Origin of the sequence: Pseudomonas sp. F9001 (genome assembly GCF_013385435.1) — a bacterium.
Lineage (GTDB): Bacteria > Pseudomonadota > Gammaproteobacteria > Pseudomonadales > Pseudomonadaceae > Aquipseudomonas.
The window spans coordinates 1-104,944 of the sequence record NZ_JACAPX010000016.1 but is presented as its reverse complement, the minus strand read 5'-3'; the positions used below and the strand labels follow the sequence as shown (position 1 = coordinate 104,944).

The following is a 104,944-nucleotide window of genomic DNA, read 5'->3' as shown; positions in this document are numbered from 1 at the left end:
CGGAGTGAGGGAACGCCGAGCCGAAGCGAGGCGCCGACAGGCGGGGCAGAGCGTTTTGGTTACTTTTGCGCTTTTCAAAAGTGACCCGCTGTAAGAGCGGAACCATAAGCCGCCGTTACCTAAATAACGGATATGTACTCAACCCCAATCAAGAATAAGCCACCCGAGCAGCCCCAACCCCAAGCCCCTCCCGAAACGCCAAATAATGCTTCAACACCTGCACCGGCGCCTCAATCTGCGGGTAGTGCCCAATATTCGCCAGCAACACCGTATCCGCGTGCGGCACCAGCTCACGATAACGCTGAACCATATGCCCCCCGGAAATCGGATCAACCTCCCCATCGATCACCCGCAACGGCACCTCCCCCCGCTGCATAGCCGCCACCCATCGATCCCGCTGCCGCCGACGCTGAGGAATATACGCAATCAACTTGTGCAAAATCCGCGGCCCATCCTGGCTCTCGATCAAGCTCCAGAAATCATCCAGCGCACTCTCACTGGGCCGAGTCGCCGGCCCGAAAATCTGCCCAAAACTGTTAGCAAGGGCATTACGCCCAAACGCCCGCCCGATCATCCAACCCAATGGGCTCAGCAACAGCTTCTGCACCAACGCCGGACGATGCGTCTCCGGAAACAACCCACCGTTGAGAAACACACAACTGCCCATCCGAAACCGGCCTTCGTAATGCCGCGCCAACAACTCCTGCGCAACACTGTCACCGTAATCATGGGCCAGCACATGCACCGGCTGCTGCACCCAAAGATGCTCCAGCAACGCCTGTTGCAAGTCCGCCTGCTCCAGCAGGCAATAGGTGTGGTCCAGCGGCTTGGCCGAATCGCCAAACCCCAGCATGTCGCAGGCAATCACTTGATAGCGCTGGGCCAACGGCTGCCAGAGGTAATGCCAATCCCAACTGGCCGTGGGAAAACCATGGATCAGCAGCAACGGCTCGCCCTGCCCCGCCACCCAGTACCGAATGGTGCGGCCGCGAAACTCAAAGCTCTGGGCACGCTGGCGCCAGATGCGCAGCGGGATCTCGGCGAGTGGCATCAGCTTTTATACCCGGGGTCGAGTGCATCGAGTTTGCGCAGCAACGCCGGCCACGCCAGCGCGCCGCCCATGCCCTGAGCGCTTTTGGTGACCCCAGCGATCATCGCCCGGGCACCGGCCAATATCTGCGGCGCAATGCTGATCAGTTCAGCGCCACCGTTCTGCGCCATCACCTGGATATCGCAGGTGCGCTGGAAGATGAACATCATCAGGAACGTATCGGCGATGCTCCCACCACAAGTCAGCAAACCGTGGTTGTGCAGCATCAGGAAATTGTTTTCGCCAAGGTCGGCCTGCAAGCGGGCCTTTTCCTCGTGGTTCAGCGCGACACCTTCGTAGGCGTGATAGGCCAGGCTGGACAGCACGAACAACGATTGCTGGCTGATGGGCAGCACGCCCTGCTTCTGCGCGGAGACGGCAATGCCGGAAGCGGTGTGGGTGTGCAGCACGCAGACCACATCGTGCCGCACTTCGTGCACCGCACTGTGAATGGTGTACCCGGCAGGGTTGACCTCGTAGGGACTGTCCATCAGCTTGTTGCCGGCCTGATCGACCTTCACCAGGCTCGACGCGGTGATCTCGTGGAACATCAGCCCATAAGGGTTGATCAGGAAGTCTTCGGTGCCCGGCACCTTGGCCGAGATGTGGGTGAAAATCAGGTCGTCCCAACCATGCATCGCCACCAGGCGATAGCACGCGGCGAGGTCTACGCGGGCCTGCCATTCGGCCGCGCTGACCTGGTCTTTTACGCTGTGTGTCGATTGAACAGTGGCTAGGCTCACGGCAATGACCTCCTTGGCGCGCTTATTATTGTTTTTTTGAGTGAAGAGGCAGTCTAGTCAGACCTCGAGGCCGCCGTAGTTGCATTGGCAGCCAGCTTGATGACCGAACGGGTCAGTCCTGAGGATAGTTCGATTTTGTTCTGCGCGTGTCAGAGAAGAGACGCCAATAAAGGTGCGGCGAACAGGTTGAGCAAGCCGGTCAGCACCATTACCAGGCCCGCCACGGAGCCTTCCTCACCGCCCACCTCATGAGCCCGGCTGACACCCGCGCCATGAGCGCCCACGCCAAACAATGCGCCACGGGCCAATGGCGTGCGCAACGGCAACCACTTGAGCAGTACGCCGCCGAGCATGGCGCCAAACACCCCGGTGAACATCACGAACACCGCCGTCAGTTCCGGCACGCCGCCCAGGTCGGAAGACACCGGCATCGCGAACGGGGTGGTGATCGAACGGGGCACCAACGACATCGTCACCGAGCTGTCGAGAGCGAGGGCCTTGGCCAGGCCATACGAAGTGGCGATGGACGCCGCGCTGCCCGCGACCATCCCCAGCAATAACGCTGACCAGTGGCGCACCAGCAATTGGCGCTGTTGCCAGATCGGAATCGCGAACGCCACGGTCACCGGGCCCAGCACCAGCATCAGCCAGTGGGTGTCGGTGGCGTATTCGGCATAGGCGGTTTTCATCGGCACGGCCACCGCCAGCAGCAGCGCCGGCACCAGGATCAGCGGCGACAGTAGGTAGCGCCCGGTGCGCCGGTAGATCCACCGGCTGAAGCCGTAGGCACCGAGGGTCAGCGCCAGCCAGAACATCGGCATCAGCTCAAGCTTCATGGCGCAGCTTCCAGCGGCAGACGAATTCCACGGTAAACGCAGTCACCAGCATCACCGACAAGGTGCTGAAGCCGATCACCAACATGATCCGCCAGCCGTCGTGCTTTACCAGGCCACCGTAGTCCAAAAGGCTCATCAAGGCAGGAATAAAGAACAGCAGCATCTCGGCCATCAGTACACCGGCGCCCAGTTGCAGAGCCGCCGGTTTTACCAGGCCGGTGGCGAAGGTCAGCAACAACAGGCCCAGGCCGACCACACCACCGGGAATAGGCCAGCTCAGCCAGGCGGCCAATTGGCAGCCCAGAAAATATATGGCCAGCAGCACAATCAGTTCAGTCAACAACCGACCGACGACTTTGAAGGTGAAACGTTTCATGAGCTTTGGGTCCTCGCAGGACTCCCATTTTAAAGAGGCCCCTGGCATCCCCACAGCGAATTGTTAGACTGCAAGCTATTCCAAACTGGAATCATGTCGATGGAATTTAAACAACTGCGCAGTTTTGTCGAAGTGATACACCGCGGCGGCTTTACCCAGGCCGGCAAAACCCTGCACATCAGCCAATCCGCCGTCAGCAAGCAGGTGGCACAACTGGAGCAAAGCCTGGGCACGCCGCTGCTGGATCGCCTGGGTTCGCAGATTCGCCTGACGGCTGCCGGACAAGTGGTGCTGCAGCGGGCGGAGGCCATGCTGCGCCAGCAAACCGAATTGCTCAGTGAGCTGGATGACTTGAATCAGTTGACCCGTGGCGAGTTGCGCATGGGCCTGCCGCAGTTGGGCGGCGACACGTTGTTCGCCGGGCTGTTTGCCGAATACCGCCGGCGTTATCCGAACGTCACCATCCAGTTGCTGGAAGGCGGCAGCCGCAATATCGAGCAGGCGATCTTGAGCGGAGAGCTGGAAGTGGGCGGCAGCCTGATGCCCAGCGACCCGGCATTCGCCTGGCAGGCATTCTGCGATGAACCGCTGGATGCCCTGCTGCCGATGGACCATCCATTGGCCGATAACGCGCAGATCCGCCTGGAGGAGTTGGCTGACACGCCGTTCCTGATGTATCAGCGCAGTTTTGTGTTGAACGACCGCCTGCTACAGGCCTGTCAGCAATTGGGCTTCACCCCGAAGGAAAGCGGGCGCAGTGGCCAGGCGGATTTTCTCGCCGCATTGGTGGCCGCCGGCCAAGGCGTGGTGCTGCTGCCCAGCGTAGTAGCCCGGGGCCTGATAAGGCCCGGCGTGGTGCGCCTGACGCTCAAGGCGCCGGACTACCTGCGCTGGGACATTGCCTTTATCTGGCGTGAGGGTGCCTACCTGTCGAAAGCCGCCCAGGCCTGGCTGGCGTTATTGCGCGAGTTCCCGGTCAACCGCGCAGTGCAGTGACCAACTCGGCCAGCCACGGCTCGGCGTCGGCTTCCGGGGTCACGCTTTCGCTGGCGTCCAGGCGCAGCATCGGCAGCACTTCGTGCACGCCCAACTCGGCAAACAGCTCGCGCATTTGCTCGCCGCCACCGCAGAACGTGTCGCCATAGCTGGCGTCGCCCAGGCCGATCACCGCGCCGGGCAAGCCTCGCCAGGCGGCCGGCAGTTGGTCGCGAATGGTCGAGTAAAGCGGCTGCAGGTTGTCGGGCAGTTCGCCCATGCCAGTGGTGGACGTCACGGCCAGGAAGGCTTCCGGAGCAAAGCCCTGTACGTCGGCGAGGGTTGCCCGCGGGTTGTGCCAGGCGTCGAAGCCGGCAGCGTTGAGGATGCTTGCAGCATGACGGGCGACTTCTTCAGCCGTGCCGTACACCGAGCCGGAAAGGATGGCGACTTTCATCAATCTGATCCTGTAGCTGACTAAAAGCCTGGGATATTAACAGCTGGGGCCCATGGACAGGCTGCCGGCATGTCTTAAACTGCAAACTCCAACTACAAGCCATGGACCGCTCAATGATTAACGCCAAGCTGATGCAACTGGTGATCAACGCTTCCAACGACGGCATCGTTATCGCCGAGCGCGAAGGCAAGGACAAGCCACTGATTTATGTGAACCCGGCCTTCGAGCGCATGACTGGCTACACCCTCGACGAAATCCTCTATCAGGACTGCCGCTTCCTGCAATCGGGCGATCGTGACCAGCCGGGGCTGATGGCGATTCGCGAAGCCCTGGAGAGTGGCGGCGCCTGCCGGGAAATCCTGCGCAATTACCGCAAGGACGGCACGCATTTCTGGAACGAGCTGTCGTTATCGACGGTTTACAACCCGGCCGACAAGCAGACCTACTTTGTCGGTGTGCAGAAGGATGTGACCGTTCAGGTCAAGGCCCAGCAGCGTGTCGCGCAACTGGAAGCCCAGTTGGCTGACCTCAAGGCGGAGCTTGCGGCACTCAAGGCGACGAGCGGATCTAACAAAAACTAGAAAACGCGGTCTTTAAAGAGATAATGGCGTTTTAATACCTTTTTCTTGAGCAAGATCAATGCAACGCGACGCGCTTTTGACGCAGGACGAGCTGGATTTTATTCAGACCATGCACCATAACCCGCAACTCAATGTGCGGGACGCGTCGTCGAGCCTGACGGTCAATGGCGGTGCGCAGATTCGTGATCTGCTCACCCGCCTGGCCGCCCATGACCATGTCACCCTCCAGGCCCAATTCGACAACCAGCAAATGACGTTTCCGCTGCAATTGGTGGAAGACGAGTTTCATGCCGTGCATCTGCGGCTGGGTGTACCGAGTATTTTCGAAGACGGGCCGATGATCCGCCCGTGGCGCCTGGCGCTCGAAGAGCCGGTACCCCTGGAAAACATCAAGGGCCAGCCCGGTGCGCTGTGGGTGCATGAGGTGTCATTCAAGGGATTGCTGGTGGAAATTCGCGGGCGGATCAAGGCGCCAAGAACCTTTTCGCTGTGGTTCAGTCCGTCCGGGTACGAGCGCATTTCGGTGCGGGGCACGCTGGAACGGGAAACTGCCCGAGGATTGTTCGCCTACCGCCTGAGCCAGAACGATGTGGATGAGACCGAGCGCCTGCGCCAGTTTATCCTGCAGCAACATCGCCTGTTTCACCCCGAAGTCCACGCCTGACGTCAGGTATCCAGGTTACCGCGCAGAAACTGCTGCAAGCGGCGCTGCATCAATCGCCCTTCGTTACCCAGGCAGCCGACGGATGAACCCGCCAGTTGTTCCTGCGCCAACTCCGCCGCATCGCCGGCCAGCAACAGCGGGCAATCCAGGGTCAGGGCCAGCCGTTCAAGGCGCCGAGGCAAGCCATTGGCCGGCGAGTGATTGGAGAACACCACAAGGGCTTGTGGCCTGGTTTTTTCACAGACAAGGGTCAATTCATCCATCGGCTGGCCCACAGCCAGAACCTTGACCGCCAACTCGTCACCGCTCATCAACAGGCCTGCGACCAACAACTCCAGCTCTCGGCACTCCCCCGCAATGGCCGCCAGCAATACCCGTGGCGCCGCTGAGGCACAGCCTATCTGCAGGCGTTTCCAGGTTCGGCTGCGCAGAAATCCGTCAAAAAACAGCCATTCACTGGTTTGTCCAAACAACCCCTGATGTCGCAACAGTTGCTGCCAGAGGGGCATCAGGATGTCCTGGAACACCACCGCGACCGGGTAGGCAGCGAAAATCTGGCCATACAACCGGTCCAGTTGCCGGTCGTCGAAGGCACCGACGGCCGTTCGCAACTGCGCCTGCCATTGGGCCCATTCATGCTCTGCACCTGCCGGCGAAGCAGCCGCCGCTTCGACTTGATGATCGTCGCGCGCGAGGATCTTGCCGACCTTGCTCACGGCCACGCCACGCTCGATCCAGTCAAGAATGCGATGAACGGTCTCGATATCGGTGCGCGAATACAGGCGGTGCCCACTTTCGGTGCGAACCGGGTGGATCAGCCCGTAACGCCGTTCCCACGCACGCAAGGTGACAGGGTTGATGCCTGTCAATCTCGCGACTTCGCGAATCGGAAACAGCTCATCGGAATCGGCAGGGTTGCCAAGGGCCATTTCGGGACGTGGAGCAGTCATTACAGACATCAGGGCATCAATATACTGTCAGGAACTTGGATCCCATTTAACGCCCATACAGCTGTCCGATTCAAGGTCTTCGACAAGCCGACCAATGTCGCTGGTGTATTTCTGCAAAACAGGAATAATCCTTGCCTGTTTTTTCAACGTGGCTGCTTACCCCGCAGCTTCGTTCGTGCGCCGCCTACCCGGCCCAGTGCACCTGATCCTTATGGAGATACACAATGTCTACCTCCCCCGTCACCCTGATGGTTGCGCGCCGCGTGGCCAAGGGTCGCTATGAAGAGTTGATGGCCTGGCTGCGCGAAGGCGAGCAATTGGCCACGGACTTCCCCGGTTACCTGGGTTCAGGCGTGCTTGCACCGCCGCCCAACGATGACGAGTTCCAGATTATTTTCCGCTTCGCCGACGAAAAAACCCTGCATGCGTGGGAGTTTTCCGCCTCCCGTGGTGCATGGCTCGGGCGTGGCAGTGAGCTGTTTGCTGCGCCGTCGGAGCATCGCGTACGCGGTATCGACGGCTGGTTTGGCGCCGCCGCCGCACGTCCGCCGCGCTGGAAGCAGGCCGTGGCCATCTGGCTGGCATTTTTCCCGGTGTCGCTGCTGTTCAACTTCGGCCTTGAGCCGCTGCTCAGCGAGTTGGGGTTGTTGAGCCGTGTGCTGGTCAGCACCCTCGCGCTCACGCCATTGATGGTTTACTTCTTTATCCCGTTGTCGACCCACCTGCTGGCCGGCTGGCTGCATCCGGCGCCAGCCCGGGTAAAGGCCACCGAAGCCGCTGCTTGAGTACAAGGGAGGCCGCTCGCTGGTATAGTTTTAGCCTGCCAGCGATTCGAGCCTCCCATGTCTTCAACACCCGCCCCGATCCTGATCACCGGTGCCGGCCAGCGCGTCGGCCTGCATTGCGCCCAGCGCCTGCTGGACGAAGGGCAGCCAGTGATTTTCAGCTACCGCAGCGAACGTCCCGGCGTGCAAGCCTTGCGCGAACGCGGTGCGATCGGTGTGTTTGCCGACTTCTCCAATGAGACCGGTATTCTCGCCTTCATCGACGAACTGAAGACGCACACCCAAAGCCTGCGGGCGATCATTCATAATGCCTCGGCCTGGGAAGCGGAAGCGCCCGGCGACGAGAGCCGCGCCTTTACCGACATGTTCAGCGTGCACATGCTTGCGCCGTACCTGATCAACCTGCATTGTGCTTACCTGCTGCAACGCTCCACGCCTGCGGATATCGTGCACATCAGCGATGACGTGACCCGCAAGGGCAGCCGCCAGCACATTGCCTACTGCGCCACCAAGGCCGGGCTCGACAGCCTGACCTTGTCGTTTGCCGCGCAGCTTGCACCGGATATCAAGGTGAACGGCATTGCCCCGGCAATGGTGATGTTCAACGAGGGCGACGACGCGGCTTACCGCGCCAAGGTCCTGGCCAAGGCGGCACTGGGCATCGAGCCCGGCCCCGAGGTGATTTACCAGAGCGTGCGCTACCTGCTGGATAACCCGTATGTCACCGGTACCACCCTGACCGTCAACGGCGGGCGGCATATCAAGTAAGCCGTTTGCGAGGATGTTGTATGACTTTGTCCCTGCCCCACCACTACCGCGAGATCCTCAAGGGCCTGGGTGAAGACCCCGAGCGCGAGGGTTTGCTCGACACGCCAAAGCGTGCCGCCAAGGCCATGCAGTACCTGTGTCACGGCTACGAGCAGAACCTGGAAGAAATCGTCAACGGTGCGCTGTTTGCCTCCGACAACGACGAGATGGTGATCCTCAAGGACATCGAGCTGTATTCGCTGTGCGAGCATCACCTGCTGCCCTTTATCGGCAAGGCTCATGTGGCCTATATTCCGACCGGCAAGGTGCTCGGCCTGTCGAAGCTGGCGCGTATCGTCGACATGTTCGCCCGGCGCCTGCAGATCCAGGAAAACCTCACGCGGGAAATCGCCGACGCCATCCAGACGGTGACCCAGGCCGCCGGCGTGGCGGTGGTGATCGAAGCCAGGCACATGTGCATGATGATGCGCGGTGTCGAAAAACAGAATTCAACCATGAACACCTCGGTGATGCTCGGCGCCTTCCGCGAGTCGAACACCACGCGCATGGAGTTCCTGCAACTGATTGGACGGAGCAAGTAGCAATGCCACAACTTCAGCCAGGCATGGCGCGCATCCGGGTCAAGGACCTGTGCCTGCGCACGTTTATCGGGATCAACGAGGATGAAATCCTCAACAAGCAGGATGTGTTGATCAACCTGACCATCCTGTATGCCGCCCAGGAAGCCGTGCGCGACAACGACATCGACCACGCGCTGAACTACCGCACCATCACCAAGGCGATCATCGCCCATGTGGAAGGCAACCGCTTTGCCCTGCTGGAGCGCCTGACCCAGGAGATCCTCGACCTGGTGATGAGCAATACATCGGTGCTGTACGCCGAAGTCGAAGTCGACAAACCCCATGCGTTGCGTTTTGCCGAATCGGTGTCGATCACCCTGGCGGCCAGTCGCTAACCCTTACCTTTGCAGTGAGCATCATGAACGATCAACAACGCCTCGAACTCGAAGCCGCCGCCTTCCGCCGGCTGGTGGCCCACCTGGACAGCCGCAAGGATGTGCAGAACATCGACCTGATGAACCTCTCGGGCTTCTGCCGCAACTGCTTGTCCAAGTGGTACAAGGCCGAGGCCGACGAGCGCCAGATCGAGCTGAGCCTCGATGACGCCCGTGAAGTGGTGTACGGCATGCCGTACGCCGAGTGGAAAGCCCAATATCAGCAAGAAGCCAGTGCCGAACAGCAAGCGGCATTCGCCAAAGGAAAAACTCATGACTGACCTGAACACTCTGCGCGCCAGCCTCAACAGTGGCGAACATGTTTTTGCCGATACCCTGGCCTTTGTGGCTGCCGGTTACGACTACCAGCCACAAGCGTTCACCAATGGCAGCGTGGAAAACGCCGCCGGGCAGAACGAAGGTTCGTGCAAGACCCTGGGCCTGGCGCTGCTGGAAGGCTTGAGCGACCAGGAAGCGCTGTTGGCGTTTGGCGAGCATTACCGTTCGGTGCTGGCCACGCCTGAAGGCAGTGACCATGGCAACATTCGTGCGCTGATCGAGCATGGGTTGGCGGGTGTGAAGTTTGCCGCACAGCCACTGACCCGCAAATCCTGAGTCAGACATAGATCAAAATGTGGGAGCGGGCTTGCTCGCGAAAGCAGAGTGTCAGTCAATACATCGGGTGACTGACACACCGCTTTCGCGAGCAAGCCCGCTCCCACATTTGGACTGCGGTGATCATCAAATCCCGTGCATAAAAAAACCGGCCTCGCAGCCGGTTTTTTTGTTTCTACGGTTTAGAACGAAGCGTCCTTCAAACCGTCGAGGTAACGCTCGGCATCCAGGGCCGCCATGCAGCCGGCGCCGGCGGAGGTGATCGCCTGGCGGTACACGTGGTCGGCCACGTCACCGGCAGCGAAGATACCTTCGATATTGGTGGCTGTCGCATTGCCTTCACGGCCGCCCTGCACGATCAGGTAACCGTCTTTGGCATCCAGCACGCCTTCGAACAACGAGGTGTTCGGAGTGTGGCCGATGGCGATGAACACGCCGTCGACTTTCAGCTCGTCGAAGCTGCCGTCGTTGTTCTTCAGGCGAGCACCGGTCACGCCCATGTTGTCGCCCAGGACTTCATCCAGGGTGGCGTTGAGCTTGAGGATGATCTTGCCTTCGGCCACGCGGGCATGCAGCTTGTCGATCAGGATCTTCTCGGCGCGGAAGGTCTCGCGGCGGTGAACCAGGGTCACGGTGCTGGCGATGTTGGCCAGGTACAGCGCTTCTTCCACCGCGGTGTTGCCGCCACCGACCACAGCCACTGGCTTGTTGCGGTAGAAGAAACCGTCGCAGGTTGCGCAGGCGGAAACGCCCTTGCCCATGAACGCTTCTTCCGACGGCAGGCCCAGGTAACGAGCGCTGGCGCCGGTGGCGATGATCAGCGCGTCACAGGTGTACACGCCGCTGTCGCCGGTCAGGCTGTAAGGCTTCTTGGAGAAGTCGACCTTGTTGATGTGATCAAACACGATCTCGGTTTCGAAACGCTCCGCGTGCTCCTTCATGCGCTCCATCAGCACCGGGCCGGTCAGGCCGTGGACGTCGCCCGGCCAGTTGTCGACTTCAGTGGTGGTGGTCAACTGACCGCCCGCTTGCATGCCGGTGATCAGCAACGGCTTGAGGTTGGCCCGGGCAGCGTAGACGGCAGCGCTGTAACCGGCAGGGCCGGAACCGAGAATAATCACTCGCGAATGACGGGTATCAGACATGACTCACTCCTATCGACCGCCCGGACTACAGAACGGCTGGAATAAAAAGGACCGCGAAGCACTTGGGGAAGGCTTGAACTCGCAGATCCTGAAAATAATGGGTGCAGCGTATAGAGGGAGGCAAGATTAAGGAAATACGGATTAACAATCCAGCTCATAGGTGGTCTCTATCCCATGCCCTCTATTAATCGACACCTTTGTTACCGTTAATGTCGCGATGCGGGCCGTGCTTTCCCGGTACTCCCAAAGCCGGTAAGGTCGGCGCGTTCGCCCCCATTGCCCGGAGTCATCCATGCCCGCCCCCGTTCTTTCAGGCCCACAGTACCTGCGCGAAGGTCTCAAACTGGTACTCAGCCCCGGCCTGCGGCTGTTTGTGCTGCTGCCGCTGGCAATCAACCTGATCCTGTTCGTCGGATTGATCTACTTCGCCGGCCATCAGTTCAGCCTGTGGGTCGACACACTCATGCCGACCCTGCCGAGCTGGCTGAGCTTCCTCAATTACCTGTTGTGGCCTTTGTTCGTGGTGCTGGTGGTGCTGATGGTGTTTTTCACCTTCACCATGCTTGCCAACATCATTGCCGCGCCGTTCAACGGCTTTCTGTCGGAAAAGGTCGAAGTGGTGGTGCGCGGCACCGATGATTTCCCGGCGTTCAGCTGGGGCGAACTGGCGGCCATGGTCCCGCGCACCCTGGCCCGGGAAATGCGCAAACTGGGTTACTTCCTGCCCCGGGCCATCGGCCTGTTTATCCTGTCGTTCATCCCGGTGGTCAATCTGGTGGCAGCACCGCTGTGGCTGCTGTTTGGTGTGTGGATGATGGCGATCCAGTACATCGACTACCCGGCCGACAACCACAAGCTGGGCTGGAACGAAATGCTCGCTTGGCTGCGCCAGAAGCGCTGGCAGAGCATGAGTTTTGGCGGCATCGTCTACCTGGTGCTGCTGGTGCCAGTGGTCAACCTGCTGATGATGCCGGCGGCGGTGGCCGGGGCGACGTTGTTCTGGGTGCGTGAGCAGGGCGCCGAGGCCATGGCCATTAAAAAGGCCTGAGCCGTCACAAATCCATCATCCAAAAGACACAATGACGACATGGCCCACGCCGACACTGTGGGTCATGACGACAGCTTCGCTCCACATCACCCTGATCACCGAAACCTTCCCGCCAGAGATCAACGGGGTGGCCAATACCCTTGGCCGCCTGTGTGACGGTTTGCGCGCGCGCGGGCATCAAGTCGAACTGGTTCGCCCGCGCCAGGGCAGCGACCAGAGCCGGCCCAGCGACGACGGCCTGATGCTCTGTCGCGGCTGGCCGCTGCCGGGCTACCCGGGGCTGCAATGGGGCCAGTCGTCGATGCACAAGCTGTTGCGGCGCTGGACCCGCCAGCGCCCGGATGTGTTGTATATCGCCACGGAAGGGCCGCTGGGTTTGTCGGCGTTGCGGGCGGCGCGGCGCCTGGGGATCAGCGTGGTGAGTGGCTTCCACACCAACTTCCAGCAGTATTCCAACCAGTACGGCCTGGGCATGCTGAGCCGGGTGCTGACCCACTATCTGCGCTGGTTCCATAACCGCTCGACCCTGACCCTGGTGCCCAGCGCCAGCCAGCGGCTGGAGCTGGAGCGGCGCCATTTCGAGCGCCTGGGCATGCTCGCGCGCGGTGTCGACAGCCAGCTGTTTCACCCGGCCAAACGCGACAATGCGTTGCGTGAAAGTTGGGCACTGACCAGTGAGCAAACTGCCGTGCTGCATGTCGGCCGCCTGGCCCAGGAAAAAAACCTCGGGTTACTCAAGCGCTGTTTCGAGACGCTGCAGGACACGTATCCACTGCGCCAGATGAAACTGATCATCGTCGGCGATGGCCCGCAACGGGCGATGCTGGAAAAGGAACTGCCGGAGGCGATTTTCTGCGGCACCTTGCGCGGTGAAGAACTGGCCCGGCATTACGCGTCCGGGGATGTGTTCCTGTTTCCCAGCCTGACCGAAACCTTCGGCAACGTGGTGCTGGAGGCCATGGCTTCAGGGTTGGGCGTGGTGGCATACGACCAGGCGGCCGCAACCCAGCACATTCGCCATGGCTACAGCGGCGTGCTGGCGATGCCGGGGGATGAAGAAGCGTTTTGCGATGCGGCCAATTGGCTGCTGGAAGAGCGCGAGAGCTTGCGCCGGGTGCGGCTCAATGCCCGGCAACACGCCAGCCGTCAGGGTTGGCCGGCGATTATCGAGCAGTTCGAGCGCCAATTACGCGGGGTGTGCGAGGACGAGCAACCGGTGCCCGCCCTGTCGCCCCTTACACCAACGTCGTCAACGCCTCACGACTGAACGGCAGGATGTCGCCTTCACGGCCTTCGCGAACCTTCAGTGCCCAATCCGGATCCACCAGCAGCGCACGGCCCACAGCGACCAGGTCGAACTCGTCGTTGTTCAGGCGCTCCAGCAGTTTTTCCAGGCTGGCGGGTTGCGCCACTTTGTCGGTGTTGACCATGAACTGCAGGAACTCGCCGTCCAGGCCGACGCTGCCCACGGTGATGGTCGGCTTGCCGGTGAGCTTGCGGGTCCAGCCGGCCAGGTTCAGCTCGGAGCCTTCGAATTCCGGCTCCCAGAAACGGCGGGTGGAGCAGTGGAAAATATCCACGCCAGCGTCAGACAGCGGCTTGAGGAATTCACCCAAGGCTTCCGGGGTTTGCACCAGGCGCGCGGTGTAGTCCTGCTGCTTCCACTGGGAGAAACGCAGGATGATCGGGAAGTCCGGCCCAACGGCGGCGCGGACGGCCTGGATCAATTCGATGGCGAAACGCGAACGGTTGGCCAGGCTGCCGCCGTATTCGTCGGTGCGCTGGTTGGTGCCTTCCCAGAAGAACTGGTCCACCAGGTAGCCATGGGCGCCGTGGATTTCAACGCCGTCCATGCCGATGCTCTGGGCATCCTTGGCAGCCTGGGCGAACGCGGCGATCACGTCCTTGATGTCTTGCACGGTCATGCCGTGGACGACGACGTTGCCGTCCTTGAGTTTTTCGGTGGGGCCGTAAGCCGGGACGCTGGCATCCGGCTCGGTGCCGATGCGCCGAACGCTGCCCACATGCCACAGTTGCGGAACGATCTTGCCGCCTTCGGCATGTACCGCGTGGACTACTTTCTTCCAGCCGGCCAGGGCGGCTTCACCATAGAAATGCGGGACGTTCGGGTAGCCGTTGGAAGCCGGGTGGCCGACCACGGTGCCTTCGGTAATGATCAGGCCGACACCGGCGGCGGCGCGGCGGCGGTAGTACTCGATCACTTTGGAGTTGGGCACGCCACCCGGAGAAAAGGAACGGGTCATCGGCGCCATGACCACGCGGCTCGGCAGTTGCAGTGCACCGAGCTGGAACGGTTTGAACAAGGCTTGGACAGGCATGGGAGCACTCCATCGGAAAGGAATTTATGATGTGGATAATATGGAGTGTGCAGCGTGTTGGATAGCACTATTGATTGGGGTGATTAAGGGGTAAAAGCGGGAGGGCATGGGGCTGCTTCGCAGCCCAGCGGGAGCAAGCTCCCTCGCCACAGCAAGCTCCCTTGCCATAGGACACTCCCTGCCACAGGAAGCTCCCTTGCCACAGAAACTCACTCGATAATGCTGAAAGTATCAGCTCAATGCTTTTTCGATCGCCTGAATAATGGAGGGGTCATCCGGCGGTGTACGCGGCGAGAAACGCGCCAGCACCCGGCCGTCCTTGCCCAACAGGAACTTCTCGAAGTTCCAGGTGATGTCCCCGGGAAATTCGGCGCCCTCGCCCGCCAGCAATCGATACAGCTGGTGGCGATCGTGGCCATTCACCTCAAGCTTGCTGCCCAGGGGAAAGGTCACGCCGTAGTTGAGGCTGCAGAATTCCTGGATTTCTTCTTCAGTACCCGGTTCCTGCCCGGCAAATTGATTGCACGGCAGCCCTAGCACGGTGAAACCCTGGTCTTTGTATTGCTGATAGAGGTTTTCCAGCGCGGCGTACTGTGGGGTCAACCCACATTTGGAGGCGACGTTGACCACCAGCACGACTTGCCCCTTGAAGGGCGCCAGAGGCAGCTCCTGACCATCCAGGGCTTTGAGTTTAAGGTCGTGGAAAGCACTCATGACGAACTCCAGATATCCCATGTTCTTCGTAACGGCCATTCGAGATTACAGCCGCCAAGTCGGCAAGAATAGCCGCCAAATGAAAAAGGCGCCCGAAGGCGCCTTTTTCCAACTGACAGAGCGTCGCTCAGTCAATTAATGGTGGTGACCACCTTCGCCGTGCACGTGGCCGTGGGCCACTTCTTCCTGGGAAGCGTCACGGATAGCGACGATCTTCACCTGGAAGTTCAGGCGCTGGCCAGCCAGCGGGTGGTTGCCGTCGACGGTCACGTCGTCGCCGTCCAGGTCACGGATGGTGACGATTTGCATCTGGCCGTCCGGAGCGGAAGCGTGGAACTGCATGCCCACTTCCAGCTCGTCGACACCTTCGAACATGCTGCGGCTCAGGGTGCTGACCAGTTCGGCAGCGTATTCGCCGTAGGCATCTTCAGGTTCTACGGCAACGGTCAGTTCGTCACCGACCTCTTTGCCTTCCAGGGCCTTTTCCAGGCCCGGGATGATGTTACCTGCACCTTGCAGGTAGACCAGCGGCGCGCCGCCGGCAGAACTGTCGATGACCTCACCAGCGTCGTTGGTCAGGGTATAGTCAATGGAGACAGCCTTATTGGCGGCGATCGGCATGGGGCGAGACCTTTTGCAGAAGAATGAAGAACGGACAAGTCTAAACAAGGATTTGCCCGAAAGCGAACACAACCCGGACGGACGGGGTCGAACAACTGACCCGACGGTCGTCGGATTTCACCAGGACGAAGACCGGCACTGGGTCGTCGAGCTTTCCTGCGGCCACACCCAGCACCTGCGCCACCAGCCACCCTGGCAATCCCGGGCCTGGGTCACGGACCCGGCGCAACGCCTTGAAAAAATAGACAAGCCCTTTACGTGCGGCTGGTGTGCGCAAGGCTCAGATAAAGATAACCTTGGCACCTGATTCCCGGTAGGCAGCCAGCCATAGGCCGCCACCGAAGCCATGCACCTCCAGAGAATTCGCATGCAGACTTTTTTTATCGCGCCCACCGATTTTGGTGTGGGTCTGACCTCCATCAGCCTTGGGCTGGTGCGCACCCTTGAACGGGCCGGGCTGAAAGTCGGCTTCTTCAAACCGATTGCCCAGCCGCACCCCGGCGACACCGGCCCCGAGCGCTCCACCGAGCTGGTGGCCCGCACCCACGGCCTGAAACCGCCCCAGCCTCTGGGCCTGGCCCATGTCGAACGGATGCTCGGCGACGGCCAGCTCGACGAGCTGCTGGAAGAAATCATCACCCTTTACCAGCAAGCCGCCGTGGGCAAGGACGTGCTGATCGTCGAAGGCATGGTGCCGACCCGCAGTGCCAGCTATGCGGCCCGGGTCAACCTGCACCTGGCCAAGAGCCTGGACGCCGAGGTGATCCTGGTCTCGGCCCCGGAAAACGAAGTGCTGACCGAACTCTCCGGCCGCGTGGAATTGCAGGCCCAGCTGTTCGGCGGCCCGAAAGACCCAAAAGTGCTGGGTGTGATCCTCAACAAGGTGCGCACCGACGAAAGCATGGAAGCCTTCTCGGCGCGGCTCAAAGAGCATTCGCCTTTGTTGCGCAGCGGCGATTTCCGCCTGTTGGGCTGCATCCCCTACCAACCGGAACTCAACGCCCCGCGCACCCGCGACGTGGCCGACCTGATGGGCGCGCAGATCCTCAATGCCGGTGATTACGAAACCCGGCGCATGACCAAGATCATCATCTGCGCCCGTACCATGCGCAACACCGTGGAGCTGCTCAAGCCCGGCGTATTGGTGGTGACACCCGGCGACCGCGACGACATCATCCTCGCCGTCAGCCTGGCCGCCATCAACGGCGTGCCGTTGGCCGGCCTGTTGCTGACCAGCGACACCCTGCCCGACCCACGGATCATGGACCTGTGCCGTGGCGCGTTCCAGGCCGGGCTGCCGGTGTTGTCGGTGAGCACCGGCTCGTATGACACGGCCAACCAGCTCAACAGCCTGAACAAGGAAATCCCGATTGATGACCGCGAACGTGCGGAGATCATCACCGACTTCGTCGCCAGCCACCTCGACGCCCGCTGGCTGCACCAACGCTGCGGCACGCCGCGGGAGATGCGCCTGTCGCCGGCGGTGTTCCGTTATCAACTGATCCAGCGCGCCCAGGCGGCCAACAAGCGCATCGTGTTGCCCGAAGGCAGCGAGCCGCTGACCGTGCAGGCCGCCGCCATCTGCCAGGCACGCGGGATCGCCCGTTGCGTACTGTTGGCCAAGCCGGCCGACGTGGAAGCCGTAGCCCGCGCCCATGGCATCGAGCTGCCCGAAGGCCTGGAGATTCTCGACCCCGACCTGATTCGCCAGCGCTACGTGGAACCGATGGTGGCCCTGCGCAAAACCAAAAGCCTCAACGCGCCGATGGCCGAGCAGCAACTGGAAGACACCGTGGTGATAGCCACCATGATGCTCGCCCTGGATGAAGTGGACGGCCTGGTCTCCGGCGTCATCCACTCCACTGCCAATACCATTCGCCCGGCCTTGCAACTGATCAAGACCGCGCCGGGCTGCACCCTGGTCTCGTCGGTGTTTTTCATGCTGTTCCCCGAGCAAGTGCTGGTATACGGCGACTGCGTGATGAACCCGCACCCCAGCGCGGCGGAGCTGGCGGAAATCGCCCTGCAAAGCGCCGACTCGGCCGCCGCATTCGGCATCACGCCACGGGTGGCGATGATCAGTTACTCCAGCGGTGATTCGGCCACGGGCGAAGAAGTCGAGAAGGTCCGCGAAGCCACCCTGCTGGCCCACGAAGCCCAAAGCTCGCTGCTGATCGACGGCCCGTTGCAGTACGACGCCGCCGCCAATGAAAGCGTGGCCCGGCAACTGGCGCCCAACAGCCTGGTGGCGGGCAAGGCCACGGTGTTCGTGTTCCCGGATCTCAACACCGGCAATACCACCCACAAGGCGGTGCAGCGCAGCGCTGATTGCGTCAGCCTGGGCCCAATGCTGCAAGGCCTGCGCAAACCGGTGAACGACCTGCCCCGCGGGGCGCAGGTGGACGACATCGTGTACACGATCGCATTGACCGCGATTCAAGCCGCCAACCGACCTATGGATGTCTAAATGCTGGATTTTCTACCTGCCGCCGTGCGCGGGGTGATCGCCTCGCTGTTGCTGGCGTTGAATACGATTTTGCTGTGCTCGTTCCTGTTTATCGTGGCGCTGTTCAAGGCGCTGCCGTTTGCCAAACGCTTCAGTGAATGGCTGATGAACCAGACCCACGAGGCCTGGATCAGCAACAACAAGGCCTGGATGAACCTGGTGCGACGCACCCGCTGGCACCTGAAAGGCCTGGAAGGCCTGGACTATGAACACTCATATCTGGTGACCAGCAACCACCAGAGCTGGGTCGATATCATGGTGCTGCAATACGTGCTCAACCGGCGCATTCGCCCGCTGAAGTTCTTCCTCAAGCAAGAGTTGATCTGGGTCCCGGTGATTGGCTTGGCGTGGTGGACGCTGGGCTTCCCGTTCATGAAGCGCTACACCAAGGCGTACCTGGAAAAGCACCCGGAGAAGAAAGGCAAGGACCTGGAAACTACCCGCAAGACCTGCGCGAAGTTTCGCCACAACCCGGTGGGAATCTTCAACTTTGCCGAAGGCACGCGGTTTACCCCGGGCAAGCATGCACAGCAACAGTCACCGTTTCGCTACCTGCTCAAGCCCAAGGCCGGCGGCATTGCCTTTGTGCTGGATGCCATGGGTGAACAGCTGAAGTCGCTGGTGAACGTGACCATTCACTATCCTGGTGGGCGCCCCGGTTATTGGGATTTGCTGTGCGGGAATGTGAAGGACGTTGTCGTGCAGTTTGAAGAGGTGCAGATTCCGGCCGAGTTTATCGGCAAGAATTATGAGCAGGATGGGGAGTATCGGTTGGCGTTCCAGGGCTGGATCAACCGGTTGTGGGAAGAGAAGGATGTGTTGCTCGCCAAATTGCACACAGATTATCCCGCCAGTCACTGATCAAAATGTGGGAGCGGGCTTGCTCGCGAATGCGGTGTGCCAGCCTATACATGTGGCGGCTGACACTCTGCTTTCGCGAGCAAGCCCGCTCCCCCATTTGACCGAGTTGTTTCCAAGGCCCCATAAAAAAAGCCCACCAACATGGCGGGCTTTTTTGTGCACTTGAAGCTTAGATCGCGCCGCGCTGGCGCAGCAGGTCCAGCACTTGCTTGACGCTGTCTTCCAGCGACAACGCCTGGGTGTCGATCACCAGGTCCGCATTCAACGGTACGTCATACGGGAACGACTCACCCGGGATGTTATCGCCGCCCGCCGCGTACAAACCTTGCGGATCACGCTCGGCACACACCAGCGGCGAAGCCTGCACGTACACGGTCAGCAAACGATCACCGCCGATCAGCGCCTTGGCCTGTTCACGCCCTTCAGCATCCGGGGCAACAAACGCCGCCAACGTCAGCAAGCCGGCTTCGTTGAACTGACGCGCCACGTGCGCGGCACGACGCCAGTTCTCGGTACGCCCGGCACGGTCCTGCGGCAAGCCCTTGTTCAGGTCGTGGCGCAGGTTCTGGCCGTCCAGCACAAACACCGCACGGCCCATGTCGAACAGCTTGCGTTCAACCGCGTAGGCCAGGGTGCTTTTGCCGGCGCCCGACAAGCCGCTGAACAACACGGTCGCCGGTTGCTGGCCGAAGCGCTGGGCGCGCTCTTCGGTGGCCACGTGAGCCAGTTTGCCGTGCTGCGCCGCGCTGCCATGGGTCACCGGCGGCGCGATGATCATGCCCGCAGCCACGGTGCCGTTGGTCAAACGGTCGATGACGATGAACGAACCGGTGGTGCGGTTGCTCGCGTAACCGTCCAGGGCGATGACCGTGTCGAGGCTGACCTTGACCCGGCCAATCTCGTTCAACTGCAAGGCGCTCGCCGGGCCTTCTTCCAGGGTGTTCACATCCACGCGATGCACAATGCTGGTGATGGAACCCGGCACGTAGCTGGTGGCGCGCTTGATGTCGTATTTCTTGCCCGGCAGCATCGGTTCTTCAGCCATCCACACCAGCATGGCGTCGAAAGCGTCGGTCACTTGCGGCACGTTGTCGGCATGCACCAGCAGGTCGCCACGGGAGATGTCGATTTCGTCTTCCATGGTCAGGGTCACGGCCTGGCCGGGACCTGCGTTTTCCAGTTCACCTTCAAAGGTGACGATGGATTTGACGCGGCTGCTCTTGCCCGACGGCAGCACCACGACTTCGTCGCCCTTGTGCACGATGCCGCTGGCCAGGGTGCCGGCAAAACCACGGAAGTTCAGGTTCGGACGGTTGACGTACTGCACCGGGAAACGCAGGTCGGTGTAGTTGCGGTCATTGGCGATCTCGACGGTCTCGAGGATCTCCATCAGCGACTGGCCGGTGTACCAGGGCGAACGCTCGCTCTTGTTCACCACGTTGTCGCCCTTGAGCGCCGACATCGGCACGAAGGCCAGGGTGCTCGGCTTGAACGCGATACCGTCGGCAAACTTCAGGTAATCAGCCTTGATCGACTCGAATACGCTTTGGTCAAAGCCATTGATGTCCATCTTGTTGACGGCCACCACGATGTGCTTGATGCCCAGCAACGAGGCGATGAAGCTGTGGCGACGGGTCTGGGTCTGCACGCCGTAGCGGGCGTCGATCAGGATGATCGCCAGGTCACAGGTGGAGGCACCGGTGGCCATGTTGCGGGTGTACTGCTCATGGCCGGGGGTGTCGGCGATGATGAATTTGCGCTTGGCGGTGGAGAAGTAGCGGTAGGCAACGTCGATGGTGATGCCCTGCTCACGCTCGGCCTGTAGGCCGTCGACCAGCAACGCCAGGTCGATGTCGTCACCGGTGGTGCCGGATTTTTTCGAATCGCGGGTGATGGCTTCCAGGTGATCTTCGTAGATCATCTTGGAGTCGTGCAGCAGGCGCCCGATCAGGGTGCTCTTGCCGTCGTCGACGTTGCCACAGGTCAGGAAGCGCAACATTTCCTTGCGCTCGTGCTGGCCCAGGTAGGCGAGGATGTCCTCGCTGATCAAATCAGATTGATGCGACATGACAGCCCCTTAGAAATAGCCTTGACGTTTTTTATCTTCCATCGAGCCTGCACCATCGTGGTCGATGACACGGCCCTGGCGCTCGGAAGTTCGCGTCAGGAGCATTTCCTGAATGATGTCCGTCAGCGTCTCGGCTTCGGACTCCACCGCGCCCGTCAACGGGTAGCAGCCAAGGGTACGGAAACGTACTTTCTTTTTGACGATTCGGGCTTTGTCTTCGTCGGACAGGTGCTCGAGGATGCGGTCGTCGTCGATCATGATCAACGTGCCGTTCTTCTCGATCACTTCGCGTTCGGCGGCGAAGTACAGCGGGACGATCGGGATGCCTTCCAGGTAGATGTACTGCCAGATATCCAGCTCGGTCCAGTTGGACAGCGGGAACACACGGATCGACTCGCCTTTGTTGACGTTGCCGTTGTAGACGTTCCACAGCTCCGGGCGCTGGTTTTTCGGGTCCCAGCGGTGCTTGCTGTCGCGGAACGAGTACACGCGCTCTTTGGCACGGGATTTCTCTTCATCGCGACGGGCACCGCCGAATGCAGCGTCGAAACCATACTTGTCGAGCGCCTGTTTCAGGCCCTCGGTCTTCATGATGTCGGTGTGCTTGGCGCTGCCGTGGGTGAACGGATTGATGCCCTGCGCCACACCGTCCGGGTTGACGTGAGTGATCAACTCAAGACCAAGCTCTTCGACCATCTTGTCGCGGAACTTGTACATCTCCTGGAATTTCCAGCGGGTGTCGACGTGCATCACCGGAAACGGCAGCTTGCCCGGAAAAAAGGCCTTGCGTGCCAGGTGCAGCATCACGGCGGAGTCTTTACCGATCGAGTAGAGCATCACCGGGTTATCGAACTCGGCGGCGACCTCGCGGATGATGTGGATGCTTTCCGCCTCCAGCTGTTTCAGATGCGTCAGTTTGTCGACCATGGTTACTCACGGAAAAACGATCTTATGGACGGCCAGCGGGCCGTGTTCGAGCGGGGCATGCTAGCACAGCGCCTGATTCTATTGAGGGGGCTGGCTAGATCGAAACGGTATATCAATATACCGCTGGGTTTGGCCCGACTCGATCAAATGTGGGAGCGGGCTTGCTCGCGAATGCGGTGTGTCAGTCAATGCATATGGCGACTGATGCACCGCATTCGCGAGCAAGCCCGCTCCCACATGTGTCCGGTGGTGTTCGTTAGATCGGGTTTGGGCAATCGATGAAGAGGTGTTCGAGGGCGAAGCGTCGCGCCAGGTAATCACCCAACGCCTGTACACCATACCGCTCGGTGGCATGGTGCCCGGCCGCGATAAAGCTGATGTCGTTTTCCCGGGCACTGTGGAAGGTCTGCTCCGAAGCTTCGCCGCTCAGGTAAAGGTCGACACCGGCCAGCACCGCCTGGTCGATATAGCCCTGGCCGCCACCGGTGCACCAGCCCACGCGGCGGATCATCTCGCTGCCTTCGATCAGCAGGGGCTCGCGGCCCATGGCTTCCTGCACGCGGCGGGCAAAATCACGGGGCGACGCCGGCTCGGCCAGGGAACCCACCAGGCCGACGACCTTGAGGTTGTCCGGGTCCAGCGGGCCTTCGACGGTGATGTCCAGTTGCCGGGCCAGTTGCACGTTGTTGCCGACCTCAGGGTGCAGGTCCAGCGGCAAGTGATAGGCAAGCAGGCTGATGTCGTGCTTGAGCAGGGTTTTCAGGCGGCGCTGCTTCATGCCGGTGATGCACGGGCTTTCGCCTTTCCAGAAATAACCGTGGTGCACCAGCACCAGGTCGGCCTGGGCTTCGACCGCCGCGTCCAGCAATGCCTGGCTGGCGGTCACGCCGCTGACGATGCGCAGCACTTGCGGACGGCCCTCGACCTGCAGGCCGTTGGGGCAGTAATCGGCGATTTTGGCACTATTAAGGTAGCGGTCCGCTTCCTCGACTAAGGTGCTCAGGGCAACGGCCATAAAAGACTCCTAAATATCCCGTTCAGAGGCGCTCACGGCCTCGTATAATGCGCGACATTATGGGCGCTCTCCCGCCCCCTGCAACCTGTCAGGATTTTTCTTAATGCTCAAGGCACTGCGTTTTTTTGGATGGCCATTGTTGGCTGGCGTGCTGATCGCGATGCTGATTATTCAGCGTTATCCACAACTGGTCGGCCTGCCGACCCTTGATGTCAACCTGCAACAGGCACCGCAAACCAGCGCGGTGGTACAAGGCCCGGTGACTTACGCCGATGCGGTGGTGATCGCCGCCCCCGCCGTGGTCAACCTGTACACCACCAAGGTCATCAACAAACCGGCGCACCCGCTGTTTGAAGACCCACAGTTTCGTCGCTATTTCGGCGACAACTCGCCCAAGCAGCGGCGCATGGAATCCAGCCTCGGCTCCGGCGTGATCATGAGCCCGGAAGGCTACATCCTCACCAACAACCACGTGACCACCGGCGCCGACCAGATTGTGGTGGCCCTGCGTGATGGCCGGGAAACCCTGGCCCGCGTGGTCGGCAGCGACCCGGAAACCGACCTCGCGGTGCTGAAAATCGATTTGAAAGGCCTGCCCTCGATCACCATCGGGCGCTCCGAAGGGCTGCGCGTAGGTGACGTGGCGCTGGCCATCGGCAACCCGTTCGGCGTCGGCCAGACTGTGACCATGGGCATCATCAGCGCCACCGGGCGTAACCAGTTGGGCCTCAACAGCTATGAAGACTTCATCCAGACCGACGCGGCGATCAACCCGGGCAACTCCGGCGGCGCGCTGGTGGATGCCAACGGCAACCTGACCGGCATCAACACCGCGATCTTCTCCAAGTCCGGCGGCTCCCAGGGCATCGGTTTCGCGATTCCGGTGAAGCTGGCCACTGAAGTGATGAAGTCGATCATCGAGCATGGCCAGGTGATTCGTGGCTGGCTGGGGATTGAAGTCCAGCCGCTGACCAAGGAACTGGCCGAGTCGTTTGGCCTGACCGGACGCCCTGGCATCGTGGTCGCCGGGATCTTCCGCGACGGCCCGGCGCAGAAAGCCGGCCTGCAACTGGGGGATGTGATCCTCAGCATCGACGGCGAGCCGGCCGGGGATGGTCGCAAGTCGATGAACCAGGTGGCGCGGATCAAACCCACCGACAAGGTGGCGATCCAGGTGATGCGCAATGGCAAGGAAATCAAGCTGTCGGCGGAAATCGGCCTGCGTCCGCCGCCTGCACCGGTGAAAGAAGAGGAATAACGGCTTCGGGAGCCCGTTCGCGGGCTCCTGTTACCTAATATTTCAAAAGAAATTCATTCTCATTAGTCATGTTATATTGTTTCAATATCGCTATTGGAACGCTCTATCATGCCGTCTCGAAGATTTGCCCCGCTGGCGGGAATCGCCCTGGGTTTGCTGGTGGACCCGGCCTACGCCGAAGACACCGCCCCCGTTGAACTGGAAGCCACCCGCATCACCAGCGAGGCGTACGAATCAGCCACCGGCCCGGTCAAGGGCTATCGCGCCACCCGCTCCGCCAGCGCCACAAAAACCGACACCGCCTTGCGGGATATCCCACAATCCATCAGCGTGATTCCCGCTTCGGTACTCAACGACCTGGGCAGCACCAACGTCGAGCGTGCCCTTGAGTTTGCCGGCGGCGTGTCCAAACAGAACAACTTCGGCGGCCTGACGCTCTACGAATACAGCGTTCGCGGCTTCACCACGTCAGAGTTTTACGTGGACGGTTTCAGCGCCAACCGCGGTTACCCGAGCACGCCGGACGCGGCCAACATCGAGCGCATCGAGGTGCTCAAAGGCCCCGCCGCCAGCCTGTATGGCCGTGGTGACCCAGGCGGCACGGTGAATATCGTCAGCAAAAAGCCGCAGCCCGAGGCCTTCACCACACTGCAGACCAGCGCCGGCAGTTGGGACCGCTACCGCACCGCGCTGGACGCGAACACGCCGCTGGACAGCGAGGGCAACGTGTTATCGCGGGTCAACCTGGCGGTGGAAGACAACCACAGCTTCCGCGACCACGTTGAGGCCAGGCGGGTCTTCGTCGCGCCCTCCATCAGTTGGCAACTGGACCCGGACACACACCTGCTGGTGGAAAGTGAATTCGTGCGTCACCGCTCCACTTTCGACCGCGGCATCGTCGCGCCCAACAACCGCTGGAGCGGCGTCTCCCGCTCGACCTTTCTCGGCGAGCCCAACGACGGCGATATCCGCAACCACAACAACCGCCTGCAAGCCAGCCTCGAGCATCACCTCAACGATGCCTGGCAACTGCGCCTGGCCAGCCATTACAAACAAGGCAGCCTGTGGGGCAACGCCTCGGAAAACCGCGCGCTGGATGCCGATGGCCACACCCTCAGCCGCCGCTACCGCGAGCGCTCCACCGGTTGGCATGACAGCATCACCCAGCTCGAACTGCGCGGCCGGTTCGACATCGGCAGTTGGCAGCACGAATTGCTGATCGGCACCGAGTACGAGGACTACCGCAAGAAAGAACGGGTGACCGCCATCGCCGGCGGCGATTACGCCATCGACATCTATGACCCGGTCTATGGCCAGCCCAAACCGAACGGCAAGCGCTCCGGCACTGACTTTTTCGAACAGGTGAAAAGCCAGGCGCTGAACCTGCAGGACCAGATCATCTTCACCGACCGCCTGCGCGGGATGATCGGCGCGCGGTTCGAACACTTCGAGCAGCGCACCGACGACTTCAGCCGCAACCATGCCAAAAGCCGGCAGACCCACGACGCCCTGACCCAACGCGCCGGCTTGCTCTACCAACTGACGCCTGAAGTGGGCCTGTTCGCCAACGCCTCCACCTCGTTCAAACCCAACAATGGCCTGGACGCCGGCGGCAAATCCTTCAAGCCGGAAGAAGGCGTGGGGTATGAAATCGGGATCAAGAGCGAGCTGTTCGACGACCGCCTGAGCACCACCCTCGCCGCCTTCCATATCGAGAAAGAAAATGTCCTGGCCCTGGACCCGGCTACCGACACACAGCGCGCCATGGGCAAGGCCCGCAGCCAGGGTTTTGACCTGCAACTGACCGGCCAGGTGACTGACGCCGTACGGGTGATCGGCGCCTTTGCCTACATCGACGCCGAAGTGACCAAAGGCGACAAAGCCATCCCCACCGGCAGCCGGATTCTCGGCGTAGCCAAACGCAGCGGCAGCTTGCTCGGGGTGTATGAATTCCAGGACGGCCTGTTGCGCGGCTCCGACCTCGGTGCGGCCTTTACCTACGTCGGCGACCGCTCCGGCGAAGCCGGCAAAAGCTTTGAATTACCGGCCTACCACACCGTCGATTTACTGGCCCATTACAAGGCCAGCGACAACGTCACCGTGGGCCTGAACCTCAACAACCTGTTCGATGAAAAGTACTACGAGCGCTCCTACAGCAATTACTGGGTCAATCCCGGCGAGCCGCGCAACTTCACCGTCAGCCTGACCCTCAACCTGTAAAAGGACGTCACCATGCAAGCCTTCAAATCCCTGGCCGTGCTCGGCCTGCTGTTTGCCACCCAAGTCTCGGCCCACGGGCTGTGGACCGAACAACGGCGCGGCAATATCGAAGTGATCTACGGCCACGGCGCCGAAGACAACGCGTTCAAGGCGCAGAAAATCAGCGGCGCCTGGGCCTACGACGCCAGCGGCAAAATGATCCCGGTGACCGTGGAACGTCTGCCCGACCATGCGCGCCTGAAGCCGCTCAAATCGCCGGCTGTACTGGCGGTCGCCCTGGATAACGGGATGTGGTCACAGACGCCTGACAAGAAGTGGATCAACGAGGGCCGCAGCAAGGTGCCGGGGGCAATTGAGTCGACCCAGACCTTCAAGTACAGCCTGGCGATCTACCAGCCGGGGGCGAAGTTGCCGAAGCTGGATCAGATCAAGCTACTGATCTTGCCGGAAGTTGATCCGCTGACGGTCGGCCCGGGTAAATCACTGCCGGTACGGGTGCTGCTGGATGGCAAGCCGGCGGCTGGGGTCAAGCTGATCGGAGACTATCGCAACGCACCGAACACCCTGAGCACCGAGACCGATAAAGACGGTCGCGCCCGGGTGCTGGTGAGAAATGAAGGATTGAATGTGATTGCGGCGCAGGTGGAAATCCAGCTCAAAGACAATGCTGATGTCGCGACTCGCGGACTGTTCAGTTCCCTGACTTTCCTGGGCGAGCCGCATCACGAGTAACCCCGCAAAACAATGTAGGAGCCGGGCTTGCCCGCGATGGCGATTTTTCAGTCGAGGCATCTGGTGACTGATCCACCGCTATCGCGGGCAAGCCCGGCTCCCACATTTGCTCTCTATCGTTTCGACAATCGGATTACAGCGCGACCGGCGCTCTTTCACACAGGGTATTGAGCGCCGCCGCCCACTGCGGGTCATCGTTCAGGCACGGCACCAACACCAACTCCTCGCCCCCCGCCTCGCGGAATTGCTCCAGGCCGCGATCACCAATTTCCTCCAGTGTCTCGATGCAGTCCGCAACAAACGCCGGGCACATCACCAGCAGCTTCTTCACGCCCTGTTGAGCCAACGCTTCAAGGCGTGCCTCGGTGTACGGTTCGATCCACTTGGCCCGGCCCAGCCGCGACTGGAACGCCACCGACCATTTGCCATCCGGCAAGCCAAGGCGCTCGGCAAAATCCCGCGCAACGCTGAAACACTGCGCGCGATAGCACGTGGCAAGCACCTCGGGAGAGGCGTTCTGGCAGCAGTTGGCGTCCTTGAAGCAGTGTTGCCCGGTAGGGTCGAGCTTTTTCAGGTGGCGCTCGGGCAACCCATGAAAGCTCAGCAGGAGGTGATCGAAATCCTCTTCCACATAGGCTCTGGCGCTGTTGGCCAAGGCGTCCAGGTACTCCGGTTCATCGTAGAACGGCTGCAGAATCGAAAACTCGATCGCCAGCTTTTTGTGCCGCACCACGCGCCGGGCCTCTTCGATTACCGTGGTCACGGTGCTGTCGGCAAACTGCGGGTACAACGGCGCCAGGGTCACTTTCTTGATGCCTTGGGACGCCAGCCGGGTCAGTACGCTTTCAATCGACGGCTCGCCATAGCGCATGGCCAACTCCACCGGCCCCTGGGTCCACTGTGCAGTCATCTGTTGTTGCAAGCGACGGCTAAGAACTACCAGCGGCGAGCCTTCGTCCCACCAGATCGAGGCGTAGGCATGGGCCGATTGCTCCGGGCGCTTGATCAGGATCAGCGACACCAGCAAACGCCGAACCGGCCATGGCAGGTCAATGACGTAAGGGTCCATCAGGAACTGATTGAGGTAGCTGCGCACATCCGCCACCGAAGTGGACGCCGGTGAACCCAGGTTGACCAGTAACAACGCGTGATCCGTCATGCAACATCCTATCTCTAGAGGCGGCTGGACAAGTCGTCCAGGGCCGCATGCAACTCAGTGAACTGGAAAGTGAAACCGGCCGCCAACAGCCGCTGCGGCAAAGCCCGCTGGCCACCCAGCAACAAACCGGACAACTCGCCCAGGCCGATACGCAAGGCAAACGCCGGCATGGGCATGAACGCCGGGCGGTGCAGCACCTTGCCCAGGGTCTTGGCGAACTCCAGGTTGCGTACCGGGTGTGGCGCGCAGGCATTATAAGGACCGCTGGCATCGGTCTTGTGCAGAAGAAAATCAATCAGGGCGATTTGATCCTTTATATGGACCCATGACATCCACTGCCGACCATTGCCGATAGGCCCGCCCAGCGCCAGTTTGAACGGCAGCAACAGCCGCGACAAAAAGCCGCCCTCCGCCGCCAGCACCAGCCCGGTACGCACCAGCACCACGCGGATGCCGAATGCCTCGGCACGCTGGGCGGTTTCTTCCCAGGCAATGGATAACTGGCTGCCGAAATCGTCCTGCACCGGGCCGCTGTCTTCGGTCAGCTCGCGCTCACCACCGTCGCCGTACCAGCCCACCGCGGAACCGGAGATCAACACCGCCGGTTTGTGTTCAAGGCCCTCAAGCCAGGCCAGCAGCGTTTCGGTGAGGCCGATACGGCTGCTCCACAACAGCGCCTTGCGTTTATGCGTCCAGGGCCGGTCGGCAATCGGCGCGCCGGCCAGATTGACCACCGCGTCCACCGCCTCGTTTATGTCTTGCAGGCGGGCGACGCCACGCACCTGGGCGCCGCACAATTTAGCCACTTGTTCGGGATGGCGGCTCCAGACCGTGAGGCGATGGCCCTGGGCAAGCCAGTATTGGCAAAGTTGACGGCCGATCAAACCGGTACCGCCGGTCAGCAAAATGTGCATGAGTTGTTCCTCGTGTAACGTTCGCCGACCACCGTTAGTCTATTTTATAAACAGGGATGTTTTAATCGGGCGCAACGCTGGTTAAACCTTCAGGTTTAACCATAGGTCACGCCAAACGATCAGGTACGCCAAAACTTATACCAAAAAACAATATTGTACAGCTATTGGTGTCGGCGTAGTCTGTACCCAACGGTAAAACGAGGCCTCCCATGACTGTTCCCATCGCGATCATTGGCACCGGCATCGCCGGTCTCTCCGCCGCCCGAGCGTTGAAAGACGCGGGGCACGTTGTACAACTCTTCGATAAAAGCCGCGGCAGTGGCGGTCGCATGTCCAGCAAGCGCAGCGATGCGGGCTCGCTGGACATGGGCGCACAGTACTTCACCGCCCGCGACCGGCGCTTCGTCAACGAGGTGCAACGCTGGCAGGCCAATGGTTGCGCCGAGCAATGGAAGCCACAGCTGTACAACTTCAAGTCCGGCCAACTGACGCCCTCCCCCGATGAACAGATCCGCTGGGTCGGCACGCCGCGCATGAGTGCGATCACCCGCGCCCTGCTCGATGACTTGCCGGTGCAGTTCGGTTGCCGCATCACCGAAGTGTTCCAGGGTAAACATCACTGGAACCTGCTGGACGCCGACGGCGAAAGCCACGGCCCGTTCAGCCACGTGATCATCGCCACCCCGGCGCCCCAGGCCACCGCTCTGCTGGCCGCTGCGCCCAAGCTGGCGAGTGTCGCCGCCGGGGTCAAGATGGACCCGACCTGGGCCATTGCCCTGGCCTTCGACAAGCCGCTGGATACGCCCATGGAAGGCTGCTTCGTCCAGGACAGCCCGCTGGACTGGCTGGCGCGCAACCGCAGCAAACCGGGGCGCGACACCACCCTCGACACCTGGGTTTTGCACGCCACCAGCACCTGGAGCAAGCAACACCTGGACCTGTCCAAGGAAGCCGTGATCGAACACCTGCACGGCGCCTTCGCCGAACTGCTGCACAGCGCCATGCCGGCGCCTTCCTTCACCCTCGCCCACCGCTGGCTGTACGCGCGGCCGTCCACAAGCCATGAATTTGGCGTGCTGGCCGACGCCGACCTGGGCCTGTATGTATGTGGCGACTGGTGCCTGTCAGGCCGCGTGGAAGGTGCGTGGCTCAGCGGCCAGGAGGCGGCGCGGCGGTTGATCGAGCACCTGCGATGAACCGCATCAATCCCGCCAAGCTGCTGCTGTCGAAGTGGACAGCAGCCCGCCCGCAGCACAAGGAAAAACATTTTCTGGTGACCAAACTGCTGCGTGATGACGAAGGCGATGTGCAGGAAATCGAGCTGGAAGCCGTGATGAGCCATCGCGTGCAGCGCCTGGCCTGGCAAACCCTGCAAAACGCCGAAGACTGGAAAATCGGCTGGAAATAGCCATTCTGCAAATACTTGTACAAATTATTTGACTTGTACAGCTTCAAACCTATGATGAGATTAAGTTGTACAGGAATTTAACTCTGTACAGGAATTTCATCGAGGTTTGGCCATGTCCAGCACCCTGCCCGCCACCGGCAAACCGAAAATCGCCATCAGCGCCTGCCTGTTGGGCGAGAACGTGCGCTTCAACGGCGGGCATAAACAATCCCAGCTGTGTAGCCAGACCCTGGCCGATTATTTCGACTTCGTGCCGCTGTGCCCTGAAGTCGCCATTGGCCTGGGCATCCCCCGCGAACCGATTCGCCTGGTGGGCGACCCGCTCAATCCACAGGCCGTTGGCACCGTAAACCGCGAACTTAACGTGACCCAGCCGCTGGACGATTACGGCCAGCAAATGGCAGCTGAACACACCGACCTCTGCGGTTACATCTTCATGCAGAAATCCCCGTCCTGCGGCCTGGAACGGGTCAAGGTCTATCAGGACAACGGCATGCCCATCGACGGCGGCGGGCGCGGCATCTACGCCCAGGCGTTTTGTGCGCGCCACCCCAACCTGCCGGTGGAAGAAGACGGTCGGCTGAATGACCCGGTCCTGCGGGAAAACTTCCTGACCCGGGTGTTCGTCTACGCCACCTGGCAGCAACTGCTCGCCGAAGGCCTGACCCGTCACCGCCTGCTGGAATTTCACTCGCGCTACAAATACCTGCTGATGGCCCACAGCCCGGTGCATTACAAAAGCCTCGGCAACCTGCTGGGCAGCATGCCCAGGGACGTCGACCTGGGCGCCTTGGCCGCCGGCTACTTCAGCGAACTGATGAGCGCCCTGACCCAGTGCGCCACACGCGGCACCCACACCAACGTGCTGCAACACATCAGCGGCTACCTCAAGCAAGCCATCAGCGCCGAAGACAAACAGGAAATGCAGACCATCATCAGCCAATACCGCCAGGGCATCGTGCCGCTGGTGGTACCGCTGACGCTGCTCAAGCACCACTTTCGCCAGCATCCGGACCGCTATATCGCGCAGCAGGCCTACCTGCAACCGCACCCGGAAAACCTCAGCCTGCGTAATGCGATTTAACCTATGACTTTTCCCCTGCAAGAACCTGGCGAAGACATCGCCGAGGCCATCGAACAAGGCTGGCTGCCGATCCGCGAAGTGGCGCGCCAGACCGGCGTCAACGCCGTGACCTTGCGCGCCTGGGAGCGGCGCTACGGGCTGATCGTGCCCCAGCGCACGCCCAAGGGGCACCGCCTGTTCAGTGCCGAGCACGTGCAACGCATCCATACCATCCTGACCTGGCTCAACCGCGGTGTGCCGGTCAGCCAGGTCAAGAGCCTGATCGACACCGCGCAAGCCACCAGCGAGCCGCCGGTGGAAAACGAATGGCACAACCGCCGCCAGCACCTGATGCAGGCCATCAGCGAACTGGCCGAGCGCCGGGTGGATGATGCCTTCAACCAGGCCATGGCGCTGTACCCGCCGCGCACCTTGTGCGAGCAACTGTTATTGCCGTTGCTCAAGGAGCTCGAACTGCGCTGGCAAGGCCAGTTCGGCGCGCAGATGGAACGGGTATTTTTCTATTCCTGGCTGCGCAGCAAATTCGGTGCGCGGATGTATCACAACAACCGCCAGCTCAACGGCGCCCCCCTGTTGCTGATCAACCATTCCGACCTGCCGCTGGAGCCGCACCTGTGGCTCACCGCCTGGCTCGCCAGCAGCGCCGATTGCCCGGTGGAAGTTTTCGACTGGCCATTGCCGGTGGGCGAACTGGCCCTGGCCGTCGAGCATCTGCAACCCCGCGCGGTACTGCTGTATTCGAGCAAGGCACTCCATACCTCGGTGCTGGGCAAACTGTTGAGCGGCTTCAGTTGCCCCAAACTGATAACCGGACCAACGGTATGCATCCACCAGGCGGAGCTGTCCGTATTAACCCAAGAGATTCCTGAATTGCTCCTGGCCGAAGACCCGTTGTCGGCCCATCAGGTACTGATCCAGCGTGGACTTATTTAAATGCACTTGATCTGGCTGCGCACCGACCTGCGCCTACATGACAACACCGCCCTCGCCGCCGCCGCACAGCGTGGCCCGACAGCGGCCGTCTACCTGATCAGCCCCGGGCAATGGCTGGCCCACGATGACGCGCCGTGCAAGGTCGATTTCTGGCTGCGCAACCTGCAGCGCTTGAGCTCAGCGCTGGGCGAGTTGAACATTCCGTTATTGATCCGCCATGCCGACACTTGGGATCAAGCACCTGAAGTTTTGGCAGGCCTGTGCCAGGAACTGTCGGTGGAGTCGGTGCACGTCAATGACGAATACGGCATCCACGAAGAGCGCCGCGACGCCGCCGTGGCCAAGGCCCTCGAAGCTCAAGGCATCACGTTCCACACCTATCTGGACCAGTTGTTTTTCCAGCCCGGCAGCGTGCTGACCAAGACCGGCACCTACTTCCAGGTGTTCAGCCAGTTCCGCAAGGTCTGCTACAGCCGCCTGCATGGCGCCTTGCCGCGTTTGGTCGCCACTCCCAAGGCGCAGGCACCGCTCAAACTCAAAAGTGACGAGGTTCCGGATCACGTCGAGGGCTTCGCTACCCCGAGCGAAGCCTTGCGCGCCCTGTGGCCTGCCGGCGAAGCCGAAGCCCGGCGCCGTCTCGACCAGTTCGCCGACGCACAAATCAGCTACTACAAGGACGAACGCGACTTCCCGGCCAAGCCCGGTACCAGCCAGCTTTCGGCCTACCTTGCAGCAGGCGTGGTTTCACCGCGCCAGTGCCTGCATGCCGCGCTGCAAAGCAACCAGGGTGAATTCGAAAGCGGCGACATCGGCGCGATTACCTGGATCAACGAGCTGCTGTGGCGCGAGTTCTACAAACATATTCTGGTGGGCTACCCACGGGTCTCGCGCCACCGCGCATTCCGCCCGGAGACCGAAGCCGTGGCCTGGCGCAACAGCCCGGAAGACTTGAAAGCGTGGCAGGAAGCACGCACCGGCCTGCCGATCATCGACGCCGCCATGCGCCAGCTACTGGAAACCGGCTGGATGCACAATCGCCTGCGCATGGTGGTGGCGATGTTCCTGACCAAAAACCTGCTGATCGACTGGCGCGAAGGCGAGCGCTTTTTCATGCGTCACCTGATCGACGGCGACCTCGCGGCCAACAACGGTGGCTGGCAGTGGAGCTCGTCCACCGGCACCGACTCGGCCCCGTACTTCCGGATTTTCAGCCCCTTGAGCCAATCGGAAAAATTCGACGGCGAAGGTGTGTTTATCAAGCACTGGCTGCCGCAACTGGCGGCGCTGAACAAAAAGGAAGTGCACAACCCCGACGCCGTGGGCGGCCTGTTTGGTGTGGCCGACTATCCTCGTCCTATCGTCGATTTGAAAAAATCCCGCGAGCGCGCCCTCGCTGCTTTCCGCAGCCTGCCTTCACGCCAGGCGGTCGGAGGTGCTTATGAGTGATTTCCTGCGCCGCTTCGCCCAGGTGTTCGCCAGTGTGGACAAGCACAACCTGCACCTGCTCGATGGCCTGTACAGCCAGGACATCAGTTTTACCGACCCACTGCACGAGGTGCACGGGCTGCCGGCGTTGCACCGCTACTTCGCCGAGCTGTACGACAACGTGACCCAGTTGCGCTTTGACTTCCATGGCTTTGATCAAGTGGCGGAAGGCGAAGGCTACCTGCGCTGGAAAATGAGCTTCTGCCACCCGCGCCTGGCCAAGGGCGAAGTGATTCGTGTGGAAGGCTGCTCGCACCTGCTGTGGCGCGACAAGGTGTATCGCCACCGGGATTATTTTGACGCTGGACAGTTGCTGTATGAACACGTGCCGGTCCTTGGCGGTGTGGTCAGCTGGCTGAAAAGGAGAATGGGATGAGCCTTAATCTTCCACGTCGTTACTGGTTGACCGGGGCCAGCAGTGGCATCGGGGCCGAACTGGCCAAGACGCTGCTCGAAAGCGGTGCCCATGTGGCCCTCAGTTCCCGCTCCAAGGCGCCCCTGGAACAGCTTGCCCAGCAATACCCCGGGCAAGTGCTGGTGGTGGCCGGCGACCTGACCAACAGCCAGACCGTACGCGAGATCGGTGAACACATCGCGGTGGCCTGGGGTTCGCTGGATACGGTGATCCTGAATGCCGGCACCTGCGAATACGTGGATGCCAGGCAATTCGACGCCTCGATCATCGAGCACGTGGTGCGCACCAACCTGCTGGCCAGCAGTTACTGCATCGAGGCCGCGCTGCCGCTGTTGCGCGCCGGTCATACACCGCACCTGGTCGGTGTGGCCAGTGCGGTGACCTACCTGCCGATGCCCAGGGCGGAAGCCTATGGTGCGTCGAAGGCCGGCCTGCGTTACCTGTTCGAGTCCCTGCGTATCGACCTGTCGCCTGAAGGGATCGACGTCACCGTGGTCAGCCCGGGGTTTGTCGACACGCCGCTGACCGCCCGCAATGATTTCCCGATGCCCCTGAGCTGGCCGGCAGACAAGGCCGCGCGACATATCTTCGCCAAGCTGCAAAACCGTCCATTGGAAATTGCCTTCCCTGCCCTGTTTATTGCCGCCTTGTGGCCACTGTCGAAACTGCCGAACCGCGTCCAGTTGATCATTGGCAAACGCATGCTGCGCAGCCCGCCGCCGAGAAAGGACGACCTGTGAAGATCGCCATTATCGGCAGCGGCATTGCCGGGCTGACCAGCGCCTACCTGCTCAGTCGCCGCCACGACATCACCCTGTTCGAAGCGGGCGACCGCATCGGCGGCCACACCCATACGGTGAATGTCACGGTGGAAGGCAAAAGCCATGCGGTGGACACCGGCTTTATCGTGTTCAACGACTGGACCTATCCCAACTTCATCAAGCTGCTGGGGCAAATTGGCGTGACGTACAAACCCACCGAGATGAGCTTTTCGGTGTGCGACCCGAACGCCGGGTTCGAGTACAACGGCAACAACCTCAACAGCCTGTTTGCCCAGCGCCGGAATATTCTGTCGCCGGGGTTCTGGGGCATGTTGCGCGATATCCTGCGCTTCAACCGCCAGGCGCCCCTGGACCTGCAAGAGCAACGCATCAGCGCCGAGATGACCCTGGGCGAGTACCTGCAAGCGGGCGGCTACGGCCAGCGATTTATCCAGCACTACATCGTGCCGATGGGCGCGGCGATCTGGTCGATGTCCCTGGCTGACATGCTCGGGTTTCCCCTGCAATTCTTCGTGCGGTTCTTCAAGAACCATGGCTTGTTGTCGGTGAGCAACCGGCCGCAGTGGTGCGTGATCGAAGGCGGTTCCAGCCGCTATATCGAACCGCTGACCCAGTCCTTCCGCGAAAATATCCGCCTCAATTGCCCGGTCACCCGGGTTGAGCGTTCAGCCATCGGCGCAGTTATCCACAGCGCCGCCGGCAGCGAGGCATTCGACAAGGTGGTGTTCGCCTGCCACAGCGACCAGGCCCTGGCCTTGCTGGGGGATGCGAGCCTGGCCGAGCAACAGATCCTCGGTGCCCTGCCCTACGCCGACAATGACGTCGTCCTGCACACCGATACCCGTCTGCTGCCCGAGCGCAAACTGGCTTGGGCCAGCTGGAATTACCGGCTGGATGGCCGCGCGCAAAAACAGGCGGCGGTGACCTACGACATGAACATCCTGCAAGGCATCGACAGCACCACCACCTTTTGCGTGAGCCTCAATCAAACGGCGCTGATCAACCCGCTCAAAGTCCTCGCCCGCTACACCTACGCCCACCCGCAATACAGCCTGGCCGCCGTGGCCGCCCAAGCGCGCTGGGAAGAACTGCACGGCGCGCAGCACACCTATTATTGCGGCGCCTACTGGGCCAACGGTTTCCACGAAGACGGCGTGGTCAGCGCATTGCGCGTGGCCAAGGCGTTCGGGGAAATCCTGTGAACAGCGCCCTGTACAGCGGCTGGATCGCCCATCGGCGGTTTACGCCAAAGGGCCATGCCTTTCGGTACCGGATCGGCCTGCTGTACCTGGACCTCAGCGAACAGGACGAAGTGTTCGGCTTGTCGCCATTGGCGGGTGAGCGCTGGGCGCCGTTCGCGTTTCGCCAGCAGGATTACCTGCGTGAATTGACCCGTCACGGCATGAGTTTGACCGATGCCGTGCGCCAAGAAGTCGGCAAGGCCCTGGGGCGCATCCCCTCGGGCGTTATCTGCCTGCTGACCCAGGCCCGCAGTTGGGGCCTGGCCTTTAACCCGGTGAGTTTCTTCTACTGCTTCGAGGCCGACGGAACGCTGGCCGCGATCCTTTGTGAAGTGACCAACACCCCGTGGCGCGAGCGCTATCACTACGTGCTGCCGGCCCAGGCGCTGCCTGCCGGTGAGCATCAGCACTTCGCCGTGGCCAAGGCGTTTCATGTGTCGCCGTTCTTGCCCCGGGACCTGGAATACCGCATGAGCTTCAGCCCGCCCGCCGCCAGGCTCGGCGTGCATATGGCCGACTGGCAGGGCGAACTGAAAGTCTTCGACGCCACCTTGAGCCTGCAACGCGAAGCCCTGAACCGCGCCAGCCTCCACCGCTACCTGTGGCGCTTCCCGTGGATGACCGCCAAGACCTGCCTGGCCATTTATTGGCAGGCCTTGCGCCTCTTGCTTAAACGCACGCCGATTTTTTCCCATCACGCCGCCGAAGGCGCTTCTCGCACCGCAGTCGGGTACACCAAGGATCGCCGCCATGAAATCCCCTAGCTTATCGGTCAAATCCAACCGCTTGAACGTCAACGGCATGACCGCCGCGCTGCTGCGCAAAGCCGTGCTGCGCCAGCTCGGCCAACTGCGCCACGGCCAGTTGGTGGTGATCGAGGACGGCGAACGGCAAGTCTTCGGCGCACGGGAAGCGCACCTGCTGGGGGAGATCCAGATCCTCGATTCAGCCGTGTGGGGGCTGGTGGCGGCCAACGGCTCCATCGGCGCCGGCGAGGCATTTATCCATGGTTACTGGAGCAGCCCGGACCTGACCGCCGTGGTACGGGTGATGGTCAGCAACCTCGACGTGCTGGATGCGCTGGAAGGTGGGCTGGCCAAACTCGCGCGGCCCTTCACCCAGGGCCTGCACTGGCTCAACCGCAACACGCGCAAGGGCTCGCAGAAAAACATTGCCGCCCACTACGACCTGGGCAACGACCTGTTCGAGGAATTCCTCGACCCGACCATGATGTATTCGGCCGCGCAGTTCCTCACCGCTGACGACACCCTGGAACAGGCGCAGTTGAACAAGCTGGAACGCATCTGCCAGAAGCTCGCGCTGAAACCATCCGACCACCTGCTGGAAATCGGCACCGGCTGGGGCAGCATGGCGATTTATGCCGCGCAGCAGTACGGCTGCAAGGTCACCACCACGACCCTGTCCAAAGAGCAGTTTGCCTACACTGAAAAACGCATCGAGGCCCTGGGTTTGCAGAATCAGGTGACGTTGCTGCTGGAGGACTACCGCGACCTGACCGGGCAGTACGACAAGCTGGTGTCGATCGAGATGATCGAAGCCGTGGGCCACCGCTTCCTGCCGACCTATTTCAAACAGTGCGCGCAGTTGCTCAAGAGCAACGGCCTGATGTTGCTGCAAGCCATCACCATTCGCGAGCAGCGCTACGAACAAGCCAAGAGCAGCGTGGATTTTATCCAGCGCTATATCTTCCCCGGCGGCGCCTTGCCGTGTGTACAGAAGATGCTGGAGATCGTCAGCCGCGACACGGACATGAACCTGCTGCACATGGAAGACTTCGGCCTGCACTACGCGCGAACCCTGCGCCTGTGGCATGAGAACTTTCGCCGCGCCCACAGCCGCCTGACGGAAATGGGCTACGACGAATACTTCCTGCGGCTGTGGGAATTTTACCTGTGCTACTGCGAAGGCGGCTTCATGGAGCGCACCATCGGCACCGCGCAGATGCTGCTGGCCAAGCCGGCGGCGCTGACCCAGCCACTGCTCGGGCGCTTTGATGCTTAAACCACTGGCAAATGCCGTGCTGTTCCAGTGCGGCTGGTTTGCCTGTGTGCTGGGCGGCGACAGTCTGTGGCTGTTGGTGGGGTTGGCGGTGCTGGTAATCCACCTGCTGTGGATAAGTTCGTGGTCAGCGGAAGGCCAGGTGATTGTTGCCGTCACCTTGTTGGGCACCGTGATCGACACCGTGCTACGTGCATTCGGCGTGTTTCATTTCAGCCTGCCCGGGCTGTTGGCGCCATTGTGGCTGATCCTGTTGTGGGCATTGCTGGCGACCACGCTGCGCCATTGCCTGGCCTGGAGCGCGCAGCCCTGGTGGCGTGCGAGTTTGTTGGGGGCGGTGGGCGGGCCGTTGTCCTATTACGCGGGCAGCCAACTGGCGGGGGTGAGTTTCGGCTATGGCACCGTGCCGACCGTCATCGGCCTGGCGTTACTCTGGGGGATGATTTTTCCGTTGTTGCATTGGGTTGCCAGGCAGTTGGCACATTGACGTCCGTCAGGCCTTTCACACACCTATGAGCCGCTTGCCTTACACTGCGCGCCTATGACCAACATCCCCCATACCCAAATCGCCGAACCTGCCGTCACCTGCTCCACCTGCGCCGCATGCTGCTGCCAGTTGGAAGTCATGCTGATCACCGATACCGGCGTGCCCGATCGCTTTATCGATACCGACGATTGGGGCGGCGAAGTCATGCTGCGCCTGGATGACGGCTGGTGCGCGGCGCTGGATCGCGACACGATGATGTGCACGATTTACGAGAAGCGGCCGCTGATCTGCCGGGAATTCGAGATGGGCGCGCCGGAGTGCATCGATGAGCGCCAGGGGATTGCGACGGTGTATCGCTGATTTCGGAACCAATGAGTAGCCAATGTGGGAGCGGGCTTGCTCGCGAAAGCGGTGTGTCAGTCAACTGATTCGTGGCTGATATACCGCTTTCGCGAGCAAGCCCGCTCCCACAATGGTTTTGCAGTGTGCTTAAAAAACTACAACGGCAGCGTGTAGTGCAGCGAATAACTCTCTACACCATCGTTATTGCTGCTGATCCCGGCATTGGAGTAATGGGTGGCCCGAATGCCCACTTCACTGCCACCGACAAAGCGCAAGCCAAAGCCCAGCCGGTCTTCAAACTGGAAAGCCTGGCCGATATTGTTGTCTTCAACCCGCGTGCGGGAGAACACGGCCACACCCACGCCGGCCTCGATGTACGGCTTCACCCTCTCCCCGGCAAACTCATACACAAACACGGGTGAGAACGACAGGCTGCTGACGCTGGCCCGTTTGTCACCGTCCCAGTAGGTGTAGGCGCCGCTCCAGTACCCGGTCACGCGCCCCGTATCGGTCTGCCACCAGCTTTTATCCCAGTCCGAGGTCAGCCCCAACCGATAGGTCATGGTCGAATCGCTCGTACTTCCCACCCCAAGTTCCAGGCCTGCCGCCTGTGCGGAAAAAGAGTGCCCCAACATTGCGGCCGCAATCGCAGCCAAACAGAACAAGCGCTTCATAGAGAAACATCCCTTCCGAACGAAGTTGTATGATTTTGTACCGGCTAACTTGCTATAGAAGCTGCCGTATAGCCAGAAGTTCAGCGGATAAAGGCGTTATTTCACGTTTTTTTCACACGCCAAAACTACTCACAACTCCGGGAGATTTCCATAGGGTCGGTAGGATATTTCTTAGATGCTGCGGATCGCCGCTGGTCCAGAACTGTACAGGCGGCGGATTGCCAGTGGCCAGCAATTCGCGATCACTCAAAAGACGTTGCAATTGACGCGCTACTGCCGCCCCGGTGTCGATCAAAATGATCGTCGGCGGGAGCATCTCGGCGAGCAGGGGCTTGAGGAACGGGTAGTGGGTGCAACCGAGGATGATGGTGTCGCAACCGGCCGCAATCAGCGGCTCCACGTAGCCTTGCAACAGCAGGCGCAGGGCCGGGCTGTCCAGGTCGCCGGTTTCGATCAGCTCCACCAGGCCCGGGCAGGGTTGGGTGATCACCCGCACATCGGTGGCGAAGCGGTCGAGCAAGGCGGCGAACTTGGCGCTTTGCAGGGTGCCGGTGGTCGCCAGCACGCCGACGACGCCACTGCGGGTCGCGGCAGCCGCGGGTTTGACTGCCGGTTCCATGCCCACCAATGGCCAGTCGGGATAGTCCTGGCGCAAATCGGCAACCGCCGCAACGGTCGCCGTGTTGCAGGCAATCACAAACGCTTTGGCGCCCTTCTCACGGAAGAACGCCGCCACCTGTCGCGAACGATCGAGGATGAACGCCGGGGTTTTCTCGCCGTAGGGGATATTCCCGCCATCCGCCACGTACAGCAGCGACTCATGGGGCAGCAGACGCTGGATTTCGTCCAGCACCGACAGGCCGCCGACACCGGAGTCGAACACACCAATCGGCGCATCCTTAACCATGTTGGCTACCGCAGACGATGCAACCGGGATCGCGCTTGACCCGCAACTCGCGAAAACGCGTGGTCAGGGCGTCGATCAACAACAGCCGCCCCACCAACGGCTCGCCGAAACCGGCCAGCAATTTCAAGGCTTCCAGGGCTTGCAGGCTGCCGACCAAACCCACCAGCGGGCCGATGACACCGGCTTCGCTGCAGGTCAGTTCGGCGTCGCTGCCGTGCCCGTATAAACAGTGGTAGCAGGGGCTTTCGGCGCGACGAGGGTCGAACACCGACAGCTGGCCTTCGAGGCGAATCGCCGCACCGCTCACCAAAGGCTTGCCGGCAGCGACACACGCAGCGTTGACCGCTTCGCGGGTGGAGAAGTTGTCGCTGCAATCCAGTACCACATCGACCACCGCAACGGCGGCCGCGAGGGAATCCTCATCCAGCGCGCTGCGATGGGCAACCAGCTGTATGTCAGGATTGATCGCGCCCAGGCGGCGAATCGCCGAGTCGACCTTGCTCAGGCCGACGCTGTCGGTGTCGTGAATGATCTGGCGTTGCAGGTTGGTCAGGTCGACAGTGTCGAAATCCGCCAAATGCAGCTCACCCACCCCCGCCGCCGCCAGGTACAGCGCCACCGGCGAACCGAGGCCACCCAGGCCGACGATCAGCGCGCGGCTGTTTTTCAGGCGCAACTGGCCTTCGATGTCGACATGCTGCAACAGAATCTGCCGGCTATAGCGCAACAGCTCCTGGTCGTTCATCACGGGCGGCGTCCCAACGTGATGCGTTCGTGGCCGCCCAGGTCGATGCGGCTGTGGACTTCTTCAAAGCCTTCCCCCAGCAGCAGGTCGCGCACGGCGGGCGCCTGGTCGTAACCGTGTTCCAGCAGCAACCAACCTGCGGCGTCGAGGTGCGCGGGTGCCTGGGCGATGATCAGCCGCAGGTCGTCCAGGCCGTCATGCCCGGATACCAGCGCGCTGGCCGGTTCAAAGCGCACGTCACCGGCCACCAGGTGCGGGTCGGTGTCGGCTATATAAGGTGGGTTGCTGATGATCAGGTTGTAAGTGTGGCCTTCGAGGGCACTGAACCAATGGCTGTTCAGCACCGTGGCGTTGTTCAGGTGCAGGCGCTGGCGGTTGCGTTCGGCCAGGGCCACGGCTTCCAGCACGCGGTCGACCGCCGTCACTTGCCAGGCCGGGCGTTCGCTGGCCAGGGCCAGGGCAATCGCGCCGCTGCCGGTGCCCAGGTCCAGGACCTTGGCCGGTGTGGCAGGCAGCAATTCCAGGGCGGCTTCCACCAGCATCTCGGTTTCCGGACGCGGGATCAGCGTGTGCGGTGCCACTTCCAGGTCGAGCTTCCAGAAGCCTTGCTGGCCGAGGATGTAGGCCACGGGCTCGCCGGCACGACGGCGTTGCAGGTAGTCGGCAAAGGTCAGCGCGTGTTCACTGCTGACGATTTTTTCCGGCCAGGTGTGCAGGTAGCTGCGGGACTTGCCCAAGGCGGCGGCCAGCAACAATTCCACGTCCAGGCGCGCAGTCGGCGAGTCCGGCAGGTCGGCGGCGCGTAACAAACTGGCAATAATGGTCATTTATTCACCTATCGCCGCAAGCTGGTCGGCCTGGTATTCGGCCAACAACGGCTCGATTACCGCATCGACGCCACCGGCGAGGATTTCGTCCAGGGAGTACAGCGTCAGGTTGACGCGGTGGTCGGTGACCCGGCCCTGGGCAAAGTTGTAGGTACGAATGCGCTCGGAACGGTCGCCCGAGCCCACCAGCAGCTTACGCTCGCTGGCAATCGCATTGGCGGCGGCGCTGGTCTGCTGGTCATTCAGCTTGGCCGACAGCCAGGACATGGCCCGCGCACGGTTCTTGTGCTGGGAACGTTCTTCCTGGCACTCCACCACGATGCCCGAAGGCAAGTGAGTGATACGGATCGCCGAGTCAGTCTTGTTGACGTGCTGGCCACCGGCGCCCGATGAGCGGTAGGTGTCGACCCGCAGGTCTGCGGGGTTGATCTCGATGGCTTCCTGCTCGTCGGGCTCGGGCAACACGGCCACGGTGCACGCCGAGGTGTGGATACGGCCCTGGGATTCCGTGGCCGGCACCCGCTGCACGCGGTGCACGCCGGATTCGAACTTCAGTTTGCCGTAGACATTCTCGCCCTCAACCCGGGCGATGACTTCTTTATAGCCGCCGTGTTCGCCTTCGTTCTCGGACAGGATCTCCACACGCCAGCCGCGACGCTCGGCATAGCGCGAATACATGCGGAACAGGTCGCCGGAGAAAATCGCCGCTTCGTCACCGCCGGTGCCGGCGCGGATTTCAAGGAACACGTTGCGCCCGTCGTTCGGGTCCTTGGGCAACAGCATGCGTTGCAGGTCGCCTTCCAGTTCGATCAGCTTGTCCTTGGCCTCTCGCACTTCTTCAACGGCCATTTCGCGCATGTCCGGGTCGCTGTCCTTGAGCAGCGCCTGGGCGCCTTCGAGGTCAGCCTGAACCTTGAGCAACTGTTTATAGGTGCCCACGATCGGCTCAACTTCCGCGTACTCCTTGGAATAGGTGCGGAACTTGGTCTGATCGGAGATGACCTCGCCATCGCCGAGCAAGGCGGTCAGTTCTTCGAAACGGTCCTGAAGGACGTCCAGTTTATTGAGCAGTGACGCTTTCATTGCGGTTTTTTATCCGAAGAGCTTTCTGTCGCGCCCTCACCGAGGGCAAAGAGTTCCTGGGCCATGGCCAGCGCATCGAGGCGGCCTTCGGCGGTAAGCTTTTTCAACTGGACACTGGGAGCATGCAGCAATTTGTTGGTCAGGCCGCGCGCCAACTGCATCAGCACGTCTTCGGCGCTGCTGCCGTTGGCGAGCATACGCTGGGCCTTGATCAATTCCTCGTCCCGCAGGCGTTCGCCTTGCTGACGGTAGGCCTTGAGCACGTCCACTGCCGCCAGTTCACGCAGGCGCACCATGAAATCGTCGGCACCGGTGCTGACCATTTCCTCGGCAGCCTGGGCAGCGCCCTGGCGACTCTTCAGGTTTTCGGCGACCACTTCGTGCAGGTCGTCGACGCTGTAGAGGTAAACGTCGTCCAACTCGCCGACTTCAGGCTCGATATCCCGGGGAACGGCGATATCCACCATGAAGATCGGCTTGTGCTTGCGCAGTTTCAGGGCGCTTTCCACCGCGCCCTTGCCGAGGATCGGCAACTGACTGGCAGTAGAGCTGATGACGATGTCGCTGCGCACCAGCTCGGCCGGGATGTCGGAGAGCAACACCGCGTGGGCACCGAACTGCTCGGCCAGGATGCTGGCGCGTTCCAGGGTACGGTTGGCGACGACGATGCGCTTTACGCCCAGCTCGTGCAGGTGGCGGGCGACCAGGGTGATGGTCTCGCCGGCGCCGATCAGCAGGGCCTGGCTGCGCTGCAAGTCACTGAAAATCTGTTTGGCCAGGCTGACGGCGGCAAACGCCACGGACACCGGGTTTTCACCGATGGCGGTGTCGGTGCGCACCTGCTTGGCGGAGTTGAAGGTGGCCTGGAACAGGCGCCCCAGCAGCGGGCCGATGGTGCCGGCCTCGCGGGCCACGGCGTAGGCGGACTTCATCTGGCCGAGAATCTGCGGTTCCCCCAACACCAGCGAATCCAGCCCGGAGGCGACGCGCATCATGTGACGAACTGCCGCATCCTCTTCGTGCACATATGAGCTTTGGCGCAGCTCATCGAGGCTCAAATGGTGGTAATCGGCCAGCCAGCGCAGCACCACATCCGCTGAAAGATGTTCCTGCTCTATATAGAGCTCGCTGCGATTACAGGTCGAAAGGATCGCAGCTTCGCGACTGTCGGTGAGCCGGCAGAGCTGCTGCAAGGCCTCAACCAACTGCTCGGGAGTAAAAGCCACGCGCTCGCGGACGTCTACAGAAGCAGTCTTGTGGTTAATACCGAGTGCAAGGAAGGCCATTCAATATCGCTGATGATGTCGGGAAGCCGACAATTGTCCTACTTCGAATGATTCAGAACAACCACCGTAGGCTATTGTCCTAGTAGCTTACGCCTATAAAGGCCATCTGTAGGAGCGAGCTTGCTCGCGATGGTCGTTAACGATAACGCTGGCTTACGGGATAAAACGCGTTGTCCTCTGGTTCTTCGCGAGCAAGCTCGCTCCTACACGGTTATGTTTGGCCGAAGGCTTGTGTCATGATGATCCGACCGCAGGTTAGTCGTCCTCTTCCTATATGAATAGATCTTCCGCGTTGCTCCTTGCTTTTGTCTTTCTCAGCGGCTGCCAGGCCATGGCACCCGTGTCGCCGGACGGTACGCCGCCGGTAGAAGACAGCACCCCCGCCCCTGAAAAGCCCAAGGTTTATTCCTCGTTCAGTGAAGAGACGATCTTCAGCCTGCTGAGCGCGGAGCTGGCCGGCCAGCGCAATCGTTTCGACATTGCCCTGGATAACTACGTGACCCAGGCCATCAATACTCAGGATCCGGGGATTTCGGAGCGGGCGTTTCGCATCGCCGAGTACCTGGGCGCCGATCAGGCGGCCCTGGACTCCTCGCTGATCTGGGCGAAAAACGCCCCGGACGATCTCGAGGCGCAACGGGCAGCGGCCATTCAACTGGCCCGCGCCGGACGCTATGACGACTCCATGGTGTATATGGAGAAGGTCCTGCAGGGCAAGGGCGACACGCATTTCGACTTCCTCGCGCTGTCGGCCGCCGACACCGATCAGGACACCCGCAACGGCCTGATGAAGAGTTTCGACCGCCTGCTGCAAAAACACCCGAACAACAGCCAGCTGATTTTCGGCAAGGCGCTGTTGTTGCAACAGGATGATGAGCCCGAGGCTGCGCTGAAGCTGCTGGAGCAACACCCGCCGGAAGAGGGCGAGATCGCGCCGATCCTGCTGCGCGCCCGCCTGCTGCAAAACCTCAACCGCGGCAAGGAAGCGATTCCGCTGCTGGAAAAAAGCATCAAGAAGTACCCGGGCGACAAGCGCCTGCTGCTGACCTATGCCCGCATGCTGGTCGAACAGGACCGCATGGAAGACGCCAAGGTGCAGTTCGCCAACCTCGTGCAGCAATACCCGGACGATGACGAATTGCGCTACTCCCTGGCGCTGGTGTGCCTGGAAGCCAAGGCCTGGGATGAGGCCAAGGGTTACCTGGAAGACCTGATCGCCCGCGAGAGCCACGTGGATTCGGCGCACCTGAACCTGGGCCGCATCGCTGAAGAGCGTAACGACCCGCAGGCTGCATTGCTTGAATACGCTCAGGTCGGCGCCGGCAATGACTACCTGCCGGCGCAACTGCGCCAGGCCGATATCCTGATGAACAACGGCCGTACCGACGAGGCGGAAAAACGCCTGGCTGCCGCACGGGATGCCGAACCGGACTACGCGATCCAGCTGTACCTGATCCAGGCCGAGACCTTGTCGGCCAACAAGCAGGGCGATCGCGCCTGGAAAATCCTCCAGCAAGCCTTGCTGCAGTATCCGGACGACTTGAACCTGCTGTACACCCGCGCCATGCAGGCGGAAAAACGCAATGACCTGGCGCAGATGGAAAAAGACCTGCGCCTTATCATCAAGCGCGACCCGGACAATGCCATGGCACTGAACGCCCTGGGTTACACCTTGTCCGACCGTACAACGCGTTACGCCGAAGCCAAGGAGCTGATTGAAAAGGCTCACCAGCTCAACCCGGAAGACCCGGCCGTACTCGACAGCCTCGGCTGGGTGAATTACCGCCTGGGCAACCTGGACGAAGCCGAACGCTTGCTGCGCCAGGCGCTGGAGCGCTTCCCCGACCAGGAAGTCGCCGCACACCTGGGCGAAGTGCTCTGGGCCAATGGCAAGCAGCGTGAAGCGCGACAAATCTGGGAGAAGTTCCTCAAGGAACAGCCCGAAAGCCCAATCCTGCGCAGCACCATCAAGCGCCTGACCGGATCCGAGACCCTTTAATTTTATGTTTTTGCGCCACGTTATCGTTTTCAGCTTTATTGCCCTGCTTGCCGGCTGTTCCGGTCTTGGCACCCGTGAATCTGTCGAAGGCCCGGGCAACCCGGCGCAGTGGCAGCAGCACAAGGATCAACTGAGCAGCCTTGATGGCTGGCAGATCGAGGGCAAGGTGGGCATTCGCGCCCCGAAAGATTCGGGCAGCGGCACCTTGTTCTGGCTGCAACGCCAGGACTATTACGACATTCGCCTGTCTGGCCCGCTGGGCCGCGGTGCGGCTCGCCTGACCGGCCGGCCGGGGCAAGTCAGCCTGGAAGTGGCCAATCAGGGCCGCTATGAAGCGCCAACGCCGGAAGCCCTGCTGGAAGAACAGATGGGCTGGAAACTCCCCGTATCGCACTTGGTGTGGTGGGTACGCGGTCTTCCTGCGCCAGACAGCAAGAGCCGCCTGAGCCTCAATGGCGACAGCCGCCTGGCTTCGCTGGAACAGGATGGCTGGCAGGTCGAATACCTGAGCTATGTGCAACAGAACGGTTACTGGCTGCCCGAGCGCATCAAGCTGCATGGCACCGACCTTGACGTCACGCTGGTGATCAAGGACTGGCAACCGCGCAAGCTGGGGCAGTGAGATGAACGAGCAACGCCTGACCCTGCCCTCCCCGGCCAAACTGAATTTGATGCTGCACATTCTCGGTCGCCGTGAAGACGGCTATCACGAGTTGCAGACGATTTTTCAATTTCTCGACTACGGCGATGAGCTGACCTTCGCCGTTCGCGATGACGGCGTGATCCAGTTGCACACCGAATTCGACGGCGTGCCTCACGACAGCAACCTGATTGTGAAGGCCGCGAAAAAACTCCAGGAACAATCCGGTTGCCCATTGGGCATCGACATCTGGATCGAAAAAATCCTGCCCATGGGCGGCGGCATCGGTGGCGGCAGCTCAAATGCCGCAACGACATTGCTCGGCCTGAATCACTTGTGGCAACTGGGTTGGGACCACGATCGCCTGGCGGCGCTGGGCCTGACACTGGGCGCGGACGTCCCGGTTTTCGTGCGTGGGCACGCCGCTTTTGCCGAAGGCGTGGGGGAGAAACTCACCCCTGTAGACCCCGAAGAGCCGTGGTATGTCGTGCTTGTTCCGCAAGTATCTGTAAGTACAGCAGAAATTTTTTCAGATCCACTGTTGACACGTAACTCTCCTCCCATTAAAGTGCGCCCCGTTCCCAAGGGAAACAGTCGAAATGACTGCTTACCGGTTGTAGCAAGGCGTTATCCAGATGTACGTAACGCTTTGAATTTGTTAGGTAATTTTACCGAAGCAAAATTAACCGGAACTGGAAGTTGTGTGTTTGGGGGCTTCCCAAGCAAAGCTGAAGCTGATAAAGTCTCGGCCCTTCTTACAGAGACCCTTACAGGGTTTGTAGCAAAGGGAAGCAACGTTTCGATGTTGCATCGCAAGCTGCAAAGTCTGCTCTAAAGGAACCGAGTACTGGGTACTCGTTGCAACAGATACAGGGGCGTCGCCAAGCGGTAAGGCAGCAGGTTTTGATCCTGCCATGCGTTGGTTCGAATCCAGCCGCCCCTGCCATTTTCTATACTCATCCAGGTTACCCTCAGCCTCTAGGTACTGCGCGTGTCCAAGATGATGGTCTTTACGGGGAATGCTAACCCCGATCTGGCTCGGCGTGTTGTACGTCAGCTGCATATCCCTCTCGGTGACATCTCTGTCGGTAAATTCTCCGACGGCGAAATTACAGCCGAGATCAATGAAAACGTCCGCGGTAAAGATGTCTTCATTATTCAGCCGACTTGCGCTCCGACCAACGATAACCTGATGGAACTCGTCGTGATGGCTGATGCCTTCCGCCGCTCCTCAGCGACTCGAATCACAGCTGTAATCCCTTACTTTGGTTATGCCCGTCAGGATCGCCGTCCGCGTTCCGCACGTGTGGCTATCAGCGCGAAAGTCGTTGCTGACATGCTGACCGTGGTAGGTATCGACCGTGTTCTCACGGTTGACCTGCACGCTGACCAAATCCAGGGGTTCTTCGATATTCCGGTAGATAACATCTACGGCTCCCCCGTCCTGGTGGATGACATCGAAGACCAGCGCTTTGAAAACCTGATGATCGTGTCCCCGGACATTGGTGGCGTCGTGCGTGCACGGGCTGTTGCCAAATCCCTGGGCGTGGATCTCGGGATCATCGACAAACGCCGCGAGAAAGCCAATCACTCTGAAGTGATGCATATCATCGGTGATGTCGAAGGGCGTACCTGTATTCTGGTTGATGACATGGTCGACACCGCCGGCACCCTGTGCCACGCGGCGAAAGCCTTGAAAGAGCACGGTGCAGCAAAAGTCTTCGCCTACTGCACACACCCTGTGCTGTCGGGCCGAGCGATCGAGAACATCGAGAACTCAATGCTGGACGAACTGGTGGTGACTAACACCATCCCGTTGTCCGCTGCCGCTCAAGCCTGTTCGCGTATCCGTCAACTGGATATCGCACCGGTAGTTGCCGAAGCGGTTCGCCGCATCAGCAACGAAGAATCGATCAGCGCGATGTTCCGTTAAGGGTCAAACCTTAGCAGCATCAACCTGACGAAAAGCGCCCCGCCCCAGCATTCTGTTGGGGCGGGGCTTTTTTGCCCATATCGCCTTTAGCGCTGGTCGCAAACGCTAGGGCGAATGTGGTTATTTTGGAGATACAACATGAACGATTTTACTTTGAATGCTGAACTGCGTTCCGACCTGGGGAAAGGTGCGAGCCGCCGCCTGCGTCGTCTCGCAAGCCTGGTTCCAGCTGTAGTTTACGGTGGCGAAAAAGCCCCTGAATCCATCAGCATGCTGGCTAAAGAAATCGCCAAACTGCTCGAAAACGACGCGGCTTACAGCCACATCATCGAGCTGAACGTTGGCGGCACCAAGCAGAACGTCATCATCAAGGCACTGCAACGTCACCCAGCTAAAGGCCACGTGCTGCACGCTGACTTCGTACGCGTAGTAGCTGGTCAGAAACTGACCGCTATCGTGCCTGTGCACTTCGTTGGTGAAGAAGCTCCGGTCAAGAAAGGCGGCGAAGTTTCGCACGTTATCGCCGAGATCGAAGTGACCTGCCTGCCGAAAGACCTGCCTGAGTTCATCGAAGTCGACCTGTCGGCTCTGGAAATCGGCGCAATCGTTCACCTGTCCGACCTCAAGGCTCCTAAAGGCGTTGAGTTCGTTGCACTGGCTCACGGTGACGACAAAGCTGTTGCAAACGTACACGCTCCACGCGTTGCACCAGAAGCTGAAGAAGGCGCTGCAGAGTAATTCACTCTGTAATGCCGGAGCTTGAGGAAACATCGCGGACCGGAACGTAGCGAGAAAGCGGGCGAGAATGCGAAGTTGGCCTCTAACGGTTAATGAGTTTTTGTCGTCCACTTTCGCCGCACCAACGGCGATGTTATCCACAACTCCAAAGGAAGGGCCCCTGTCGTGACTGCCATTAAACTGATCGTTGGCCTGGGAAATCCAGGCGCCGAATACGAACAGACCCGGCATAACGCGGGGGCCCTTTTTGTTGAGCGTATCGCCCACGCCCAAGGCGTCAATCTTGTGGCCGATCGCAAATATTTTGGCCTGACCGGACGCTTTTCGCATCAGGGTCAGGATGTTCGTCTGTTGATTCCCACCACCTACATGAACCGCAGCGGCCAGGCTGTCGCGGCGCTTGCGGGCTTCTTCCGGATCAAACCCGAAGAAATCCTGGTGGCCCATGACGAACTAGACCTGCCACCCGGCGTTGCCAAGCTCAAGCAAGGCGGCGGCCATGGCGGGCATAATGGCCTGCGCGACATCATCGCGCAGTTGGGCAATCAGAATACGTTCTACCGCTTGCGGCTTGGCATTGGCCACCCGGGCGTTGCCAGTATGGTTTCAAATTTCGTCCTGGGTCGTGCGCCACGCGCCGAACAGGAAAAACTCGATGCCAGCATCGATTTTGCCCTCGGCGTGCTGCCGGATATCTTCGCCGGTGAATGGAACCGTGCGATGAAAAACCTGCACAGCCAGAAGGCCTGACTCTTTACCCGAGGGGAAACACCATGGGATTCAATTGCGGCATCGTCGGCCTACCTAACGTCGGCAAGTCCACCCTGTTCAACGCCCTGACCAAATCCGGTATTGCGGCGGAGAACTTCCCCTTCTGCACCATCGAACCGAACACCGGTATCGTGCCGATGCCCGATACACGCCTGGACGCCCTGGCGGCCATCGTGAATCCAAAGCGCATCCTGCCGACCACCATGGAGTTCGTCGACATCGCGGGCCTGGTAGCCGGCGCGTCGAAAGGTGAAGGCCTGGGCAACAAGTTCCTCGCCAACATCCGCGAGACCGATGCCATCGCCCACGTGGTCCGCTGCTTCGAAGACGAGAACGTGATTCACGTCTCCAACAGCGTCGACCCGAAACGCGATATCGAGATCATCGACCTGGAGCTGATCTTCGCCGACCTCGACAGCTGCGAGAAGCAACTGCAAAAGGTCACGCGTAACGCCAAGGGCGGCGACAAGGACGCAGTGGTCCAGAAAGCCTTGCTGGAGCAACTGATTGCCCACTTCACTCTGGGCAAGCCGGCACGCAGCCTGATGAAGAACATGAGCACCGACGAAAAGGCGGTGATCAAGGGCTTCCACCTGCTGACTACCAAGCCGGTGATGTACATCGCCAACGTGGCTGAAGACGGTTTCGAGAACAACCCGCTGCTCGACGTGGTCATGGCCATTGCCGAAGAAGAAGGCGCGATGGTTGTTCCAGTGTGCAACAAGATCGAAGCGGAAATCGCCGAGCTGGAAGACGGCGAAGAGAAAGACATGTTCCTCGAGGCCCTGGGCCTGGAAGAGCCTGGCCTGAACCGCGTGATCCGTGCCGGCTACGAAATGCTGCACCTGCAGACCTACTTCACCGCCGGTGTTGAAGAAGTACGCGCCTGGACCGTCAAGGTCGGTGCCACTGCCCCGCAAGCGGCTGGCGTGATCCACACCGACTTCGAAAAAGGCTTCATCCGCGCCGAAGTCATCGCCTACAACGACTTCATCCAGTTCAAGGGTGAAGCCGGTGCCAAGGAAGCCGGTAAATGGCGCCTGGAAGGCAAGGAATACATCGTCAAGGATGGCGACGTGATGCACTTCCGCTTCAACGTATAAGCTTTACCTGCGGCCTATGCCGCAAAACAAAAAGCCGATGCACTGCATCGGCTTTTTTGTGGGCGCTCACTTCCCCGCCACCGAAAAAAACTTCGGTATTCAATATTGTTAGAGCCAGTCCCATCTCTAAAATTAGCAGCGAGAACTTCAGAATTCGATTCGGTAGATATGAAAAATCACCAGCCCGGTAGGCAGTCCAGCTCGCTACCAACGTGCGCATGCCCCTGGGGAAGCGCCTCCCTGCGATAGGGCGCCGTTGTAAGCTAGTAAGCGGCCTACCCTGCCGTTACTGCTAACGACGGCACCTGGGCGGAATCGGACTACTTGCCTCGATGTTAGACAGCCGGACCTTCTACTGCTCCAGACCGTCACAGCTTTCCTAAACTCCCTGTGACTGTTAGCTCAGCAATTCCCTGACGAATAAACACAAGGTTCTCATCCAGTGTTTCGAGCGCACCGCGCACGTTGTTGGCAATTTCTGCCGACCCACGTTGTTCGACCCACTTGGAAAGCTCTTCAACTGCGGCGCCTAGGGCGAGTTGGTTCTGATTAAGGCGATCAAACAAGCTAGCAATCAGTTTGATATCCGTCATGGCGGCTCTCCGTGTTTTGAGCAAGCGTAGCACCGACGCCTTAATCACTCGGAATCACTTTCATGGAAAGCATATCTACCGGCGGCTGGAACCTGCTGACTTAGTACAGCAACAAGCACTTGCCGATGGAAACGCCCAATACACCGCCGACACCTTGGACATCCCCATTAGCACGGTGCGCCTACGTTTGTCCCGGGCGCGAGAACAGCTCAAGCGGGCCACCTACAACCCGCTACAACCGTAAATCAGCGCACCGGCGCAACGCCGACACCCTTTGCAGGAGCAGTTGATTTACCCGTTTGACGCAAGCGTTGGGCAGCAGGGATATCTGCCCGACTCGATTGATCTGGTATCAGGCCTTTTTGGTACGCGGCAACAGAATCGCCAACACCCCGAACAGCGGCAGGAACGAGCACAGCGTGTACACGTACTCGATGCCGTGGATGTCTGCCAGGTGCCCCAGCAACGCCGCACCGATCCCGCCAAAACCGAACATCAGACCGAAGAACACCCCGGCGATCATCCCCACATTGCCCGGCACCAACTCTTGCGCGTACACCACAATTGCCGAGAACGCCGAAGCCAGGATAAAGCCGATCACCACGCTCAGGATGCTGGTCCAGAACAGGTCCACATGGGGCAGAATCAGGGTGAACGGCGCCACCCCGAGGATCGAAAACCAGATCACTGCCTTACGGCCGATCTTGTCGCCAATCGGCCCGCCAAAGAACGTGCCCGCCGCCACCGCGCCGAGGAACAGGAACAGATGCAGCTGGGAACTGGCCACCGACAGGTCGAACTTCTCGATCAGGTAGAAGGTGAAGTAACTGGTGAAACTGGCCATGTAGAAGTACTTGGAAAACACCAGCAGCCCCAGCACCACCAGCGCGCTCAGCACCCGGCCCTTGGACAGGCCGTGAGTGGCCGCCTGGCCTTGTTTGAGCTTGAACAGGTTCAAGTGGTGCGCGTACCAGCGGCTGATCGCATACAGCACAAACAACGCAAACACCGCGAACAGGCCGAACCAGGCCACATTGCCCTGGCCGAACGGAATGATGATCGCCGCCGCCAGCAACGGGCCGAAGGCCGAGCCGGCATTACCGCCCACCTGGAACGTCGACTGCGCCAAACCATAACGCCCGCCCGAGGCCAGGCGCGCCACGCGGGAGGCTTCCGGGTGGAAGGTGGACGAGCCGATGCCGATCAGCCCCGCCGCCAGCAGGATCAGGGGGAAGCTGCCCACCTGGGACATCATCAGGATGCCCACCAGCGTGCAGATCATTCCGCAGGGCAACAGGTACGGCTTGGGATGGCGATCGGTGTAATAACCGACCCACGGCTGCAGCAGGGACGCGGTGAGCTGGAACGTGAGGGTGATCAGGCCGACCTGGGTGAACGTCAGGCCGTAATTGGCCTTGAGCATCGGGTAGATCGAGGGCAGTACCGACTGGATCAAGTCATTGATCAAATGCGCCAGCGCCACCGCGCCGATTACACGCATCACCAACGGGCTGGTTTGCCCGGCGGCAGGCGCCGTAGCCACGGAGGGCTGGGAATTGCTCAGAGCCATGGGAGGTTTTCCGTACAGCAGATGGATGCACAGGTGCAGGTGCGACAATGTGCCACTTTTGGGTGCAGGAAGGCTATCCCGTTAGCAGGCTAACGAGTAGATGAATCGATGCAGCGGTCATGGTTTGTAAAGGGCCAGCAAGATGAATCCCTTTAATTTGCGGGACGTTTCCTAGAGAATCTTTCGGCCTTGTGCCTGGGGGAGTCGGTGGCTAGTCTTCGGTCCGTCGCTGGTTTTCAGTGATCGGGTTTAGCAGCCTGAAATCAATAGGTGTCAGCTTCCTAAGGTAAAAACAGGAGTTACACCATGGATAAATCACTTCCCGAGCCTCCATCAGATTGCTTCGTCGTAAGCGAAGACCTCAGTTTCGAAGACGCCCTGCTCTACACCTCACACCTGCTCAACAGCGCATCCGCCACTGCTCTCGACTGCCGCGACACTATGCAACACCATGATCGAGCCAAAATTCAAGCCGTATGGCACCTGCTGGAAATGGCCAAAGCCATGGTGGATCGCTCGATAGAGTGCCTGCACCCGCGCAAAACCTGACGCACGAACGCCAGAACACAGCAGATCAAATGTGGGAGCGGGCTTGCTCGCGAATGCGGTGGACCAGCCAATACCTCTGCTGACTGACACACCGCATTCGCGAGCAAGCCCGCTCCCACCTTTTGATCTTCGCCGCCTTGGGACCTGCGCAAACCCCAACCGCTCGTCACCAAACACGGTGTTTCCCGTTAAACAGTTGATAGCGTAGATAAATTTTCAAAAAAAGCGCTTGACGCATTCCCGTTCTCCGCGAATAATGCGCGCCACTTGGCTACATAGCTCAGTTGGTTAGAGCATAGCATTCATAATGCTGGGGTCCGGGGTTCAAGTCCCTGTGTAGCCACCAAGTACTAAAAACGGCTTACCGAAAGGTAGGCCGTTTTTTTATGCCTGAAGAAAAGTAAACCGCCCTATTGCCCCACAGACGTCAGTGTTTATGCCGATGGTGCACATCGGGAAAATGCGCATGACTGTGCTGGATCGGTGCGTGCTCATGGGCATGACTATGTGGCTCGGTACCGTCCCACGCAAAGTTATGCACATGCTGGTGGTGCTCATCGTGTGTATGGCGATGACCGTGCATGAGGGGATCGTGCTGATGCTCGTGCGCATGATGTTCCATCAGATGAATCCACACCCCGATGGCCATCAAGGCGGCCGCGAGCAAGAACATCAGCGAAACTGACTCGCCCAGGATCAGGATCGAGATGACCGCGCCCAGGAAAGGAGCCGTGGAAAAATAGGCGCCGGTGCGCGCACTGCCAAGCCCGCGCAGAGCGAGCACAAACAGCACCAGACTCACGCCATACCCAAGCAGCCCAACCACCATGGTTGACCCGAGCGTGGCCACCGCTGGCAGTTGCGACCCGATGGCCAACGCCAAACAGCAATTGACCACACCCGCCGCCAAGCCTTTGCTGCCGGCGATAAACAGCGCATCCGAGGCAGAGACCTTACGGGTCAGGTTATTGTCGATGGCCCAACAAAAACAGGCGAACGCCACGGCCAGCGGCCCCGTCCAATCATGAGCCGTCGCTGTCCCGTGCGGCCATGACAAAACGATCCCGCCCAGAACAATAGCGATCATGCCGATCACGATGCGGCGATCTGCGTTCTCTTTGAACACGACCCACGCCAGCACGGCCGTGAGCACCGACTCAAGATTGAGCATCAGCGATGCGGTGGCGCCCGCTGTGCGGGTGAGCCCGTACATGAGCGCCACAGGCGCAAGCACGCCCCCAAAGACAATGGCGCCCACCAACCAGGGCCACTCTCCGGCTGCAAGCCCGGGCCGTTTCCAGCCGTGGTCGCGAGCAAACCGAACGATGGCCAGGCCCAGGCCGCTGCCCAGATAGAGCAGCCCTGCCAACAGGATGGGCGGCGTATCCACCCCTAGGAGCTTGGCAAGCGGAGTGCTGGCGCCGAACAACGCCGCCGCCGCCAACGCGTAGAGAATGCTCACATTCATAATGGGTCGCCCTGTCAGGCTTATTGCATAAGGACGAGCATCATAGCTGTGCCCGGGTAAGAATTATGTGAATGCCAGCCTGGCTGGATTCTGTACGACTGAAGCGGCAGGATAGCCCGGCTGGCAAACCACAAGAAGGTGACGCATGACATTCCCCGCTACCGGCATCAGCACTGACCGCCTCTTACTGCTGGGCGCCCACCCTTCCCACGCTCGCGCCCTGCAAATGTACCTGCTGCAAAATCGCGCCTTTCTGCAGCCTTGGGAGCCTTCGCGTGACGACGCCTTTTTTGAACTGGACGCCATCACCGAACGCCTCCACGCCATGGCCGACAAAACCGCCAGCGGCGAAGCGTTGCACCTGCTGATATTCAGCCAGGACCAAATCATCGGCGCCTGCAACTTCAGCAACATCGTGCGCGGTGCGTTTCAGGCCTGCCACTTGGGTTATGCGCTGGCTGAATCCGCCCAAGGCCAAGGCTTGATGCACGAAGCGCTGACGGCGGCGATTGCCCATGTGTTCGACGCCATGCAGCTGCACCGAATCATGGCCAACTACCGCCCAGAGAATGAGCGCAGTGCGCGCCTGCTGGCACGGCTGGGGTTTGAAAAAGAGGGCGAGGCGCGGGCGTATCTGAGGATCAACGGGGTCTGGGCGGACCATGTGTTAACGGCACTGATCAATCCGGCAAGCGACCGTCTATTGCAGCCCGAAGTTTTAAACCACTAGAATGGGATTAATTCTCACTTACGACTCTCTCTCATGAAGCTGTCTTCGCCCACCGACGCTCCTACGCTCGATGCGCTGTACCGCGGCTACCACGGCTGGTTGTTGACCTGGTTGCGGCGTCGCGTGCATTGCTCCCATCAGGCGGCCGACGTGGCGCAAGACACTTTCGTACGCTTGCTGGCATCGGGTACTTACGTGGCGCCGGGTGAGCCACGGGCTTATCTGGCCACCATCGCGCGCCGGTTGCTGATGGACAATGGCCGCCGCCGACGCCTGGAACAGGCCTACCGCGAAGAGCTCGAACGCTGCGCCGCGTACCTTGAACAGGCGCCTTCGCCGGAGCAGATCCTGCAAGCCGCGCAAATGCTTGAAGCGATTGATCGGGCCTTGGCGCGCATGAACAAGCGGATACGCGACACCTTCATCCTGCGTTACCTCGAAGGCCTGGACCAGGCGCAAATCGCCCAGCGCCTCGGGGTCTCGGTGCGCACAGTACAGAACGATCTGGTGGAAGCCTTGCTGGCGTGCGATGCGTGCGCCCAGCCATGAACCAGCCTATGCCCCACGCTGTGCTGCGCCAGGCCGCCGAATGGCTGGTGCGGCTGGATCACGAAGGCAATGCCGCCAACGAACAGGCGTTTCGCGCCTGGCTGGCCGCCGACCCGCAGCACCCGCAAGCCATTGCCCGCCTTCAGGGCCACTTGCTGCCTCTCAAACAAGCCCCGGCCCGTGCCGCATTGCGCCGGGCCCGGCAGCCTCGCCAAGGGGCAACGCTGGTCAAGTGTCTCGCCCTGGCCCTGCTGCTCGCGGGGGTGCCGGCGTACCAGTACGAGCAACGTGGCTATCTGTTCGCCGACCTGAGCACCGACCGTGGCCAATGGCGCCAGACGCTGCTGGCCGACGGCAGCGACCTGCAACTGGAAGGCAGCTCTGCGGTGAACCTGCACCTGGACGCCAGCCAGCGCCGCGTGCAACTGCTGCATGGTGAGATTCTGGTAACAGTGGCCAAGGACACCCAGCGCCCGTTTTATGTCGACACCCCGCAGGGCAGCATTCGCGCCCTGGGCACGCGTTTTATCGTCGAACTCAGCGACACCGCCACCGTGGTCAAGATGCTCGAATCCTCGACCCGCATCGACAGTGCCGGGCATACGATTACCCTCGGCCCCGGCGAGCAGGTGCGCCTGGATGCAAGCGGGCCCGGCACGCCGAAAAGCGTTGATGTGCAAGCACAGCAGCAAGCCTGGACGGCCCACCAGTTGCTGGCCAACGACGAGCCGCTGGCGGATGTACTTGAGCGCCTGGCGCGGCATCGCCCGGGTGTGCTGATGTTCGATCGCCAGGCGCTGCAAGGCATTCGGGTGACGGTGATGCTGCCGACGGACGACAGCGACCGCGCATTGCGCCTGCTCACACGCACCCTGCCGATTGAAGTCAGCACCTACACCCCGTGGCTCACACGTGTGCGCCTGAAATCCCCCGCCGGATAATTCTTACGCACCGTTGCGTGTTTTCGGTTTTGCCGCGTCCTTTCCTTGGCCAACATCCAAAGGAGCACCGATAACATGTCTTCAACCCCCACACGCGGCGGCCTGTTGCTGGCCAGTCGACTGTTGCTTGGCTGCCTGCCCCTGGCGGTGCCGGGCCTGGCCTACGCGCAGCAGCAGGTACAGGCGTTCGACATCGCCCCCGGAAAACTCGGTGACGTGCTGACGCGTTACGCCCAGGCCGCCGGCGTGCCGATCTCGTTCCTGTCGCAACAAGTGGCCGGGTTGGACAGCCCCGGCGTGCGCGGCAGCTACAACGTGGAGGACGGGTTCGCGCAGGTGCTGGCCGGCACCGGCTTCGCAGCACGCGGCAATGCCGATGGCTACCAGCTGGAAAGCCTGCCGGTGGCCGGCGGCGCGCTGTCGCTGGGTGCCACAGAGATCACCGCGAATCAGTTGGGCACCATCACTGAGGGCAGCGGTTCCTACACCCCGGGCACCATCGCCACCGCCACGCGCATGGTGCTGACCCCACGGGAAACCCCGCAGTCGATCACCGTGATCACGCGCCAGCATATGGATGACTTCGCGCTCACTTCGATCGACGACGTGATGCGCCATACACCGGGCATCACCGTGTCGACCTTCGACAGCGAGCGTAACAATTACTACGCCCGCGGCTTCTCGGTGGAAAACTTCCAGTACGACGGCATCCCGACCCTGCGCAACTCCGCCTACTCGTCCAGCCAGACCCTCAGCGACATGGCGATCTATGACCGCGTGGAAATCCTCAAGGGTGCCACCGGACTGCTGACCGGCGCCGGCGCCCCTGGCGCGACGATCAACCTGATCCGCAAAAAGCCCACGCGGGACTTCAAGGCCAGCGTCGAACTCGGCGCCGGCAGCTGGGACAACTATCGTTCCCAGATCGACGTGAGTGGCCCGCTGACCGACAGCGGCAACGTGCGCGGGCGTGCGGTGGCGGCGTACCAGGACAAGCACTCGTTCATGGACCACTACCAGCGCAGCACCAATGTGTATTTCGGCACGCTGGAAGCCGACCTGACCGACGACACCCTGCTCACCGTCGGTTTCGATTACCTGGACAGCGACCCGCAAGGCTCGGGCTGGTCCGGCAGCCGTGCGCTGTTCGATCGCAACGGCAACCGCATCGATGTAAAACGCTCCTACAACAACGGCGCCAAGTGGAGCCGCTGGGAGCAGTACTCCCGCAGCGTGTTCTCCACCCTGGAACACAACTTCGACAATGGCTGGGTGATCAAGGGCCAATACACCCACCAACTCATGGGCTACGACGCGCCCCTGGGCTCGATCATGAGTGGCCCGTTCCCCGCCACCGGACTGTCGTCCCTGTACGCGAACAAGTTCACCGGCAACACCCGCGCCGACTCGGGCGATGTCTACGCCAGCGGTCCGTTCAGCCTGCTGGGCCGTACCCATGAATTGGTGATTGGCGCGTCGGCCTCGAACTCCCACTGGACCGGAAAGGACTACGGCGCCCCCACTTATGTGGGCAACAACGAGATCGATTTCTGGAACTTCGATGGCAACGCTCCGGAGCCGAACTGGGGTGAACCGACACGGATCATCGATGCCACGACCCGCCAATCCGCAGGCTATATGGCCGCACGTTTCAACCTCATGGATGACCTGAACCTGTTCCTCGGCAGCCGCGTGGCCAACTACAAATTGCGTGGCGAAGACGACTCCACCGAGACCGGCAAGCTGGTGCCCTACGCCGGGGTCACCTACGACCTGAACGACAACTTCACCGCGTATGCCAGCTACACCGACATCTTCATGCCGACGACCTACAGCCGCGACCGCAACAACAAATTGCTGGAACCGGATGAAGGCAAGAACTACGAGACCGGCCTCAAGGGTGAGTTCTTCGAGGGCCGGCTCAACACCAGCATGGCCTACTTCGAAGTGCACGAAACCAACCGTGCGGAGCCGGACGCCGAATACAACGCCGCGCCGACCAACCCATCCCTCGGGTATGCCGAGAAAGGCATCAAGGCCAAAACCAAGGGTTTCGAGGCCGAGATGTCCGGCGAGCTGGCGCCGGGCTGGCAGGCCCAGGCCGGCTACACCCACAAGATCCTGCGGGATGAGCATGGCGACAAGGCTTCGACCTGGGAGCCGGAGGACCAGCTCAGTTTCTTCACCTCGTACAAACTCAAGGGTCCGCTGGACCGCCTGACCGTCGGCGGCGGCGCGCGCTGGCAGAGCAGAAGCTGGCAAGTGGTGTACAACCGGCCCAAGGCGCAAAACGAAGAGTTCTCGCAGGAAGCGTATTGGGTGGTGGACGCGATGGCCAAGTATCAGGTCAGCGAACATCTTTCCGCGACGCTGAACGTCAACAACCTGTTCGACAAGCAGTACTACACCAACATCGGCTTCTATAACACGGCCTATTACGGCACCCCGCGCAACGTGATGCTCACCACGCGCTGGGACTTCTAACCGGCCAGGCGCCAGCGCCCCGTGACGTGGGGCGCTGTTGCGTCAAACAGCGTGCCGCACAAAACACTGCTCCACCACAGACTTGCCCCACTGCTGCCCCTCCTGTTCCGACTCCAGCACAAAGCCCGCGCTTTCATAAAGCTTGCGCGCCACATCCAGGCCCTTGAACGTCCACAGCCGCACCGCCGGGAACCGGTGCCCGTCACAGAAATCCAGCGCCTCTTTCAACAACCGTTTACCCAAGCCCTGGCCGTGAGCCGACGGGTCGAGGATGAAGCAGCGCAGGATCGCCTCGCCGTTTTCGCCCTCGCCATCAATCGCGATCGAACCGACGATCTGCTCTGCGTCCAGCACTGCCCAGACTTGGTTGCGCGGGTTGGCCAGGCGCCCCATCAACTCGGCCATGTCCGCCGCCACCAGGCTTTCAAACGGCTGGCCAAAATTCGCATGCTGGGCGTAGTACTCGGCGTGCATCTGCGCGATACGCCCGATGATGCCTGGCCGGTAGCCTTGGGCAATGCGGTAGTGCCTCGGCTGCCGGGCGCCGGTACGTTGGGTTTGCAGGGCTGCGGCGTATTGATCGAGCCCACGGCTGACGGCCTGTTGCTGTTCGCTGGACAAGTCGCCAATCGCCTCGCCCACCTGGCGCCGGGCAAACGTTTCGATGTCGCGTAACGTCTTCTGGCCTCGTGTGGTGAGCCGCAGCTTTTTCGAACGGGCATCGTCCTCGTTGGCAAACTCTTCCAGCTCGCCCGCCTCGACCAGCTTGCGCACCATGCGGCTCACCGACGACTTTTCCAGCCCCAGCAACATGACCAGTTCAGCCGCTGTCAGCGCGCCACGCTCGCCGATTTCAACAATCGTGTGCACCGATGACGGTGGGTAACTGCTGGCCGCCAACTTCGGCTGCATGAAGCCCAGCTCTCGCACCATAAGACGCGAGGCACAGCGGATCTGATCGATAAGGTCTGGCTTGGAACGGTTCACGGGGGGAAACCTCTTGCCCGAATGACGAAGGATATAGTTGTACCGCACAACCAAATACAGATCAATCTCCCAACCTGCAAACCACTGAGGTACATTCCCTCACCACGGACAACAGATCATTCTCAAATGAACGGAGTCATCGCGTGTTTTCGATTTTTCACCGCCAACGCCTTACCACCCTCTCGCTGATCACCGCCGCCCTCACCCTCGCCGCCTGCCACAGCGCCACCGCGCCGGAACTGCCGCCCGCCCCGGAGCTCGGCTCGGGCTATCGCACCGACATGAGCCCCCGCCACGCCGAGCGCCACATGGCCGCCGCCGCCAACCCGCTGGCCGCCGAAGCCGGGCGCGAGATATTGCGCAAGGGCGGCTCGGCCATCGACGCCGCGATTGCCATGCAGGCCGTGCTGACCCTGGTGGAGCCGCAGTCCTCCGGGATCGGCGGCGGCGCGTTCATCATGCTGTGGGACGGCAAGCAGGTGCACGCCTACGACGGTCGCGAAACCGCACCGGCGGGCGCTACCGAGCGGTTGTTCCTCAACGCCGATGGCACGCCGATGTCGTTCCCGCAGGCGCAGATTGGCGGGCGTTCGGTGGCCACCCCGGGGGTGTTGCGTGCCCTGGAAATGGCCCATAAAAAGACCGGCCACCTGCAATGGGCCAAACTGTTTGAGCCGGCCATTCGCCTGGCCGAAGAGGGTTTCCCGATCTCTGCGCGCCTGCACAGCCTGATTGCCGCTGACCGCTACATCAGCCGCTCGCCGGAAATGACCGCGTACTTCCTGAATGCCGACGGCAGCCCGAAGGCCACCGGTACGCTGCTGAAAAACCCGGCGCTGGCCAACGTGTTCAAGCGCATCGCCAAGGAAGGGCCGGACGCGCTGTACTACGGCCCGATTGCCGACGAAATCACCCGCAAGGTGCAAGGCAACAGTAACCCCGGCAGCCTGACGCTGACCGACCTCAAGGGCTACAGCGCAGTTGAGCGGGCGCCGTTGTGCACCGACTACAAGCGCTGGAAAGTCTGCGGCATGCCGCCGCCGTCGTCGGGCGGGATCGCCATTGCGCAGATCCTCGGCACGTTGCAGGCCCTGGAAACCCGCGACCCGCGTATGACGCTTGGGCTGTTGAAGCCGGTGAAGAACGATTCCCCGGCCGGCCTGGAACCGGTGCCCGAAGCGGTGCACCTGATCGCCGAGGCCGACCGCCTGGCCTACGCCGACCGCGCCCAGTACGTGGCGGACTCCGACTATGTGCCGGTGCCGGTGGCCGGGCTGGTCGCGCCGGACTATCTGGCCGGCCGTGCCGCATTGATTGGTGAGCGCAGCATGGGCGTCGCCAAGCCGGGCAAGCCTGCGGGAATTGAAGTGGCCTACGCGCCGGATCGCTCGCCGTTGCGCATTTCCACCTCGCAAGTGGTGGCGGTGGATGACGTGGGTGGCGCGGTGTCGATGACCACCACGGTGGAGTCCGCATTCGGTTCCCATGTAATGGTCCAGGGCTTTTTGCTGAATAACCAGATGACCGACTTCTCCTTCATCCCCGAAGAGAACGGCCAGCCGGTGGCCAACCGGATCGAGCCGGGCAAGCGCCCCCGTTCGTCGATGGCACCGACCCTGGTGTTTGATCGCCAGAGCGGTGAGTGGGTGGCCACGGTGGGTTCGCCGGGCGGTTCGCAGATCATCGAATATGTGAGCAAATCCCTGGTGGCCATGCTCGACTGGAACCTCGACCCGCAAGCGGCCGTCGGCCTGCCCAACTTTGGCAGCCGCAACGGCGCGACCGAGCTGGAAGCCGGGTTGTTCAGCGCACCGTTGAAACAGGCGCTGAAGGACAAGGGCCACGCCCTGAGCGAAATCGACATGACCAGCGGCGCCCAGGCGATCGTCCGGGTGCGCGATGCGCAGGGCAAAGCGTCGTTGATCGGCGGGGCTGATCCACGCCGTGAAGGCGAAGCACTGGGGGATTAAGTTGACTCATTGGAGAGCTGCGCGTGCACAAGGCAAATAACCTCGGCGCCCTGATGGGCGTCGATCATGGATTTTGTTCGATTGACGATCCGTTGCGGCCTGACGAGGTGTTCATCTGCAAGCAGGTGCACAGCGCCACGACCATTGAATGGCACCCGGAGCTTACGCCCAACACGGTGGAGGCTGACGGGGTTTTCAGCCGGGATGTGCAGCCGATTGCGGTGATCACCGCCGATTGCCTACCGTTGCTGATGGCCTCGGAGAGCGGGGATTTTGTCGCGGCGATTCATGGCGGCTGGAAGGGGCTGCAAGGCGGGATCATCGCCAATGCCATGCAACGGTTTACCGCCGAGGGAGTGGCGTTGGACCAGTTGCGGATTGCGATCGGGCCGTCGATCAAGCCGTGTTGTTATGAGGTGAGTGGCGAGTTTGTGGCGCAGTTGCAGGCGAGTCAGGGGCATTTGTGGCGGGATGGAAATGCGCCGTGGACGTTTGAGCAGCCGGGGCCGTTGTTGGCACCGGAGATTCAGCCGCCAGAACCCAGGCAGGCGTTGAGTGCGTGGTTTGATTTGGGCCGGTATGCGCTGATCTTGCTGGAGGCGGCAGGGATAAAACCTGAGCAGGTTGAGGTGAGCGAGGTGTGTACGTATTGCACCTCGCCGGCGTTTGCGAGTTACCGCCGAAGGACCCATGACAGTACGGAGCGCAAGACGTTGTTGTATTCGTGGATTTCCAGGACTGCGCAAATCTAGTGTGGGAGCTGGCTTGCCTGCGATGACGGAGTGTCAGTCAATATTTTATTCACTGATCCACCGCTATCGCAGGCAAGCCAGCTCCCACATTTGATCTTTAGCGGCTGATCTTCAACCCCTTACGCCCCGCATGCCGCTCCAGCGCCAGCTCGATCAAGCGGCTCACCAGCTCGCTGTAGCTCATGCCTGCCGCCTGCCACAACTTCGGGTACATGCTGATGCGGGTGAACCCAGGCAACGAGTTGATCTCGTTGATCAGCACCTCACCCTCATCCGTCAGAAACACATCCACCCGCGCCAGCCCGGCACAGCCCAGGGTTTCAAACGCTTCGATAGCCAACGCACGAATGCGCTCGCTGGCTTCAACGCTGATGTCCGCCGGCACCACCACCTGGGCTGCCTGGTCATCGATGTATTTGCTGTCGTAGGAATAGAACCCGTCCCGTACCACGATCTCGCCACAGCCGCTGGCGATGGGATTCTCGTTACCCAACACGGCGCATTCGATTTCCCGGCCTTTTACCGCCGACTCCACCAACACCTTTTCATCAAACCCGAGGGCCAGTTCTACGGCGGCATGATATTCAGCCTCGCTGCCCACCTTGCTCACGCCCACGGATGAACCCTGGTTCGCCGGTTTCACGAACATCGGCACTCCGAGTTTCTGCCGGGCTTGTTCGAAGGTGGTTCGCGCCGCCGTGCGACGGTTGAGGGTAATGAACGGCGTCACGGCAATCCCGGCATCGCGCAGCAGGCGTTTGCTGATGTCCTTGTCCATGCACACGGCCGAGCCCAGCACGTCGGAGCCGACAAACGGCAAGTCGGCCATGCGCAGCAGGCCTTGCAGGCAGCCGTCTTCGCCGAGGGTGCCGTGGACGATCGGGAAGATCACATCGACATGTTCCAACGAGGCCTGGCTGGCGGTTTCCACCAGTTGCTGGCTGGCCTTGCCCGGCACCACGGCCAGTTCACGATTGGATTGATTGAGGGCGATCAGCGCCGGGTTTTCTTCGTTGAGCAGAAAGCCCGAGGTGTCGTTGAGGTGCCAGTGGCCGGCCTTGTCGATACCGATCAGGATCGGCTCGAAGCGCGAACGGTCCAGTGCATCGACGATGTTGCGCGCCGATTGCAGCGACACTTCGTGCTCGGCCGAACGGCCACCAAAAATAATCCCTACCCGCAGCTTGCTCATGATCGGCCTCACGTTTGAAAGTAAGGCTTCTTACCATGAGCCGTCAGCGATTCGCTACCAGCGTGGCCCCGAACAGCACATAACAACCACCGGCAAACCGGTCCAGCCACTTGCGCGAGCGGGCATAGACGTTGGCCATCCGCTCACTGGAAAACACCAGCGCCACGCAGGAGTACCAACTGAATGACAAGGTCGCCATGGTGATCACGGCCAGGGTCAGCAGCATCGGCGAGGGTGATTGGGGCATGGTGGATGCAAAGATCGTCGCGACGAACAGCGCCGCCTTGGGGTTGGACAGGTTGCCCAGCAAACCCAGGCGCCAGGCGGAGAACAGTGAACGCCGAGGTTCGTCGGGCAACAGGTTCTGGGCCATCGACGGTGCCGAGCGCCGGAACAGTTTCAAGCCCAGGTAAATCAGGTAGCAGCCGCCGATGATCTTGAACGCCAGGTACAACATGGGTGCTGCGGTGAACAGCGACTTGATCCCCAGCCCACCCGCCAGCCCCCAGATCACCGTGCCGGTGGCCACGCCAGCCGACGCCACCACGCCATGGCGGCGTGAACAACTGGCGGCCAGTTGCGCGGTGTTGAAGAAGTTCGGGCCGGGCGTCACCACCGCGACGGTCCAGAGCAGGGCCAGCGAGACCAGAGGCGCCGCGTAGGCCGGATTGAACAATTCCATGTGGGATTCCGCCGAGGGCAGTGCAGGAATAAGGATCATATGCCCGGTACCCGCCCTGCACAATCGTACAAGACCCCGGCAGACAGCGGATTCAGACTGGGTTACCGTATTTCCATCTCTTTGCGCGACAACTCATCATGGCGACCAATATCGACTGGCTGCACCGCGCGCCCCACGCCAGTGGCCTGGAGCGCATCGAGGCGTATTTTGCCGGGTTTGGCTTCGACCCCCATCGCCACGACACCTATGCCATCGGCCGTACCCTGTTCGGTGTGCAGAGCTTTCACTATCGCGGCGGCATGACCCACAGCCTGCCGGGGCGGACCATGGTGATCCATCCCGATGAAGTGCATGACGGCTGGGCCGGCAGCGAGGAAGGTTTCAAATACCGGATGATTTACGTGGAGCCGGCGCTGATCCAGCAGGTGCTCGGCGGCAAGCCGTTACCGTTCATCCCCGGCGGATTGTCCAGCGACCCGTGGCTGTACCGCGCCAGTGAAGTGTTGCTGCAAAGCCTGGATTGCCCGATTGATCCGTTGCAGGAACAGGACGCAATGTTTGACCTGGCCCAGGCGCTGAATAACGCGTCGGGCATCACGGTCAATCGCAAGACCTTCGACTACCGGGCCGCCGAACGCGCACGGGAATTTATCCACAGCGCCCTGGGCCGGCCGATTACCCTCGATGAAATGGCGGAATACGCCAACCGCGACCGCTGGGCGTTGTCGCGGGATTTTCGTTTGTTGTTCGGCACCAGCCCCTATCGCTACCTGACCATGCGCCGCCTGGACCTGGTGCGCAGCCTGCTGGGCCAGGGCCAGTCACTGGTGGATGCGGCGCTGACCGCCGGCTTCACCGACCAGAGCCACATGACCCGCCAGTTCCGCAGCACTTTCGGCATGCCGCCGTCGCGCTGGGTGAAGATGCTCGGGCGCTGAAATCCCGCCTTGAAACGCGATCAACCTGTAGGAGCTGGCTTGCCTGCGATGGCGGTGGGTCAGTTAATAAATTGTTGGCTGACACTCCGCCATCGCAGGCAAGCCAGCTCCTACAGTTGATTTATGTCGCTGCTGAAATCGCATCCGACTCTATAGCGCGCTCTTTAAGTGCTAACGCCAGAACCGCCCCCGCCAGGGCAATCGCCGCGCTCCACCACAACGCCAGTTCAATCCCGCCCGCCTGCGCCGCGCCCGTCGACCCACCGGCGTTCGCCAACGACACCAGCAACGCCAGCCCCAACGCACCGCCAATCTGCTGGCTGGTGGACGCCATGCCTGCCGCCACGCCCTGCTCGCCCGGCCGGATGCCCAGCCCGGCGGCCACCCACATCGCCGTCCAGGTCATGCCCTGGCCAATACTCAGGATGAAAATCCCCGGCAGCAACGACCAGAACCCCGCCCCCGTCGGCAACGCCACACATACCAAAGCGATACCCACCGCGCCCGCCAACTGGCCGCTGACCAGGGTGTTGCGCAACCCCAGCCGCGCCAATGAACGCTCCGCCAGCCAGATACCCGCGGTGCACACCAGCGTCGCCGGCAAAAACGCCAACCCCGCCTGCAACACGCTGTAGCCGTAGACCTGCTGGTAGTACACCGCCAGAAAGTAGTACTGCACGCCAAAGCTGCTCATGAACACCGCCGTCAACACCATGGCCATGCGCAACTCGCGATAGCCCAACAAGCGTAGCGGCATCAGGGGATCACGGCCCCGGTGTTCGATCCACCCAAACAATCCGAGCAGCGCCAGCGCCAGGGCCATGCAGCCCAGGGTCGACGGTGCCGCCCAACCCCACTCCGGCCCCTGCACCAGGGAGAACACCAGCAAGGTGCCGCCCAGCGTCACGGTCAACGCGCCGCTGATATCAAAGTTGCGCCCGCTGGCCCGCTCGCCATCGGCGGGAATCCAGTAGCGCGCCGCCAGGGCACAGGCACCGGCCAATGGCACGTTCACCAGAAACACTGCTTCCCAGCCCCAGGCCTGGGTCAGCACGCCGCCGAGCAACGCGCCCAATGCCAGGCCCGCCGCAGACGCCGCGCTCCACACGGCAAACGCCCGATTACGCGCGGGCCCTTCGGCGTAGTGGGTGTTGATCAGCGCCAGCGTGGCCGGGAACAACAGCGCGCCGCCCACACCCTGCACCGCCCGCGCCAGCACCAGCAGCAAGGCGCTGCCACCGAGCACCGCCGCCAGGGAAGACAGCGCGTACAGCGACTGGCCAAGCATGTACAAGCGCCGCTTGCCCAACAGGTCCGCCGCCCGACCGCCCAGCAACAGGAAGCCACCAAACGCCACGCTGTAGGCACTGACCACCCACTGCAATTGCTGGGCAGAAAACCCCAAGTGGCTGCCGATTTGCGGCAGCGCGACAAACACGATGGTCGCGTCGAGGGCGATGATCAGTTGCGCGGTTGCCAGCAGCAACAGCATCCAGCCAGAGGGTCGAGAAGAAGACATCACAGCGTCCTGCCTGAAAATGAGAGGCGCCAGTTTCTTTCATGCCCAACAGATGATAAATACCCCTATCACTCTTTCAGTAATGACTTTAATCATGGATCTGAATGCTGTTCGCCTGCTGGTGCGCGTCGCCGAAACCCGCAGTTTCACTCGCGCCGCCGGAGACCTGGGGCTGACCCAATCGGGCTTGTCCCGGGCCATTTCCCGACTGGAAAACCAGCTGGGTGTGCGCCTGCTGCAACGCAACACCCGCAGCGTCAGCCTCACGCCCGACGGGCAGATGCTGTATGAACGCAGCGCGCCGCTGCTGGCGGAACTGGCCGAAGCCGAGCGGCAAATGCTCGACCGCCGTGCCTCACCGTCCGGTTTGCTGAAGATCAGCACGCCCTCGTTGTTTGGCCGCAAGGTGGTGATGCCGGTGATCGGCGAGCTGACCCTGCAATACCCCGACCTGCGCATTGAAGCGGTAATGACCGACCGCCTGGTGGACATCGTCGACGAAGGCTTTGACGCCTTGCTGCGCACCGGCGACATCCAGGACCAACGCCTGATCGCCCGGGCACTGCCACCGCTGCGCTGGGTCACCGTCGCCTCCCCGGCTTATCTCGCGCGTTTTGGTACGCCGCAGACCGTCGATGAACTCCAGGACCACAATTGCCTGACCGTACGTAACCTGCGTACCAGCCGGCTGGTGGACTGGCAGTTCATGCTCGATGGCAGGGTGCAGGACGTGAGTGTCGAGGGGCGGTTGATCTTTGATATCGGCGATGCGCTGGTGGACGGCGCGCTGGGCGGATTCGGCATCGCCCAGGTGATGGACTTTGCGGTGCGGGAAGATCTGGCGGCCGGGCGCCTTGTGCCCTTGCTGGAGGAATTTGCCGGGCGCAGTCGGGCGATATCGCTGGTGTATCCGCCATCGCGGCAGTACTCGCCGAAGTTGATGGCGTTTGCCGAGGCACTCAGCAAAGCCCAGTGGTAACACAACCTTTGTGGCGAGGGAGCTTGCTCCCGCTCGGCTGCGCAGCAGTCGTATATCTACCGACCAAGTGTATTGGCAGGAAACAATGGGACCGCTTCGCGCTCCAGCGGGAGCAAGCTCCCTCGCCACAAAACCAGGCTGTACCGGAAGAATTGGCACTGGGCTTAAAGCTGTCGCCCATCAATCGGCTCACCAATCGTCAGGAAATGCCCGCCCGCCACATGGTGCAAGGTACGCAGCGCATCCTGCCCTTCGAAATGCCAGCGACCGTCGCTGAATACGCGCTCATCAGCCTGGGCGGCCACCACTTCGGCGAGGAACAGATCGTAGGTCTGCTGGTTATGCGGTTCCGGCAGCAAGCGGCATTCCAGCCACGCCACGCAGCCTTCAAGCATCGGCGCTTCGGTGTGTTCGCCGCTGAACGTCTGCAAGTCATATGCGGCGAACTTGTCGGTCTCGCTGCCGGTGGTGTTGCCCACGGTCTGCACGATATCGGCCTGGGCCGCACACGGTACGTTGAGCACGAAAGTGCCGGCGCCTTCGAGCAGTTGCCGGGTCCAGGTGGCCTTATCCAGCACGACGGCGACTTTGGGCGGCTCGAAATCCAGCGGCATCGCCCATGCCGCGGCCATGATGTTGCGCTGGCCGTTGTGCGCGGCGCTGACCAGTACGGTCGGGCCGTGGTTGAGCAAGCGGTAGGCCTTGGACAGCGGGACGGGACGGCGATGGTTAGGGCTCATGGACGAAAGGCTCGGAAAAAAAACCTACGATACCTCAAGCATGAGCCCGGGTGACTAGCTGCTCAGTTGATTGGCAAATTGCCCTACGGCGCTGACCACTTTCTGGGCGCCGTCCTGGATCTCGACGATCACTGTGCCCGCCTCGGCCGCCAATGCCAGCCCTTGCTCGGCCTGCAGGCGGCCATCGGTCATCAGCGCCACCGCATCGCGGGCCATGTCCTGGTTCTGGCGCACCACGCCGACGATTTCCTCGGTGGCCTTGCTGGTACGCGACGCCAGTTGCCGAACCTCGTCGGCCACCACCGCAAAACCACGGCCTTGCTCACCGGCGCGGGCGGCTTCGATGGCGGCGTTGAGCGCCAGCAGGTTAGTCTGCTCGGCGATGCCGCTGATGGTCTTGACGATGCTGCCAATCACCTGGGACTGGGCGTTCAGCGCTTCAATGCCCTCACCCGCCTGCTCCATGTGCTTGGCCAGGTCGCGCATCACCTCCACCGCCTGGGTGACCACGGTGGTGCCGCGCTGGGCGCTGCTGTCGGTGTGCAGCGAGGTGCTGTAGGCGATGTTGGCCGCGTCGGCCACGGCCTGTTCCTGGTTGACCTGGTCGGTGATCACCGTGGCGAACTTGACCACTTTGTACAGCCGCTCGTTGGCGTCGAGCACCGGGTTATACGAAGCCTCCAGCCACACCACCCGCCCGTGGCTGTCCACTCGCTTGAAGCGGCCCGCGACGAATTCACCGGCGTTCAGGCGCTTCCAGAACTGCTGGTACTCGACGCTGCCGGCATCCTGCGGCTCACAGAATATCCGGTGATGTTTGCCCTGGATCTGCGCCAGGCTGTAACCCATGCCGTTGAGGAAACGGTCGTTGGCCGTCAGTACATTACCGTTGAGGTCGAACTCGATCACTGCCGTGGAACGCACCAGCGCGGTGATCAGGTTTTCGTGCTCGCGGGACGCCTCGATAGTGCGGGTCAGGTCGCTGGAGTACATCGAAATATGCTTGATACGCCCGTCACTGCCACGCACCGGTTGCACGATGGAGCGCAGCCACGCCTCATTGCCGTTGCCGCGCATCAGGCGTACGGAACCGGCGAAGTGTTCGCCACGCACCAGGGCGTTCGTGAAGCGCAGTTGAAAGGTGTCGTGCTTGACGTGCGCCGGCACCAGATCCTCGATCAGGCGGCCTTGCAGCTGGCTTGCCTGGTAAGCCATCTCTTGAAGGAAGATGGCATTGACGGACTCGATGCGCCCTTCGGGATCCAGGGTCAGGGCCATCATTTCGCTTTCCAGGCTCTCCTTGACCTGCTGCAAACTGGATAATTCTTCGCGAAGAGCAGACAGCTCCTGCTTGAGACGGGTGTTGAACATGGAGGCACCGGTGGGCAAATGAGGGCGGGATCTGACCTGCATCGGCGCTGCCGGCATTTTCTTAAGAGAGCTTTAGCCCATTGCCCAACTATATTTTTTCAGCCCCTCAACTGCCGTTGTTACGGCAGATGCCCATCACTTGGTAGTGGAGCGTGTTGAGCTTGCCGGTGGAGTCTTCGTAGGTCATGCGTGACGGCACCGCGCTGCACGAGCGGATCGGCGGCGTGACATTCACCACCTTGGCAATGTCCAGCTTCATGCCGTAGCGATACACCAGCACCTCGGGCGCAGGCTTGCCCTTTCTGGCGGCGTAGGCGGCCATGGCTTGCTCATTGTTTTGCATCAATTGGGCGAAGGTGCGGTCGCCTCCACCTTCGGCCATCGCGCCGGCGGAAACGATCAGGGCCAATGCAGCGACAGTGGTTTTCAGGGTATTCATGAGGGCGTCCTCGTCTGACTTATTGAATTAAAAGTTCAGAGCAAGAATAACTAACCAAGCCTGTCGCAAAGTTCACCGAAAGATTACTTATCCGTTATGTTTTATTGAAATTCCAAAATTGTAATCTGTGCGCCACCTCGCCGTTATCTCGTGTTTGCAACTATCTGCCCGGGCACCATCACAACAAGAATGCCCCATCGATAAGAAGCTGATAGCTGCCACTACCGAGGAGCGCTACATGAGCACTAACCGCACATTTTCACTCTCCATGATTGCCGCCCTGGCGGGGCTCACCCCGCTGTCAGGCATGGCCGTGGAAGAAAAACCCGAAGGGTTTATCGAAGGCAGCACCTTGAACGTGCTGGCCCGCAACTTCTACTTCAACCGCGATGACCGCAAGGGCCAGTCGAGCCCCACCGGCAATGGCTATTCCGAAGCCTGGGCCCAGGGTTTTATCGGCAAGTTCGAATCCGGATTCACTCAGGGTCCGGTGGGTTTCGGCCTCGATGCGTTTGCGATGTATGGCCTGAAACTCGACTCCGGCACCGGTCGCAGCGGCGGCAAGGGCTCGTTCGGCGTACTGCCGGTAGACAGCGACAACCACCCCGAGGACGGCTACAGCAAGCTCGGCGGCGCGGTAAAAGTGCGCCTGTTGGATACCGTGATCAAGGCCGGTGACGTGTTCCCGCTGACCCCGGTGGTGGCCTTCGGCGACTCGCGGGTGTTGCCGGAAAGCTTCCGTGGCGTCACCGCGCAAAACACCAGCATTGACGGCTTGAGCTTGCAGGCCGGGCACTTGAGCGGCATGAGCCAGCCCACCCAAAGCGGCATGGATAAAGGCTTCGCGACGTTTTATGCGGGCAAGGTGGATTCACCCTGGATCGGCTATGCCGGCGGCGACTACCAGGTGAACAAACACCTCAGCGTCAGCCTGTACACCAGCCGCCTGAAGGATGCCTGGGACCAGTACTACTTCGGCAGCGCCGCCAGCTACCCGCTGAACGATGACGTGTCGCTGTTTGGCGACTTCAACTATTACAAGGCCGTGGACGAGGGCAAGAAACGCCTTGGCGAGTTCGATAACAACATCTGGAGCGCCAGGCTTGGGGTCAAGGTCGGCGCCCACAGCCTGGCCCTGTCGCACCAGCGCAACAACGGCGATGACGACTTTGACTACCTGCGCATGTCGGACTCGATCTTCCTCAACAACTCGATCCAGTACAGCGACTTCAACTCGCCCAAGGAACGCTCGTGGATGCTCGCCTATAACCTCGACATGCAGGCCTTCGGCATTCCTGGCCTGACCTTCATGACCCGCTATGGCAAAGGTACCGGCGCCGACTACAGCAACGCCAACAGCGTGTACATGCGCCGTGACGCGGCCGGCGACCCGCTGACCGATCAACGCCGCTGGGAGCGGGATATCGAGGCGAAGTACGTGGTGCAGGGCGGTAACTTGAAAGACCTGTCGCTGCGTTTGCGCCAGGCGACCGTTCGCTCAAGTGCCTTTGAGTCGGACTTGGAAGAAGTTCGGTTGATTGTCGAATACCCATTGGCAATTCTGTAAATGAACACAACGGCAAATGCTTACATTCATTTGCCGTTGACTAGCATCTGTTCACAAATTGAAGCCTGTCAGAACTGTAATATGCGCCTCACCTTCTCGTTAAGTTGCGCTTCATATACTGGTCACAACTAACGGCACACGCCTTATTTGGAGACACGTCATGAAGCCATCCCACCTGTTATTGATCAGTTTTCTCGGCGCCACTTCCACCCTCGCATTCGCCGACGACGGCGCCGACCGTTCCCGGCAGTTCCTCGCCGAGTTCCGCCAGCAACAGCAACAGGTCCACGGTGAACAGTCCGTGGCCGAGACCGCGCCCGCCGACGCACAGAAGCAGTCGATCTGAACGGCGCACACCGAGCACATTCATCTCTGAAGCTTTTGTGTAGCTCCTTTGGAAAGAGATGAATTTTTAACGCCCCGGATGGGGCGTTTTTTTTGCCCGCCCGTTCTGCAACGCAACAACCAGTCACAAACTGGCTGATTGACCCTGTAGCTACTTCAGCCTTCAGGCTTCGGAAAATTCGAATTTCAGTCTCTCTCTATCAGTAAAAGGTAAATCCCCATGCGTATCCTTGTGGTTGAGGACGAGCAAAAAACCGCCGCCTACCTGCAGCAGGGCCTGACCGAAAGCGGTTACGTGGTCGACTGCGCCGCCAGCGGCGTGGACGGCCTGCACCTGGCCGGGCAACACGCTTATGAACTGGTGATTCTCGATGTAAACCTGCCGGCCAAGGACGGCTGGGAAGTGCTTGAGCAACTGCGCCGCGACAGCAACCAACGGGTGATGATGCTCACAGCCCGTGGCCGGCTGACTGACAAGATCAAGGGCCTGGACATGGGCGCCGATGATTACCTGGTCAAACCCTTCGAATTCCCCGAATTGCTGGCCCGGGTGCGCACGCTGTTGCGCCGCAGCGAGCACATACCGGTGCCGGAAGTCTTCCGCGTGTCGGACCTTGAACTGGACCCGCGCCGCCACCGCGCCTATCGCGGCACCCGGCGCATTGACCTGACCACCAAGGAGTTCGCGCTGCTGCATGTGCTGATGCGTCAGTCCGGCGAAGTGCTGACCCGCACGCAGATTATTTCCCTGGTGTGGGACATGAATTTCGACTGCGACACCAACGTGGTGGAGGTCTCCATCAGCCGCCTGCGGGCCAAGGTCGATGACCAGAGTGACGTCAAGCTGATCCATACCATTCGCGGCGTGGGTTATGTGCTGGAGGCCCGCCAATGAAAGCCAGCAGCCTGTCGATGCGCCTCGGGCTGACGGTGAGCCTGATGGGCGCGGGCCTGGTGGTGCTGCTCGCAACACTGGCCTACCTGGCGCTGACCCACGAGCTTGAGAAACTGGCGCGCAAGGGCCTGGAAAGCAAGATGGAGCAGATCCAGCACAGCCTCGCCCTCGGCCTGGACACCCGCGACATAAAAGCCCGCCCGCATTCGCTGATGGACCTGGTGATGGGGCATGACAATTTCTACCTGACCATCGTCGGCACCGCACCCGATGAAGCGGTGCTGCTGAGCGTCGGTGCCAAGCCACAGGAACCGTTGCTGACCGACTTCGCACCACGCCAGACCCTCGGTTACCTGAACTGGGACGACAGCAACGGCAACCAGGTGCTCAGCGCCTCCAGCCTGATGCGCCTGTCCAGCGGCGAACGCGTGCGGGTGCTGCTGTCCCTGGACCGCATGGACGATCAGGCATTGCTCAGTGCTTACCTGCGTTCCACGGTGATCGCCCTGCCGCTGCTGTTGCTGCTGATCGGCATCGGCGCGTGGTGGGTGGTGCAACGCGGGCTCGCACCGCTGCAACAGTTCAGCCGCGTCGCGGCCAAGGTCACCACCCAGGATCTGACCCACCGCCTGGCTGTGGATAACTTGCCCAACGAGTTGGGCGAGTTGGCGCAGGGCATCAATTTCATGCTGCAACGCCTGGATGGCGGTGTGCAGCAGCTGTCGCAGTTCTCCGATGACCTGGCCCACGAGCTGCGCGCGCCACTGACCAACTTGATGGGCAAGGCCCAGGTGACGTTGTCCCGGGAGCGACCTCCCGAGGAGTACAAGGCGGTGCTGGAATCCAGCACCGAAGAAATGGAGCGGCTGGCGCGGATCGTTTCCGACATGCTGTTCCTGGCACAGGTCAGCCACCCGGCGGCGCGGGTTTCGTTTGCGCCCGTGTCCCTGGCCGCTGAAGCACGCCGGGTGATGGAACTGTTTGCGTTGAGTGCCGAAGACAAGCAACTGAGCCTGAGCCTTCACGGTGATGCCTCGGTGCATGGCGACCGCCTGATGATTCAGCGGGCGATTTCCAACTTGTTGTCCAATGCCATCCGTCATACGCCACACGCTTCCACGGTGTCGTTGCAGGTGGAAACCCACGGGCAGCAGGTGTCGCTCTCGGTGGGCAACCCGGGTCCGGGGATTGAAGCGCACCACCTGCCGAACCTGTTCGAGCGTTTCTACCGCGTCGACAGCAGCCGCGCCCGCTCCGAAGGGGGGACCGGGCTGGGGCTGGCCATCGTGCGGTCGATCATGACCCTGCATCAAGGCCGGGCAGAAGTCAGCAGCGAGCCCGGAGATTTCACTGTGTTTCGGTTGGTGTTTCCCCTTCATACCAACGCTATCTGCCAATAACCCATTGTGGTGAGGGAGCTTGCTCCCTCACCACAGGTTATTGGCCAGGCATCGGGCGGTCTTCCTGTTCTTCACGCCGGTGCGCCCAGTGATACAGCGCCGGCAATACCAGCAGGGTCAGCAGCGTCGACGAAATAATCCCGCCAATCACCACCGTCGCCAACGGGCGCTGCACTTCGGCGCCGGTGCCGGTGGCCAGGGCCATGGGGATAAACCCCAGCGACGCCACCAACGCCGTCATCAACACCGGGCGCAAGCGCGTCAGGGCGCCTTCGTTGATGGCCACCGACAATGAGCGCCCCTCTTCCCGCAGGTTGCGAATGAACGCAATCATCACCAACCCGTTCAGCACCGCCACCCCCGACAGCGCGATAAAACCCACGCCCGCCGAGATCGACAACGGAATGTCCCGCAGCCACAGCGCCATGATCCCGCCGGTCAACGCGAAGGGAATCCCGGTGAACACCAGCAGCCCGTCCTTGAGGTTGTTGAACATCATGAACAGCAACCCGAACACCAGCAGCAACGCCACGGGCACCACGATGCGCAAGCGCTCGGAAGCTTCCTTCAACTGCTCGAACTGGCCGCCCCAGGTGGTCCAGTAGCCCGCGGGGATTTTCACCTGAGTGTCGATGGCCGTCCCGGCTTCCTCGACAAACGAGCCGATATCCCGCCCACGCACGTTGGCGCTGACGATCACCAGGCGCTTGCCGTTTTCGCGGCTGATCTGGTTGGGGCCGAGCACCAGGTCCAGGCTGGCGACTTCCGACAGCGCGATAAAACCCAACTGCCCCGCCGCGTTATTCGCCAGCGCCGGGATCGGAATCAACAGCCGCGACAGGCCTTCGATATCGGTGCGCAGCGCGTCCGACAAACGCACGACCATATCAAAACGCCGGTCGCCTTCGTACATCGTCCCGGCCTGGCGCCCACCCACGGCGACGGCAATCGTGTCTTGCACATCGCCTACGTTCAGGCCGAAACGCGCGGCCTTGTCGCGGTCGATATTGATGGTCAGCACCGGCAGGCCGGAGGTCTGTTCCACCTTCACTTCCGAGGCGCCCTTGAGGGTTTGCAAGGTCTCGGCGATTTCCCCGGCGGTCTTGTTGAGCACCGTCATGTCGTCACCAAACACCTTCACCGCCACGTCACTGCGCACGCCGGAAATCAGTTCGTTGAAGCGCAGCTGGATCGGTTGCGACAGTTCATACACGCTGCCCGGCACAATCGCACTGGCGCGCTGGATGTCGGCGATGATTACCTCGCGGGACTTCTTCGGGGCGGGCCACTGGTCCTTGGGCTTGAGCATCACGTAGCTGTCGGAGATGTTCGGCGGCATCGGATCGGAGGCGATTTCCGCGGTGCCGGTGCGGGCGAATACCCGCTCGATTTCCGGCACCTCGGCCATCAAGGTCTTTTCCAGTTGCTGCTGCATCTGTACCGACTGCGTCAGGCTGGTGCCCGGCACCCGCAACGCTTGTTGGGCGAAATCACCCTCGCTGAGGCTGGGGATAAATTCGCTGCCCATGCGACTGGCCACCAGGCCCGACGCAACGATGGCCAGCACCGCCAGGCCGAACACCAGCGGCCGGCGCGCCATCACCCAATCCAGCACCGGCGCGTAGACACGGCGTGCGCTGCGCATCACCAGGTTTTCCTCTTCCTTGACCTTGCCGGTGACGAACAGCGCAATGGCCGCCGGCACGAAGGTCACGGACAGAATCATCGCCCCCAGCAGCGCGATCACCACGGTGAACGCCATCGGGTGGAACATCTTCCCGGCCACCCCGGTGAGGGCGAAGATCGGCAGGTACACCACCATGATGATCAGTTGCCCGAAGATCAGCGCGCGCCGCGCTTCCTTGGCCGCCGCAAACACTTCATGCAGGCGCTCGCTGCGGGTCAGCAATCGCCCGTGGCGCTGCTGGGCGTGGGCCAGGCGGCGGATGGCGTTTTCGACGATCACCACCGCGCCATCGACGATAATCCCGAAATCCAGCGCGCCGAGGCTCATCAGGTTGGCGCTGACCTTGTTGGTAAACATCCCGGTAAAGGTGAACAACATGGCCAGGGGAATCACCATCGCGGTGATCAGCGCAGCGCGGATATTGCCGAGGAACAGGAACAGCACCGCCACCACCAGCAGCGCCCCTTCGAAGAGGTTTTTCTTCACGGTGCTGATGGCTTTTTCCACCAGGTTGGTGCGGTCGTAGACGGTGACGGCCACCACACCTTCAGGCAGCGAACGGTTAATCTCTTCGAGTTTTTTCGCGACCGCCTGGGACACCGTGCGGCTGTTTTCGCCGATCAACATGAACACCGTGCCCAGCACCACTTCGCGGCCATTCTCCGTGGCGGCACCGGTACGCAGCTCGCGGCCAATGTCGACCTGGGCGACGTTGCGTACCCGAATCGGCGTACCGTCGGAAGTGGTGATGACGATGTTGGCAATGTCGTCGATGGACGCGACTTGCCCCGGCGCACGGATCAGCAATTGCTCGCCGCTGCGCTCGATGTAGCCGGCGCCGACGTTGGCGTTGTTGCGCTCCAGCGCCGTGACCAGGTCGCCCAAGGTCAGGTTGTAGGCCGCCAGGCGCTTGGGGTCCGGGGCGATCTGGTATTCCTTGGCAAAGCCGCCGATGGTGTTGATCTCGGCCACCCCCGGCACGTTGCGCAGTTGCGGCTTGATGATCCAGTCCTGGATCACCCGCAGGTCGGTCGGCGTATAGGCTGAGCCGTCCTCCTTGCGCGCGCCGTCTTTCGCCTCCACGGTCCACAGGAAGATTTCCCCGAGCCCGGTGGAGATCGGCCCCATCATGCTTTCGATGCCATCGGGCAGTTGCTCGCGAGCCACCTGCAAGCGTTCGTTGACCAGCTGGCGGGCGAAGAACAGGTCGGTGCCGTCCTTGAAAATCACCGTGACCTGGGACAAGCCCGAGCGCGACAGCGAGCGGGTCTGCTGCAAGCCCGGCAGCCCGGCCATGGCGGTCTCGATGGGAAAGGTGATGCGCTGCTCGGTTTCCAGCGGCGAAAAACCCGCCGCCGCCGAGTTGATCTGCACCTGGACGTTGGTGATATCCGGCACGGCGTCGATGGGCAATTTCTGATAGCTGGCGATACCGACACCGGCCATCAACAGCACCGCCAGCAGCACGATGATGCGCTGCTCGATGGCGAATTGGATAAGGCGCTCAAACATGGGAAATCACTCGCAGGATCAATGGGCGTGCTCGGCCGAGGCCTTGCCCAACTCGGACTTGAGGATGAAGCTGCCGACGGTGGCCACCTGCGCGCCGGCGTCGAGGCCCAGGCGCACTTCGACGAAACCGTTTTCGCTGACGCCCAGTTCGATATGCCGGGTCATGAAGCCGTCGCTGGTGCGCACGAACACCGAGGGTTTGTCCTCGACGGTCTGGATCGCCTCCTGAGGGACGGTGACCTTGGCCGGGTAGGTGTCGGTGGCGACCTGCACGGAAACGAACAGCCCTGGACGCCACGAAGCGTCGGGGTTCGGCACCGTGACGCGTACGGTGGCGGTGCGGGTCTGCTCCCCCAGCAAGTTGCCGACATAGGCCACGGTGCCAAGTACTTCGGTGCCCATTTCCGAGGACGTGACCTTCACCGGTTTGCCGACCCGGACCTTGTTCAAATCCTTGGGGAACACGCCGAAGGTGACCCACACCTGGGACAGGTCCGACAGGGTGAAGGCGTTGCTGGTCTCGCTCACCACCTCGCCGACACCCAGGTGTTTTTCCACCACCACGCCGTCGAACGGCGCCCGCAGTTCGTAGCGATTGCCGCCGACCAATACAGCGCTGCCGCTCAGGGCGTTCATCTTTTGCCGGGCATTGTTAAGGGCGATTTCGGCCTCTTGCAGCGCCTGGCGCGCCAGCAGGTAATCCTGTTCGGCGGAGATCTTGTCCTGCCACAACTGGCGCTCGCGCTGGAAGGTGGTGCGGGCCAGTACCACCCGGCGCTCACTGGCCGCCAGTTCACTGCGCTGATCGGAAATCTGCTGGCTGGCGATCACCGCGAGCAGCTCGCCCTTCTTCACCGATTGGCCGAGGTTGACCTTCACCGACTCCACCACGCCGGCAGCACGCGGCACGATGTGGGAGGTGCGGTCTTCGTCGAAACGCACCTCGCCCGGCAGCGAAAGCACAGTGCTGATCTGCCGGGATTGCGCCGGGGCCAGTTGAATACCGGCGGCCTGGACCTGCTGTTCGGTCAGCTCGATCTTGCCTTCTTCTTCCGCCTCTGCCGCACCGCTGATGGCCGGCCACGCCAGCATCAGCGCAACGGCCAGCGCCATCCTGTGTTTGTTGTTCATGGAACGCTCCTGAAAAAATCAAAACCGGGCGAGGTCGCCGTAAATCCGTTCGATGCGCACCCAGGCTTCGGTGGCCTGGGCGGTCGCCGCGAGGTATTGGGTGCGGGCCGCAATCAAGGTGCGCTGGGCGTCGAGTACGTCGAGGAAGTTGAACTTGCCCATCTCGAAACCGCGGGTGGCGCTGTCCACCGCGCTTTGGGCGGCGGGCAGGATCTGTTGGTTGAACGAGCGCACTTCGGTATTCGCGGTTTGCCAAAGGTCCAGGGCCTGGCGGGTTTCGGTGCGCAGGCGCAGTTCGGCGGCGTTGCGCAGGTCGCGGGCCTGGTCGGCACGGCGACTCGCGGCCAGCACGTTGCCCTGGTTGCGGTTGAACAGCGGGATCGGCATCGACACGCCCACCACGTTGACTCGCTCGCGCACGCTGGCGTCGTATTGGCTGCCGATGGACACGTCGAGGTCGGGAATGCGCTGGGCTTTTTCCAGGCCCAGGGCCGCTTCGCCCTGGACGATTTGCAGCTCGGCCAGGCGCAGTTCGGCGGTCTGTTCCAGGCGCGCCAGCAGCTGCGCGGGCGACGGTAATGCCGGGGCGGCCTGGGCTTGGGTGGCGACGGCCTGGAAATCGGTGCTGGCCGCGCCAGTACTGGCCGCGAGGCGCCGGTAGGCATCGCTCAAGCCCATCTGCGCGCGGTTGAATTCCAGGCGGATTTCCGAGAGTTGCACCTGGGCCCGGGTGGCTTCCACCGGGGACGTTTTGCCGGCGGTGACGCGACCATTGGCCACCACCAGGCCGCGCTCGGCCAATGCCAATGAGCGCTGGGCCAGGTCGAGGCGTTCCTGGGCGCGAAGTGCACCGTAGTAACCGTCGATGACCTCCGCACGCAGCCCGTTGCGACGCTGTTCCAGGTTGAGTGCGGCCGCCTCCTGAGCGCGGGTGGCGACATCAATCCGGGCGCCGCGCTTGCCACCCAGCTCCAGGGTTTGGCTCAGTTTTACGGTGGTGGTGCGCGAGTTGCGGCGGGTGTCTTCGGCGTCCCAGGAGGCCACCGGATTCGGGATCAAACCGGCCTGCTGGCGACCGCCTTGGGCGATGTCGATTTCCCACTGCGCAGCGGCCATGTCGGGGTTGTTGGCGAAGGCGGTTTGCAGGGCCGATTCGAGGGTCAGGGTTTGCGCGTTTGCGCCCTGGACCGTCATCAGCAACAGCACCGAAGCGCCGATAAACGTGCGGACAAAAGTTGGCATAACAAGAGTTCCATGCCCATGAATTAACAGGTGGGCAATGTAACTTTCGGTACTTATCAGAGGAGTGGCCAGAACATTACAAATCCGTTAGCAACGGCTCTGGCGCGGGCTTTTGCTTTAAGCTCCGGGCAACTTTTCCACTGCCCAGCGGGATCCTCGACATGCGTATTCTGGTTATCGAAGACGAACCTAAAACCGCCGATTATCTGCACCAGGGATTGAGCGAAAGTGGCTATATCGTCGACTGTGCCGCCACCGGCGCCGACGGCCTGCATTTGTCTCGCCAGCACGCCTACGACCTGGTGATGCTCGACGTGAATTTGCCGTTGATGGATGGCTGGGACGTGCTGCAACGCATCCGCCAGAACAGCAGCACCCGCATCATGATGCTGACCGCCCAGGGCCGCCTCGCCGACCGGATCAAGGGCCTGGACCTGGGCGCCGATGATTACCTGGTCAAGCCGTTTGAGTTCCCCGAATTACTCGCGCGGGTGCGCACCTTGATGCGCCGCAGCGTGCATTCGCCGGTGCCGGATGTGTTGCGGGTGGCCGACCTGGAATTGGATCAGGGCCGCCACCGGGCGTTTCGCGGTTTGCAGCGCATCGACCTGACCACCAAGGAGTTCGCCCTGCTGCACCTGCTGATGCGCCAGAGCGGCGTGGTGCTGTCGCGCACGCAAATTATCTCGTTCGTGTGGGACATGAACTTTGATTGCGACACCAATGTGGTGGAAGTGTCGATCCGCCGCCTGCGGGCAAAGATTGATGACCCGTTCGAGCGCAAGTTGATCCATACCTTGCGCGGCGTGGGTTATGTGCTGGAAGACCGTGAGTGACGGTCAGGCATGCACCTCGTCATGCTCGTCATGCTGAAAACCTTCGCCCTCGATCTGGATCGTGGCGTGGGAAATATCGAATTGTTCATGCAGTAACTCCGTCACCTGGCTGAGGATCTGTTGCTCGCTGCCTTGCGCCGAATCCGCCACCAGATGAGTACTCAGCACATTTTTGCCGCTGGTGACGGCCCAGATATGCAGGTCGTGCACGTCCTTGACCCCGGGAACGCCGCGAATCGCCTGCTCCACCTTGTCGATATCAATGCCATCCGGCACACCTTGCAGCAGCACGTTCATGCTTTCCTTGAGCAGCGTCCAGGTGCGGGGCAACACCCAGAAGCCAATCGCTGCCGCCACCACCGAATCCACCCAGCCCCAGCCGGTGTACATGATCACCAGCGCCGCGATGATCACGCCGATGGAGCCGAGCATGTCGCTCCAGACCTCCAGGTAAGCGCCCTTCACATTCAGGCTTTCGCCGCTGGCCGCACTCAGCAATCGCATGGAAATCAGGTTGACCACCAGCCCCAGCACCGCGATCACCAGCATGCCGGTGGACTGGATCTCGGCGGGCGCCTGCAAGCGTTGATACGCCTCATACAGGATGTAGAACGCCACGCCGAACAGCAGCAGCGCATTAAACGCTGCCGCCAGGATCTCGAAACGCGCATAGCCGAAGGTGCGCCTGCGGTCGGCGGCGCGCTTGGCGACCTGGATCGCCACCAGGGAAATCCCTAGCGCCAGGGCGTCGGTCATCATGTGCGCGGCATCGGACAACAGCGCCAGGCTGCCGGTGATAAAGGCGCCGATCACCTCGGCGATCATAAAGCTGCCGGTCAGTGCCAATGCGATCCATAACAGCCGTTCGTGGCCGGCGCGTACCTGGGCGTGGCTGTGTCCTGCGCTCATGAAATATCCTCGTGGGTGGTCGTCCGGTTGATCATAGAGCTATAGGCCAAAACCACCGGCACGAGTTGCAAAATTGTCATCTCGCCGTCAGCTGGGTGTTAAGCCATGCGCACCAAAATTGAACATGAACGCTCTGGAACCGTTGTATCAGGTATGCTTTTCGAGCAGGAAACAAAAAGAAACATATTAGCCAACCTGTTCGATAAGGAGTCCCGTTTTGGAGTTATCGACTGCCGCGTGGATGGTTCACGACACCCGCCTCATGTTCTGCGTATTACTGGCCATCGCCAGCATCATTGTGTTGATCAGCGCGACCAAGCTGCCGCCCTTCCTGTCGATCCTGATCGGTACGTTTATCGCCGGTGTCGGCGCGGGCTTGCCGCCGGAAGAAGTGGCCAAGGCCTTCAGCAAAGGCGCCGGGGCGATTCTCGGTGAAGCCGGGATCATCATTGCCCTGGGCTCGATGCTCGGCGCGTTGATGGCCGAATCCGGCGCTGCCGATCGTATCGCCACCACCCTGCTGGGGTTGGGTAAAGGCAAGTCATTGCCGTGGGTGATGGCGCTGGTGGCGATGGTGATTGGCCTGCCGCTGTTCTTCGAAGTGGGCCTGGTGATGATGGTGCCGATCATCTTCGTGATGGCCAAGCGTTCGAACCAGCCGCTGCTGAAAATCGCAATTCCGGCGCTGGCGGGGATGACCACCCTGCACGCCTTGATGCCACCGCATCCGGGGCCGCTGATTGCGGTCAGCGCGTTGCACGCCGACCTGGGCCTGACCATGTTGCTGGGCTTCTGCCTGGCGGTACCGGCCGTGATTCTGGCCGGCCCGTTGTACGGCAACTGGCTGTCCAAGCGCATGCACGTGGATGAGCCGGCCGACATTGGCGCGCTGTTCAGCGCACCGCCCAAGGCGCCGCGCCAGCCGAGTTTTGGTGTGTCGCTGCTGATCATCCTGTTGCCGGTGATCCTGATGCTCGGCAGCACCCTGGCCAAGGTTGCCATGTCGCCGGAAAGCCCGGTGGCACTGACCTTGAAGTTCCTCGGTGAGCCGTTGATCGCGCTGGGCCTGGCGGTGATTGCGGCGGTGATCTGCCTGGGCTGGGCCAGCGGCATGCCGCGGGCCGATGTCGGCAACACCCTACGCAAGGCGCTGGCGCCGATCGCGGTGCTGCTGCTGACCATCGGCGCCGGTGGCGGGTTGAAGCAAACCCTGCTGGATGCCGGCGTGAGCCAGACCATCAGCAAGGTGGCCGAAGGCGCGCACATGCCGTACCTGATGCTGGCCTGGTTGATTGCGGTGGCGCTGCGTCAGGCCACGGGGTCGGCGACCGTCGCCACCACGACAACGGCGGGCATCCTCGCGCCGATGATGGCGGGGTTGGCGGCGACGCAAAGCTCACTGGTCGCCCTGGCGATTGGTGCCGGCTCGGTGTTCTTCTGCCACGTCAACGATGCCGGCTTCTGGATGGTGCGCGAATACTTCGGCTTGCAACTGAAGCAGACGATCTGGGTGTGGTCGGTGTTGCAGACCATTGTGTCGGTGGTGGGCCTGGTGGGCACGCTGCTGATGTGGCACTTCCTGACGTAATGATCGTTCCCACGCTCCGCGTGGGAATGCATCCGTGACGCTCCGCGTCACACAAGCGGACGCGGAGCGTCCAGGGAGTCGTTCCCACGCAGAGCGTGGGAACGATCAGGTAGGTTGGCGCTTGCCAAAATGCGCCGCACTCACTGCGCCCACCGCGCCCATCACCACGCAATACCCCACGCAGATCCACGGGCTGGTGGGCATCAACGCGATCAACATCAGCGGCGTGGTACTCGCCCACAGCGCATAGGCAATGTTGTAGGTGAAGGAAATCCCCGACACCCGCACCTGCGCCGGGAACAGGTTGACCATCACCGACGGCACCGCGCCCACCACCCCGCAACTCAAGCCGGCAATTGCATACGCTGCGCCCAGCCACACGCCACCGGCAATCAGGCTCGCATAGAGCACGGCAATCCCCACCGGCAGAAGCAGGCTATAGACCAACACCGCACGCCAGGCGCCGATGCGGTCCACCAGCAGCCCGGCCAACACGCAACCGATATTCAGGAACACGATGCCCAACGCGCTCAGGGCGAAGGTGTGGCTGGGGCTCATGCCGAAGGTTTTCTGCATCATGGTCGGGGTGATCACCACCAGTACGACGACGGCCGAGGTGAGCACGCAGGTGAGGATCATCGCCGGCAGCAGCGCGCTGCGATGTTCCCGCAGGACGGTACGCAGCGGCAGTTCGGCGCCGGCCTGGCGACGGGCCTGCATTTGCAGGAACACCGGGGTTTCGCTGAGCCAGCGCCGCAGCCAGACACCGATCACGCCGAACACGCCGCCGAGCAGGAACGGGAAGCGCCAGGCGTAGTCGAGGATTTCGGCCGGGGTGAAGACTTGCGCCAGCAGCGTCGCCGTCAGCGCGCCGAGCAGGTAGCCGAAGGTCAGCCCGGCCTGGAGGAAGCCCAGGGCATAACCACGATGGTTGTCCGGGGCGTGTTCGGCGACAAACACCCAGGCGCTGGGCACTTCCCCGCCCACTGCCGCACCCTGGAGGATGCGCAGCGCCAGCAGGATCAACGGTGCGAAATAACCGATGTGTGCGTAGGTGGGCATGATGCCGATCAGCAGGCACGGCAGCGCCATCATCAGGATGCTCAGGCTGAACACCCGTTTGCGCCCCAGGTGATCGGCGAAGTGTGCCATCAGGATTCCGCCCAGCGGGCGCGCGAGGTAGCCGGTGACAAAGATGCCGAAGCTTTGCAGCAGGCGCAGCCACTCGGGCATTTCCGGCGGGAAAAACAGCTGGCTGAGGGTGAGCGCGAAAAATACGAAGATGATGAAGTCGTAGATTTCCAGGGCCCCGCCCAGGGCGGCCAGGCCCAGGGTTTTGTAGTCGGAGCGGGAGAAACGCTGCGCCTGTGGATAAGAGGTGGCAGTCATGGAAAAGCTCGGCAGACAAACAAAATGGCCTGCAGGTTATGAGCTGGGCCCGGTGATGGCAATCTCGCCGGATATATTTGCTTTACTCATTGATCAATGAAGATAACTACATTCCCAAATGAATAGCCGTAGAGGAACATGCAGCAAAATTGCCGCCCCCCATAATAAATACAAATAGAGGTACTGAACGTGGCCGATGCTATCGAAGACAGCCGCTACGCCCGATTCGCCCTGCGTTGTTCAAACTTCGCCGAGCGCTGGTTCCCGGACTCCTGGGTGTTTGCCGCCCTCGCCGTGATCATTGTCGCGGTGGCGACCCTGGGCATGGGCGCCGCGCCGACCGAGGCCGCCAAGGCCTTTGGTGACGGTTTCTGGAGCTTGATCCCGTTCACCATGCAAATGGCCTTTGTGGTGATTGGCGGTTACGTGGTCGCCAGCTCCCCGCCCGCCGTAAAGTTGATCGACCGCCTGGCGCGCATCCCGAAGAACGGCCGTTCTGCCGTGGCCTGGGTGGCGCTGATTTCGATGGTCGCCTCGTTGCTCAACTGGGGCCTGTCCCTGGTGTTCGGTGGTTTGCTGGTGCGTGCGCTGGCCCGGCGTACGGATTTGCGCATGGATTACCGCGCGGCCGGTGCTGCGGCCTACCTCGGCCTGGGTGCCGTTTGGGCGCTGGGGCTGTCGTCGTCAGCGGCGCAGTTGCAGGCCAACCCGGCCAGTTTGCCGCCGTCGATCCTGTCGATCACCGGGATGATCCCGTTCACCGACACCATCTTTCTGTGGCAGTCCGGCGTGCTGTTGCTGGCGCTGATCGTGGTGTCGCTGATCATCGCCTACGCCACCGCGCCCGGGCCGAACTCCGCCCGTGACGCCAAGGCTTGCGGTATCGACCCGGCCTTCAACATGCCCAAGCCGCAACCGCCGACCCGTCCGGGCGAGTGGCTGGAGCACAGCCCGTTGCTGACCATCCTGCTGGCGTTGCTGGCCGCCGGTTGGTTGTTCCATGAATTCTCGACCAAGCCGGCGATCAGCGCGATCTCGGGGCTGAACACCTATAACTTCCTGTTCCTGATGGTCGGTGCCCTACTGCACTGGCGTCCGCGCAGTTTTCTCGATGCGGTGGCCCGTGCGGTACCCACCACCACCGGGGTGCTGATCCAGTTCCCGCTATATGGCTCGATTGCCGCGCTGATGACCGTGGTGAAAGGCAGTGACGGCGCGACCCTGGCGCACCACATCTCGACCTTCTTCACCTCGATCGCGTCCCACGACACCTACGCGCTGTTGATGGGCGTGTACTCGGCGGTGCTGGGCTTCTTTATCCCGTCGGGCGGCGGCAAGTGGATCATCGAGGCGCCGTACGTGATGCAGGTCGCCAACGACCTGGAATATCACCTGGGCTGGGCGGTGCAGATCTACAACGCCGCCGAAGCGCTGCCGAACCTGATCAACCCGTTCTATATGCTGCCGCTGCTGGGCGTGCTGGGGTTGAAGGCGCGGGACTTGATCGGTTTTTCGTTTGTGCAACTGCTGGTGCATACGCCGCTGGTGTTGTTCCTGCTGTGGGCGTTGGGCACGACGCTTAAATATTTGCCGCCGGTGATGCCTTAATTATCTGAAGCTGCACCCGCTCTTCAGGCGGGTGCGGCTGGCAGGTTGTTCAGCAGCTCAGGTAGCGCGTGCTGAACCGTGTCCCATACCACTTCAAGATTTATGTCGAAGTAACCATGGGCAATCCGGTTGCGCACCCCGCGCATACTGCGCCAAGGCACCTGCGGTTGGGCGGCTGCAAACTCTGGATGTTGATCCATTATTTTGGTCGACGCTTCGCCGATGATGATCAAACTCATGATCACGGCTTGCTGGGTACGCTTGTCTTCAAAAAACTCAGGTTTGCTCACCCCTTCGACAAAGGTGATCGCGTCGGACGATGCCTGGCGCATGTGCTCCAGGTAGTCGCCAATCCGATTTGAGACCATACGGGCCGGGCCTCAGCCAAGACTTGAGCACGAAACTTCAGAGGCAGATCGCCAGGCGTCAGCAAATCGACGTTTACCCCGAGCAAGTCTTCCAACTCCACCTGCAGCCCACCAAGGTCAAAAAGGGTCGCTCCCGGTAGCGCATCAACCAGTAAATCGAGATCACTGCCGTCTTTATCAGTCCCCAACAAAACGGACCCAAACACCCTTGGGTTGGAGGTATGGAAACGTCCTACTACTTCACGCACGGCAGCCCTCTTGAGATCCAGGGCAGTTGAAGGTTTCATGGGGCACCTCTGCGGTATGCAATATCGGGCCAGTCTAGCAGTGCTTGGGATCAGGAAGCATGCCCACATGATCACACTGCTGTCTTCGTTCCGTCACATTCCATTGCTACCGTTCCGGCGAAACATATTGCAACAACTAACCCGCATGGACTCCCAGCAATGAGCGACGAGCACAAAGACCGCCCTTCCCAAGACATTGAAGCCAAACCGCCAGTCGACACCAGCCGGCGGCGCTTCCTGGGAGGCGCGGCCGTGCTGGGCGTGGGTGCGACCCTGAGTGCCTGCGGCAATACCAGCGAGGCACCGGGCAAGCCGGTGGAGCGGCCGCTAACCCCGCAAGAGCTGGACAAGGCCTTGCACGAACAGGTTAAAACCGTGGTGGTGATCTACGCCGAAAACCGCAGTTTCAACAACCTGTTTGCGGATTTCCCCGGGGTCGAGAAACCATTGTCGGCCCTCGCCCCTGCGGACTATCAGCAGCGCGACCGCGACGGCAGCCTGCTGAGCACCCTGCCCCCGACCTGGGGCGGCGTGTTGCAAATCGGCCCGCAGACCGTCGATGGCGTGACCTACCCCAGCGAAGTGCAATACCAGGAAAACCTGCCCAACGCTCCGTTCGCCCTCAAAGGCCCGAACGGCGAAGACCAGCCTCTGAGCCTGGTCACCCGGGATTTGTGGCACGTGTTCTATCAGAACCAGATGCAGATCAATGGCGGTAAAAACGATGCGTTCGTCGCCTGGGGCGACTCCGGCGGCCTGCTGATGGGCCATTACGCCCAGAGCCGTTACGCCCTGCGCTTGTGGGACGTGGCGAAGGAGTTTGTGCTCTGCGATAACTTCTTCCAGGGCGCGTTTGGCGGATCGTTCCTCAACCACCAATACCTGATCAGCGCCACCCCGCCGGTGTACCCAAACGCTGCGCAATCGGTGGCCAAGGCACAGATCGCCACGCTGCAAAGCGACGACCCGACCGACCCGCGCCTCAAGCCTCTGGACAAGTCCCCGGCCAGCGCCATGACCGGCCCGCCGCAATTCGGCCCCAGCGCACTGACCCCGGACGGTTTCGGCGTGAACACCCTGGCCCCGCCTTACTGGCCTACCTGGATTCGCGACCCCGAGCGCCCGGATTACTCCAAGCCCGACTTGCCTAACGTGCTGGTGCCACAAACCCACGAGCACATCGGCGACAAACTGTCGAAAAAGAACGTCGACTGGGCCTGGTACGCCGGTGCGTGGCAAGCAACGCTGGATCAGTTCAAGGACTCGGGCGGCATTCCGAAGATTCCGAACTTCCAGTACCACCACCAGCCCTTCAACTACTTCAAGCAGCAAGGCCCGGAAAACCCGGCTGAGCGCAATAAACGCCTGCGCGATGGCGGCCTGGGGGATGACGCCAGCACCAACAAGTTCTTCGCCGATGCCCAGGCCGGCAAGCTGCCTGCGGTGACCTTCTACAAACCCCAGGGCAACCTGAATATGCACGCCGGTTACGCCGACGTCGCTTCGGGCGACCGGCATATCACCCGCGCCTTGAAGGTGCTGCAGGAAAGCCCGCAGTGGAAGAACATGGTGGTGATCGTCACCGTCGATGAAAACGGCGGCTGGTGGGACCACGTTGCACCGCCAAAAGGCGATCGTTGGGGCCCGGGCACGCGGATTCCGGCACTGGTGGTCTCGCCGTTCGCGCGCAAGGGCACGGTGGACCATACCGTCTACGACACCGCGTCGATCCTGCGTCTGATCACCCGGGTGTTCCAGCTGGAAACCCTCGACGGGCTCAAGCAGCGTGACGATGCCATGACCGCGCGCGGCCAGAAACCCATGGGTGACCTGACCAACGCCCTGCACTTCAAGGTGTAGACGCACTTGCTCAAAAGCGACAAGCGCGCAGTTTTTCTACGCGCTTTTCCCGGTCAACCGCTACTGTGTGAGGGTGGGCATTCACCCCGCGCAGACGGGCTTTCGCTGACAGGGAACCATCCATGTTCAAACTCACCAGGTTGTCCTTCACCCTGGCCGCACTGACCTTGAGTGCGGTCGTACAGGCTGATATCACCGTACCGCTGGGTACCCCGCAACGGGTCACCCAGTTGTTCGCGTACCCGAACAATTGCAGCGTCATCTGTTTTCGTCCCTGGACGCTGGAACAGACCGTCGAGCACTACCTGAACCAGAGCCTGCAACGCGACGGTTACAGCCGGGCCAAAGTCAGCGTCAAGACCGAGCATGACCAGGTGCTGGCCACGTTCAGCGGTGTGCCAGACGGTTATGGCCAGCCGTTGACCACCTTGCTCGATACCGCCGACCTGGCTTACCAGGGCGCCAGCAAACTCAATGGCGATGGCAAATGGCAGTTCAACTGGTACCTGTTCCTGCCGCTGGGCATGGCCCTGGAAAACCGCAAGAGCATCGAGCTGCTGCACTTCCCGCCGGATTATTCCCTGACCCACTTCCAGGACTACCTGGAGTCGGCCACCACCGACCGCTGGGCGACCTTGCTCACGGCCAACGGCATCCCGGCGACCCAGACGCCGGAATACCAGACCATCATCGACATCGCCCCGATCGCCGCCCCTGCCACGGCGGGCAAGGACCTGGAAGGTGTGTACGGTTACTTCACCGACTACCAGACCCGGATGGTCAAGGAGCTGAGCCAGCACGCGGGCGGCGCGTTGCCGATGGTGGCCTTCGGCGCGCCGGTGCGCAGCTGGATCAAGCAGCAATACGGGCAAACCGTTGCCGTACTGGGCCTGGCGCAAATCAGCCCGGCCGTCGGGAGCCAGGTCGCCGTACTGGGCGCCAATCACCCGAGCTACATCTGGTATGCCGCCAACCCCGACACCTATGACGGTGACGAGCAAAAGGCCGACGAGGCCGGTTTGAAGGTGATGGGCCAGGACTTGAGCGCCGCCTGCTGGCAGGCCTCGATGGGCCAGAAGCCCGCCAGCGATCCGAATGTACAGCTCAAAGGCTGCATGAACACTTGGCAGGTAACGCGCAAGGAGCAGACCTGCGAACTGTTCTACACCTCTATCCGCGAGCTGACGCCCGATCAAGCGAACGCCAAGTGTGCCCAGCCGGCGATCAAAACCCAGCTGAGGCAATTGAAAAGCGCCGTGCCAGAACCGGCGATTGAAGCACCGGCGCTCTGAAGCAGGCTGCAAGAAGGGCATTTTCCTACATAAAAGATAGCCAATTTCTACTGTCAGATTTGACAGTAGAAATTGGTTCCCACTTAAGCGAGTCTTGAGCCGCGCCCATCCGCTGCAAGACTGGCAGTCAAGACACCACCGGCAGGTCGATGCAGCCCCTCCTGGAGAGTCATGAAAACTCAAGCCATGGACAAGGCTAAAACCGCTGTGAGCAAGTGTCTTTACCCGTTCGCGACCGCCCTCGCCGAACACGGCTACCCCCGCGCTCGCGACTATGAAGTGGTGCGTACCCGAGACGGTTCAGGCGACGGGATCAAGACCCGCGTCGCCTTTGACAGCCGCCTGTGTATCGCCAGGGTGTCCGGCTACGCATTGAATGAGCGGCGCCTGCATACGGTGCAGATGTCCTCGCGTATCCACTTGTACGACCCTTGGTTCAGCGGCCTGCTTTCGCATTCATGCAACCCGAACGCGTTTCTCGACATGACATACCTGGAACTGTGGTCCGTTCAGCCCATTCCCGCTGGCGCCCTGCTGACCATGGATTACGCCCACACCGAGGACGTATTGTTCCGACAGTTTCGCTGCCAGTGCGGCGAGCTCAACTGTCGGGGCTGGATCACCGGCATGAAGGAGCCGTTGAATCCCGAGGGTCAGCAATTCATGGAGCAGTGGCGCGAACGCAAAAGCCCTTAGACCGCACCCAGCGGGCGCAGGCGGTATTGCGGCGGCAGTTGCTCGAAGCCACTGATGGTGGTGTTCAGGCTTTTCCAGCGGCCGTCCTTGATCCCGTAAATGCAGCCATGAACCGACAGGCTCTGCCCGCGGTGCCAAGCGTTCTGCACGATGCTGGTGTGGCCGACGTTGGCCACCTGCTGGATCACGTTCAGTTCGCACAGGCGGTCTACGCGTTCCTCTTCCGTGGGCAACTGGGCCAGTACGTCGCGGTTTTCGTAGTACAGGTCACGGATGGTGCGCAGCCAGCCGTCGATCAGGCCCAACTGGTTGTCCTGCATCGAGGCGCGTACGCCACCGCAGCCATAGTGGCCGGTCACCAGGATGTGTTTGACCTTGAGCACGTCGACTGCGTACTGGATCACCGACAGGCAATTGAGGTCGGTGTGCAATACCACGTTGGCCACGTTGCGGTGCACAAACAGGTCGCCAGGCAGCATGCCGACGATCTCGTTGGCCGGCACCCGGGCGTCGGAACAGCCGATCCACAGATATTCCGGAGTTTGCTGGCGGGCGAGCTTGGCGAAGAATTCGGGATCTTCCTGTTTGATCGCATCCGCCCAGCGTTCGTTGTTATCAAGCAAGTCTTGTAGTTCGTTCATCAGGGAAAGCCTCAGGAATGATGCGCAGTTTTGACACTCGACCGCCCGTCCGGGTCACGCCAGCAATAAAGATAGCCGGCGGCAATTACTTGAATCTTGGGGAGCCATGCCTGTCCACACACTATAAGCCCCACAGTATGAGGAATCGCCATGACTGAATCACGACGTCCCTACGGCGCTACACAGCCGGAACCGATTGATGACAACGAAGATCGCATGGGCGAAATGCGCGAGCTGGATTTTGACAAGGAGGAGCCGACTGCGGAAATCGGCGACGAGATTCCGCCACGGGAGCGTGAGCACCTGATGCCCGACGAACGGGTGCGCGAAGCCGGGATGACCGGTGCTTCCACTGACGATCATGACTCAACCGATGATGACATGAGCCCGGAAACGCTGATCCATGAGGATGGCGCGCGGGATGCGCAGGAAGCAGGTGAAGACCATCCGGCGGATTACGATTTGAGTATCGTCGATGAAGACGAGATCGGCGGCGGCAATGGCCTGGATGAGGCCGAGTTGGCCGATATCGATCCAGTAGACGGCAACCGCTGACACCCTGCCGAACTGAATGTGGGAGCGGGCTTGCTCGCGAAGGCGGTGTGTCAGTCATTACATCTGGCGACTGGACCATCGCCTTCGCGAGCAAGCCCGCTCCCACCAAGCCCGCTCCCACATTGGGCCCTGTGTTTAGTCGACCAGGGTGCAGGCCATCACGACCGCATCTTCGCGGCCACCGACGGCGGGGTAATAATCCCGCCGACGGCCAATTTCGTTGAAACCATAACGCTCGTACAGCCGGAACGCGCCGGTGTTGCTGTCGCGCACTTCCAGGAAACATTCCCGCGCCTTGGCCTCGTAGGCCCGGGACATCAGGTGCTCCAGCAAGCTCAAGCCCAGGCCACGGCCCTGGTTTTCCGGCTTGACGGTGATGTTCAGCAAATGCGCTTCATCGAGGATGATCTGCACCACCCCGTGACCCACCTGCTGCTCGCCTTCGAACATCAGCCAGATCTGGTATTTGCCCAGCCCGTCGAGAAAAATCCCGCGGGTCCAGGGGTGGCTGAACGCTGCGTATTCGATCTTCAGTACAGCGTCGAGGTCCGCCTCGGTCATCGGGCGGAAGGATAAAGCTTCACTCATCGGTACTTTTCCAGCGCGCCATCAGCCGGCGCATGGCTTGCCAGACATCAGCCTTACGCTGTGGCTCTTCCATTAATAGTTCCAGGCCCGGCAGGGCCCAGACGGAGCCCAGGCCTTCGACCTGCAGTTCGCGGTACCAGGCCTCGGCATTCGCTTCGCCGGCAAAACGCACGGCGGGCAGGCCGATCAGCCACAGGCACACGCAGGGTTCGTCTTCCAGGCGCGCCGAGACAAAACCTTGCACAAAATCCCGCGCGGCTTCCGGGCCCTGGTCCATGGTGCCCCGGGCCAGCAGCGGCCAGCGCACCGGCTCGCCAACGATTTGCGGACTGTCGGGCAGGCCGGCGGCGCGCAACATGTCCTTGAGCAGCAGATAGGCCGGGTCGCGGGCCTGGAAGCGCTCGCCTGTGGGTAACTCCACCAGCAGCAGGCATCGCCCGGCCCGCAGCAGTTGCAGGGCAAAGCGTGGCGGCGGTACGACCGGAGCCTTGACCACGGCAGGCGCCTCTTCGGCGACGACCGGCTTGGCCACCGGCGACGGGCGCGGCACTTCGACCTTTGGCCGGACCACCGGGGTTTCTGCCACGGGCTTGACCAGCGGCACCGGCGCAGCCGCCTCCTCACCCGAAGGCTCGAAAGCCTCGAACGGTTCCGGGGCCTCCAGCAGCTCGGGCCGCGAAGGGGCGGCGAACGGTAATTCAGTGCGCGGCAGCCAGTTGACCACCTGCATGGCGGTCAAGTAAGCGCGACGTCGGGACTCGATAAGCAAAGGTCGGCCACTTGTGGATAACTAAAGAACAGGGATTCTACCGCCCTTCGACGAAGATCGCCCGCAGTTGATCGCTCCGGTGAGCGCCTCACGACCGGCTGTGGATAAATCCCGGCACCGATGCAGTACAATCGCTGCTTTTAATCGCTAACCAGCCGGCCATTCCGATGATCGAACCCAAGCGCGTCTTGCGCGCCCTCGCCGAACACTGGGCCCTGCTTGAGCCACTGTGCGAACACTTCGACCAAGGCACCCTGAGCCTCAGCGAACTGCGCGCCCAGCTGGCCGCCCAACAACTGGACAGCACGCCACAGGACATCACCAGCCTGCTGGACGTGTGGATTCGCCTGGATATCCTGGTGCCTGTCGCCAAGAGCCCGAACCGTTTCGAGCTCAACGCACAGATCCACGACTTCCTGGCGTATCTTCGCAAGGAGCACCGGCTAGGCCTGTGCCTGGAAATCGAAGCCTACCTGCGCCACCTTGAGCGCCTGGCGGGTTATATCCAGGACGCCTTCGACATCCGCGACGGCCATGACCTGGCGCGCCAATTGCGCCTGCTGGACATGCGCGTGCGCGACGTGCTGAAAAAACTCGCCAACGACGAACAGGCCCTCGCTGCCGTGGCCGATCGCGCCAAGACCAGCGACCGGCAGATCCCGTTGCGCCAGCGCTACGCCGAAGTACTGGCGACCTGGGACGAATACGTCGAGCCGATGATTCAACTGGTGAACGCCGACGGCGCCTTCGAACAAGGCGTGCGCAAGGTGGAAAACGTACTGTTGCGCATGCTCACCGAGCAGCAGCGCCTCGGCCACCTGGTGGACGACGACATGCTGCTGCGCACCCACGCGCGCATCCTCGAAATGCAGACCAGCGCCCAACTGACCTTGCGTCACGCCCGGGAACTGCTGCTGCCGTTGCGGGAAGAAGCGCGCCGGCACAACGCCGTGACCCGTGGCGCGGCGCTGGCCTTGTCGGCGATTCGCCGCAAGGGCCTGGACGCGGTGCCGCAAGCGGCGATGCCGATGTTCACCCGGCCGCAAAGCACCTTTCTTGGCAGTGCCAGCCAGGTCGAAGCCTACGTGTACGCCCTGGCCAACTTCGAACCGAAGCCGGCGCGTTTCCCCAAGGCGCACAAATCCCACAAGGGCGAAGCCCCTCGCGCACCGCGCACGGTCAAGGAAATGCTCGAGCGCTGTGAAGACGCGCTGCCGATGCCGGACCTGATGACCTGGCTGCTGGAGCAGGAACCGGACGGCGCAACCGACGAGTTGCTGTACTGGTTCTCACGCCTGTCGCGGGAAAAACGCTTCAAGCGTGAACGTCTGGAACGACGGGATTACCACACTCACGAGCACCAGGTCAGCCTGCGCTCATTCGCCCTGCTTCCAGCCAGTATTGATACGGCCGGGAATTCTGCGAGCACCCCTCATGCATCTTGATCTATCCGAACTGTCCCAGCTGGCGCCGATCTTTCGCGAGCTGTTCAAGGGTTACCACGTCAGCCGCCGCGACCCGGAGCTGTACGCCCAACTGTCGAACTTCCAGGACCAGTACCGCACGTTGTTCAAGGCCCTGGGCTTTGAGTTGGTGTGCGACACGCGAGGTTTCTACTACTTCGTGCCGGACTCGGCCGTGGCCGCCGCGCAGGTCAACAAGACCGCCCAGCGCCTGGCGTTGTTCACCTTCATCATCGTCGAGCACCTGGCCGACCAGGGCCGCGACCCGATCGCCGTGCTCGACGGTGGCAGCCTGGGCCGTGACGAACTGCCGTCGTTGTTGGAAAAGTACCGCGACCTGTTTATCCAGGCCGAAGTGCAGACCGTCGAGGAACTGGAAGAAAAAATCATGCGCCGCATGACCCAGCTGGGTTTTGCCGGTGAAGAGAACGGCATCTACCGCTTCCTGCCGCCGATGCACCGCTTCCTCGATGTGTGCCTCTCGGTCCAGCAAGACCGCGACCTGGCCGCGAGCATCCACAGCGTATTGCCGTTGCCGGCCCCGGTGATCATCGACGAAGACAGCGATGAAAAACTGCTGAAGACCGATGACCCGCTGGACTTGAGTGACTTTGCAGAAGAAAGCGAAGAAGACGCCCTGGCCCGCGCCATTGCCGAAGAACAGGAGACCGACGCATGAGCAAGGAACGCTACGGCATTCGCCGCTTCGCCCTTTTGAACACCGCCGGTTACAGCCTGGGTTTGTTCCCGCTGGAAGAACCGCTGTCGGTGTACGGCGCGAACAACCTCGGCAAATCGGCGTCGATCAACGCCTTGCAGTTCCCGATTCTGGCGCGCATGTCGGACATGAGTTTCGGCAAGTACACCCTGGAGCAATCCCGGCGTTTCTACTTTGCCACCGACACCAGCTACATCCTCGTGGAAGTCTCGCTTCCCCATGGCCCGCACGTGATCGGCGTGGTCGGTCGCGGCCCGGGCGGTGGTTTCGGTCACCAGTTCTTTGCCTACGCCGGCAAGCTGGACCTGGCGCACTACCAGAAGAACGACACCTGCCTGCGCCAGAAAGAGCTGTTCACCAACCTTGAGCGCGAAGGCCTGAAAGCCTATGAGCTCAAGCCCGATGAGCTGCGGCGTTTGCTGGTGGGCGGCCATACGTCGATCCCGCTGGACCTGACCCTGATTCCGCTGCGCTCCACCAGCGAGCAGAGCCTGAAGACCTTCCGCGCGCTGTTTATCAATTTGCTGCACATGCGGGAAATCACCGCGGCCAAGTTGAAGCAGCTGTTTCTGGATGCGTTCGAACACAGCCTGCGTTCCGGCAGTGTCGATTACATCGCGGCGTGCGAAGAAGCCTTCCGCGATGTACGACGCATGGAGCAGGATTACAACTCGCTGGTGGCTGCCGGCCCTCTGGTAGAAGCCTTGGCCAACGGCGTGAAGCAGCGGGACATTCTGCGGGGCAAGCTGCATCGCCTGTCACCGCTGCTGGATTCGTTGCTGGGCACCTGGTCGGACTACGCCAGTGCGCGCAAGGAAGAACTGACGATCCAGGCCGAGCATTACCGCAACGAGCAAGACGCACTGCAGAACGACCAGCGCGGCGGCACTCAGGAGCTGATGCGCCTGGAACGGGAAATCAGCGGCATTCAGCGCTGGCTCGGTGAGCTGTCGGTGCTCAAGCACCGATTCGCGCTGGTGGATGACGTCAAGGTGCTGGAGCAGCAACTGCTGGCCGCCAAGGATGCTCACGATGAACTGGCCGGGGCCTTGGCGCAGTCGCGTCAGTTCAGCGCCGAGGATCTGGATGAACGTCTGCGGGACCTGGAAAAACGCCTGAAGTCGGTGAAGCAGCAACTCGATCACGCCGACAACAACAGCTACGCCAAGCTGCGGGAAGAATTCTCGCAGCAGGATGTCGAGCGTCTGATGCGCCTGTTCAACAGTTCGCTGTTCAGCTTGCCGCTGGGTGAGCATGGCATCACGCTGGACGAGGACGGCCTGTGGGTGAAATCCCTGGAGCAGATCCTTGATGGCTTCAAGGGCGAGCGTTTTGAAGTGCCGGGGCTGGCCATCGACATCTCGCACATCGAGCCACCGGCGTTGCAGGCACTGGCTGACCGCGCCGCGTTGCGCGACCAGAAAGAGCGTCTGGAAAAAGAACTCAAGCAACTGAAAACCCAGCAAGCCGTGGCGGCCGACCGCGCGGCGAGCAAGACCCAGACTGAAGCGCTGTACCAACAGGTACTGGACGCGCAGAAGGCGCTGGAAGATTTCCGCCGTGCACAAACCCTGAGCGCCGAGGAAGGCGAGAAGCTGGAAAGCCTGGCGCAGATGGAAGCGGCCCAGGACGAATTGAAACGCTCCAGCGATGCGTTTACCGAGCGCGTCCAGCAACTGTCGGCCAAGCTGCAATTGGTAGGCCGGCAGATTGGTGATATGGAAGCCAAGCAGCGCACCCTGGATGACGCATTGCGTCGTCGCCAGTTGCTGCCGGCAGACTTGCCGTTTGGTACGCCGTTCATGGACCCGGTCGACGATTCCATGGACAACCTGCTGCCGCTGCTCAATGACTACCAGGACAGCTGGCAAGGCCTGCTGCGCGCTGATGGCCAGATCGACGCGCTGTACGCACAGGTGCGCCTCAAGGGCGTGGCCAAGTTCGACAGTGAAGACGATATGGAGCGCCGCCTGCACCTGCTGATCAACGCTTACGCGCACCGTACCGATGAAGCCCTGACCCTGGGCAAGGCCCGGCGGGCGGCGGTCACGGATATCGCGCGCACCTTGCGCAATATCCGCAGCGACTACGACAGCCTTGAGCACCAGTTGGCGTTGTTCAACCGTGAGATCAACAAGCGCCAGGTGTCCAACCTGCAGAGCTTCCGCATCGTGCTCGCGCCGAACAAGGAAGCCCTCAAGCATATCGACCAGATCATCCACAGTGCCGGTCAGTATGAAGAAGGCGAAACCCTGTCGGTGTTCGATCTGAGCCAGAGCGCCGAGCAGGACAACAAGAACGAGGAAGCCAAGGAATACCTGGCGCGCCTGGTTGCGGCCAACCATAACCAGTTGGGCCTCAAGGACTTGTTCGAACTGGCGTTCGAGATCACCAAGGTCAACGGCCAGCCGATCATTCACACCGACATCGATGGCGCCGCCTCCAACGGCACCACCATGACCATCAAGGCGCTGACCAACATGTATTTGTTGCTGCACTTGATGGACCGCGACCAGGCCGGTCGTGTGCGCCTGCCGTACTACCTCGATGAAGCCGCGGACATCGATGAGAAGAACCAGGCGGCATTGCTGGAGACCAGCTTGCAACTGGGCTTCGTGCCGATTCTGGCGAGTGTGAAGCCGCAGGTTTCCGCCCAGGTGGCGATCGACCTGGAAGGCGGCAGCGGGCCGAACGGGATCTACATTGATGAAGCGGACTGGAAGTACATCCGTCGTCACGATGTGGTGAAGGCGACGGTGAATGTGCAGGCGGATGAGCCGGAGCTGGATGAGGTTTAATCAGTTGCGCTGAAATGCAAAAAGGCCGCGATCTTCTGGATCGCGGCCTTTTTTTGGTGTTCTTGAGGGCCTCTTCGCGAGCAAGCCCGCTCCCACATTCAATCGGGTTCCTTCAATGGGAACTGGGTCAAATGTGGGAGCGGGCTTGCTCGCGAAGGCCGCGCCTCGATCTATTTGCCGAGCGGGATTTTAGGGGCCCAGGTCAGCCATTCGTCTTCAAACTTGTCGAACAGCGGGAAGGTCTGCTGGGGCCGAGCGGCGTTGCCCATGCGCTCGCCATCCGGCGTGGCAAAGGCGATGCCGCCGGCGACCAGGGTCTCCAGGGACTCCGTGCGAACAGTCGCGCCCTTGAACAAGCCGAAGTCGAGCCCGAAGCCGCTGGTGTTCCAGAACCGGCTGCCACTGCGCACCAGAGGCGCGTACTTGGGCTCGATCAGGATGTGAACCAGCACACGGTCGGCGGTCTGGCCCAGCTCGTAGCCGGTAACTTTGCCTACGGTGACTTCGCGGTAAGTGACCGGAACGCCTTCCTTCAACGAGCCACGGCGTGCGGCGCTGAGTACCAGGCTCAGGCCCTCCTCCTGATGAACGGCTTCTGGCGGCTTGTCCAGCGCGACGAAACTCTTCTGTGGGCCGATGCTTTTGGTCGCTGGCTGTACTTCGATGTACTGGCCGGTCACCAGGGTTTCCAGGTTCGACGTTTTCATCAGGCCCAGTTCAGGCTTGACCACCCAGAACTGACTGCCGGCCCGTGCAATGCGGTCGGCCACTTGGGTGATACGCGCGCTGAGCAGCACCGATTGCATGTCGGCGCTCAGGTCGACACTTTCGATCTTGCCTACGTCCAGGCCCTTGAAGCGCACTGGCGTACCCGGGCGCAGGCCATCGGCGCGGTCGACCTTGATGGTCACCAACGTACCGTGCTGGTTGGCGGCTTCGCGATCCGGGAACAGACGGAAACGCGGGATGCGCTTTTTCAGCGGCACATTCGGCTCCGGGGTTTCGAAGGCGATACCGCCCGCCATCAGGCTGGCCAGGGATTCGCTTTTCACCTGGATGCCGCCGGTAAGCCCACCGGTCAGGGTCACGCCGCTGGCATTCCAGAAACGGGTCGAACCATTGACCAGGCCTTCGTATTCTTTCTCGATATGGACGCCGATCACCAGTTGCTTGTTCTTGCGGGAGAACTGGTAGCTCTGCACGGAACCGACCTTGACCTGCTTGTAGAGGATCGGGCTGCCGACATCAAGGGAACCGAGGCTGTCGGTGAAGAGCACCATGTGCAGGCCGGGGGAACGCAGGTCCAGTGGCGGCGCCTTGGCGCGGGCGACGTACTCCCGTTGTGGCGCGGTGCCCTTGTCGCCGGGACGGATGGCGATGTAGTTACCTTTGACCAACGCTTCCAGCCCGGTGATGCCCGCCAGGGAGATAGACGGCTTGACCACCCAGAATTGGGTGTCCTGGACGAGGTAGTCTTCGGCCAGTGGGTCGAGGGTCAACTCGGCATTGGCGCTGGACAGGTCCGGATCGATCTTCAGGGTTTTCAGGCTGCCGACCTGGATGCCTTTGTACATCACCGGGGTGCGGCCCGCCTGGAGGCCTTCGAAGTCGGTGAGTTTGACTTTGACCTTGATGCCCGCCGCGGCTGCATCGAAATCTTCGTACAGGCGGAACGGCAGGCTCGGGTCCGTCGGTGGGCTGTCCTTGCGGTTCTCCGGCGTGGCGAAGGCGATACCGCCGGCAACGATGCTGGCCAGGGATTCACTGCGGACTTTTACGCCGGAAAGGTTGGCGTCGATGCTGATGCCGCTGGCGTTCCAGAAACGCGTGTGTTTACGCACCAGGCTGGCGTAGGTCGGCTCGATGTAGACCTTGATTTCAACGGTGGTCTGGTCTTCGGAGAGCAGGTAGCTTTTGACCTGGCCGACCTGGATCTGCTTGTAGAACACCGGGCTGCCACGGTTCAGCGAGCCGAGTCGATCAGCTTTGATCGTCAGGTGCAGGCCGGGCTTGGCGTCGGATAAAGGCGGTTCTTCGGACAGGGCCTTGAACTTGCGCGTCGGCTCACCATCGCCTGGGCTGGCGGCGATGTAGTTACCCGAGACCAGGGTTTCCAGGCCGGTGATCCCGGCCAGGCTGACACTTGGCTTTACCAGCCAGAAGCGGGTGTTGGTCTTGAGGTATTGCTCCACGTCCTTGTTCATCTCGATGGTGGCGATCACCCCGCGATTGTTACCTTCGTCATCCAGGGCAAGGGTTTTCACCTTACCCACGGACATGCCTTTGTAGACCACTTCGGTCTTGTTGGCCTGGATGCCTTCGCCGCTTTCAAAGCGAACCTGAATCTCGATGCCTTGCTGGTTGTAGGCGCGCCACCCCAACCAGCCGCCGATGATCAGGGCAATCAGGGGCAGCACCCAAATGGCCGACCAGTTTGAAGCTGGGCGGGTTTTAGCCTTAGGCAAATCACTCATGGTCGTCGTCCGACTCCGTGTTATCCCAAATCAGTCGGGGATCAAAAGTTACTGCGGCAAGCATCGTCAAGATCACCACACTGGCGAACGCCACGGCACCGAGATTGGCCTCGACACTGGCAAGTCGCCCAAAGTTTACGACTGCCACCAGGATGGCAATCACGAAGATATCCAGCATGGACCAGCGGCCAATGAACTCGATAAAGCGGTACATGATAATGCGTTGTTGCGCGGAAAGTGGCTGGTGACGCTGCACCGAGAACAGTAACAAGCCGATGCCCACCAGCTTGAAGGTGGGCACCAGAATGCTGGCGATGAACACTACAGCGGCGATCGGGAACATGCCGTGCTGCATCAACTGGATCACGCCGGACATGATGGTGCTCGGATCGCCTTGGCCCAGGGAGCTTACGGTCATGATCGGCAACAAATTGGCCGGGATGTACAAGATGGCTGCCGTGATCAGCAGCGCCCAGGTGCGCGTCAGGCTGTTCGGACGACGGGCGTGGACCAGCGCGCCGCAACGGGTGCAGGTTTGCTCGTCGGTGTCCGGGTCTTGTTTGTTTAGTTCGTGGCATTCGGTACAGATCAGAATGCCCGCATCAATCGCCCGCATGAGCATCCTCTCCTGACAGCGCTTCCCAGATCTGGTGAGGTGACATCACCACCTCCAACAATATCTGGACCATTAACAGACTGACGAAGCAGGCCAGACCGAGCCCTACGGTGATAGTGGCCATGTCAGCCAGCTTTACGATCGCCACCAGCACGCCCATCAGGTACACCTCGAGCATTCCCCAGTCCTTGAGGTGGTGGTAAATGCGATAAAACAGCAGGCCGTAGCTGCGACCGATGTTCCAGCGAATGCTCAGCAATACCGCCAGTTGGCACAGGAGCTTGAGCAACGGAATGCCCATGCTGCAGAGGAACACCACCACGGCGACTCCCTGCATGCCGGTGTCGAACAGGCCGACGACGCCGGTCCATACGGTGTCCTGCGAGGACTGCCCGAGTAGATTGAGCTGCATGATGGGTAAAAAGTTCGCGGGGACGTACAACAATAGCGCCGCAAGCACTAACGCCAGGCTTCGTTCAACGACGTTGTGGCGGTGAGCGTACAGCTCGTAGCCGCAGCGTGGGCATTGGGCCTTTTCACCGCGGGCAAGCTCCGGCTTGCGCATCAACAAGTCGCACTCATGGCATGCCACGAGTTCGTCCAGCGGTAAGTCTGACGCCTCAAGGGCATCAACCGGGTCGGGCATATAGGGCTCGGACTCTAAAAAAGATTAGGTGCCTATTCTAGTGTTCTGGTTCAGAAATAACTGTGCAAATTTGTCGGGAGATTCAGTAGCGTGTGTGTGCGCGAGGGGGGGATTGGGACGAGGGGATTTAGACCAATGCGTGGCATCAGGTAGCCCGCGTTACCGTTGGAGTTTTTCGCCAGCAAGCTCGCCATACTTTCCGACCGCGCAAAACAAAACCCCTGACTGCATAAGCAATCAGGGGTTCTGGAATTTAATCTTGACGATGACCTACTCTCACATGGGGAAACCCCACACTACCATCGGCGATGCATCGTTTCACTGCTGAGTTCGGGATGGGATCAGGTG

General features: G+C 61.3%; 101 protein-coding genes, 2 tRNA genes, 1 rRNA gene and 4 pseudogenes. 62 read left to right on the top strand and 46 right to left on the bottom strand.

Annotated features, from left to right (window positions below; genetic code table 11):
* Nucleotides 1–148: 148 nt before the first annotated feature.
* From HX818_RS18890 to HX818_RS18875, 4 genes are all read right to left on the bottom strand, one after another.
* Entirely contained in the window at nt 149–1,051 is a 903-nt protein-coding gene (locus tag HX818_RS18890; protein ID WP_102368142.1) for an alpha/beta fold hydrolase, read from the bottom strand.
* Nucleotides 1,051–1,833 carry a class II aldolase/adducin family protein gene (locus tag HX818_RS18885; protein WP_003208491.1) on the bottom strand — a complete coding sequence of 261 codons (783 nt, stop codon included), beginning with the start codon at nt 1,831–1,833 and terminating at the stop codon, nt 1,051–1,053. The genes HX818_RS18890 and HX818_RS18885 overlap by 1 nt, the downstream gene beginning before the upstream one ends.
* A 149-nt stretch (nt 1,834–1,982) precedes the next feature.
* The gene (locus HX818_RS18880; protein WP_003208490.1) at nt 1,983–2,669 is read right to left on the bottom strand and encodes an LrgB family protein; all 687 of its coding nucleotides are present in this window, start codon (nt 2,667–2,669) and stop codon (nt 1,983–1,985) included.
* The gene (locus HX818_RS18875; RefSeq protein ID WP_087693754.1) at nt 2,659–3,045 is read right to left on the bottom strand and encodes a CidA/LrgA family protein; all 387 of its coding nucleotides are present in this window, start codon (nt 3,043–3,045) and stop codon (nt 2,659–2,661) included. Before HX818_RS18875 ends, HX818_RS18880 begins: the two co-directional genes overlap by 11 nt.
* Nucleotides 3,046–3,144: 99 nt before the next feature.
* Between HX818_RS18875 and HX818_RS18870 the strand changes: the two genes are divergently transcribed.
* Complete coding sequence (locus tag HX818_RS18870; RefSeq protein WP_003208487.1) at nt 3,145–4,041, top strand: LysR family transcriptional regulator; 897 nt, start codon at nt 3,145–3,147, stop codon at nt 4,039–4,041.
* Here the strand turns inward: HX818_RS18870 and HX818_RS18865 are convergent.
* Nucleotides 4,022–4,477, bottom strand: coding sequence for a flavodoxin (locus HX818_RS18865; protein WP_003208486.1), 456 nt, complete (start codon nt 4,475–4,477; stop codon nt 4,022–4,024). The two genes, HX818_RS18870 and HX818_RS18865, sit on opposite strands and share 20 nt — an antisense overlap.
* A gap of 113 nt (nt 4,478–4,590) precedes the next feature.
* Between HX818_RS18865 and HX818_RS18860 the strand changes: the two genes are divergently transcribed.
* A complete protein-coding gene (locus HX818_RS18860) occupies nt 4,591–5,058 on the top strand; it encodes a PAS domain-containing protein (protein WP_003208484.1) in 468 nt (155 codons plus the stop codon).
* Between the two features lie 58 nt (nt 5,059–5,116).
* A complete protein-coding gene (locus HX818_RS18855) occupies nt 5,117–5,722 on the top strand; it encodes a hypothetical protein (RefSeq protein ID WP_003208483.1) in 606 nt (201 codons plus the stop codon).
* A 2-nt stretch (nt 5,723–5,724) separates the two neighbouring features.
* Here the strand turns inward: HX818_RS18855 and HX818_RS18850 are convergent, their stop codons facing one another.
* Nucleotides 5,725–6,681, bottom strand: a complete 957-nt coding sequence (locus tag HX818_RS18850; RefSeq protein ID WP_043225723.1) for a MerR family transcriptional regulator — start codon at nt 6,679–6,681, stop codon at nt 5,725–5,727.
* 215 nt (nt 6,682–6,896) lie between these two features.
* On the opposite strand from HX818_RS18850, the gene HX818_RS18845 reads away from it, so the two are divergent.
* The 6 genes from HX818_RS18845 to HX818_RS18820 are packed head-to-tail and all read left to right on the top strand — an operon-like array spanning nt 6,897 to nt 9,834.
* A complete protein-coding gene (locus tag HX818_RS18845; RefSeq protein ID WP_008432309.1) occupies nt 6,897–7,457 on the top strand; it encodes an antibiotic biosynthesis monooxygenase in 561 nt (186 codons plus the stop codon).
* Nucleotides 7,458–7,514: 57 nt separating this feature from the next.
* Nucleotides 7,515–8,225: a dihydromonapterin reductase gene (gene folM / locus HX818_RS18840; RefSeq protein ID WP_008432306.1), complete on the top strand. Its 711-nt coding sequence runs from the start codon at nt 7,515–7,517 to the stop codon at nt 8,223–8,225.
* A 20-nt stretch (nt 8,226–8,245) separates the two neighbouring features.
* Complete coding sequence (gene folE / locus HX818_RS18835; RefSeq protein WP_010176988.1) at nt 8,246–8,806, top strand: GTP cyclohydrolase I FolE; 561 nt, start codon at nt 8,246–8,248, stop codon at nt 8,804–8,806.
* A 2-nt stretch (nt 8,807–8,808) separates the two neighbouring features.
* Complete coding sequence (gene folX, locus HX818_RS18830; protein WP_003208474.1) at nt 8,809–9,180, top strand: dihydroneopterin triphosphate 2'-epimerase; 372 nt, start codon at nt 8,809–8,811, stop codon at nt 9,178–9,180.
* Between the two features lie 23 nt (nt 9,181–9,203).
* Nucleotides 9,204–9,500, top strand: coding sequence for a DUF1244 domain-containing protein (locus HX818_RS18825; protein ID WP_008432302.1), 297 nt, complete (start codon nt 9,204–9,206; stop codon nt 9,498–9,500).
* Nucleotides 9,493–9,834 (top strand): HopJ type III effector protein, encoded by a 342-nt coding sequence (locus HX818_RS18820; protein ID WP_008432300.1) that lies wholly within the window; start codon nt 9,493–9,495, stop codon nt 9,832–9,834. Before HX818_RS18825 ends, HX818_RS18820 begins: the two co-directional genes overlap by 8 nt.
* A gap of 182 nt (nt 9,835–10,016) precedes the next feature.
* Here HX818_RS18820 and trxB read toward each other — a convergent pair whose 3' ends face one another.
* Nucleotides 10,017–10,979 carry a thioredoxin-disulfide reductase gene (gene trxB, locus HX818_RS18815; RefSeq protein WP_003208470.1) on the bottom strand — a complete coding sequence of 321 codons (963 nt, stop codon included), beginning with the start codon at nt 10,977–10,979 and terminating at the stop codon, nt 10,017–10,019.
* A 292-nt stretch (nt 10,980–11,271) separates the two neighbouring features.
* On the opposite strand from trxB, the gene cysZ reads away from it, so the two are divergent.
* Both cysZ and HX818_RS18805 read left to right on the top strand, forming a co-directional pair.
* Nucleotides 11,272–12,027 (top strand): sulfate transporter CysZ, encoded by a 756-nt coding sequence (cysZ, locus tag HX818_RS18810; RefSeq protein ID WP_003208468.1) that lies wholly within the window; start codon nt 11,272–11,274, stop codon nt 12,025–12,027.
* A gap of 64 nt (nt 12,028–12,091) precedes the next feature.
* Nucleotides 12,092–13,294 carry a glycosyltransferase family 1 protein gene (locus HX818_RS18805; RefSeq protein WP_008432296.1) on the top strand — a complete coding sequence of 401 codons (1,203 nt, stop codon included), beginning with the start codon at nt 12,092–12,094 and terminating at the stop codon, nt 13,292–13,294.
* Here the strand turns inward: HX818_RS18805 and HX818_RS18800 are convergent.
* The 3 genes from HX818_RS18800 to HX818_RS18790 all read right to left on the bottom strand — a co-directional run bounded on the left by HX818_RS18800 (nt 13,263) and on the right by HX818_RS18790 (nt 15,701).
* Entirely contained in the window at nt 13,263–14,366 is a 1,104-nt protein-coding gene (locus HX818_RS18800; RefSeq protein ID WP_177020543.1) for an NADH:flavin oxidoreductase, read from the bottom strand. The genes HX818_RS18805 and HX818_RS18800 overlap by 32 nt on opposite strands.
* A gap of 231 nt (nt 14,367–14,597) precedes the next feature.
* Entirely contained in the window at nt 14,598–15,080 is a 483-nt protein-coding gene (locus HX818_RS18795; protein WP_003208462.1) for a glutathione peroxidase, read from the bottom strand.
* Between the two features lie 135 nt (nt 15,081–15,215).
* Nucleotides 15,216–15,701 carry a peptidylprolyl isomerase gene (locus HX818_RS18790; RefSeq protein ID WP_003208457.1) on the bottom strand — a complete coding sequence of 162 codons (486 nt, stop codon included), beginning with the start codon at nt 15,699–15,701 and terminating at the stop codon, nt 15,216–15,218.
* Between HX818_RS18790 and HX818_RS18785 the strand changes: the two genes are divergently transcribed.
* From HX818_RS18785 to HX818_RS18775, 3 genes are read left to right on the top strand one after another with little or no spacing between them, the layout of a single operon-like run.
* Nucleotides 15,670–16,008, top strand: a complete 339-nt coding sequence (locus tag HX818_RS18785; protein ID WP_003208456.1) for a DUF3565 domain-containing protein — start codon at nt 15,670–15,672, stop codon at nt 16,006–16,008. The genes HX818_RS18790 and HX818_RS18785 overlap by 32 nt on opposite strands.
* 60 nt (nt 16,009–16,068) lie before the next feature.
* Nucleotides 16,069–18,168 (top strand): phosphate acetyltransferase, encoded by a 2,100-nt coding sequence (pta, locus tag HX818_RS18780; protein WP_003208454.1) that lies wholly within the window; start codon nt 16,069–16,071, stop codon nt 18,166–18,168.
* On the top strand, nt 18,169–19,068 hold the full coding sequence (locus tag HX818_RS18775) for an acyltransferase (protein ID WP_003208452.1): 900 nt from the start codon (nt 18,169–18,171) through the stop codon (nt 19,066–19,068).
* A gap of 169 nt (nt 19,069–19,237) precedes the next feature.
* Here HX818_RS18775 and cysN read toward each other — a convergent pair whose 3' ends face one another.
* The 3 genes from cysN to HX818_RS18760 form a co-directional block, all read right to left on the bottom strand.
* A complete protein-coding gene (cysN, locus tag HX818_RS18770) occupies nt 19,238–21,136 on the bottom strand; it encodes a sulfate adenylyltransferase subunit CysN (protein WP_003208449.1) in 1,899 nt (632 codons plus the stop codon).
* 9 nt (nt 21,137–21,145) lie between these two features.
* The gene (gene cysD, locus HX818_RS18765; protein WP_003208447.1) at nt 21,146–22,063 is read right to left on the bottom strand and encodes a sulfate adenylyltransferase subunit CysD; all 918 of its coding nucleotides are present in this window, start codon (nt 22,061–22,063) and stop codon (nt 21,146–21,148) included.
* A 256-nt stretch (nt 22,064–22,319) separates the two neighbouring features.
* Nucleotides 22,320–23,078, bottom strand: a complete 759-nt coding sequence (locus HX818_RS18760) for a Nif3-like dinuclear metal center hexameric protein (protein ID WP_003208444.1) — start codon at nt 23,076–23,078, stop codon at nt 22,320–22,322.
* Nucleotides 23,079–23,181: 103 nt separating this feature from the next.
* On the opposite strand from HX818_RS18760, the gene algW reads away from it, so the two are divergent.
* The 3 genes from algW to HX818_RS18745 all read left to right on the top strand — a co-directional run bounded on the left by algW (nt 23,182) and on the right by HX818_RS18745 (nt 27,288).
* Nucleotides 23,182–24,336, top strand: coding sequence for a Do family serine endopeptidase AlgW (gene algW / locus HX818_RS18755; RefSeq protein WP_003208442.1), 1,155 nt, complete (start codon nt 23,182–23,184; stop codon nt 24,334–24,336).
* 108 nt (nt 24,337–24,444) lie between these two features.
* The gene (locus HX818_RS18750) at nt 24,445–26,556 is read left to right on the top strand and encodes a TonB-dependent siderophore receptor (protein ID WP_177020542.1); all 2,112 of its coding nucleotides are present in this window, start codon (nt 24,445–24,447) and stop codon (nt 26,554–26,556) included.
* A gap of 12 nt (nt 26,557–26,568) precedes the next feature.
* Nucleotides 26,569–27,288: a DUF4198 domain-containing protein gene (locus HX818_RS18745; RefSeq protein WP_177020541.1), complete on the top strand. Its 720-nt coding sequence runs from the start codon at nt 26,569–26,571 to the stop codon at nt 27,286–27,288.
* Between the two features lie 133 nt (nt 27,289–27,421).
* On the opposite strand, the gene hemH is transcribed toward HX818_RS18745, so the two are convergent.
* Entirely contained in the window at nt 27,422–28,447 is a 1,026-nt protein-coding gene (gene hemH / locus HX818_RS18740; protein ID WP_003208438.1) for a ferrochelatase, read from the bottom strand.
* Between the two features lie 14 nt (nt 28,448–28,461).
* Complete coding sequence (locus HX818_RS18735; protein WP_177020540.1) at nt 28,462–29,361, bottom strand: TIGR01777 family oxidoreductase; 900 nt, start codon at nt 29,359–29,361, stop codon at nt 28,462–28,464.
* A 209-nt stretch (nt 29,362–29,570) separates the two neighbouring features.
* Here HX818_RS18735 and HX818_RS18730 point away from each other — a divergent pair, with 209 nt between their 5' ends.
* The 12 genes from HX818_RS18730 (at nt 29,571) to HX818_RS18675 (ending at nt 39,575) form a co-directional block, all read left to right on the top strand.
* Entirely contained in the window at nt 29,571–30,557 is a 987-nt protein-coding gene (locus HX818_RS18730) for an NAD(P)/FAD-dependent oxidoreductase (RefSeq protein WP_003208434.1), read from the top strand.
* Nucleotides 30,554–30,769, top strand: a complete 216-nt coding sequence (locus tag HX818_RS18725; protein ID WP_003208432.1) for a TIGR02450 family Trp-rich protein — start codon at nt 30,554–30,556, stop codon at nt 30,767–30,769. Before HX818_RS18730 ends, HX818_RS18725 begins: the two co-directional genes overlap by 4 nt.
* Before the next feature lie 112 nt (nt 30,770–30,881).
* On the top strand, nt 30,882–31,853 hold the full coding sequence (locus HX818_RS18720) for a DUF523 and DUF1722 domain-containing protein (RefSeq protein ID WP_008432288.1): 972 nt from the start codon (nt 30,882–30,884) through the stop codon (nt 31,851–31,853).
* A 3-nt stretch (nt 31,854–31,856) separates the two neighbouring features.
* Nucleotides 31,857–32,786, top strand: coding sequence for a MerR family transcriptional regulator (locus HX818_RS18715; RefSeq protein WP_177020539.1), 930 nt, complete (start codon nt 31,857–31,859; stop codon nt 32,784–32,786).
* Entirely contained in the window at nt 32,787–34,232 is a 1,446-nt protein-coding gene (gene phrB, locus HX818_RS18710; RefSeq protein WP_177020538.1) for a deoxyribodipyrimidine photo-lyase, read from the top strand.
* A complete protein-coding gene (locus tag HX818_RS18705) occupies nt 34,225–34,647 on the top strand; it encodes a nuclear transport factor 2 family protein (RefSeq protein WP_003208426.1) in 423 nt (140 codons plus the stop codon). The genes phrB and HX818_RS18705 overlap by 8 nt, the downstream gene beginning before the upstream one ends.
* Nucleotides 34,644–35,426: an SDR family oxidoreductase gene (locus tag HX818_RS18700; protein ID WP_008432280.1), complete on the top strand. Its 783-nt coding sequence runs from the start codon at nt 34,644–34,646 to the stop codon at nt 35,424–35,426. Before HX818_RS18705 ends, HX818_RS18700 begins: the two co-directional genes overlap by 4 nt.
* A complete protein-coding gene (locus HX818_RS18695) occupies nt 35,423–36,670 on the top strand; it encodes an FAD-dependent oxidoreductase (protein WP_177009579.1) in 1,248 nt (415 codons plus the stop codon). Before HX818_RS18700 ends, HX818_RS18695 begins: the two co-directional genes overlap by 4 nt.
* Nucleotides 36,667–37,473, top strand: a complete 807-nt coding sequence (locus tag HX818_RS18690) for a DUF1365 domain-containing protein (protein ID WP_087693766.1) — start codon at nt 36,667–36,669, stop codon at nt 37,471–37,473. The genes HX818_RS18695 and HX818_RS18690 overlap by 4 nt, the downstream gene beginning before the upstream one ends.
* The gene (locus HX818_RS18685) at nt 37,460–38,731 is read left to right on the top strand and encodes a cyclopropane-fatty-acyl-phospholipid synthase family protein (protein WP_017475993.1); all 1,272 of its coding nucleotides are present in this window, start codon (nt 37,460–37,462) and stop codon (nt 38,729–38,731) included. The genes HX818_RS18690 and HX818_RS18685 overlap by 14 nt, the downstream gene beginning before the upstream one ends.
* Nucleotides 38,724–39,215, top strand: coding sequence for a DUF2878 domain-containing protein (locus HX818_RS18680; protein WP_003208418.1), 492 nt, complete (start codon nt 38,724–38,726; stop codon nt 39,213–39,215). The genes HX818_RS18685 and HX818_RS18680 overlap by 8 nt, the downstream gene beginning before the upstream one ends.
* Before the next feature lie 54 nt (nt 39,216–39,269).
* On the top strand, nt 39,270–39,575 hold the full coding sequence (locus HX818_RS18675) for a YkgJ family cysteine cluster protein (RefSeq protein ID WP_003208416.1): 306 nt from the start codon (nt 39,270–39,272) through the stop codon (nt 39,573–39,575).
* A 137-nt stretch (nt 39,576–39,712) separates the two neighbouring features.
* Here HX818_RS18675 and HX818_RS18670 read toward each other — a convergent pair whose 3' ends face one another.
* From HX818_RS18670 to hemA, 6 genes are all read right to left on the bottom strand, one after another.
* Nucleotides 39,713–40,231, bottom strand: coding sequence for an acyloxyacyl hydrolase (locus tag HX818_RS18670; RefSeq protein WP_003208415.1), 519 nt, complete (start codon nt 40,229–40,231; stop codon nt 39,713–39,715).
* Between the two features lie 112 nt (nt 40,232–40,343).
* On the bottom strand, nt 40,344–41,138 hold the full coding sequence (gene murI / locus HX818_RS18665) for a glutamate racemase (protein WP_008432270.1): 795 nt from the start codon (nt 41,136–41,138) through the stop codon (nt 40,344–40,346).
* On the bottom strand, nt 41,131–41,886 hold the full coding sequence (locus HX818_RS18660; RefSeq protein WP_177020537.1) for a molybdopterin-synthase adenylyltransferase MoeB: 756 nt from the start codon (nt 41,884–41,886) through the stop codon (nt 41,131–41,133). Before HX818_RS18660 ends, murI begins: the two co-directional genes overlap by 8 nt.
* Complete coding sequence (gene prmC / locus HX818_RS18655) at nt 41,883–42,710, bottom strand: peptide chain release factor N(5)-glutamine methyltransferase (protein ID WP_003208408.1); 828 nt, start codon at nt 42,708–42,710, stop codon at nt 41,883–41,885. Before prmC ends, HX818_RS18660 begins: the two co-directional genes overlap by 4 nt.
* Nucleotides 42,711–43,793, bottom strand: a complete 1,083-nt coding sequence (gene prfA, locus HX818_RS18650) for a peptide chain release factor 1 (RefSeq protein WP_003208405.1) — start codon at nt 43,791–43,793, stop codon at nt 42,711–42,713.
* Nucleotides 43,790–45,079: a glutamyl-tRNA reductase gene (hemA, locus tag HX818_RS18645; protein WP_008432265.1), complete on the bottom strand. Its 1,290-nt coding sequence runs from the start codon at nt 45,077–45,079 to the stop codon at nt 43,790–43,792. The genes prfA and hemA overlap by 4 nt, the downstream gene beginning before the upstream one ends.
* Nucleotides 45,080–45,353: 274 nt before the next feature.
* Here hemA and HX818_RS18640 point away from each other — a divergent pair, with 274 nt between their 5' ends.
* From HX818_RS18640 to ychF, 8 genes are all read left to right on the top strand, one after another.
* Nucleotides 45,354–47,078: a tetratricopeptide repeat protein gene (locus tag HX818_RS18640; RefSeq protein ID WP_008432263.1), complete on the top strand. Its 1,725-nt coding sequence runs from the start codon at nt 45,354–45,356 to the stop codon at nt 47,076–47,078.
* Between the two features lie 4 nt (nt 47,079–47,082).
* Entirely contained in the window at nt 47,083–47,700 is a 618-nt protein-coding gene (gene lolB / locus HX818_RS18635) for a lipoprotein insertase outer membrane protein LolB (protein ID WP_008432261.1), read from the top strand.
* A 1-nt stretch (nt 47,701) separates the two neighbouring features.
* Nucleotides 47,702–48,553 (top strand): 4-(cytidine 5'-diphospho)-2-C-methyl-D-erythritol kinase, encoded by an 852-nt coding sequence (gene ispE / locus HX818_RS18630; RefSeq protein WP_003208395.1) that lies wholly within the window; start codon nt 47,702–47,704, stop codon nt 48,551–48,553.
* 36 nt (nt 48,554–48,589) lie between these two features.
* A tRNA-Gln gene (locus HX818_RS18625) sits at nt 48,590–48,664 on the top strand.
* Nucleotides 48,665–48,709: 45 nt separating this feature from the next.
* Nucleotides 48,710–49,651, top strand: a complete 942-nt coding sequence (locus HX818_RS18620; RefSeq protein ID WP_003208392.1) for a ribose-phosphate pyrophosphokinase — start codon at nt 48,710–48,712, stop codon at nt 49,649–49,651.
* 138 nt (nt 49,652–49,789) lie between these two features.
* Nucleotides 49,790–50,389, top strand: a complete 600-nt coding sequence (locus tag HX818_RS18615) for a 50S ribosomal protein L25/general stress protein Ctc (protein ID WP_003208391.1) — start codon at nt 49,790–49,792, stop codon at nt 50,387–50,389.
* 165 nt (nt 50,390–50,554) lie between these two features.
* Entirely contained in the window at nt 50,555–51,139 is a 585-nt protein-coding gene (gene pth, locus HX818_RS18610) for an aminoacyl-tRNA hydrolase (RefSeq protein ID WP_003208389.1), read from the top strand.
* 23 nt (nt 51,140–51,162) lie between these two features.
* Nucleotides 51,163–52,263: a redox-regulated ATPase YchF gene (gene ychF / locus HX818_RS18605; protein ID WP_010177033.1), complete on the top strand. Its 1,101-nt coding sequence runs from the start codon at nt 51,163–51,165 to the stop codon at nt 52,261–52,263.
* Between the two features lie 368 nt (nt 52,264–52,631).
* On the opposite strand, the gene HX818_RS18600 is transcribed toward ychF, so the two are convergent.
* Nucleotides 52,632–52,856 carry a hypothetical protein gene (locus tag HX818_RS18600; RefSeq protein WP_087693771.1) on the bottom strand — a complete coding sequence of 75 codons (225 nt, stop codon included), beginning with the start codon at nt 52,854–52,856 and terminating at the stop codon, nt 52,632–52,634.
* Between the two features lie 124 nt (nt 52,857–52,980).
* On the opposite strand from HX818_RS18600, the pseudogene HX818_RS31055 reads away from it, so the two are divergent.
* A pseudogene (locus HX818_RS31055) lies at nt 52,981–53,100 on the top strand (RNA polymerase subunit sigma); the annotation flags it as partial.
* A gap of 108 nt (nt 53,101–53,208) precedes the next feature.
* On the opposite strand, the gene HX818_RS18595 reads toward HX818_RS31055, so the two are convergent.
* Nucleotides 53,209–54,426 carry an MFS transporter gene (locus tag HX818_RS18595; protein WP_063033153.1) on the bottom strand — a complete coding sequence of 406 codons (1,218 nt, stop codon included), beginning with the start codon at nt 54,424–54,426 and terminating at the stop codon, nt 53,209–53,211.
* Nucleotides 54,427–54,732: 306 nt separating this feature from the next.
* Here HX818_RS18595 and HX818_RS18590 point away from each other — a divergent pair, with 306 nt between their 5' ends.
* Both HX818_RS18590 and HX818_RS18585 read left to right on the top strand, forming a co-directional pair.
* The gene (locus tag HX818_RS18590) at nt 54,733–54,975 is read left to right on the top strand and encodes a DUF6124 family protein (protein ID WP_087693773.1); all 243 of its coding nucleotides are present in this window, start codon (nt 54,733–54,735) and stop codon (nt 54,973–54,975) included.
* A gap of 269 nt (nt 54,976–55,244) precedes the next feature.
* A tRNA-Met gene (locus HX818_RS18585) sits at nt 55,245–55,321 on the top strand.
* An 81-nt stretch (nt 55,322–55,402) separates the two neighbouring features.
* On the opposite strand, the gene HX818_RS18580 is transcribed toward HX818_RS18585, so the two are convergent.
* A complete protein-coding gene (locus tag HX818_RS18580) occupies nt 55,403–56,443 on the bottom strand; it encodes a DMT family transporter (protein ID WP_102604724.1) in 1,041 nt (346 codons plus the stop codon).
* Nucleotides 56,444–56,588: 145 nt separating this feature from the next.
* On the opposite strand from HX818_RS18580, the gene rimJ reads away from it, so the two are divergent.
* The 4 genes from rimJ to HX818_RS18560 all read left to right on the top strand — a co-directional run bounded on the left by rimJ (nt 56,589) and on the right by HX818_RS18560 (nt 61,147).
* Nucleotides 56,589–57,173, top strand: a complete 585-nt coding sequence (gene rimJ / locus HX818_RS18575; RefSeq protein WP_102604725.1) for a ribosomal protein S5-alanine N-acetyltransferase — start codon at nt 56,589–56,591, stop codon at nt 57,171–57,173.
* Between the two features lie 33 nt (nt 57,174–57,206).
* Complete coding sequence (locus tag HX818_RS18570; protein WP_087693776.1) at nt 57,207–57,722, top strand: sigma-70 family RNA polymerase sigma factor; 516 nt, start codon at nt 57,207–57,209, stop codon at nt 57,720–57,722.
* An 8-nt stretch (nt 57,723–57,730) separates the two neighbouring features.
* Entirely contained in the window at nt 57,731–58,663 is a 933-nt protein-coding gene (locus HX818_RS18565; RefSeq protein WP_250884824.1) for a FecR domain-containing protein, read from the top strand.
* A gap of 75 nt (nt 58,664–58,738) precedes the next feature.
* Entirely contained in the window at nt 58,739–61,147 is a 2,409-nt protein-coding gene (locus HX818_RS18560) for a TonB-dependent siderophore receptor (RefSeq protein ID WP_087693778.1), read from the top strand.
* Between the two features lie 42 nt (nt 61,148–61,189).
* Here the strand turns inward: HX818_RS18560 and HX818_RS18555 are convergent, their stop codons facing one another.
* The gene (locus HX818_RS18555; protein ID WP_218173796.1) at nt 61,190–62,080 is read right to left on the bottom strand and encodes a bifunctional helix-turn-helix transcriptional regulator/GNAT family N-acetyltransferase; all 891 of its coding nucleotides are present in this window, start codon (nt 62,078–62,080) and stop codon (nt 61,190–61,192) included.
* Between the two features lie 197 nt (nt 62,081–62,277).
* On the opposite strand from HX818_RS18555, the gene ggt reads away from it, so the two are divergent.
* Nucleotides 62,278–64,104, top strand: coding sequence for a gamma-glutamyltransferase (ggt, locus tag HX818_RS18550; RefSeq protein ID WP_177020534.1), 1,827 nt, complete (start codon nt 62,278–62,280; stop codon nt 64,102–64,104).
* 23 nt (nt 64,105–64,127) lie between these two features.
* Entirely contained in the window at nt 64,128–64,856 is a 729-nt protein-coding gene (locus HX818_RS18545) for a polyphenol oxidase family protein (protein WP_177020533.1), read from the top strand.
* Between the two features lie 97 nt (nt 64,857–64,953).
* Here the strand turns inward: HX818_RS18545 and ddlA are convergent, their stop codons facing one another.
* Both ddlA and HX818_RS18535 read right to left on the bottom strand, forming a co-directional pair.
* Nucleotides 64,954–66,048, bottom strand: coding sequence for a D-alanine--D-alanine ligase (ddlA, locus tag HX818_RS18540; RefSeq protein ID WP_008437490.1), 1,095 nt, complete (start codon nt 66,046–66,048; stop codon nt 64,954–64,956).
* 43 nt (nt 66,049–66,091) lie between these two features.
* Nucleotides 66,092–66,730 (bottom strand): LysE family translocator, encoded by a 639-nt coding sequence (locus HX818_RS18535; RefSeq protein ID WP_177020532.1) that lies wholly within the window; start codon nt 66,728–66,730, stop codon nt 66,092–66,094.
* 137 nt (nt 66,731–66,867) lie between these two features.
* Between HX818_RS18535 and HX818_RS18530 the strand changes: the two genes are divergently transcribed.
* Entirely contained in the window at nt 66,868–67,668 is an 801-nt protein-coding gene (locus HX818_RS18530) for an AraC family transcriptional regulator (RefSeq protein WP_003214430.1), read from the top strand.
* Nucleotides 67,669–67,789: 121 nt separating this feature from the next.
* Here HX818_RS18530 and HX818_RS18525 read toward each other — a convergent pair whose 3' ends face one another.
* The gene (locus HX818_RS18525) at nt 67,790–69,160 is read right to left on the bottom strand and encodes an MFS transporter (protein ID WP_218173799.1); all 1,371 of its coding nucleotides are present in this window, start codon (nt 69,158–69,160) and stop codon (nt 67,790–67,792) included.
* Between the two features lie 121 nt (nt 69,161–69,281).
* Here HX818_RS18525 and HX818_RS18520 point away from each other — a divergent pair, with 121 nt between their 5' ends.
* On the top strand, nt 69,282–70,166 hold the full coding sequence (locus HX818_RS18520) for a LysR family transcriptional regulator (protein ID WP_102604731.1): 885 nt from the start codon (nt 69,282–69,284) through the stop codon (nt 70,164–70,166).
* Between the two features lie 164 nt (nt 70,167–70,330).
* Here HX818_RS18520 and HX818_RS18515 read toward each other — a convergent pair whose 3' ends face one another.
* The 4 genes and pseudogenes from HX818_RS18515 to HX818_RS18505 form a co-directional block, all read right to left on the bottom strand.
* Nucleotides 70,331–70,906 carry a flavin reductase family protein gene (locus HX818_RS18515; RefSeq protein WP_003214424.1) on the bottom strand — a complete coding sequence of 192 codons (576 nt, stop codon included), beginning with the start codon at nt 70,904–70,906 and terminating at the stop codon, nt 70,331–70,333.
* Nucleotides 70,907–70,960: 54 nt separating this feature from the next.
* Nucleotides 70,961–71,389, bottom strand: a pseudogene (locus HX818_RS31520) (methyl-accepting chemotaxis protein); the annotation flags it as partial.
* Nucleotides 71,390–71,500: 111 nt separating this feature from the next.
* Nucleotides 71,501–72,184: pseudogene (locus HX818_RS31515) on the bottom strand (PAS domain-containing protein); the annotation flags it as partial.
* Between the two features lie 199 nt (nt 72,185–72,383).
* Nucleotides 72,384–72,716, bottom strand: a complete 333-nt coding sequence (locus HX818_RS18505; RefSeq protein ID WP_087693789.1) for a DUF2790 domain-containing protein — start codon at nt 72,714–72,716, stop codon at nt 72,384–72,386.
* Between the two features lie 238 nt (nt 72,717–72,954).
* On the opposite strand from HX818_RS18505, the gene HX818_RS18500 reads away from it, so the two are divergent.
* From HX818_RS18500 to HX818_RS18485, 4 genes are all read left to right on the top strand, one after another.
* The gene (locus HX818_RS18500) at nt 72,955–74,283 is read left to right on the top strand and encodes an OprD family porin (RefSeq protein ID WP_177020530.1); all 1,329 of its coding nucleotides are present in this window, start codon (nt 72,955–72,957) and stop codon (nt 74,281–74,283) included.
* 160 nt (nt 74,284–74,443) lie between these two features.
* Nucleotides 74,444–74,629: a hypothetical protein gene (locus HX818_RS18495; protein ID WP_008437498.1), complete on the top strand. Its 186-nt coding sequence runs from the start codon at nt 74,444–74,446 to the stop codon at nt 74,627–74,629.
* A 219-nt stretch (nt 74,630–74,848) separates the two neighbouring features.
* Nucleotides 74,849–75,523, top strand: coding sequence for a heavy metal response regulator transcription factor (locus HX818_RS18490; RefSeq protein ID WP_003214417.1), 675 nt, complete (start codon nt 74,849–74,851; stop codon nt 75,521–75,523).
* The gene (locus tag HX818_RS18485; protein WP_177020529.1) at nt 75,520–76,923 is read left to right on the top strand and encodes a heavy metal sensor histidine kinase; all 1,404 of its coding nucleotides are present in this window, start codon (nt 75,520–75,522) and stop codon (nt 76,921–76,923) included. Before HX818_RS18490 ends, HX818_RS18485 begins: the two co-directional genes overlap by 4 nt.
* Before the next feature lie 37 nt (nt 76,924–76,960).
* Here the strand turns inward: HX818_RS18485 and HX818_RS18480 are convergent, their stop codons facing one another.
* Genes HX818_RS18480 through HX818_RS18470 form a run of 3 tightly spaced genes read right to left on the bottom strand, consistent with a single transcriptional unit; the run spans nt 76,961 to nt 82,495 of the window.
* Entirely contained in the window at nt 76,961–80,122 is a 3,162-nt protein-coding gene (locus tag HX818_RS18480; protein ID WP_177020528.1) for a CusA/CzcA family heavy metal efflux RND transporter, read from the bottom strand.
* Between the two features lie 18 nt (nt 80,123–80,140).
* Nucleotides 80,141–81,253, bottom strand: a complete 1,113-nt coding sequence (locus HX818_RS18475) for an efflux RND transporter periplasmic adaptor subunit (RefSeq protein WP_177020527.1) — start codon at nt 81,251–81,253, stop codon at nt 80,141–80,143.
* 18 nt (nt 81,254–81,271) lie between these two features.
* Entirely contained in the window at nt 81,272–82,495 is a 1,224-nt protein-coding gene (locus HX818_RS18470; protein ID WP_177020526.1) for a TolC family protein, read from the bottom strand.
* A 161-nt stretch (nt 82,496–82,656) separates the two neighbouring features.
* Here HX818_RS18470 and HX818_RS18465 point away from each other — a divergent pair, with 161 nt between their 5' ends.
* On the top strand, nt 82,657–83,331 hold the full coding sequence (locus HX818_RS18465) for a heavy metal response regulator transcription factor (protein ID WP_008437506.1): 675 nt from the start codon (nt 82,657–82,659) through the stop codon (nt 83,329–83,331).
* A 3-nt stretch (nt 83,332–83,334) separates the two neighbouring features.
* Here the strand turns inward: HX818_RS18465 and HX818_RS18460 are convergent, their stop codons facing one another.
* Nucleotides 83,335–84,240, bottom strand: coding sequence for a cation diffusion facilitator family transporter (locus tag HX818_RS18460; RefSeq protein WP_177020525.1), 906 nt, complete (start codon nt 84,238–84,240; stop codon nt 83,335–83,337).
* A gap of 217 nt (nt 84,241–84,457) precedes the next feature.
* Here HX818_RS18460 and HX818_RS18455 point away from each other — a divergent pair, with 217 nt between their 5' ends.
* Nucleotides 84,458–85,828, top strand: coding sequence for a gluconate:H+ symporter (locus HX818_RS18455; RefSeq protein ID WP_177020524.1), 1,371 nt, complete (start codon nt 84,458–84,460; stop codon nt 85,826–85,828).
* 105 nt (nt 85,829–85,933) lie between these two features.
* On the opposite strand, the gene HX818_RS18450 is transcribed toward HX818_RS18455, so the two are convergent.
* Nucleotides 85,934–87,217, bottom strand: coding sequence for an MFS transporter (locus HX818_RS18450; protein ID WP_087693794.1), 1,284 nt, complete (start codon nt 87,215–87,217; stop codon nt 85,934–85,936).
* Nucleotides 87,218–87,406: 189 nt separating this feature from the next.
* Here HX818_RS18450 and HX818_RS18445 point away from each other — a divergent pair, with 189 nt between their 5' ends.
* Complete coding sequence (locus HX818_RS18445) at nt 87,407–88,825, top strand: short-chain fatty acid transporter (protein ID WP_008437512.1); 1,419 nt, start codon at nt 87,407–87,409, stop codon at nt 88,823–88,825.
* Between the two features lie 23 nt (nt 88,826–88,848).
* Here the strand turns inward: HX818_RS18445 and HX818_RS18440 are convergent, their stop codons facing one another.
* Both HX818_RS18440 and HX818_RS18435 read right to left on the bottom strand, forming a co-directional pair.
* Nucleotides 88,849–89,193, bottom strand: a complete 345-nt coding sequence (locus HX818_RS18440) for a DUF86 domain-containing protein (RefSeq protein WP_177020523.1) — start codon at nt 89,191–89,193, stop codon at nt 88,849–88,851.
* Nucleotides 89,193–89,480: pseudogene (locus tag HX818_RS18435) on the bottom strand (nucleotidyltransferase family protein); the annotation flags it as partial. The pseudogene HX818_RS18435 and the gene HX818_RS18440, both read right to left, overlap by 1 nt.
* A 159-nt stretch (nt 89,481–89,639) precedes the next feature.
* Here HX818_RS18435 and acpA point away from each other — a divergent pair.
* The 3 genes from acpA (at nt 89,640) to HX818_RS18420 (ending at nt 93,328) form a co-directional block, all read left to right on the top strand.
* Nucleotides 89,640–91,340, top strand: coding sequence for an acid phosphatase (gene acpA / locus HX818_RS18430; RefSeq protein WP_177020522.1), 1,701 nt, complete (start codon nt 89,640–89,642; stop codon nt 91,338–91,340).
* A 122-nt stretch (nt 91,341–91,462) separates the two neighbouring features.
* Complete coding sequence (locus tag HX818_RS18425; RefSeq protein WP_003214388.1) at nt 91,463–92,632, top strand: hypothetical protein; 1,170 nt, start codon at nt 91,463–91,465, stop codon at nt 92,630–92,632.
* A gap of 171 nt (nt 92,633–92,803) precedes the next feature.
* Nucleotides 92,804–93,328: a hypothetical protein gene (locus HX818_RS18420; RefSeq protein WP_003214386.1), complete on the top strand. Its 525-nt coding sequence runs from the start codon at nt 92,804–92,806 to the stop codon at nt 93,326–93,328.
* On the opposite strand, the gene can is transcribed toward HX818_RS18420, so the two are convergent.
* Nucleotides 93,325–93,969 (bottom strand): carbonate dehydratase, encoded by a 645-nt coding sequence (gene can / locus HX818_RS18415; protein WP_003214385.1) that lies wholly within the window; start codon nt 93,967–93,969, stop codon nt 93,325–93,327. The genes HX818_RS18420 and can overlap by 4 nt on opposite strands.
* A gap of 150 nt (nt 93,970–94,119) precedes the next feature.
* Between can and HX818_RS18410 the strand changes: the two genes are divergently transcribed.
* Nucleotides 94,120–94,524, top strand: coding sequence for a hypothetical protein (locus HX818_RS18410; RefSeq protein WP_003214383.1), 405 nt, complete (start codon nt 94,120–94,122; stop codon nt 94,522–94,524).
* Between the two features lie 135 nt (nt 94,525–94,659).
* Here HX818_RS18410 and rimI read toward each other — a convergent pair whose 3' ends face one another.
* Complete coding sequence (gene rimI / locus HX818_RS18405; RefSeq protein ID WP_003214382.1) at nt 94,660–95,112, bottom strand: ribosomal protein S18-alanine N-acetyltransferase; 453 nt, start codon at nt 95,110–95,112, stop codon at nt 94,660–94,662.
* A complete protein-coding gene (locus HX818_RS18400) occupies nt 95,105–95,842 on the bottom strand; it encodes a hypothetical protein (RefSeq protein ID WP_003214379.1) in 738 nt (245 codons plus the stop codon). Before HX818_RS18400 ends, rimI begins: the two co-directional genes overlap by 8 nt.
* 206 nt (nt 95,843–96,048) lie before the next feature.
* On the opposite strand from HX818_RS18400, the gene mksB reads away from it, so the two are divergent.
* Genes mksB through mksF form a run of 3 tightly spaced genes read left to right on the top strand, consistent with a single transcriptional unit; the run spans nt 96,049 to nt 100,860 of the window.
* Nucleotides 96,049–97,326, top strand: a complete 1,278-nt coding sequence (gene mksB, locus HX818_RS18395) for an Mks condensin complex protein MksB (protein ID WP_003214377.1) — start codon at nt 96,049–96,051, stop codon at nt 97,324–97,326.
* The gene (gene mksE, locus HX818_RS18390; protein WP_003214375.1) at nt 97,316–98,023 is read left to right on the top strand and encodes an Mks condensin complex protein MksE; all 708 of its coding nucleotides are present in this window, start codon (nt 97,316–97,318) and stop codon (nt 98,021–98,023) included. Before mksB ends, mksE begins: the two co-directional genes overlap by 11 nt.
* Nucleotides 98,020–100,860 carry an Mks condensin complex protein MksF gene (gene mksF / locus HX818_RS18385; protein WP_177020521.1) on the top strand — a complete coding sequence of 947 codons (2,841 nt, stop codon included), beginning with the start codon at nt 98,020–98,022 and terminating at the stop codon, nt 100,858–100,860. The genes mksE and mksF overlap by 4 nt, the downstream gene beginning before the upstream one ends.
* 170 nt (nt 100,861–101,030) lie before the next feature.
* Here mksF and HX818_RS18380 read toward each other — a convergent pair whose 3' ends face one another.
* From HX818_RS18380 to rrf, 4 genes are all read right to left on the bottom strand, one after another.
* The gene (locus tag HX818_RS18380) at nt 101,031–103,334 is read right to left on the bottom strand and encodes a PqiB family protein (protein WP_177020520.1); all 2,304 of its coding nucleotides are present in this window, start codon (nt 103,332–103,334) and stop codon (nt 101,031–101,033) included.
* Nucleotides 103,327–103,950, bottom strand: coding sequence for a paraquat-inducible protein A (locus HX818_RS18375; RefSeq protein WP_003214366.1), 624 nt, complete (start codon nt 103,948–103,950; stop codon nt 103,327–103,329). The genes HX818_RS18380 and HX818_RS18375 overlap by 8 nt, the downstream gene beginning before the upstream one ends.
* Nucleotides 103,937–104,596, bottom strand: coding sequence for a paraquat-inducible protein A (locus HX818_RS18370; protein ID WP_003214364.1), 660 nt, complete (start codon nt 104,594–104,596; stop codon nt 103,937–103,939). Before HX818_RS18370 ends, HX818_RS18375 begins: the two co-directional genes overlap by 14 nt.
* 257 nt (nt 104,597–104,853) lie before the next feature.
* A 5S ribosomal RNA gene (rrf, locus tag HX818_RS18365) occupies nt 104,854–104,944 on the bottom strand; the annotation flags it as partial.

What these genes read in the sequence shown, in the direction of transcription:
- HX818_RS18890 (WP_102368142.1), bottom strand. Translation starts at nt 1,051, where the DNA reads ATGCCACTCGCCGAGATCCCGCTGCGCATCTGGCGCCAGCGTGCCCAG.
- HX818_RS18880 (WP_003208490.1), bottom strand. Translation starts at nt 2,669, where the DNA reads ATGAAGCTTGAGCTGATGCCGATGTTCTGGCTGGCGCTGACCCTCGGT.
- HX818_RS18875 (WP_087693754.1), bottom strand. Translation starts at nt 3,045, where the DNA reads ATGAAACGTTTCACCTTCAAAGTCGTCGGTCGGTTGTTGACTGAACTG.
- HX818_RS18870 (WP_003208487.1), top strand. Translation starts at nt 3,145, where the DNA reads ATGGAATTTAAACAACTGCGCAGTTTTGTCGAAGTGATACACCGCGGC.
- HX818_RS18865 (WP_003208486.1), bottom strand. Translation starts at nt 4,477, where the DNA reads ATGAAAGTCGCCATCCTTTCCGGCTCGGTGTACGGCACGGCTGAAGAA.
- HX818_RS18860 (WP_003208484.1), top strand. Translation starts at nt 4,591, where the DNA reads ATGATTAACGCCAAGCTGATGCAACTGGTGATCAACGCTTCCAACGAC.
- HX818_RS18855 (WP_003208483.1), top strand. Translation starts at nt 5,117, where the DNA reads ATGCAACGCGACGCGCTTTTGACGCAGGACGAGCTGGATTTTATTCAG.
- HX818_RS18850 (WP_043225723.1), bottom strand. Translation starts at nt 6,681, where the DNA reads ATGTCTGTAATGACTGCTCCACGTCCCGAAATGGCCCTTGGCAACCCT.
- HX818_RS18845 (WP_008432309.1), top strand. Translation starts at nt 6,897, where the DNA reads ATGTCTACCTCCCCCGTCACCCTGATGGTTGCGCGCCGCGTGGCCAAG.
- folM (WP_008432306.1), top strand. Translation starts at nt 7,515, where the DNA reads ATGTCTTCAACACCCGCCCCGATCCTGATCACCGGTGCCGGCCAGCGC.
- folE (WP_010176988.1), top strand. Translation starts at nt 8,246, where the DNA reads ATGACTTTGTCCCTGCCCCACCACTACCGCGAGATCCTCAAGGGCCTG.
- folX (WP_003208474.1), top strand. Translation starts at nt 8,809, where the DNA reads ATGCCACAACTTCAGCCAGGCATGGCGCGCATCCGGGTCAAGGACCTG.
- HX818_RS18825 (WP_008432302.1), top strand. Translation starts at nt 9,204, where the DNA reads ATGAACGATCAACAACGCCTCGAACTCGAAGCCGCCGCCTTCCGCCGG.
- HX818_RS18820 (WP_008432300.1), top strand. Translation starts at nt 9,493, where the DNA reads ATGACTGACCTGAACACTCTGCGCGCCAGCCTCAACAGTGGCGAACAT.
- trxB (WP_003208470.1), bottom strand. Translation starts at nt 10,979, where the DNA reads ATGTCTGATACCCGTCATTCGCGAGTGATTATTCTCGGTTCCGGCCCT.
- cysZ (WP_003208468.1), top strand. Translation starts at nt 11,272, where the DNA reads ATGCCCGCCCCCGTTCTTTCAGGCCCACAGTACCTGCGCGAAGGTCTC.
- HX818_RS18805 (WP_008432296.1), top strand. Translation starts at nt 12,092, where the DNA reads ATGACGACAGCTTCGCTCCACATCACCCTGATCACCGAAACCTTCCCG.
- HX818_RS18800 (WP_177020543.1), bottom strand. Translation starts at nt 14,366, where the DNA reads ATGCCTGTCCAAGCCTTGTTCAAACCGTTCCAGCTCGGTGCACTGCAA.
- HX818_RS18795 (WP_003208462.1), bottom strand. Translation starts at nt 15,080, where the DNA reads ATGAGTGCTTTCCACGACCTTAAACTCAAAGCCCTGGATGGTCAGGAG.
- HX818_RS18785 (WP_003208456.1), top strand. Translation starts at nt 15,670, where the DNA reads ATGGAGACAGCCTTATTGGCGGCGATCGGCATGGGGCGAGACCTTTTG.
- HX818_RS18790 (WP_003208457.1), bottom strand. Translation starts at nt 15,701, where the DNA reads ATGCCGATCGCCGCCAATAAGGCTGTCTCCATTGACTATACCCTGACC.
- pta (WP_003208454.1), top strand. Translation starts at nt 16,069, where the DNA reads ATGCAGACTTTTTTTATCGCGCCCACCGATTTTGGTGTGGGTCTGACC.
- HX818_RS18775 (WP_003208452.1), top strand. Translation starts at nt 18,169, where the DNA reads ATGCTGGATTTTCTACCTGCCGCCGTGCGCGGGGTGATCGCCTCGCTG.
- cysN (WP_003208449.1), bottom strand. Translation starts at nt 21,136, where the DNA reads ATGTCGCATCAATCTGATTTGATCAGCGAGGACATCCTCGCCTACCTG.
- cysD (WP_003208447.1), bottom strand. Translation starts at nt 22,063, where the DNA reads ATGGTCGACAAACTGACGCATCTGAAACAGCTGGAGGCGGAAAGCATC.
- HX818_RS18760 (WP_003208444.1), bottom strand. Translation starts at nt 23,078, where the DNA reads ATGGCCGTTGCCCTGAGCACCTTAGTCGAGGAAGCGGACCGCTACCTT.
- algW (WP_003208442.1), top strand. Translation starts at nt 23,182, where the DNA reads ATGCTCAAGGCACTGCGTTTTTTTGGATGGCCATTGTTGGCTGGCGTG.
- HX818_RS18750 (WP_177020542.1), top strand. Translation starts at nt 24,445, where the DNA reads ATGCCGTCTCGAAGATTTGCCCCGCTGGCGGGAATCGCCCTGGGTTTG.
- HX818_RS18745 (WP_177020541.1), top strand. Translation starts at nt 26,569, where the DNA reads ATGCAAGCCTTCAAATCCCTGGCCGTGCTCGGCCTGCTGTTTGCCACC.
- hemH (WP_003208438.1), bottom strand. Translation starts at nt 28,447, where the DNA reads ATGACGGATCACGCGTTGTTACTGGTCAACCTGGGTTCACCGGCGTCC.
- HX818_RS18735 (WP_177020540.1), bottom strand. Translation starts at nt 29,361, where the DNA reads ATGCACATTTTGCTGACCGGCGGTACCGGTTTGATCGGCCGTCAACTT.
- HX818_RS18730 (WP_003208434.1), top strand. Translation starts at nt 29,571, where the DNA reads ATGACTGTTCCCATCGCGATCATTGGCACCGGCATCGCCGGTCTCTCC.
- HX818_RS18725 (WP_003208432.1), top strand. Translation starts at nt 30,554, where the DNA reads ATGAACCGCATCAATCCCGCCAAGCTGCTGCTGTCGAAGTGGACAGCA.
- HX818_RS18720 (WP_008432288.1), top strand. Translation starts at nt 30,882, where the DNA reads ATGTCCAGCACCCTGCCCGCCACCGGCAAACCGAAAATCGCCATCAGC.
- HX818_RS18715 (WP_177020539.1), top strand. Translation starts at nt 31,857, where the DNA reads ATGACTTTTCCCCTGCAAGAACCTGGCGAAGACATCGCCGAGGCCATC.
- phrB (WP_177020538.1), top strand. Translation starts at nt 32,787, where the DNA reads ATGCACTTGATCTGGCTGCGCACCGACCTGCGCCTACATGACAACACC.
- HX818_RS18705 (WP_003208426.1), top strand. Translation starts at nt 34,225, where the DNA reads ATGAGTGATTTCCTGCGCCGCTTCGCCCAGGTGTTCGCCAGTGTGGAC.
- HX818_RS18700 (WP_008432280.1), top strand. Translation starts at nt 34,644, where the DNA reads ATGAGCCTTAATCTTCCACGTCGTTACTGGTTGACCGGGGCCAGCAGT.
- HX818_RS18685 (WP_017475993.1), top strand. Translation starts at nt 37,460, where the DNA reads ATGAAATCCCCTAGCTTATCGGTCAAATCCAACCGCTTGAACGTCAAC.
- HX818_RS18680 (WP_003208418.1), top strand. Translation starts at nt 38,724, where the DNA reads ATGCTTAAACCACTGGCAAATGCCGTGCTGTTCCAGTGCGGCTGGTTT.
- HX818_RS18675 (WP_003208416.1), top strand. Translation starts at nt 39,270, where the DNA reads ATGACCAACATCCCCCATACCCAAATCGCCGAACCTGCCGTCACCTGC.
- HX818_RS18670 (WP_003208415.1), bottom strand. Translation starts at nt 40,231, where the DNA reads ATGAAGCGCTTGTTCTGTTTGGCTGCGATTGCGGCCGCAATGTTGGGG.
- murI (WP_008432270.1), bottom strand. Translation starts at nt 41,138, where the DNA reads ATGGTTAAGGATGCGCCGATTGGTGTGTTCGACTCCGGTGTCGGCGGC.
- prmC (WP_003208408.1), bottom strand. Translation starts at nt 42,710, where the DNA reads ATGACCATTATTGCCAGTTTGTTACGCGCCGCCGACCTGCCGGACTCG.
- prfA (WP_003208405.1), bottom strand. Translation starts at nt 43,793, where the DNA reads ATGAAAGCGTCACTGCTCAATAAACTGGACGTCCTTCAGGACCGTTTC.
- hemA (WP_008432265.1), bottom strand. Translation starts at nt 45,079, where the DNA reads ATGGCCTTCCTTGCACTCGGTATTAACCACAAGACTGCTTCTGTAGAC.
- HX818_RS18640 (WP_008432263.1), top strand. Translation starts at nt 45,354, where the DNA reads ATGAATAGATCTTCCGCGTTGCTCCTTGCTTTTGTCTTTCTCAGCGGC.
- lolB (WP_008432261.1), top strand. Translation starts at nt 47,083, where the DNA reads ATGTTTTTGCGCCACGTTATCGTTTTCAGCTTTATTGCCCTGCTTGCC.
- ispE (WP_003208395.1), top strand. Translation starts at nt 47,702, where the DNA reads ATGAACGAGCAACGCCTGACCCTGCCCTCCCCGGCCAAACTGAATTTG.
- HX818_RS18615 (WP_003208391.1), top strand. Translation starts at nt 49,790, where the DNA reads ATGAACGATTTTACTTTGAATGCTGAACTGCGTTCCGACCTGGGGAAA.
- ychF (WP_010177033.1), top strand. Translation starts at nt 51,163, where the DNA reads ATGGGATTCAATTGCGGCATCGTCGGCCTACCTAACGTCGGCAAGTCC.
- HX818_RS18600 (WP_087693771.1), bottom strand. Translation starts at nt 52,856, where the DNA reads ATGACGGATATCAAACTGATTGCTAGCTTGTTTGATCGCCTTAATCAG.
- HX818_RS18595 (WP_063033153.1), bottom strand. Translation starts at nt 54,426, where the DNA reads ATGGCTCTGAGCAATTCCCAGCCCTCCGTGGCTACGGCGCCTGCCGCC.
- HX818_RS18590 (WP_087693773.1), top strand. Translation starts at nt 54,733, where the DNA reads ATGGATAAATCACTTCCCGAGCCTCCATCAGATTGCTTCGTCGTAAGC.
- HX818_RS18580 (WP_102604724.1), bottom strand. Translation starts at nt 56,443, where the DNA reads ATGAATGTGAGCATTCTCTACGCGTTGGCGGCGGCGGCGTTGTTCGGC.
- rimJ (WP_102604725.1), top strand. Translation starts at nt 56,589, where the DNA reads ATGACATTCCCCGCTACCGGCATCAGCACTGACCGCCTCTTACTGCTG.
- HX818_RS18570 (WP_087693776.1), top strand. Translation starts at nt 57,207, where the DNA reads ATGAAGCTGTCTTCGCCCACCGACGCTCCTACGCTCGATGCGCTGTAC.
- HX818_RS18565 (WP_250884824.1), top strand. Translation starts at nt 57,731, where the DNA reads ATGCCCCACGCTGTGCTGCGCCAGGCCGCCGAATGGCTGGTGCGGCTG.
- HX818_RS18560 (WP_087693778.1), top strand. Translation starts at nt 58,739, where the DNA reads ATGTCTTCAACCCCCACACGCGGCGGCCTGTTGCTGGCCAGTCGACTG.
- HX818_RS18555 (WP_218173796.1), bottom strand. Translation starts at nt 62,080, where the DNA reads ATGGTGCGAGAGCTGGGCTTCATGCAGCCGAAGTTGGCGGCCAGCAGT.
- ddlA (WP_008437490.1), bottom strand. Translation starts at nt 66,048, where the DNA reads ATGAGCAAGCTGCGGGTAGGGATTATTTTTGGTGGCCGTTCGGCCGAG.
- HX818_RS18535 (WP_177020532.1), bottom strand. Translation starts at nt 66,730, where the DNA reads ATGGAATTGTTCAATCCGGCCTACGCGGCGCCTCTGGTCTCGCTGGCC.
- HX818_RS18530 (WP_003214430.1), top strand. Translation starts at nt 66,868, where the DNA reads ATGGCGACCAATATCGACTGGCTGCACCGCGCGCCCCACGCCAGTGGC.
- HX818_RS18525 (WP_218173799.1), bottom strand. Translation starts at nt 69,160, where the DNA reads ATGCTGTTGCTGCTGGCAACCGCGCAACTGATCATCGCCCTCGACGCG.
- HX818_RS18520 (WP_102604731.1), top strand. Translation starts at nt 69,282, where the DNA reads ATGGATCTGAATGCTGTTCGCCTGCTGGTGCGCGTCGCCGAAACCCGC.
- HX818_RS18515 (WP_003214424.1), bottom strand. Translation starts at nt 70,906, where the DNA reads ATGAGCCCTAACCATCGCCGTCCCGTCCCGCTGTCCAAGGCCTACCGC.
- HX818_RS18505 (WP_087693789.1), bottom strand. Translation starts at nt 72,716, where the DNA reads ATGAATACCCTGAAAACCACTGTCGCTGCATTGGCCCTGATCGTTTCC.
- HX818_RS18500 (WP_177020530.1), top strand. Translation starts at nt 72,955, where the DNA reads ATGAGCACTAACCGCACATTTTCACTCTCCATGATTGCCGCCCTGGCG.
- HX818_RS18495 (WP_008437498.1), top strand. Translation starts at nt 74,444, where the DNA reads ATGAAGCCATCCCACCTGTTATTGATCAGTTTTCTCGGCGCCACTTCC.
- HX818_RS18490 (WP_003214417.1), top strand. Translation starts at nt 74,849, where the DNA reads ATGCGTATCCTTGTGGTTGAGGACGAGCAAAAAACCGCCGCCTACCTG.
- HX818_RS18485 (WP_177020529.1), top strand. Translation starts at nt 75,520, where the DNA reads ATGAAAGCCAGCAGCCTGTCGATGCGCCTCGGGCTGACGGTGAGCCTG.
- HX818_RS18480 (WP_177020528.1), bottom strand. Translation starts at nt 80,122, where the DNA reads ATGTTTGAGCGCCTTATCCAATTCGCCATCGAGCAGCGCATCATCGTG.
- HX818_RS18475 (WP_177020527.1), bottom strand. Translation starts at nt 81,253, where the DNA reads ATGAACAACAAACACAGGATGGCGCTGGCCGTTGCGCTGATGCTGGCG.
- HX818_RS18470 (WP_177020526.1), bottom strand. Translation starts at nt 82,495, where the DNA reads ATGCCAACTTTTGTCCGCACGTTTATCGGCGCTTCGGTGCTGTTGCTG.
- HX818_RS18465 (WP_008437506.1), top strand. Translation starts at nt 82,657, where the DNA reads ATGCGTATTCTGGTTATCGAAGACGAACCTAAAACCGCCGATTATCTG.
- HX818_RS18460 (WP_177020525.1), bottom strand. Translation starts at nt 84,240, where the DNA reads ATGAGCGCAGGACACAGCCACGCCCAGGTACGCGCCGGCCACGAACGG.
- HX818_RS18450 (WP_087693794.1), bottom strand. Translation starts at nt 87,217, where the DNA reads ATGACTGCCACCTCTTATCCACAGGCGCAGCGTTTCTCCCGCTCCGAC.
- HX818_RS18440 (WP_177020523.1), bottom strand. Translation starts at nt 89,193, where the DNA reads ATGGTCTCAAATCGGATTGGCGACTACCTGGAGCACATGCGCCAGGCA.
- acpA (WP_177020522.1), top strand. Translation starts at nt 89,640, where the DNA reads ATGAGCGACGAGCACAAAGACCGCCCTTCCCAAGACATTGAAGCCAAA.
- HX818_RS18425 (WP_003214388.1), top strand. Translation starts at nt 91,463, where the DNA reads ATGTTCAAACTCACCAGGTTGTCCTTCACCCTGGCCGCACTGACCTTG.
- HX818_RS18420 (WP_003214386.1), top strand. Translation starts at nt 92,804, where the DNA reads ATGAAAACTCAAGCCATGGACAAGGCTAAAACCGCTGTGAGCAAGTGT.
- can (WP_003214385.1), bottom strand. Translation starts at nt 93,969, where the DNA reads ATGAACGAACTACAAGACTTGCTTGATAACAACGAACGCTGGGCGGAT.
- HX818_RS18410 (WP_003214383.1), top strand. Translation starts at nt 94,120, where the DNA reads ATGACTGAATCACGACGTCCCTACGGCGCTACACAGCCGGAACCGATT.
- rimI (WP_003214382.1), bottom strand. Translation starts at nt 95,112, where the DNA reads ATGAGTGAAGCTTTATCCTTCCGCCCGATGACCGAGGCGGACCTCGAC.
- HX818_RS18400 (WP_003214379.1), bottom strand. Translation starts at nt 95,842, where the DNA reads ATGCAGGTGGTCAACTGGCTGCCGCGCACTGAATTACCGTTCGCCGCC.
- mksB (WP_003214377.1), top strand. Translation starts at nt 96,049, where the DNA reads ATGATCGAACCCAAGCGCGTCTTGCGCGCCCTCGCCGAACACTGGGCC.
- mksE (WP_003214375.1), top strand. Translation starts at nt 97,316, where the DNA reads ATGCATCTTGATCTATCCGAACTGTCCCAGCTGGCGCCGATCTTTCGC.
- mksF (WP_177020521.1), top strand. Translation starts at nt 98,020, where the DNA reads ATGAGCAAGGAACGCTACGGCATTCGCCGCTTCGCCCTTTTGAACACC.
- HX818_RS18380 (WP_177020520.1), bottom strand. Translation starts at nt 103,334, where the DNA reads ATGAGTGATTTGCCTAAGGCTAAAACCCGCCCAGCTTCAAACTGGTCG.
- HX818_RS18375 (WP_003214366.1), bottom strand. Translation starts at nt 103,950, where the DNA reads ATGCGGGCGATTGATGCGGGCATTCTGATCTGTACCGAATGCCACGAA.
- HX818_RS18370 (WP_003214364.1), bottom strand. Translation starts at nt 104,596, where the DNA reads ATGCCCGACCCGGTTGATGCCCTTGAGGCGTCAGACTTACCGCTGGAC.